Origin of the sequence: Lysinibacillus sp. NPDC093190, assembly GCF_050280425.1 — a bacterium.
Classification (GTDB): Bacteria; Bacillota; Bacilli; order Bacillales_A; family Planococcaceae; genus Lysinibacillus.
This window is the reverse complement of record NZ_JBNNVG010000026.1, coordinates 1-81,606: the sequence shown is the minus strand read 5'-3', so window position 1 is coordinate 81,606 and position 81,606 is coordinate 1. Positions and strand designations below refer to the sequence as shown.

The following is an 81,606-nucleotide window of genomic DNA, read 5'->3' as shown; positions in this document are numbered from 1 at the left end:
TTTGTCCATAAATAATCTGCCTTCTATATTTTGGCGCAAAGACGATGTGATACTTACAATTCCATGTTGTGTGTGCTAAACTTTTATTATCCATTCGGATCCCCTTTCGTACGAAGTCGGTTGACCAGACCTGAATTCATTGTACGGCTGGGGTTTTTTTCTTGTCCATAGCTAGAAGCTCTTTAGAACCCCTCGCATAGCAAGGGGTTTTCAAAAGATACAAAAAAACAGCGGATGACTTTCGCCCTCCGCTGTCTCAATCTTACATATTTTTCAGTTCTTCTAAACGTTTTAATACAACCGAATGTTTACTTTCGTAATCGGCTAATTTTTCACGTTCTGCATTCACTAATGCTTCTGGCGCTTTGGACACGAATTTCTCATTCGATAACTTACCAGTTACAAGCTTGACTTCTTTTGCCCATTTCTCTAATTCTTTTTCAAGACGAGCAATTTCTTCTTCTAAATTAATTAGTCCAACAAGCGGTAGGAATAGCTCAGCTCCAGTAACTACTGCTGTCATTGACTGACCAGGAGCTTCTAAACTTTCTCCAATTGTTAGCGTTTCTGGATTACAGAATTTTTCTAAATATGCTTTATTGGCTTCAAGTACTGTAGCCGTTGCAGCATCCTTCGCTGAAATATATAGCGGCACTTTTTTGCTCATAGGTGTATTTACTTCCGCACGAATATTACGTACTGAACGTATAATATCCATTAGGAGCTTCATATTGTCCGCTTCCTCTGCAAAATGAAGATCCGTACGTACAGTTGGCCATGCTGCCACTGTAATTGATTCACCTTCATGAGGTAAGTGCTGCCAGATTTCTTCTGTAATGAATGGCATGAATGGATGTAATAGACGCATAGTTTGATCTAAAACGTAAGCTAAAATAGAACGAGTTGTTTTCTTAGCTGCTTCGTCATTACCGTATAACGGTAATTTCGCCATTTCAATATACCAAGAACAGAAATCATCCCAAATAAAGTTATAAAGCTCGCGGCCAACCTCGCCAAATTCGTAGCGTTCTGCAAGAGATGTTACACGTTCAATTGTTTCATTTAAGCGAGTTAGAATCCATTTATCAGCAACTGATTTTTCACCAGTTAAGTCGATTTCATCAAATGTCATACCTTCCATGTTCATTAAAGCAAAACGAGAGGCATTCCAAATTTTGTTAGAGAAGTTCCAAATTGCTTCTACTTTTTCAGTTGTATAGCGTAAATCCTGACCTGGTGAAGATCCAGTAGCTAAGAAGTAACGTAATGAATCGGCACCGTATTTATCGATAACGTCCATAGGGTCTACACCATTGCCAAGTGATTTACTCATCTTACGTCCTTCACCATCACGTACTAAACCGTGAATTAATACATCTTTGAATGGACGTTGACCAGTAAATTCAAGACCTTGGAAAATCATGCGAGAAACCCAGAAGAAAATAATATCATAACCAGTTACAAGTGTGCTTGTTGGATAGTAACGTTTATATTCTTCATTTGTCTCATCTGGCCAACCCATTGTAGAAAATGGCCATAGTGCTGACGAGAACCATGTATCTAATACGTCTTCATCTTGTGTCCAATTTTCTGCATCTGCTGGTGCTTCTTTTCCTACGTAAATTTCACCTGTTTCATTGTGATACCAAGCTGGGATTTGGTGACCCCACCATAACTGACGAGAGATACACCAGTCACGAATGTTTTCCATCCAACGAGAATATGTGTTTTCGAAACGAGATGGTACAAAGTTTACTTGCCCTTCTTCATCTTTTTGAAGAGCAAGTGAAGCATCAGCGAGTGGTTGCATTTTTACAAACCATTGTGCTGAAAGATATGGCTCTACAACAGCACCAGAACGTTCAGAGTGACCTACTGAATGTGTATGCTCTTCAATACGGATAAGCACGCCCGATTCTTGTAAATCAGCTACGATTTGCTTACGGCATTCAAAGCGGTCCATACCGTTATACTTGCCAGCAAGCTCGTTCATTGTACCATCTTCATTCATGACAAGAATGCGTTCTAGGTTGTGGCGGTTACCAACCTCAAAGTCATTAGGATCATGTGCTGGTGTCATTTTCACAACCCCAGTACCAAATTCCATATCTACGTAGTCATCTGCTACGATAGGAATTTCACGACCTACGATTGGTAAAATAACTGTTTTACCGATTAAGTGTTGATAGCGCTCATCTTTCGGGTGAACGGCTACCCCAGAGTCACCTAGCATTGTTTCAGGACGTGTAGTCGCAACTTCCACATATCCTGAGCCATCAGCTAATGGGTATTTCATATGATAGAATGCACCTTGAACATCTTGATAAATAACTTCAATATCTGATAATGCTGTTTTTGCAGCAGGGTCCCAGTTAATAATGCGTTCGCCACGATAAATTAAGCCTTTTTCATATAATTGAACGAAAACAGTTTTAACTGCATCGGAAAGACCTTGATCAAGTGTGAAACGCTCACGAGAATAATCTAATCCAAGACCAAGCTTCGCCCATTGATCGCGAATATGCCCAGCATACTCTTCTTTCCATTCCCATGTTTTTTCGAGGAATTTTTCACGTCCTAAATCATAACGTGTAATATTATCTTCTCGTAGTTTGGCTTCTACTTTTGCTTGTGTCGCAATACCTGCATGGTCCATTCCTGGTAACCAAAGTGCATCATAACCTTGCATGCGCTTCATACGAATTAAAATATCTTGTAATGTTGTATCCCAAGCATGGCCAAGATGTAGTCTACCTGTTACATTCGGTGGTGGAATAACGATAGAATAGGGCTCCTTTTCACTTGTAGGCTGTGCCTCAAAAAATTTCCCTTGTAACCACCATTCATAACGACCCGCTTCAATGGACTGCGGATCATATTTTGTAGGCATTGAAATGTTTTCTGTCATTTTGACTCCTCCTGTTGATTTATTAATTTTACCGGTGTGAGATCGTACCAATCATTCTGTTTTTATGTCTCAGGTAGAGGCACATTTACCAGAAGATTAATGAAAATAAAAAAAACTCCTAGCGTCTAAAAGGACGAAGGAGTTTAAGTTCGCGGTACCACCTTTAATTCCAGCAGAGGCGAGTTAAGTTGTCACACATTTCATCAGAAAAAAATGTACTACTTGCTTAAACCTTTTACTACTGGCTCTCAATTCGGTAACGGTGTTTAACCGGCTTTAACTACTGTTAGTTCACTAAAGCTGCTCGAGGGCTACATTCAATTAGGTACAAATAGAAACTTTTCAGCTACTGTTTCCTCTCTTAAAATGTACTAATAATTTACTCTTCCCTGTCATAGCATCTATATTCGACTTTTTCACATTGTACCGCAAAATCGTGCATTTTTTCAAGTGATTTAGTCATTTTTTAGGAAGCACTACTAAAAAAGGAAGTGAAAATTCAAATGCGACGACGTAAGTATAATCCTTGGCTTTTACCACCATGGTTACGACAATTTCGTTTTTATTGTAAAACGATAATTGTACCAATTTGTGTTTTTCAGTTTATACGTGTCATCATCATTCCAACATCTGGAGATTTTATCATCTTATTGCTTCTGCTACTTCTATGCTATTTACTTTTGAGTGATGTCATTTGAAACACGAACCTTTAGCGGTGTATAGTCCTCCGTTAAATCCCAAATCATCGATGGAACTTCATGCCAGGAGCTGGATTCACGGACTACAATATGACTTGAGGATTCCCTCAACACTGTTTTTTGCTCAACTGGTGCAGGTTTTTCTTTTTTGTCTGAAGCCACTACAGCTTCAGACTTTTCCTTTGGTGCTGCAAATGTTACGACCTTTGATTTTTCCTCTTTTATGGATGTTGTTGATTTTTCTTCTTGTGTTGAAGCTACTACTGCTGGTTTTTGTGCTGAGGCCACTACAGGTGCAGGTTTTTCTTCTTGAATTGAAGCTACTACAGCTGTAGGTTGTTTTACCTGTGTCGTTTCTCCTATATGAGCAATCTTCTCTATTTGAGCTGAGGCATTGACAGTGACAGGCTGTTTTTCTAAAACATGAGCTTTTTCAAATGCTGGCTCAAGCTCATTAAACACACTTGTAACCGTCCATTCGAGCTGACACATCTGATTAGTCAATATAGGCCGAATATCCTTTACCATTAAATCTTCAATAGCTGCATCCTTTGGTAAATCCACATTTAAAGGAACTGCATACTCAAAATAACCAGTATCCCCTTGAATATCTAGCGCATCGATTTGTACTAATTCCTCATCATCCAGGAAAGCTTGCATGTCTTGAAAATCAAAGCGAACATGTGCTGTGATATGATAAATACCCATTAATCGTAGAGAATCTTCTAACTGCATTGTCTGCCATCGCGGCTTAATTTGTACAGCTGCTATTTCCGTTGGGCAGCCATAACCAGGAAAACAAAAAGTTTCACTCATATTCCAAGTTTTGTGTTCGATAATAATCCCTCCCCTTGCATCATATGAAGCTCCGAAGGATAGTATGCTAAAGGTTGATTAATCAATTTCGCCTTGGCGACGGAAATCAACCACACATTATGATGATGAGCCTAAAAAAAGGCATACTAGAAACCTTCTAGCATACCTTTTTACTGTTGTTACAACAGCAGAATTATACATTCACCAATTTAATTTTATTTGCCACACGATCTGTTAACATTCGTGTTGCTTTTGGTACGATCGGCTTAAAGATTGGATTTAAAACAGGACCAGCTAATCCTCCCGCTGTTACTTCTAAGAAGCCTGTCATCTTTGTATTTTCTGCATCAATACTTTCTGCTAGGAAATAACCGTTTCCTGAAAAGTTGTCAGAAAGTCCTTTTAATTCGAATGTTACTTTTGTAGGCGCTGCCCATTCTAAAATAGTAATCTCTACTTGTACTGTTTTTTTCAGTACACCAACATTGCCTTTAAACGTCCAATTTGAATGTTTTTCATCAATCATTTCATGTGCATTATAACCTGGGACAAGCTTTGCCCATTTTTCCATATCACTGACGAAATCCCATACATTTTCAATTCCTACGGGTACTTCGACCATATGTGTGCCAGTTGCCATATCAATTCACTACTTTCTTTTACGAATAGCTATATTATATACGATTTCGCCCACAATTTGGCTATGCTGAAAGTTATAATTTTAATAATTTTTTTCAAGCGATAACGATCATACATTCATTGTAATTAAACCGGAAAAAATATTAGCCATTGCAGATAAAGGCATATTATTGCATTACTTTAACAAAAAAAAAATAGCATGCCAGAAAAACATGCTATTTTGTATTAACCTGTTATCTTGCTAATTGTGCAAATACTTTATGGAAGGCATCAACCGTTTTTGCGATATGCTCCTCCGTATGTGCAGTAGAAATAAATAAACCTTCAAATTGAGATGGCGGTAAGAAAATACCTTCCTCTGCCATTAGACGGAAGTATTCAGCGAATAATTGTAAATCAGACGTTTTTGCTGAAGCGAAATCAATAACATCTTCATTCGTAAAGAAGAAACCTATCATTGAACCAGCACGATTCACAGTATGTGGAATATTGTATTTCGTTGCTGCTTCACGGAAACCAGCCTCTAATTGATCTCCTAGCTTTTTGAAGTATTCATAAGAGCTATTATCAAGGCGAGATAATGTTTCATAGCCTGCTGTCATTGCTAATGGATTTCCTGACAATGTTCCAGCTTGATAGATTGGACCAGCTGGTGCTACCTGCTCCATAATTTCCTTTTTCCCTGCAAATGCACCAACAGGAAGTCCACCGCCAATTACTTTTCCTAATGTTGTCATATCTGGTGTTACATCAAAATAACCTTGTGCACAGCCATAGTCAACACGGAAGCCTGTCATAACTTCATCAAAAATCAACAATGATCCATGTTCCTTTGTTAATTCACTTAAGCCTTGTAGGAAGTCTGGTTGTGGAGGTACAACGCCCATATTTCCTGCAACTGGCTCAACAATTACTGCCGCAAGCTCTGAACCAAACTTTTCGAAAATTAGTTTTGCCCCTTCTAAGTCATTGTACGCTACTGTTAACGTATTACGTGCAATATCCGCTGGGACACCAGGACTGTCAGGTAAGCCTAATGTAGCTACCCCTGAGCCTGCTTTAATAAGTAAGGAATCTCCATGACCATGATAAGAACCCTCAAATTTCAAAATTTTATCGCGTCCTGTAACACCACGAGCTACGCGTAAAGCAGACATCGTAGCCTCTGTCCCAGAAGACACGAAGCGAATCATTTCCATACCAGGAAGTCGATCTAATACTAATTTAGCTAATCGATTTTCTGTATAGCTTGGTGCTCCAAACGAAGAGCCTTTCGCTGCTGTTTCTGCAATTGCTTGTACAACTTCAGGATGTGAATGACCTAAAATAAGAGGTCCCCATGATAATACATAATCAATATATTCATTTCCATCAATGTCTTTAATAATAGCACCGTGACCAGATTCCATGAAGATTGGATCCATATTTACGGATTTGAATGCACGTACTGGGCTACTAACACCACCTGGCATTAAGTTAATTGCTTCAGCATAAGCTTGTTTTGATTTTTCGTAAGAACGCGTCATTTATTTCTCCTCCAACCAACGTGCAACATCTTTAGCATGATACGTAATGATTAAATCTGAGCCTGCACGTTTCATGCTAAGTAACGTTTCAAGCACTACTTTTTTCTCTTCAATCCAGCCATTAATAGCCGCTGCTTTAATCATTGCATATTCACCAGAAACGTTGTATGCAACAATCGGTAATGTAAAGTTATTTTTTACATCACGAATAATATCTAAATAACTTAGAGCTGGCTTAACGATTAAGAAATCCGCACCTTCTGCAATATCCGACTCTGCTTCACGGAATGCCTCCATACGATTCGATGGATCCATTTGGTATGATTTACGATCACCAAATTGAGGCGCACCATCAGCCGCTTCTCGGAATGGACCATAGTAGCTAGATGCATATTTTACGGCATATGACATAATCGGAACATTTTCAAAGCCTGCTTCATCTAGTCCTGCACGAATCGCTGCCACAAAACCATCCATCATATTGGAAGGAGCGATAATATCCGCACCGGCTTTTGCTTGTGATACTGCTGTACGTGCTAAAACATCTAATGAAGGATCATTTAAAATTTGATCGCCTTCAATTAAGCCACAATGACCATGATCTGTAAATTCACATAAGCATGTATCTGCAATGATTAAAAGCTCTGGATAGCGAGCTTTAATAAGTCGTGTTGCTTCTTGCACAATACCATGATCATGGAATGCACCAGTTCCGACTGCATCTTTTTCTGCAGGTAAGCCAAATAAAATAACCGCAGGAATACCTAAAGCAACAACTTCATCAATCTCAGCTTCAAGTTTATCTAATGAAAATTGAAAAACTCCCGGCATAGAAGATACTTCATTTTTAATGTTTTCGCCTTCAATAACGAAGATCGGATAAATTAAGTCTTCTTTGTGTAAGTATGTTTCTTTTACCATTGATCGTATTGCAGCATTTGCACGCAAACGACGATGTCTTTGAAATTGTAATTTTGTCATTTTCTTTCTCCTACTTTCGTTATTTCCTCGATGACTGCTTGCATTGTATATACGCTCGGCATAACATCCACAATAGCACCGTGATTCAAAATAGCTGCTTCTGTAATATGACCGATTACTGCTATACGTACTACCTCCCAACCAATTACCGAAGCTACATCCTTGGCGTAGACATCAACAGCGGAAGGGCTAGCAAAAATCACTGTGACATCGCTATTCGCACGGATACATTCAAATATTAATTGTTTTTGGTCGTGTCGCTCAATCGTTTCATAAACTGTCCATTCCTTCAATTTAAAGGGCAGCCCTTCCTTTAATGTCTTTTTCGCTTTTTTTCCACGAATAAATAGACACGTAGGATTGCTCCCTGCTACACTAGGAAATTCTTGAACAAATACATCTGCACTAAATATAGAAGGCATAAAGCTCACATGGAATCCTAGCTGTTCTAAGGCTGTAGTAGTTTTAGTACCAATAGAAGCAATTTTCCCTGAAAAATGCGCTGCATTTACATTAAAGCGGCGCATCTTGCTAGCAAAAGCTTCTACAGCATTTTGACTCGTAAAAATAAGCCATTCAAATTGACGCGCAAACTCTAATTGCACATCATCGTTTTTATTGATAAGCTCGCAAGTTTCAATCAATGGGACAAGTACTGCTTGGCCACCTAAAGCTAGAATGTCATCTATTATTGTTGTCGTTTTAGATGTACCTGTCAAAATAATAGTTTTACCTTCTAAAGGTAAATTATTTTGCATCTTGCTCTGCCTTTACTCGTTGAATTAATTCAAAAGCACCTTGCTTCGTTAAAATCTCAGCAAGCTCTTTTCCAACTGCTTCTGCATCAGTACCCACAACAGTTTCCTTATAAACAACTGAAGCGTCTGGTGCAGCAACAAGGCCAGTTAATGTAATTTCTTCCCCATTAGACTTTGCGTATCCTGCGATAGGCACTTGACAGCCACCATCCATAGCCGCTAGGAAAGCACGCTCTGCATGTGCTTCTTGCCAAGTAATGTTATCTGTTAACTTGCCTAATTCCGTTAATAGCTCCGTATCGTCTCCACGGCATTCAATACCTAGAGAGCCCTGTGCTACTGCTGGTAGACAATCCTCTACAGTTAAAAACTCAGTAACTACATCATCGCTCCAACCAAGGCGTTTTAGTCCAGCCGCCGCTAAAATAATGGCATCGTATTCATCAGTTTCAAGTTTACCTAAGCGTGTATCTACATTTCCACGAATCCATTTAATTTCTATATCTGGACGGACTGTTAAAAGTTGAGCACTACGACGAAGAGAACTTGTTCCAACTACAGCTCCTGCTGGAAGATCGGCAAATTTCACATGTCCTTTTGAAATAAATGCATCACGTGCATCTTCACGTGGTGGGATACAGCCAATTACTAATCCTTCTGGCAGTACGGCAGGCATATCCTTCATAGAATGAACAGCAAAGTCAATTTCTTTGTCGTAAAGTGCTTGTTCAATTTCTTTTACGAAAAGCCCTTTACCACCTACCTTAGATAGCTGCACATCTAAAATTTGGTCGCCTTTCGTGACGATTTCTTTCACTTCAAATTCAAATGGTACACCAGCAGCTTTTAACTCATTGATAAACCAATTTGTTTGTGTTAAAGCTAGCTTACTTCTTCTAGAACCTACAATAATTTTTCTCAACAGTCTTCAACCTCTCTTCTAATACCATAAATGGAATCGTGATAAACTGCTTCCTAAAAAGAAGTTAACAACTACTAAAAGGTAAGCGTATATATGTACCCACGCATAAGTTGTCCCTGTCAGTTTACCTTTACGATTCACATACAATATAAGGCAATACAAAATTAAAATAATAAAGGACCCAATAATCTTCGCATCAAAAATTGAAAAACTCTCTAGCGTTAGTAGTGCCCATTCAAACCCTAACACTAAACTTATAAATAGCACTGGAATAGCAATGAAAAATGAAATATTCATCCAGTTACTCGTCTGCTGTAGTGATGGCAACCTTGTCCATAAATGTGACCATTTTTTCTTTTTAAGCAAACGATATAATACTAAATACAATATCGCAAAAACAAATGTTAACGAAAACACTGCGTACGATAAAATTGCAAATGATATATGAATAAACAGCAATTCCGAAATTAAAGTATCGCTAACTACTCCTGTTGATCGTTTGGGCATAAAAGTAAAGATGCTGGCAAATAAAAATCCTAGTATATTAATAATAAATACCGGTAGATCAACTCGTGCAATACAATGCAAAATAATAGATAGTGTCACGAGCAGCCAGGAATAAAAGAGAATCCCTTCTGATAAGGATAAAATCGGAAAACGCTTCGTTTCCACAAAAATTAATAATATAATGGCACTTTGAATTACCCATACGAATGAAACAAGCCAAAAAGCAATTCGCCTTGCTCGTATTTGCTTATAAAAGTAATCAGTAAAGTAAAATACTAGACTGATCGCATACAAGACGATCATTACTTCATAGAGCCTTGTCATTGTCAAATCAGCCAATAGACATCCCTTCTTTATATTGAAAGTGCTAAAGTAGTGTACTTTAGCCTAGAAAAAAAAACGTTTTCGTATCCTTAGTTTACCATACAGATACGAAAACGCCTCATTTAATATCAGTAGAAAATCTCGTTCGCAGAAAAAAGCTCGAAGGGCAACTTTTCTAAAGTTGTACCGCGAACATATAGAAATCTTTAGAAAGAATACTTTGGTTCAGTAGAAGATTGTGACGACTGTAAGCGCTCTTTGCGTTCAAGCTCTTGTTCTGTCATCGCAGTAACTTCAGCTTCCACAGCTTCCTCAATACCGAAAATTTGTTGGAATAAACGTAACTGTTCATTTGCTTTTGGTGAATTTGCCATTTCCTTAGCTTGTAAAATTGGTTCTTTTAACAATTGATTAATAATAGACTTTGTATGCTTACTTAAAATTTTACGTTCTCGATCCGTTAAATCTGGCATTTTATTTTCGATACTAATCATTGTCTCTTCTTGAATATGATTCGCTTTTTTACGTAAAGCCGAGATGACAGGGACAACGCCAAGAGTCCCAACCCAATCTTTAAATTGCACAACCTCATTGCCAATCATTGAAGAAATATCAGCTGCAGCACGTTCACGTTCAGCTAAGTTTGCTTCGACGATGCCTTGTAAATCATCTATATCATATAAGAAAACATTTGGTAAATCTCCAACACGTGGATCTATATCACGTGGCACTGCAATATCTACCATAAATAATGGTTTACCTTTACGCAAACGTTCAACAAATTGCATCAATTCATAGTCAATTACATAATCTGTTGCACCTGTAGACGTAATTAAAATATCCGCTTCTAATAGCGAACATTGTAGTTCCTTCATAGATTTTGCTTCACCGTCAAATTTAGCTGCCAGACTTTCTGCTTTTTCGAACGTACGGTTAATTACGGTTACTTTTCCTACACCGCTACCGTAAAGGTTCTCAATAGCAAGTTCCCCCATTTTCCCTGCACCTAAAATTGCTACATGTTTACGTTGTAAAGATCCAAATATTTTCTTCGCTAATTCAACTGCTGCATAAGAGACAGATACCGCGTTTTCACCGATAGCCGTTTCATTATGTGCACGCTTCGCAAATGTCACTGCTTGTTTAAATAGCTGATTATATACCGTTCCAGTTGTTCCAATCTCTTGTCCACTTAAGAAGCTTTTTCGTACTTGTCCTAAAATTTGTGTTTCGCCAAGTACCATCGAATCAATTCCAGCTGTCACTTTGAATAAATGTTCGATTGCCTGATCTTCTTCACGAATTGTTAAATACGAAGAAAATGTCTCCACAGGCAGGTCGAACCAATTTGCTAAAAATTGTTTAACAAAATGGCGTCCAGTATGCAATTGATCAACTACTGCATATATTTCTGTACGGTTACATGTCGAAACAATAACATTTTCTAATATACTTTTTTGCTTTTGCAGCGCTTCCATTGCCTGTGGTAGTTCACTCTCTATGAAAGATAACTTTTCACGAATTTCAACTGGCGCCGTTTTATAATTCAAGCCTACTACGATGGTATGCATGAATAACACCTCTCACGTTCTAATTGACAAATCTCATTATAGCACAGTTCGACAATAGTTCATCAATAATTTGTGAACATGTCATGAAGAACTGAAATTCGTCATCCACATTAGAATTATTATAATCTAAGTGTAGCAAATTATACGTTCAGTTTCAAATTTATTGTTTGTCCAGAAATTTTATAAAGAATCAGGATATATTGTTTAACCATCTTCATCTACTTCTATTAATTAGAAGACAATGATTTCCGCTACAGGCTACTCGCTTTCCCGCAGGAGTCGAGTAGCCCTCCGCTACAATCATAAAAATGGGCATAAAAAAATATATACTATTAAATAGATTTTAAAACAGCCCCATTGTTATTTAATTATAAAAAAATAGCATTTGTTGATTTATTTTTAACAAGGCTAGCTTCACTTTATTATTTCAACGAACCTCTGTAAGTCGAACATCAAAATTATCGTTCCCATTTAATAATCAATAGAATTGGCTATGTCTACTAAAGTTTTTGGTGTCACTTTAATTGCAACTCATTTATCAATACTTATCATATACTGCAAATTGTCTCTATAGAAAACAAGTACATTAAAACCTGAAATTTTCATATAGGTTGCTATATTTCCATTTTTTAATTCAATAGTTTTTAATACATATTTCTTGTTGTTCAAAATCATCTGCTGCTTCTTCTACCGATTTATATCCTATTTCAGGATATGTTTCTTCATATGGACTGAGTTTATCCTTTGCAGATGCATGTAATATTATTAAACAAAATGTATAAAATGAAACTAAGAAAAGAGGATAAACAGTTCTGTTCATTTGTCTTCACCTCAAAATATTTTTATGTAATTTTCCCGAATTTATTAAAATTATTAATTGAAGAATTCATTACCGAAAGTTAGAATAAAAAATTTTTTAAAAATGTATGGATGAGGATAAGTTGATTGGAGTGGAGGCTGTGCGACTCCTCGGGGATCAGCGTCACAGATGAGACCCTGGAGCGAGCAACGCGAGTGAAGCGGCTCATCGGACGCCCCCAGGAAGCTTTGCTCTGCGCGAAAGCGTAGCGTCAGCAACAAATGTTTTATCTGTGCGAAAGCGTAGCGACAACAACAAATGTTTTATCTGTGCGAAAGCGTAGCGTCAGCAACAAAACGCCCAGTCGGAACGGAAATCAACCCTACGTTTTAGTGAATGCTATAGTTTCTAAAATCCAAAAAAGCTGAACTAATTGTTAGAATTAGTTCAGCTTAAAATAACTTTTATCTATTAATCTGTGATTGTCACGGTTTTTGTAGCTATAATTTTACCGTCTTTATCGTATGCTACAAATTCAATCTCATTATTAACTTTGAAGTCCTGCATTGTTTGAACTGTTTTTGTTAGCATGTAGACACTATCACTACGCTTATTCAATTCAAATTGCACATCTCCACTTAAAGAAGGGAATCGTACATTAACCTTTGCAACATTTGAACAATTACCATCAATTCTTGCATTCATTGTAATATTGCCTTTGCGTAAAGTTACTGTCGCTTCTTCAAATAAATTTTCAGGATTCACACAACTTGACGACGAAGTTTTACATAAAATTGAATCAATAATTTTTTGGAAAACTTGATGTAATTGTAAGTTATCGTTAGCGTGGTAATAAGTACCACCAGTTTCAGTAGCCAGTTGCATTAAAATTGCATCATTGACTTGTGATTTTTTACCCATACTTACAGTGTAAACCTTAACCCCTTTATTTTTTGCATCGTTCAGCACTTTTGTCATTTTCGATTTACTTGTTTTACCATCGGATACGACAATTATAGATTTTGAGGTTTTCGAGTCATTGGAGAATTTAGACAGTGCAAGGTCTATACCTGCAAAAATATCTGTGGCACCCTTCTCTTTCGATGCTTTATATAGATCCTTTTTCAAGACGTTGTCTGTACTGCCTTCTCCAAGAACAGTAGCTTTTGTATTTGTTTCAATAACAATATTATTTTTAGCTTTAATTTGATTGATTACTTCCATCATTTTCTTACCGCGATAATTTGTTTGGTCAGAAGCTTTCATGGAAGCAGAGTAGTCAACTACGTAAGCGACTTCTGTTGCTAAAGAACAAGAATTTTTACTAAAGTAAGGATTTGTAAAAATTTCCTTTGTAATTGTTTTATCTTTTAAATCCTTCAATATTGTTGCATAACGAGGATCTATTTTATTTACTAATGTAGCTTCAGCTTTAGATTTCCCATAAATAACTGAGTCAAAGTATGCTACAGCTGTTCCTGGGCTTCCTGTGTTATTTAAATAATCCGAAGTATTTGTAACAAATGAAGCTGTTTTCTCAACACCATCAAACTTAATTTTTACTGTTCCTTGATAGTCAGTAATAATTTCTCCACCTGGTCTTACTAATGTAACCATTACCTTAGTATAACGATCTTTACCAGACGGTCTTGATGCCGCATCCGCACTTTCCTTTAAGGCTTCCACTCGTTTTTTATAAGCTTCTACTTGACCGAGCAATTTACCACCTTGGTATTTTAATAATACTGTTCGATCATAGTTACTCAAGTTTGTGAAAATAGCATAAATTTTCATGACACTATCATAATGCTCAAGCGTCAGTTGTTTTTCGTCTGGCAAATAGCCCATAAGTTGAATAATAGAACCGACTGGATTAATGTTCTCAACTTGTGAGGCAATCGCATCATCAATTCCTTGAATACGATAAATTGGACGCCCATCATCTGAAATCATATACATAATTTCAATCGTATCATTAATAGAATCCTTCAAGCGTTTTTGAATAATTGTTTCGAATAACCAAACTGAAATATTATAGTTCTCAAACTGTAAAATGGCATTTTCATAGCCTAATGCAGGATATTTTTTATCACTGCCACCATATTGTAAATATATATTTTCAACATTTCCTAAAGCATTTGTTACATTCGTTTGTTGTCCAATACTAAATAACTTTTCTTCTGGATCAATCCAATGAACGTTAATAATGTTTTCTGTAAAGAACTCAGGTAATTTTTCATATGGTACATATGGAGGTGTTACATTTCCATTTTCATCATCCGTGTTTGCTGGATCATACACTTGATAATCAATGCGCATTTCCGGCTGTGGTAAGTAACGGACATGTGCATTTAGTTTTTCGCCTACAAGACATTTCATGCCCGGATCTGTGTTGTTAATAAGCTCAAATGTAATTGTATCACGTACAGATTTAGTTAATTTTGGTGCTATCACAATCGCAGAAACAGTAGAGCCATCCGATTGTACATTTCGAACAGCTTCACCAGATGTGTCTACGATTTTTGCACCATATGATGATGTTACACGGAATGTATAAGATTTATCATCAGGTATTGGATCACCATTACAAGCTTTTAAAGACACAGTAATGAGCGTTGAATCTTGGTCATTTGCAATTAAATCTGGTTTTTCAACATCAATACTTTGTAGAGCATTATTAACATACTCTGGTCCAGTAAAATCATTGGAATTATCCTTTGGCTCTTCAAATTCTGCGTTGTTTGAGCCCATGAAGCCTGGAGGTAATGTGATTTTATCGTTATCACGACCTGCTGTAGCACGTTTTAATCCGAGTACAGCAAAGTTGCCGTTTTGTACACTGCGATATAAAAATTCAGCAATATCTCCACGAGTTAGCTTTGTAGAAGGATTGAAATCCGCAAATGTCTTTTTACCAGTGCTTCCTGTTGAAATATCATTTGTGTATAAATATTGAACCGCCTGAGGCTCATCTAAATCTAAGCCTTTAAAGGCAGCATATATACGCGCAAATTGTCCACGTGTAACAGCTTTCGAACGATTGGCTGTTGTGTAGGTACCATTAAACGGTAAATAAAAATCACTATAGAAGTTATAAGCGACACTGTCGTTATATGTTAATGCATAGTTTCGATCAAGCTTTGCAAACATTACAACAAGCTCTCGATCAGTTATTTGTTCATTAGGTAAAAAGTTATTAGCACTATTCAATGCGAGTAGATCATTATCGACTGCCCACGAGATAGCTTTATATTTACCGTTATTTGTTGGTACATCATTAATTGTCGTAGCGGCATGAGTCACAGCTGGAGTTGCTGTCATCAAGACTAGTACTAAACAAAGCAGGAATAGAAATGCTTTTTTGGCATACGTCATTTATTTTTCAGTCCTTTCTTTAGTTAAAGAACAATATGTCATCACGATAGTTTTGTTTTAAGTCACTTTCCAAATAGTTCAAGAAACGTTCTAACACTACTGATGCTTGTGCTCGCGTTAATGGCTGATTTGCATTAAATCGACCTGTTACAGGGTCACCAGTCATTAAGCCTAATTCATTTGCAATGTATATTCCGTCTTTTGAATAGTCAGGAATTTGCGCATCATCCTTAAACTTCGTCACATAGCCTGGATCTGGCGCCTTATTTTCTAGCCCTAATGCACGTACAAAAATCGTAGCTGCTTGAGCTCGAGTAATTTGATTATCAGGTTTGAAATACTCTGGCGTTACACCTTTAATAATTCCTTTATTAAACGCAGACTCGATATAGGCATAATCTTTTACCGTACGTTTAACATCTTTAAAAATACTAGTTGCTGATGTCGATTTTTTCGTTTTCGGTTCTTCCATAACACGTAAGTCAACCGCTTTACCAATTGCCGTTGTAAAATCAATACGCTTCATAGGTGTATTTGGTGAGAAGAAGTTACTTGCATCAGAGTAAATACCTAAAGAGTATAATTTTTCAATAGCTCCTTTCGCGTAATGGTTTGATACATCACGGAACTTAGGAATGATTAAACGTTCAATTGTCGGCATGTATTCTTTATCTAAGTCAAGAGTACCTTTTTGCCCAGAGGCTAGATCATACGTATATTCAGAAATAACATCCTTTTCACTTACTACCGCATATCCACCATCAAAGCTCCCTAAACTTCCTAGGTTTTCTTCATAGTTTAGCACTCGTGATTTGCTTGTAGATAACCGATTTTTCACATGGCTTGTCTTACCGTCACTATAATTATAAACAGCTTCTGTAATTTGTGTTTCTGTTGCTCCCCAGAAGTTTTCATAACCAGCATGACGACTATCAGTATCAATTGTTACAGTATTTTGGACTGCATTTTTTCCAGTCCCAGTTTGATAGGCATATGTTTTTCTTGAAATCACATTACCTGAGTAATAATCAGAGGCTGCACGATTGTCCGTTACAGTCCCTTGTGAAAATTGGTAATCTACCAATGTATAAGTTATTTTCCCAGCAACAATTTTCTCCGTATACTTTTTCACTACACCATTCGATGTTTTTTGACCAATCGTAGCATAATCTACAACATCAGATTCATAGGCCATATTTCGTGTCAATGTAGCACCGTTACTTGCTGTTAGCTTTAAACTATGTGTTTCAGTTAGCTTTCCTTTAGATTCTTTTTGTGTGATTTTAATGTCTTTACTAGTGCCTTTAAATATAATGGGTGTTCCTGTAATGAAAACAGCTTCCTCATATGTATATTCATTTTTTACAGCACCTGTTGTTTCTAATGAAGCAGCTGATGCATTTTCTGGGATAGTAGCTCCAATAACAAATACAGCAAGAACTACTAACATTATTTTAGATAAATGTTTTCGCATTCTTTTGTTGTCCCTCTCTTTCATTCCATACATATCCGCATCTGGAGCTGTCAATAATTTCTTCAACATTACAAAATAATGAGATGTGTTGATCAACCATTTTATCTACTACATTCAGCAGAAGATTGACTTGCATAAGCAAAAAAATCCTATTAATAAACTTTTTTTCTAATCAACACACTTGAAAAATATAAGGTTAAAATCTGCTCGTCTTCTACTCGTAGGGCGACAAATTTTTCATCATAAGCAAGCTCAAAATTCGCTTAAGCTGAATACCTTCGTCGTAAATATACTCGCAGAAGACTCACAGACTTCTAAATTGATTAATCAACTAATATTAAATGAGCTTTGACAAAACGATCTGATAAGACTACTAAACGATCAGAAGGTTTTAGATCAGATGCTTGAATAACTTTACCAGCTTTAATAATTGTAGCTTGGTCAATATTCATATCAACCATTTCACCAGCTTCATACCAGCGACCATTTTGCCATTGACTAACGCTCTTCACATTGATGACAGCTGGGTATTTCGATTTAACTGACTGTAGTTTACCAGTTAACATTAATGGTGCAACAGGCTTCGCTTTATTAAGAATATGAAGGGCCTGCACATGACCATCCTTCACATAGAAGTATCCATATTCTCCTTCATATAAATGAAGCTCAATATCAGGAATGACACTATATATTTTGTTACCATCATCTACTATTGCCTTCGTTGAATTACTAACAGATAGTACAGTACGCTCTGTTTTCTTAAAGACATTTGACTCGATCTTCATCGCATCATCAATTTCGATTAAATAGCCATCTGCTTGTGATAAACGTCCATAATATAACTCATGACCTGCTAAGTTTGGTGACATAAAGCTATCACTCGTTACTTGCACAACTTGGGCATAATGATCACGTGCAGCACCGTCCGAAATAACAAAGGCTGTACCATAAGCCAATAAGCCAGTAGGTTCAACTAAACGACCATTTCTAATTAAAATCGTTCCATCGTGGAAGTATATTGTACCAGCAGATTTAAGTTTTAATAATTGATATTTTGTATCGACAGAAAGCATAGGCTCATAGTAAGTTCGCTCGTTGTTTTTCAAGACAACAATTTTTTCAATCACTTCTTTGCCAAATTGTTTCACTGTTGCATAATATGCTTCACTGCCAATGTAATTTTTCAACTGACCTTTATCAATTTTAGTATTTCCAACATAGATCGGAACCTTCGATGAAAAATCCATCGTTGATAAAGCCGTTGCTGTATCAGATCCAAATTGCCAATTGATAAAAGCATGTTGATTTTTGACAGTTAATTTATTTGCATTGGCATTAACCGTCTGTATCTCACCTTTATACAGATTTTCAACTAACGTACCCGTCTCACTAATGTCTATTTTTGTGACAATGGATGTGTTTCGATTTTTAAGGCTAAGCTTAACACGATCCCCCACATATAAAGCGCTAATATCGACAGCTGAGGAATTTTTTTGATATGCTGTATCTTTATTTATATAGTAGGTTGTTTCCTCTCCGATATCTGGCTTCAGCATAATGAATAGTCCATTTGGATCTATACTTGTCACTACTCCAGCAAGTGTTTTAGTATTTTGTGCAACTGTTGGAGATTCTGTTTCATTTGTAGAATTAGAAGTACCTCGAAGCTCAACAACACTGCGAAGAGAAATTTCCGCTTCTACTTTCATTCCCATTTTAAAGCCTTCGATTGTTGTCACTGTATTATTAATATACAGGCGGGCACTATCGTTTATATTGTATGTAACTTGACGACCGCTTTCATTTTGCAAAGTAATTTTACTAAGCTTTTTTTCTATTACTCCGTTTGAATTTGCATATTCTGAAAATGTTACATCGACAAAGGTTCCAGTCACCATTTGGGCAGCATGCGCTGTTCGATTTGATGAAAATCCGAGAACCGCTAGTAACACAATCATTAGTATGTATGGAATCTTCTTCAACAAATCCCGCCTCCTAAAAAAATGTTATTAAAAATAGTATATCGTACTATTGGTAGTTTTTCCTATTCAAAAAGTTACATTTTAGTGCTTTTACTTACTTTTTAAATCTACCGATAGACACAAAGATAGAGGTAGCTTCCAATTTCAAGCTACCTTCCTTTCATCATACTTGAACGTCAATTGTATGTCCTGCTGTCGGATGTGGAGCATCTAACATTTCAACTAATTGTTCTGTATTTTGCTGTTGCATCTCCATTGCCTGTTTCGTTACAGCTAGAGATACATTTTGCATTAAAGTTGCTTGATTCATTGCCATTGATAAAGCTGCGATATCCATCTAGTCCACCTCCTATTTAATTTATCGGTCAGTTGTTTCATTCATCAAGCGATTCCCTCCATTTTTAATAAAAAAACATCTACTGTCCTAAATAATAGACTCAATAGATGTTTTTTTATCACATTTTATTTTCGATTGTACGCCAAGCTTCTTCAAAACCAATTCCTTTTTCTGAAGAAAAGACAATTAGAGGATCATTTTTTTCCATGTCTAGCGTTTCTTTCACGACTTTTTTATGCTTATCCCATTTACCTTTTGGAATTTTATCTGCTTTTGTTGCAATGACAATACAAGGAATATTGTAATGCTTTAAAAAATCATACATCATGCGATCATCAGCTGTAGGGGGATGACGTAAATCAACAATTTGTACAACTGCCTTTAATTCATTACGCCCTGTGATGTAACGCTCAATCATTTTTCCCCATGCTTCACGCTCAGTTTTTGAAACCTTTGCATAACCATAGCCCGGTACATCCACAAAAAACAATTGCTCTTCGATTTTGTAAAAATTAAGCGTTTGTGTTTTTCCGGGCTTAGAAGAAATACGTGCTAAAGCTTTACGACCGATCATTCGGTTAATAAATGAGGATTTCCCCACATTTGAACGACCGGCTAGTGCAAATTCTGGCAGTCCATCTTCTGGATATTGGTCTGGTCTTACAGCACTTATGACCATTTCGACGTTATGGACTTTCATTTCTTAAAAACCTCCGTCCAGTGCATAGGCTAATACTTCATCAGCCGATGACACTAGTTTAAATGTTAGTTGTTCGCGTACACTTCCAGGAATATCCTCAATATCTCGTTCATTATCTTTCGGACAAATAATTGTCGTTAAGCCCGCTCTATGCGCACTGAGTGTTTTTTCCTTTAATCCACCAATTGGCAGTACACGTCCACGTAATGTAATTTCACCTGTCATGCCTACTTCACGGCGTATTGGACGGTGTAAAATTGCGGAAACAATTGCTGTTGCCATAGTAATACCTGCGGAAGGTCCATCTTTCGGCACAGCTCCTTCTGGAACGTGAATATGAATATCATGTGTTTCAAAATATTCTGCATCCACTTTTAGCTCTTCCGTTTTTGTACGGACATACGATAAAGCGGTTTGAGCTGATTCCTTCATGACATCGCCTAGCTTCCCAGTTAGCTGCAATTTTCCTTTTCCAGGTGTTAATGATACCTCAATTTGTAATGTATCACCACCCACAGTTGTATAAGCAAGCCCAGTAGCTACACCGATTTGATTTTCCTCTTCTGCTTGTCCATATCGGAAACGATGCTTGCCGAGTAAATCCTCTAATGATTTCGAGTTAACTGTTACTCGTTTTTTCTCACCAGAAACGATGATCTTAGCGATTTTACGACATAGGGTTGCGATTTGACGTTCCAGTCCACGAACACCTGCTTCACGAGTATAATAACGGATGATATCTACTACTGCTTCATCTTTAATAATAACTTGCGTTTTTTTCAAGCCATGCTCTTTTAACTGTCTAGGTATTAAATGATTTTTCGTAATTTGCTCTTTTTCAATTTCTGTATAACCAGCAATTGAGATTACTTCCATACGATCCAGTAACGGCCCAGGAATTGTACTTAAATCATTGGCAGTTGCTATAAATAATACATTTGATAAATCATAAGGTTCTTCGATGTAATGATCACTAAATGTGTTATTTTGAGCCGGATCTAAAACTTCAAGCATTGCTGCTGCAGGATCTCCCCTGAAGTCATTAGACATTTTATCAATTTCATCTAGAAGAAACACAGGATTAATCGTCCCTGCCTTTTTCATCCCTTGGATAATACGACCTGGCATTGCCCCAACATACGTACGACGATGACCACGAATTTCTGATTCGTCACGTACCCCACCTAATGAAATACGGATAAATTTACGATCCAAGCTTTCTGCAATAGACCGAGCTAATGACGTTTTACCGACACCTGGAGGGCCTGCCAAACATAATATTGGTCCACGTAACGATTTTTTCAACTGACGTACAGCTAAATATTCTAATATACGTTCTTTTACTTTTTCTAATCCGTCATGATCACGATCTAAAATGTCCTCTGCATGTGCGATATTCATGCGATCCTCAGTCGCATTTGTCCAAGGTAGTGATACGATCCAATCAATATAGTTTCGGATTACGCCACTCTCTGCACTAGCCGTTGGTAACTTCTCATAGCGATCCAACTCTTTAAGCACTGCTTCTTTCGTTGATTCAGGCATTCCTATTTCGTCAATACGTCTTCGTAATTCAGCTACTTCGCCAGTTTTCCCTTCACGGTCTCCTAGCTCAGTTTGAATAGCTTTCATTTGTTCACGTAAATAATATTCCTTTTGCGTACGCTCCATGGATTGCTTAACTTTTGTATTAATTTTCTTCTCAAGATCAAGTACTTCTTGCTCGTCATGTAAACGAATAATTAAATGATCTAAACGCTTCTTTACACTGAGCATCTCCAATACTTCTTGTTTATCAGCAATCTTAAAAGGTAAATGCGATGCAATGATATCTGCTAAACGACCGGGTTCTTCAATGTCTGCCACAGTACTAATGGTTTCAGATGTAATCTTATTGGAGGCTTTCGCGTATCTTTCGAAATACGTTAACAACGTACGCATTAAAGCCTTTGTTTCAACATCCTTATCGATGGTTTCTTCCTTAACATCGATGTCAGCAATCGTATATTTTTCTAACGCCCGATAGTTAGACCATGTTGCACGCGCTACACCTTCCACTAAAACACGTAATGTCCCATTTGGTAATTTCAGCATCTGTTTGACATATGCCATTGTACCAATTGGATATAAATCTTGCTCATCAGGCTGTTCATCATGCACTTCTTTTTGTGTTACCAATAATATCAATTGGTCCTCTAACATTGCTTGTTCTAGCGCCGCTACAGAACGATTTCTACCCACATCAATATGTAACACCATCGACGGGTATACTAAAAGTCCACGTAAAGGCAATAATGGTACATTTGTTGTTTTTTGTATTGTTACCATGCGGGTATTCACCTCCGTCAAAATTTTCTTATACACTCCCGCGCTACTAGTATGTGTCTAAAAAGCTGATTCACACTAGTTAATCAATCGAGCCAAAAATTTCATCTAATTACAGTTGGCTTTATGTATGAATGAATAAAAAGCTGACTGTCGATATGTGCGAATATTGCACAATCGAAGTCAGCTAAATTACTCTTTATCTCATAACAATAGACAGCCCCGTCTGTTCGTTATGCTGAAGTTTTTGTGTCGCTACCTTCATCGAGTTCAGTGCCATCTTCAAGAAGCAATTTCGGTTTTTCTTTATCCGTAATTGTTTTTGCTGTAATGATACATTTTTTCACGTCTTCACGTGAAGGTAGTTCGTACATTACTTCAAGCATTGTTGACTCAATAATTGAACGAAGACCGCGTGCACCTGTTTTTCGTTCAATTGCTTCTTTTGCAATTTCAGAAAGCGCACCTTCATCAAACTCAAGCTCAACACCATCTAGTTCAAGCATTTTTTGATATTGCTTAGCTAGTGCATTTTTGGGCTCCGTTAAAATTTGTACAAGCGCAGCCTCGTTTAATTGCTCAAGACTTGCAAGTACTGGTAATCGACCGATGAATTCTGGAATTAAACCAAATTTCAATAAATCCTCTGGAATCAACTTTGCCATAATTGAGCCTTCATCCATCTCAATTTTGTTAGGATCTGAACCGAAGCCAATTACTTTTTCACCCTGACGACGTTTAATAATGGATTCTATTCCATCAAAAGCTCCACCCACAATAAATAAGATGTTTGTCGTATCGATTTGTAAAAACTCTTGATGAGGATGCTTGCGGCCACCTTGTGGTGGGACACTCGCTACTGTACCTTCTAATATTTTAAGAAGTGCTTGTTGTACACCTTCACCAGATACATCACGTGTAATGGATGGATTTTCAGATTTACGTGCAACTTTATCGATTTCATCAATATAGATGATCCCTTTTTCAGCACGTTCGATATCGTAATCCGCTGATTGAATTAATTTTAATAAGATATTTTCAACGTCCTCACCCACATAGCCAGCTTCAGTTAGAGAAGTAGCATCTGCAATAGCAAAAGGAACGTTTAATATACGCGCCAATGTTTGGGCTAATAAAGTTTTACCGCTACCAGTTGGGCCGATTAACACAATGTTCGATTTTGCTAATTCTACATCATCAATTTTACTATTCGTATTAATGCGTTTGTAGTGATTATAAACCGCAACTGCTAAAGCTTTTTTAGCACGTTCTTGTCCTATTACATACTCATCTAAAATCGATAAGATTTCTTTCGGTTTTGGAATATCTTGAAACTCAATTTCTTCTTCAACGCCCAGTTCCTCTACAACGATTTCTGAACAAAGCTCGATACATTCATCACAAATATAAACACCAGGACCTGCAACTAGTTTACGTACCTGTTCTTGTGGCTTTCCACAGAATGAGCATTTTAAATTGCCTTTTTCATCATTAAATTTGAACAATATGTTTCACCCCTATTCAAGCAACAATCTTACAAGATTATTGAATCATTATCAAATAAATTGTCTGCATCCATTTACACCACTGCGTTTATGGTTCGAGATTTTAAAAAAATTTACTACATGCATAGTACAGAAACACTGACATTTACCGCAAAGCTGCTAATTATTCATCTTGACAAATTTACCAATTATATCTTTTATTCCTATGTGCGTAACTGACTGATTCTTCAGAAACCTCTAGCGACCAGAGACCTTTCGTTTCGTCAAGTTCCTGACCCTCGTCACTTGATATTTGGCTTGTGACTTTACTGTTATAACCGGTAGAACAAGTTACACATCCTTAAATAAGCAACTTGAATTTCTTTAAAATCTATTGCATTCGCCAGAGGCTTAACTTCATTCAGAAGAGGATGTATTTAGTTGTTCCTCGTTTGGAAGAATTGAGATATCCATAAACCTTATCTCTGCTGAATAAAGTCAAATTTTAGCATCGTGTAAAAAGTCAAACAATACTATGTATTAGAGAAGTGTAAAGGCTTTGCCTATCCCCTTATCAAAAAAGTACTTCCTTTTGGAGGCTACTTTTTAGGGTGATAGTAGTCGTCATCTTAATAATATAATTAACTGAACTAAACCTAAAGGGGAATCTAGCTTAACCTAAACAAAAAATATGTGATAAAACAAGGCACGGTTTAATGCCGTACCTTGTTTTCATTTTTCTATCCAGTTACAAAAAAATCCTATTCAGTAATTTTAGCGTTTTCTACTAAAAATTCAACTGTTTTTTGAATTTTAATGTCGTTTTCAAGAACTGTTGTGCCGCCTAAAGCACCTGTAATTTGCTCTTTAGTCATGTTAAATTGAGCAGCCATTTTTTCTAATTCAGCTTCGATATCAGCTTCAGTTGCTTCAATTTTTTCAGCTTCAGCAATTGCTTCAAGTGTTAAAGATACACGTACACGGCTTTCTGCTTCTTCTTTCATTTGTCCACGTAAATCTTCTTCTGATTGACCTGAGAATTGATAGTAAAGGTCTAAGTTCATACCTTGCGTTTGTAAACGTTGACCAAATTCTTGTAACATACGATCAGTTTCAGAGTTAATCATACCAGCAGGTACTTCAAATTCTGCATTCTCAGCAGCTTTTTCTACTAATTCATCACGAAGTGCTGCATCTGATTCTGCTTGTTTTTGTTCAGCAGTTTGCTCTTTGATTTTAGCGCGTAAAGCTTCAACACCCTCAACTTCTGGGTCTAATTCTTTAGCGAATTCGTCGTTTAATTCTGGAAGAACTTTTGTTTTAACTTCTTTTACAGTTACTTTGAAAGTAGCTTCTTTACCAGCTAATTCAGCTGCATGGTATTCTTCTGGGAAAGTAACAACTACGTCTTTAGATTCACCAGTTTTCGTACCTACTAGTTGCTCTTCAAAGCCTGGGATGAATGAGCCTGAACCGATTTCTAGTGGATAGTCTTCACCTTTACCACCTTCAAATGCTTCTTCACCTACGAAACCTTCAAAGTCGATAGTAGCTGTATCGCCTTCTACGATAGCTTCATCTTCTTTAATTTCAAGCTCTGCTTTACGAGCTAATTGGTCTTGAATTTGTGCTTCTACTTCTTCATCAGTAACTTCTACTGGAAGTTTCGTAACTTCTAAACCTTTGTACTCACCAAGTTTTGGCTCTGGTTTCACTGTTACTTGAGCAGTAAATGCGAAATCTTTACCGTGTTCGAAGTTTTCTGTACCAGAAATTTCTGGGTAATCAACTGGCATAATACCAGCTTCATCGATAGCTTTTGCATAAGAATCAGGAACGATGATTTCTAATGCATCTTGGTATAATGATTCGATACCAAAGCGTTGTTCAAACATTTTACGAGGCATTTTTCCTTTACGGAAACCTGGTACGTTAATTTGTTTGACAACTTTCTTGAACGCTTGGTCCATTGCTGCGTCTACTTCTGCAGCAGGTACTTCAATTGTAAGAGTACCGATATTACCTTCTTGTTTTTCCCATTTTGCTGACATGTATAAATACCTCCAAATAAATGATCAAGTTTATTGTTAGACAATTCATTCGTAACTACGATTTTGACAACCATTTTAGTATAACATAGATGCGTATAGTTTCAACTTATTTCATACTTCATGGAGTTCTGTTAATTTTTCTAACATTTGTAAAAAGTCAATGATTTCATAGTTCATTTCCTGTACTTTTCCGAGCATAGATTGTACAAAGTCAATATAACTATAAGCAATATCATCAGCTTCGAATGGGCGCCATTCGAACGGATAAGTTACAATAGCATGCTTCGCCATTAAATATTGTACCATTTCCAACGTTGATGGGTCTTGCTCTAATTTATTTTCAATTATTTTTTTTACTTCCCTATACTGAGGCAACTGATTTGGTAGGACTAAATTGTTAGGATTAATAATTTTTGTTTCGTTAAATTTTGAGATAGTAATCTCTATTGACACTTCTTGTTCCACTAATAAGATTAATGCTAAGCTCTGAACAAATGGATGGATCGTTGGACATTCTATAATAGCTTTCAATGCTGTTTTTAATTGTCGTACATTCGTATCCATTAAACGATGCAATCGAATAGATTGTTCATCTGGCGTTAATGCACTAAATTTCGAAAATTCATATTCTTGCTCTTCTAACAATCGTTTTGCATCCTCTTTTTTTTGGAGATTACTAGCAACCTCTTGATTCAAGCTTCTTAATCGTTCAAATTTCTCGAGCTGATCTTCCGGAAGTACATTTTCTTCAATTAATGTCGTAATTAACGACTCTACTTGATGATATTCCTTTAACTGCATACATACAGTAACATACAGTTCCATTACTTCCACATACAATGACGTTCCCATAGCAAACAATTGCTCACAAACATTTTTAACTTTCTCGTATGCTTTTAATTCATATAAAGCGTACGCATAGGTACTTAATGCAATTTCATCTCCAGCTTCATATAAAAATGCTTTTTCAAAGCTTGCCACAGCCTCTTCATATTGATAATTTTCCGCATACATATGTCCTTCACGTATTAATGTCTGAACAGCACCTGGAAAAACAACAATATTGTCATGTTTTATAACATGTCGTTTTCGCTTTGTCATTTTTCTCACCTCTTTACCACTATTTTTCTTATTAGTTCCTATATAAATCATCATATCATGTGGTTGATTTCCTTATTCGACTGAGCGCTTTACAATGAGGTTCGATGAGATACTTGGGATTAGTCAACGAAGACATTATCACAGGTCTTAATGCTTTAGCCTTCATTCCTCTACTAGCTCTCACCAGAGTCTCATCAGGACGATCCCCACCTTCATTCCAATCAACCTCATTAAGATGATTCGCGTTTTAATCAATTTCATTTTCAACTCTTCCGGAAATCGCAATATATACCAACGGATTTATTCCCTACTTAATTTTCACAAAAATCGTTGCTTTAGTATTTCATATTTTGTAATAAATTGTATTATAATTAATAATATCTTTTATTTATTACTGGCTTCGTCTGTAATTTAAGAAAAAGTTCTTCACAAGGAGTGGAATACATGCAATTAATGGATACAGTTAGTGAATTTGGTAGTAGCATCTCTCCTATGTTTGAGGCACTATCAATTAAAGTTGTTTCGTTTTCAACAGCGGACGGTCCCCATCAGAAGGATTATCCGATTGAATTTGAAATACTCACACGGACAAAGATTGATTTATACACGCAAGAAGCGATTACACATATTCTAAGTTTACAAGGTTACATTCCTGGCTCCATTTCAATTGGACACCAACATGAGTCACTTTTTATTATTCCCCAAAATGTACACATTGAATGCAACTATAAACTTCTAAGTATCGACAAAAAAGATATGCAACGAATCTTACAGCACTCTCAACCGAATCTTCATTATAGTGAATGGCTAATCGATGCCATTAAAAACGCAAATATTCTTGTAGAATTAAAAACCAATCAAAATACCTTTACTGAATGGCCTCTCGGTATAAAGTCAGCCGCTATATTGTAACTAGGATGAGACATACTTTAATAGCTATGTCTTTTTCATCACTTTTCTGTGGGTGAGCATCAAATCCGCTTTCGCACAGATAAAACATTGAGAAATTTCGTTTTATTACTATTAATTTGAGTGACATGCCAAAAGGTATTTGCTATGCGAAGTGGTTGATTGGAGTGGAGACTGAGCGACTCCTTGGGGATCAGCGTCACAGATAGACCCTGGAGCGAGCAGGTGAACGAAGGCTAAGAGCATCACGTCCTGTGATAACGCCTCGTGACCAACGTCGTGTTGGCCCAAGCGGCTCATCGGACGCCCCCAGGAAGCTTTGCACTGTGCGAAAGCGTAACGACAGCAACAACAAAGCGCCCAGTCGGAACGGAAATCAACCCCTCGTTTTGCCGAAGAGTCATATTTTTTTATGACACCTTAATTTCATTGACGCGATAGTTTCCAGTAGTTTGGAACAGAAACCACCACCCTCATAATAAATTCACAAAGATTTACCTGACCATTTTGTTTTCCAACACTATTAGACATTTATAAATAAGTTGTCTTTTATTGTACACTCGTTCAGTCTACCCCTTTTTATTGCTTGTCTATCATATCAACTTTCCCTTGATTCTGGAATTCCTATTGTGAATATACTCCTATATCACTAGAAAACTTCACAAATCAACAAATTTATCGTTGAAACGCTATAATAAAAATACATAGCTCTAAAAGCATTTTTACTATGTCTGCGCATTGTTATAAAAGTAATTAAAAGACTAGTGATCATCAAGGAATACATTAAAAAATGCTCTAATAGAAAATTAACTTAACTTTGGGGGAATTACATATGGATATCAAAAATACATTACAATCATTTTCCACTATGACACATTCAGCACGACAAGAATTTATGTTGCTAAAGGGCGATTGGTTGTTACAAGAAATGTTAACGCACATCGGTTCACCAGATGCCGAATTACGAGACAAATTAATTTATCGTACTTTTATTGATATACTTAGCTACAATTTACTGAGCACCGAACAGCTACAATATTTATTTGATACTGTAATAGGCGACGATTTTTTATATTTAAACATAGGTGAAGAATTGACAGATAGTGTCTTTACACGTTCGTTTTCAGCTTTACTTGTAGCCAGTATTCTCGCAAAAGATGCCGAACTATTAGTTTTAAACGATGAACGTCTACAAATTTTCTTTCATAAGATTGGTCGCTATTTATTATTAGAAAAAGATACAAGAGGTCATGTTCATGATAAAGGCTGGGCTCATAGCATTGCACATGGTGCAGATTTAGCTGCAATGATGATTAAACACCCTAAATTTGATTTACAGCATGCGCCTTTAATCTTGCATGCATTGAAACTTGTTACTTGGAAAGATACTGTCTTTGTCAACGATGAAGAGGAACGCTTAGTTAATATAATTGAAGCGTTACTAGCTCGTGACTACTCCGAGGAAGCATTAATAGAATTTGTCGAACAGGCATTTGATAAATTTGAAATGCATTTAGTGACCCAGGGCTATAACGAAGCCTTTTTTAGTGGACGTACATGTACATTAAATTTAATGAAAACATTGTATTTTGCCTTAAAGATGAATAACTTAGCTCCAAAACTTCAAAATACCATCTATGGACAAGTAGCGAAATGGCTAAAGCTCGGAGCTTAAAATTAATTTAATTGCGCCTAATAAAGGTAAATTTCATTTTCTCTCTACTTAGAACATTTATTTTCGTCTTCATAACCAAATTTAGCAAACCAAGGATATCCTTAGTTTGCTATTTTTACTTTTCAGATAAAACATTCTAAATACAATTTATGGAAACTTGTAATTATATTAACATAATTAATATTAGTTTCCGAAACACCACTTTCCATTCATCCCTTACATTGATAGTTTATCCTGATATATCCACAATTTCACTTTCCGTGTACTCGTCTTTTTTTAAAACGCAACAAAAAAGCATTCAACACCTTAACATAACGGCGATTTTATTACAAAATGACGTCTAAAATGTGAAATGATATTTTCACAAAAAAACTATTTACTTAGTTAAACACAAGAAACTCAGTATTTTCAACGTTTCAACAGTGTTTATTTAATTAAATGCAAAAATACTAATATTGAAATAACGATTTTTGTTCAAAAAATGTTCATATTCACCCCTAGTTTACTATTAAAAAAATAAAAAATAATTTTTTTTCTTTAAAACGGGGCGTATAATCCAATGTGCAACAACGACATTTGTGTCGATCGATTATGACACATTGTCTAGAAAATCGATTACACAGATTAATGATTTTGCGAACGCTTGCACTAGACCAATCAAATACTAGATTCAATGTTTCATATTGAACCATGCCATTGTAAGTATTTCTGATTATTTGATTGGTACAACAACTAAAAGAGGTGACCTCAATACCCACTATTTATAATTTCGAATCTATACAAAAATACATGAAATTTATGAATAGCCGTTTTATAGAAAGGAGTCAAACATGAAGAAAAAGTTAAGCTTAATGTTTGTTGCATTTGGAGCGCTTGCAATTCTTGCTGGTTGTGAACCCCTAACAATCTTTGATCCAAAAGGGCCAAATGCCAAAACATTATCAGACACAATTATTTTATCCATTATTACAATGGCCTTTATATTACTAGTCGTGTACGTGCTTTTAGCATTTATGCTAACAAAATACCGTGCTTCAAAAACACCTGCCGATTATGAGCCTCCTCACGAAGAGGGTAGTCATTTACTTGAAATTACATGGACAGTTATCCCTATTATCATCGTGGCATTCTTAGCAATTGTTACTGTAAGATCAACGAGTACAGTAGAGGCTCAACCAGCAGGTTATGACAATAAAGAGCCACTTGTTATTTACGCATCATCCTCTAACTGGAAATGGCATTTTAGCTATCCAGAGCAAGGGATTGAAACTGTAAACTATGTAAATATTCCTGTTGACCGTCCAATTGAGTTCAAACTTTACTCATTCGGACCAATCACAAGTTTCTGGATTCCTCAATTAGCTGGTCAAAAATACGCGATGAGTGACATGTTAACAACTATTCACCTTGCTGCAGATGAGGTTGGTTCATTTATGGGCCGTAACTCTAACTTTAGTGGTCGCGGATTTGCTGAAATGGAATTTGAAGCGCAATCTATGACACAAGAAGACTTCGACAAATGGGCTACTGATGTGAAAACAAAAGAAAAACCATTAACAGAAGAAAAATTTGATGAACTATTAAAAGCAGAACACGTTGGTCGTTCAAGCTATTCATCTACACACTTAGAATTTAGTCCAGCTCCAATGGAACACAGTGAACACATGAAAATGGGAGACATGGATCATAGTGAAATGAACCATGGGGATCATTCTGATTCACAAGAAAATTCTGAAGCAACACATTCACATTAATTTTTAAACCCGAAAGGAGCGCATCCAATGAGTATGGAAGAAGTATTCCATCCTATGCAAGAACCGATGATTTTAGCGGCAGCTATTAGTATCGTAGTTGGAGCAGTGGTTATCGTAGCTGGCCTTACGTATTTCAAAAAATGGGGCTATTTCTACAAAAACTGGCTATCAACTGTTGACCATAAAAAAATCGGTATTATGTATATCGCTACAGCACTTTTGATGCTATTCCGCGGCGGTATCGATGCATTGTTAATGCGTGCACAAACGGCAGTTCCTGATAACGGACTTCTTGATGCACAACACTATAATGAGATTTTCACAACACACGGTTTATTAATGATTTTATTCATGGCTATGCCATTCGTAATTGGTTTAATGAACATTGTTATCCCACTGCAAATTGGTGCACGTGACGTTGCCTTCCCACGTCTAAATGCAGTCAGCTTCTGGTTATTTGCAGCTGGTTGCGGTTTACTAAACCTATCATTTATCATTGGTGGTTCACCTGATGCTGGTTGGACAGCTTACTTCCCACTATCTGGGACAGAATTTAGTCCATCTGTTGGGAACAACTACTATTCTTTAGCTTTACAATTATCAGGGATTGGTACGTTAATGACTGGTGTTAACTTCATCGCAACAATCATTAAAATGCGTGCACCTGGTATGACACTAATGAAAATGCCAATGTTCACTTGGTCAATTTTAATTACAAACATTATTATCGTATTTGCATTCCCAGTGTTAACTGTTGCACTTGCATTAATGATGTTAGACCGTCAATTTGGCACACAATTCTTTGCAATGCAAAATGGTGGTATGGATATGCTTTGGGCCAACCTATTCTGGGTTTGGGGACATCCTGAGGTTTATATCGTTATCCTACCTGCTTTCGGTATTTTCTCTGAAATCATTGCGACATTTGCACGTAAAAACTTATACGGCTATAAATCAATGGTTATGAGTATGGTCGTTATTTCGTTACTATCATTCGTAGTATGGGCCCACCACTTCTATACAATGGGTCACGGTGTAATGGTAAACAGCGTATTCTCTATTACAACAATGGCAATCGCTGTTCCGACAGGGGTTAAAATATTTAACTGGTTGCTCACAATGAGACACGGTAAAATTCAATTTACAACTCCTATGCTTTATGCACTTGGCTTTATTCCAATCTTCACAATTGGTGGGGTTACAGGGGTAATGCTAGCAATGGCAAGTGCTGACTATCAATATCATAATACGATGTTCTTAGTTGCCCACTTCCACTATGTATTAATTCCAGGTACAGTATTCGGTGTACTTGCAGGTTACCACTACTGGTGGCCAAAAATGTTCGGTTTCCGTTTGAATGAAAAACTAGGAAAAACTGCTTTCTGGTTCATCGCAATATGCTTTAACGTAACTTTCTTCCCTCTATTCATTTTAGGTTTAGATGGTTACGCTCGTCGTATGTACACTTACTCTGCTTCAACTGGCTACGGTCCATTGAACATGCTATCGTTCATCGGTGGTATTGGTCTTGCTGTCGGCTTTGCGTTAATCGTATATAACATTTACTACAGCTGGAAACATATGCCGCGTAATGAAAAAGCAGATGTTTGGGATGGTCGTACACTAGAATGGGCTACTCATTCTCCAGTACCAGAATATAACTTTGCAGTAGTTCCAACTGTTACACGTTTAGATGAATTCTGGTTCGCGAAAAAAGAAGGTCGCGATATTACAGCAGGTAAAATTGAAAAAATTCACATGCCTAACAACACTGGCACACCATTCTGGATGAGTGGATTCTTCTTCCTTGCAGCATTCTTTGCTGTATTTAATCTATGGGTTCCAGCCATCATTAGTATGATTGGTGTATTTGGCTTTATGATTCATCGTTCATTTGAAAAAGATCATGGTCGTTACATTTCAGTTGAAGAAGTTATGGCAACTGAGAAAAGTTTGAGAGGTGATAAATAATATGAAAATCGATTCTTCACTTCCATTAGAATATAGTACAGAGGAAAATCGCCTGAAAATTTTCGGTTTCTGGATTTTCCTTGGCGCCGAAATCGTATTATTCGCCACACTATTTACAGTGTATTTCACTCTTAATACACGTACAGGTAGTGGCCCAAGTGGCGCTGAAATTTTTGAATTAACACCAGTATTATGGGAAACTTTCTTATTGTTAACAAGTAGTTTCACAATTGGTCTTGGTGTTCATGCAATGCGCATTGGCAATAAAAAAGCAATGATGGCATTTTTCATCATCACACTTCTATTAGGTCTTGGCTTCTTAGGCATTGAGATCGATGAATTTGTCACATATGTTGATGAAGGTGCAACAATTCAAACAAGTGCATTCTTATCTGCATTAATGACTTTACTTGGTACGCACGGTGCCCACGTAACATTCGGTTTCTTCTGGGGCGTTGCAATTTTAATCCAAGTAGCAAGCCGTGGCTTAAATCCACAAACTGCTAACAAAGCGTTCATCTTCTCACTGTACTGGCACTTCCTAGACGTTGTTTGGATTTTCATCTTCAGCTTCGTCTACTTGAAAGGACTGATTAGCTGATGAAGGAATTATTCCCAAAACAACATGTGATGGGCTTCGGCTTCTCACTATTACTAACAGTTGTAGCTTTATCTGTTGTTAAATTTGATATGTCATTTAACATGGCATTTGGTGTTTTACTAGTGACTGCTCTTGCACAAGCAACTGTACAATTAGTATTATTCATGCACATCGGTGAATCTGAAGACAAGAAAACGTTATATACAACGATTTTATACTCAGTATTCGTAGGTGTTGTTACAATCCTAGGTACATTATTCGCAATGATCTGGGGCTATAATTGATAAATAGAGCCGAGAAAATGACATCATTTTCTCGGCTTTTTCTTTTTGTAAATATTTTTATTTCAATATCGAAAATAGACTCCACTCAAAATCGAACAACACTCCCCCTACTCTTCTTATGTGCAAACATAGCAATCACTGATTTTTTAAAAGTTGTATAAGCAATCAACAGAACGGCTTTTCAGGCTCAGCAATGTCCGTCTACAAAAGCTACTAACTGTCATACTCCCTTGCTGCAACGTAAAATCATTAGAATCCTCTAGCCAACAACTAATCTACTAGTGTGATAGTTTATTGTCTTAACACCATTGCGATATTTTACAATAACTAACAACAGATTTATTGATCATCGATTAATATTCATGCCCAATTTTCTTGCGACTCATCATGAGCAAGAAGGCTTATAAATTTTGACATACGTTGGGCATTTACTATTATTTTAAAATCGAATTGGTACTGTTTTTTAAATAATGAAACTTTTGCTTTTATACTAATGTATACTAGTAGTTGATGTTTTTACCAAGAATAGGAGATGAAAGTAATGAACAAATTTTTTAAAGTTTTAAGTGTTGGGGCACTAGCACTGACGCTAGCAGCTTGTAACAGTAGCGCTACCCCAAAGAAAGACACAACTAATACAAGTAAACTCACTTTAGAGCAGGTGTATGAAAAAGCAGTAGAGCGCCAAGCTGACATTAAAAGCACGAGTGCAAAAATGGAGATGACTCAAGAATCCAAAGTTGGATCAGGTGAACAATCTATGGAGTTTACCATCGATTCAAAAATGGATATGGATGTAGTTACCGATCCAATTGCTATGCACTTATCAGGTTCAATGACAATGCCAGATATGGCTAGTGAAGGTCAAAAAAATACGGAAATGCCGATTGATATGTACATGAAGAAAGACCAAGGCTTTTTCATGAAGAATGCAGATACTAACGCTTGGTACAAATTGCCAGACGCGCAATTTGATACAATGATGGAACAAACTGCATCATCTGCAGATGCTAAGGCACAATTAGAACAGCTTAAAAACTTTATCAAAGATTTCAAATTCGAACAAACAGATGATTCATATATCTTAACTTTAGACGCTAAGGGCGATAAATTTAAAGAACTTATCGATTCTGAAATTAACAAATCAATGAAAGATATGGGTCTTGAAGAAAATCCACTTGATAACTTAACAATCGATAAAATACACTACATTCTACAAATCGATAAAAAGACTTTCGATACAAATAAAATGGATATGAATTTCGATTTGAAAATGAAAGTTGAAGATCAAGAACTATCAATGAAAACAAAATCAGTTGTGACGTACACTGATTTCAATCACCTAAAAACAATTGACATCCCACAAGAAATTATCGATAAAGCGCAATCTATTGCACAGTAATCAATAATGTGACTGTATAAAAAAAGGAATCTGCATACTTTAATGTACGCAGATTCTTTTTTTCTTTGGGTACCACTTCAATTAGAAATCGCATTTAGCATATCAGGTGATTCACTATGCACCTGAATCAACCACTTCACTTACGGAAATCGCCCTCATTTAAGCTTAACAACATTCACAAGGATTTCCTTGACCATTTTGTTTTCAATTCTAATGACCTCTACTTATCCATAGAATACGCTTTACGTATTTACTTCATTGATATGCTTTAGCCTCTATTGAATAATGAAGTAATCCTTCAAAATCCTTCATTTCTGAATTAAAATTGTTATACGTATAGTCATAATTCATTCCCAGTTTATCTACAATTCGTAAAGATGCCACATTTTCAGGATGAATAACAGCAATAACTTTAAATAAACCAATCTTATTAAACGCATATTTCAGTAAAGCTTGTGCCGCTTCAGACGCAATCCCTTGCCCTCTATAAGCTTCCGAAATACCATAATATATTTCGATCTCAGTTTCTTTTACATCATCTGGACCAAGGCCACAATAGCCAATTAACGTTTGGCTTTCCCTATCTACAATGGCTAGATTAAGCTTATGTATTTTAGTAGGCGTGTTTTTTTTGTTACATTGAATGGACCACTCTATTGTTCGCTGAACATCTTCACGGCTAGGCACATCCTCTGGGATAAATTGATAAAAATTAGGCTCAGAAACGACTGCATATAATGCATCCAAATCAGTTAGAGCATATGGACGAATTACTAGTCTCTCAGTTTCAATATATAGATTTAAAAACATAATGATTACTCCTTAACAATAATAATTTAAAAGATCGTCCAGTCTTTCATGTACATATACTAGTCCCAATAATTCTTCATTAAATCAGTTGCCCAACGTGGCTGTTTTATCTCACCTTTTGGTAAAAACTCTTTCATTACAGGTTTTATATCAATGATTGGTGTTCCATCAATAGCATCTAAACCTTTAACGATTAATGTTCTATCCTTTAACTCTAGTAATTCTACAACCGTTACACCTAGTTTATTAGGTCTATTTTTACCTCTTTGTGCAAAAATGCCGACTTCCGGATAGTCCGTATTATTTCTTGGATATCTTGCTTCATATTGGATTTTTTCATCTGCAACTTTGTCAAAATAAAAAATTATTTCTAAATGAGAAAAATCATCAATCCCTTTTAAAGAAGATTCATGAATATCTTTTGTTAATGCAATAGTAGAAATGACGTCACCCCAATTGTCGTCTTCAATCATTTCTCGACTATTGCTCACTACAGCGATTGGTTTAATGTTATAGATCATATAAAGACCTCTTCTCTTCGTTGATTTCTTCATGCACATTTCCGTTTAATCTCAGTATACTTCAGTTATCACAGGTGTCAATTTATGACAACTCACTTATAATTTCAAAGCTCATCACCATACGTGTGGTTGATTTCCGCTCCCTGGGCGCTTTCCTGGGAGCGTTTGATGAGCCATTTTCAAAGAAATTTCACCAACTTAATAGAGAACCCAACATAATTGTCTCCCCTGCAGCAAATGCGCCAAAGAATCTCTGAAATGCATATATTCACTGTTCTTTTTTGTTTTATTTTTTGTAAAAATAAAATATATGAAAATGTTACAAGGAGTATGATATGGTATATTATCTACAATGAAATTTTAGAAGGTGGAAAACATGCTAGAAGTAAGTGAAAGTAAGTTATTACAATATATTTTACATTTTATTGACGATACACTCGTTTTAGGTGAGGAATCATTATCACAACCAGAAGTCATGCTAGAGGCAGCTTTTACACAGCTAGCGTTTAGCAAAATCGATTTAGAGCAGCAATTCGAATTTTTTCATGAAACAGACGTTGGGTTAAACGAGGTGTACACATATGTAAGGGCAATATTTGCTCAGGAGACTAGTTTCCATGAACAATCAATAAACATCGCTAAACACTTACATAGTGTATCTCAACACCCTAACATTAAAAGCGGCGAATTGTTTATTGGACTATTTGACAATTGTTTTCTAGCTACCGAAGCTAAAAAAATAATTGCTATTGTTAAAATTGATGAAAAGGAAATGTTTTTAGATGTAAAAAACGACCACAACAAAATGGTCGTCAACGGCATTGATGGAATTAATGTAAAGAAAATTAATAACATGGCCATCATTGTAGATATGGGGACGGATAAGGCACCTGCTGTCTTTATGAAAACGAAAAGGAAAGAAGATATTGTCTACTGGCAAGAACGATTTTTAAAGATTAAAGCAGCTGATGAACATTATTACAAAACGAATTTAGCATTAACAGAATGCAAAAAATATATTTTAAAGGAAGAGAGCTTTACCAATACTGAGAAACTGGGGCTTTTAAACAAAACGCTTGATTACTTTAGAAATGAAGATGAATTTCAAGTAAATGATTATATCGAAACGGTGTTTGAAAATGCGGAGCCAACACAAAAAGATATTATAATAAATTCGGTAAAACCTTATGAAACCGTTATTTCTGAGAGCGCACTTGAAAAGGCTGAAAAAAAATATAAACGTAAAATTAAACTCGATTCTAATATTGAGATCCAGGTGAACGTACAGGATATCGACCAAGTGGATGAACTCATCGAAGTAGGATACGATGAATCTACAAATCGAAAATTCTATAAGATTTATTTCCAGGAAGAACTATAATTAAATTCTAAGAGACTTTCCTAGTTTTTAAGGGAAGTCTCTTTTTTAGCTCATCACCATAACGTGGTTAATTTCCGTTCCGACTGAGCGCTTTCCTAGAGGGCGTCGGGGCAACAAATGTTTTTTGTGCGAAAGCGTAGTACTAACGTAGCGGCAGCAACAAGGTTTTGTCTGTGCGAAAGCGTAGTGCTAACGTAGCGGCAGCAACAAGGTTTTGTCTGTGCGAAAGCGAAGCGCCAGCAACAACAGGATGCCACGAAGGCGTTTTCACAGGACGTGATGGTTTTAGCCTTCGTTCCTCTATTGCTGTCCCCAAAGAGTCGTCTAGTCTCCATCCCAATCAACTTATATAAATGCATACGTCATCTACAACTTTTGGTGATGAGCCTTTTTTTTCAATCTATATCTTTATACGGTCGACAATAATATTAATAAACCATTCCCTTTAAATATCTAGCAAGTTGCAACTTTAAAACATCTTCAGGATTATTAAATATCACCTATACACCAAATTTGTTAATGCGTTACAATTCAGTTAAATAATTTTATTAAATAGGAGGATCTTTTTAATATGTCCTATATAAACGATTTACAATATTATATTGATAGTGCTTCAATCGGGATTTTACTCGAACTTCTTTTAGTGACAACTTGTATTTCAACTATTATTTATTTAGTAACTAAAAACCAATATATTTCGTACTTATCGTCTGCACCAATATTTTATTTTCTTTCGATAATTTTGTACCACAATTCGCACTTCATTCTGCTTGTCTTAGCAATGACAGTACAAGCCTTAGTTATTTTATTTATCCAAAAGAAGAACCTACTAAAGATAATTACAATGAAAGACAAAGCTCACGACAGTATATAAGATGATAGAATAAAGGACTTGTTTTTATGATATATCAACAAGTCCTTTTAACCTTAAAAAATACCACCTTAAACTCTTCCACATGTTAATGCTCTGGCCCAATCAGATCTATTTTGATCTTCGCTTCGTTTAATAACTTCCGTAGTATCATAAGGGATGCTCAACTGCTCAATAATCCATTCACCATTCCGTTTTTCTACAACTGTATAGTTCGCAAATGGCGTGCCTGATTCAATCTTATAATAAAACGGTTCGACTTCTTCATAAGCCGGCAAACCGACACTGCCCGGGTTAATAATGATTTTGTTGTTAGGTAAATTAACAATCGTTGGTAAATGGGAGTGACCACAAAAAATAATATTTTGAGGAATATCTTTTACTAAATTCATTATTTCCTCTGCCTGTTTTAAAGTAACACCATTTGGAGTAATTTCATTCAACATATACAGCTCATCATTTTCAGGTGAAGCATGACAAAAGTAAAAATCATCTGTCTGAATCGAAAATGGAAGATTACATAGCCAGCTTTTATGTTCTTCCGTGAGCATGTCTAATACATATTGAACGGTCGGACTTTCCGATGAAGACTGTAATAATATACGATCACAATTTCCACTTACACTTTTAATATCTGTACTCTTTATCATTTCATATGTTTCTAATGGGAATAACGGTCCGTAAAGAGTATCGCCTAAATTATAAACTTTATCGATACTTCTATATTTTATATCCTCTAACACTGCTCTTAATGCATCTTTATTTCCATGAATATCTGATATAACAGCTATTTTCACTATATCCTCACCTTAATTAGTTTTACATTTCTGGAGCTTCTACACCGAAATTTGACCACTCCTCTTAAGCTGGACCATAAATGCCTGGAACAGATACAGATTAGTAGAGTTTATCAATATATTTATTTAATTCTTCTTGATTAACCTGTCCTTCTATCGTGTATTTCAATATACCTTTAGTATCAAATATAAAAGTAGTTGGATAAGCCAATATTCCAAATGATTTTTGAAGTGTACCATCTAAATCAAGAAATATAGGGAAATTCAAATTGTATGACTCTTGAAATTTCATGGCATTTTCAATACTATCTTTAGAAGTTGCATTGATCGCTAACAGCTCAACATTTTCAGATTTATTGTTATAAAAATTTCTTAATTCAGAAGCCTCTTCTTGACAAGGCCCGCACCAAGATGCCCAAAAGTTAACGATTAGGACCTTTCCATTGTATTCTTTAAATAGTGTTGATGATTCGTCTAATCGAGTTAGCTTTGCATCAAAAACAAGCTGTTTTGTTCCATCTTCATTTTCTACTATCGGATTAACTGTTGCTTCTTTTATGAATACATTTTTAAAAATAATTCCTATAAGTAATACGACTAACAAAGCTGAGAAATATAAACCAAAACGCTTTTTAAACTGCATAAATGATCACCTAAATTACCCCTTTTTAAATATCTAAACGTATTTATATCGAATTTTGATAAGCTAACATTAATTTTTCTTTGGCTTTCTGACCTGCTACTCCTGTTTTTAATAATTCATCAGATGTTTGATGATCTAAAGTTTTAGTAAATTGGTTTAATAGGTTGTCTCTCAGAACATCTAACATCTCTCCTGTGCTTTGATCTGTATCTTGTCCCTTTGGTAATCTAGTTTCTTTAATCATTACTCTTTCCCCATCTAATTTAGTTACATACATGACGAATATAACCACCTTCTCTTTTAATTTCATATTTCGCTTTTGCCTGTTTATTTTTATCTAAAAATAAATCTGGAGATAGTCTATTTAATTCATCTTTTTTAATCGTATTTATGTAATTATTATTTGTAAATCGGATCCTCATTCTATTGCCCTCTTTCATTAGTTTTTTCGGCATTCAATGAATACTGCTCTTTTTTTGCAATTTTTTTTTCCATTATATAAGCTAATTACCATTTTAACCAATTTTATTTATTCGGTCTACTCTCTATAAATCGTATTTAGCTATCCCCTTTTATATCCATTGCAGTCTTGCAAGATCACATTTTTTGGCTACAAAAATCCTTTCGAACAAATCAGTAGTGATTCTCATATTGATATTACGAAGATTATCTAGACGTTTTCCCTTTATAACAAGTTTGTTTATGCGCGATCCATATGATTTAAAAATTTTCCACATAAAAGTTGACTCTCGAATTTGTCCAATGTTATATTTACTAATGCAGTAATTTACTAAATTACTAAAATTCGAATAACAAAGGGGTTGTAATTGATGAAAATACCTACACATTTAAAGCATAAACCTGTTATTGTTGCTGAAAATTATGCCGATATTGATGGACGTACTGCTTATCATACAGATGCACAGGGGCTTTCACTTGGCCTAGCTCAATGGAATGACAGGGGCAAGGTTGATATTTCTGCTAAAGTTTGGCGTCATACAGGTGGTAAATGGTCACGTCAATCGGAGGAACTACCGCTTCATCGCGTGCTTGATCTCGCTATTTTAGTTTGTGAGTCTCAGCTTTATTTTAAGGAAGCTTATCGCTACGATCATTTATATGATGAAGAAAACCCTGTTATTAAACGTGTTGGCTTACAGGGGGATGCAATGACAGTGGAAATATGTACGGAAAATGAACAAATTAAAGAGGATATTCAGCTCTTTAATCAAGCATTAAGTGCGGATGGTGAGCTAATTGGCGAACGCCTGCGCACGCTATCACATATTTTAAAGGAGATGGGTTATTAAAACTCAAGAGGGTATAAAAATGGACCAACAAATTTTACATGATGATAAAAAACTGCAGAAAGCTTTTTTTAACTTTTTAATCCCTGTTATGCTAGCGAATGTGCTGCAATCACTAGGGCAAGTCTTTGGCATGTTTATCGTTGGGCGCAATTTAGGTGTCGATGCGCTAGCAGCGATTTCAGCATTTTTCCCTTTCTTCTTCTTTTTAATGGCATTTGCTATTGGAATTGGCTCAGGTAGCTCGATTTTAGTAGGGCAAACGTATGGGGCTGGCAATCACGAGAAGATGAAGGAGGTTGTAGGGGTAACATTAGCCTTTACGACGATTTTATCGATTGTCGTTGCGATTTTTGGTGGCTTTTTCATTGAGTGGATTTTACGCTTTATGCAAACACCCGCAAATATTTTAGATATGAGTATTAGCTATGCTAAAATTTTATTTTTTACACTACCGATTATGTTCTGGTATTTGGTGTACACAACCTTTATGCGTGGTGTGGGTGACTCTAAAACACCTTTTTTATTTTTAGTCATAAGCGTTATTTTAAATATCGCATTCCTACCACCATTAGTTTTTGGTTGGCTTGGTCTGCCAAAGTTTGGCTTAAACGGCGCTGCTTATGCCTCTGTTTTATCCAATCTAGTGACGATGTTATTATTATTTGCCTACCTGCATAAAACAAAGCATATTTTGCGCTTAGACAAATCGATATTACAGCATTTTAAATTAAAGAAGGATATTTTAGCTTCATTATTAAAGTTAGCCATTCCGGCGAGCATTAGTATGGTTGCGATCTCTGTAGCTGAAATTGCTGTAATTGGCTTCGTTAATGTTTACGGCTCCGATGCTACTGCCGCTTACGGTGTTGTCAATCAGGTCGCTAGCTATGCACAAGTGCCAGCGATGAGCATTTCTATTGCGACATCTGTATTTGTGGCGCAGGCTTTAGGGGCAAACTCTACGGATATGATTAAAAAAATTCGTCAATTCGGTGTGCTCGTTAACTATATTTTAGGCGGCGCGATCATTTTAATAATGTATTTATTTGCAGAGCCTATTTTATCTTTCTTTATTGATAAACAGGATACGGTACTTATTGCCAAGGATTATTTATATATCGCATTTTGGAGCTATTTAATTTTTGGCCATACACAAACCGTTTCGGCTACAATGCGTGCTACAGGTGTTGTCTTATGGCCTACAATTTTCTTAGTCATCGCAATTTGGGTAGTCGAGGTTCCATTGGCGTTTATTTTATCGCATTACACTACATTCGAGCTAAATGGCGTTTGGATAGCTTACCCTGCTGCCTTCTGTGTGCATTTTGTATTACAATACGCATACTTCAAGTTAGGCTGGCAAAAACGAACATTAAAAGCAATGCTGAGCGATTAATCTTTATGATAGAGCCTGTAGACAAAGCCGCATGCGTAGCTTTGTCTACAGCAATTTTATAGGGTTTAGGGTAAGTAGAACACCCGATAGCATTGATAAATCAGGATTTAAGCTTCATTAGGCGGAATTATTCCCCAAACCAGTAGGAGAAAGAATACTAATCCAATTAAAAAGAATATAACTGAAGTAATAAATATCGGACCAATTTTATAAGTGAACTGCTCTCTTTTCTGAATTATGCCTGTTTGCCCACTAACTTGAGAAGTAAATACCCTAGACATGGCTCCACCACTACTTGAAAAGTAAAAAGTGCCCCCAGCAAAAGCTATACCAGTGAAAAACATTACCTCAATAAATCTTACGGAGAAAAATGAAGCAATAAAATACGTAACTAAAACTTCCACAATAAATGCTACTATCATAATTATTAAATTTTTCCTGCTCATATAAATCCCCCTACTCTTCAAAGTTTATGCTTCTTACTCTGTATACGATTGAATTAAAATCAAGTTCCAATTTTATACTTTTTAACCAATTCATTTTTTAAAATTTTATTTCACCGTTCTATCCAATTATTTTTACCATAATACCAGATAGGTCATTGTCAATTGTTGCGCCAATCCATTTTTTCATTACAACACTTCTTTTTTCGCATAAAAAAAAGGCATCCTAATGAAAGGATGCCTTTTTTATGGTTACATCATTAAAATTAAAGTTTTACGATGTTTGTAGCTTGAGGTCCACGTTGGCCTTCTTCTACTGAGAATTCAACTTTTTGACCTTCTTCAAGAGTTTTGAAACCATCACCTTGGATAGCTGAGAAGTGAGCAAATACGTCATTTCCGCCTTCTACTTCGATGAAACCAAAACCTTTTTCTGAGTTAAACCATTTTACTGTACCTTGTGTCATTTGAATGACCTCCATTAATTGTATTAATTAAAATCATATTACCAAAAGAAAATCCACATATTACAAAAAGCATCAAATAAAACACGATTACTCTTTGTAATATGTGAATTTATTGTTCTCTTGAAAACGATTTTATTACATTTACTATATACAAAAAAAACACATTTGTCTAGTACTAAAGATGATTTATTAAATAAACAGTTTTCTTACTAACCTGTTCCGGCACTAAATAAGTTCAACTAACGAGGCTCGATAATCTTTTTAGATCCACGCACCCCGTTAGTAAATTTAGTTTTTGACAAACATCTATTGTGGTTTCGTTGCCATTAATTTTAGCGAATTCTTTGTATTAGTAGGTCCGTCTGGGTCAGGTAAAAGTACACTTCTGCGCCTTATTGCTGGTTTGGATAAAATGACGAGTGGCACAATACAAATGAATGGAAAAACATTAGAAATGGCTTCCCCTCAAGAACGAAATCTATCAACGATTTTCCAAAATTATGCACTACCCCCTCAGCTAACAGTGGAACAAAATATCTTATTTGGTTTAAAAAGAAAGGGCGTCCATAAGCAAGCGCAGCAGAAACGTTTGCAAGAAAGTGTTGAATTGCTCAAGCTAACTGATTATTTACATCGATAACCCAAAGCTTTATCTGGAGGTCAACGTCAGCGCGTTGCTCTTGCACGTGCTATTGTAAGCCAATCTCCGCTATGCCTAATGGACTAGCCTTTATCCAATTTAGATGCACAATTACGAACACAAATGCGGACAGAAATCAAACAACTACAAAAAAAATTGGGCTTAACAACTATTTATGTAGCCCACGATCAAACAGAAGCGAAGACCATGGGTGATCGGATAATGGTTTTTACATAATGGATGTATTCAGCAAATTGGAACACCTCTAGAATTGTATAATCAACCTAGAAATCTATTTGTTGCAAGTTTTATAGGCTCTCCTATTATAAACATGGCAACTGCAGTTTCTAGAAGATTCTACGCTCATTATTGAAAATCAATTTAAAATGAAACTTCCAACCGATGTTAACAGTCTGCGTTCGTCCAGAACATCTCCAAAATGGAGACGTTTTGCATCTTCCTATATTAAATATTGAACAGCTAGGACATGAAACGCATATCATTGTCCAATTGGCAGATCAAACATGGACTATAAAATGGAGTGGCCAACATGCCTTTAAAATCGGAGAAATACTTTCTCTCCAGCCTCAACATCTATTATTTTTTGATACGGAAACGGAAGTATTATTATAACTTTTCGATCAAAGTAAAAAATACTTGCCTTTTTGGGCAAGTATTTTTTATGTAGTTGAAAAACTTTTTGTCAATAAAATTAAGGCCCCTTCTAAATAAAGTATGGCTCTTCAGCAAAACGAGAGGTTGATTTCCGTTCCGACTGAGCACTTTTGTTGAAAGAAGTTAAAGTGTTTCATATATAACTTGTCCCATTTGAGTGACGTCATAATCTCCTAGTGCAACTACTTCTGATTGGAAATCTGGTGAATTTAAAATCTCTTTTACCGCTTTAACCAGCAATTGATTTTCAGGTGTTTTTAATAGGACAATATCATAACGTTCTCTAATAAGTGGTATAAAGTCAACCTCCATGAGTTTTGATATTTTTTCAATGCCTATTCCAATGTCTGCATTCCCATTGGCAACAGCAGAAGCTACGTCTATATGGCTCATTTCTTCATCGTTATACCCTTCAATTGAGGATGGAGAGATGTGATGAATACGTAATTGTTCATCAAGAAAAGTACGAGCACCTGAACCTTTTTCACGGTTCATCAATTTTAGTGATTTGGTCTTAAAATCATCCATTGATTGAATTCGCAATGGATTTCCTTTTTGAACGTAAAAGCCTGCTCGGCGTGAAATCAGATTGAGAAGAATATAAGAGTGACTTACAAAAATCTTTTTCAAATAAGGGGTATTATATTCCCCTGTATCACCATCGTACAAATGTAAACTAGCAATATCACATTCCCCACTATATAGCGCCATGACACCATTAAAGCTACCTTCATGTGAGCGCAATACTTTATTTGATTGTTTTTTCTCTATAAATTTCCCTAATAAGTCTAAGGCTAAATCTTGTCCGCTAATAATAATTTTTTTATTTTTTGTCGAAGGAGTAGTCGAGGTAGTAGATGCAGCAGGAGTTGCTCCTGTCTTGCTCTTTTGTATATATAATTGTAAATCGGTTTTATCCACACGCATTTGTCGGCCTACACGAAAAATAGGTAAATCTCCCTTTTTCACTAAATCGTAGATCGTTAATTTTGAAACCTTTAATAATTGGGCCACCTCTTCAATCGTATAGGAATGTTCATGTGACATGTAAAAAATCTCCCCTTCTGCTTCTATTGATTCTATAGTAACGTAATTATAATATTTTTGGCATCACCAAAACGTGTGGTTGATTTCCGTTCCGACTGGGCGCTTTGTTGCTGACGCTTCGCTTTCGCACAGAGCAAAGCTTCCTGGGGGCGTCCGATGAGCCGCTTGGGCCAACATGATGTTGGTCACGAAGGCGTTATCACAGGACGTGATGCCCTTAGCCTTTGTTCCCCTACTTGCTCGCTCCAGGGTCTCATCTGTGACGCTAATCCCCAAGGAGTCGCCCAGCCTCCACTCCAATCAACTTATTTACATAGTATACGGTTAACAAAAGTCATCCACAACTTTTGGTGGTGAACCATATTTTTAACATCTTGAAAGTTTCTAGCGATTTGGTATTTCTTTTTTAGACATAACTAATTATAATTAGTTATGTCTTGTTATAACGAGTTATAAAAGGAGTATAATCAAAGTGAAAAAGTATTATAGTTTAATAGCTTCATTGTTACTACTGGTCGTCATTTTGGCAGGTTGTGGTAGTCAAGAGAGCAACAACAAAACAAACGAGCCTGTTGAACTAACGATTTCCGCAGCAGCTAGTTTACAAGATTCATTAGAAGAACTTCAAAAAACCTATGAAAATGAACACGATAATATTAAAATCACATTTAACTTTAGTGGCTCTGGTGCTTTACAACAACAAATTTTAGAAGGTGCTCCTGTTGATCTTTTCTTTTCAGCAGCAGAAGATAAGTTTGATGAATTAGTACAAAAAGGTTTAATCGATAAAAAGCAAGGAACGGATCTTTTAGCGAACGAATTAGTATTAATCGTTCCTAAGAAAAATGAAAAACATATTCAATCATTTGAAGACTTAACGAAAGTTGATAAGATTGCTGTTGGTACACCTGAAACGGTTCCTGCTGGCAAGTACGGTATAGAAACATTAAAAAACATGAACCTTTGGGAAAATGTAGAATCAAAAGTAGTCTATACAAAAGACGTACGACAAGTTCTTACTTATACAGAAACTGAAAATGTTGATGCAGGGTTGGTTTATAAAACAGATGCCCTTGTATCAGAAAAAGTCGATGTCGTTGCTACAGCTAAAGAAGATACACATACACCTATTATTTATCCTGTAGGTGTTATCAAAGATAGTAAGCATACAAAAGAAGCGGAAGATTTTTATCACTATTTACAAAGTGAGCAAGCGATGAAAGTATTTAAAAAATACGGTTTTCAAGGAACTCATTAATAGATGAGTACGGATTTCTGGTCACCTCTTAAACTTTCTATCGAGATAGCGCTTGTGTCAGGAATAATAGTGATAGTAACAGGCATTCTTTTTGGTAAATGGATGGCAAAACGCAATTTCAAAGGAAAATTATTTCTAGAAACAGTGTTACTTTTACCATTAGTATTACCTCCTACTGTAGTAGGATTTCTTCTAATTATTATTTTCGGCAAAAACAGTGTGCTAGGTAACTTGATTACATGGCTTTTTAACCAACCCGTTATGTTCACATGGTGGGCGGCAGTCATTGCCTCTACTGTTGTTGCATTTCCTTTAATGTATCAATCAGCAAGAACTGGCTTTGAATCTGTTGATGTGGACATTGAGAACGCTGCACGTGTTGATGGTGCTAATGGATGGCAAGTCTTTTTCTTTATTTCTATCCCTCTCGCATTAAAATCAATTGTCTCCGGTGGAATTTTAAGTTTCACACGAGCTTTAGGTGAATTTGGCGCAACCTTAATGTTTGCTGGAAACCTTCCGGGCAAAACGCAAACTACGCCACTTGCTATTTATATGGCGATTGGTTCTGGTAACATGTCACTAGCTTGGTCATGGGTGATTTGTATGATAGGTATTTCCTTCCTTATGCTTTTGAGCGTTCATCTCATAAAGGCATAAAGTGCTTAACTAGTAGGGTTTTTCTCCCCCCTACTGACGGGCTTTTTCAAAATCAATATAATAAAAGATGTAGTCGGTACATCTTTTCTTTTCACCCACCACTAATAGGTGGAATAAAGGCGATTGTATCCCCTTCTTTTACAACCGTTGCATCTATTGCAAATTCCTCATTTACTGCTGTCATGACATGTTGTAAATTAACTTGTGAATATTGCATTTCCATCCATTCTTTAATTTGTCCAACTGTACGGTCTGACAGGTCTACATATAATTTTGACTCACCGATTATTTCTTGTAAGTGAGCAAATAGTAATATGTTAATCACAAGATTCCTCCTCACACATTGATGGATTTCCTTTTGGATAAGGGACATTTTCTAATTGATCACCAATCCATTCGGTCCCATCTTCCCAATACTCTTTTTTCCAAATAGGTACAATTTGTTTAATACGGTCGATAGCAAATTCATTAGCTTCATAGGCTATTTTACGATGTGGTGATGAAACCGCAATTACTACGGCAATATCCGAAATTTCTAAATGGCCAACACGATGTGTAATAGCTACTTTCGCTTCTGGCCATCGCTCTTGTATTTCTTTAGATATTTGTTCAAACATTTTAATAGCCATAGATGGATAGGCCTGATATTCCAAATGTAGTGTTTTCTTGCCTTTCGTCATTTCACGTACTGTTCCGATGAAAACAGTGATTGCACCAGCATTTCGATCTGTTATTTTTTGTCTAACTTCTTCAACATCAATTGGTTTATCAATGATTTCAAACAACGATGTAGTCATGATTTTCTCCTCATTTCCTGCATAAGAACTTCCATATATTGTGCTTTTTCTTGAATTGAAAAAGTTGGATAATCTAATGGTTTATTTAGTGGATATGTGGGCCAATAAAGAACACAGACGATATTACTTACTGTTTGTAACAAAGATTGATCTTCCGCCTGTCGCAAAAGAACAACCTTCGGATAGTCTTCATTTTTATAGCCTTCAATGAAAGTGATATCCATATTAAATGTTTCATAAATAGCTAGTATATCAGCAAGCTGCCAGTTACTTTGGTGAATACTCATGCGCAAAGTACCTTCTCCCTCAACTGCTGTCACACTTGCGCCAGCCTTCTCATGACGAACACTATCTTTTGAACTTTCTATCGTAGGGATACCACCATGTCCATGATGTTTGATTGTTCCTACACGAAAGCCTTCTGTGGTGGCTTGTGTAATGAGTTGTTCCATTAACGTCGTCTTGCCACTATTTTGATAGCCTACAATTTGTAAGATTTTTCGATGCTGTCCCATGGCCACTCACTTCCCTGCGAATCTTCTAACAATAAGACAACTACTTGCATTCCTTTTTCGTATCCGCGTGACCCACCTGGTAATACAATAAAAGAATTGGCTTCTGCTAAGGAAGAAACCGCACTAGATTTATCAAAACCAGAGGGAGCTGCAACTAATTGACCGTTTTTGTAAGAAGCATTCGCACGCACAAAACGAGTAAACGGATTCGGTTTTTTAAAGTCCGCACCTAAAACAGCCTGCTCTCTGCGTAGATGTGGTTGCTTATTGCCAAATGCCGTTCGAATAATAGGTCGTGTAAATAGTTCAAAACCAACATAGCAAGCTGATGGATTACCTGAAAGCCCAAATAATAATTGACCGTTTCGAGCCGCAACAGTTGTTACACTGCCTGGTCGCATTGCAACTTTATTAAAAAGCACTTGTGCGTCAATGGCTTCATAAATGGCAGGTAAGTAATCATAATCACCTACTGATACTCCTCCTGTTGTAATCAAAATGTCTACTTCCTGAAGAGCTTTTTCAACAGCTTGAATACATAAATTTAGATCATCGCTAAACTTACCAAAATATTTGACGGTTGCCCCAGCACGTTCAATTTGAGCCATTATCATATAGGCATTACTATTACGAATTTTTCCTGGCTGCAAAGCATCACTTGGTTCTAGTAATTCACTTCCTGTTGCAATAATGCCTACGATTGGTTTTCGAAAAACAGGGACTTGATCATAACCAAAAGTAGCAAGTAATGCGACCACGCCTGGATTGATGTATTGTCCTTTTTCTATAAGAATTGCGCCTTTTTGAACGTCCTCACCCTTATAGGATATATTTGTTCCTGCTTCATAAGAGCGTTTAATCGACATATACGATTGATTGTCTTCTTCAAATGTGTGCGTTAATTCTAACATCACGACTGCATCACATCCGTTTGGGATAGGAGCTCCTGTCATAATGCGCACCGCTTCTTGATTACCTACTTCTCTCTCATATACATAGCCCGCTCCAATTTCCCCCACCACCTTAAAGGTTACTGGATTGTCTGAACATGCCTCTTGACTATCGACCGAGCGAATAGCATAGCCATCATAAGGTGAACGATCAAAAGCTGGTACATCTTGGTCAGCAGCAACATCTTCTGCTAAAAAACGTCCATGTGCTTGTTGTAGTGGAACGACCTCTATTTTTTCTTGGAATGCAAACTCCATGACACGTTGAACAGCTTCCCCAACAGCAATTGGTTTTCTTTTTTCTAACATTCTAGAACACTCCTTTATCCGAATAAACGATAATAAATGGTTTTAGCCTTTTGAATATCTTGTACACCGTGAATGACAACTCGTCCATCTTGGAAAATCACTAGTCGATAATCTTCCGCTTGGCAAGACAGTAAATAGGGATTTTGTTGAATATCACCATAGGGACTAAGTTGTACAGCGAGCTGATCAAAATTATAATGAATCGGTTTTGCTGGACGTATTTGAATAGCATCGCGACCACATAATACATTTAACTTTGTTTGATTTTCATATGATAAATACGGATAGCTTGGATTTTTGCCACAGGATGGACAATCATGATTGCGAATTTTTTCTACGTTTATTTCATAGTGTTGATTTTGCCAAACATCGAAAGTTAAATAACTTTTGCGTAATGCTTCTTCATCACCTACTAAAAACTTTAATACCTCAGCTACTTGATAAGCTGCGACGATTTGAACAGTAGGACTTATAATTCCTACTGTATCGCACGTCATCCCTGTATTGGGTATCGCTGCTAGCAAACAATGTAAACAAGGTGATTTCCCTGGCACAATCGTATAAGTAGCGCCATAACTCCCAACACAAGAACCATAAACCCAAGGGATTTGATATTTTTGTGCAAGATCGTTCATCATAAAGCGAATATCAAAATTATCCGTTGCATCCACCATAATATCTACATCTGCAAGCAGTGGAATTATTTGCTCTGTACACGCATCAAAAATATATTCGTTGATTTCTACCTCTGCGTTAATGCTTTGTAGTCGTTTTTTTGCAGCGATTACTTTAGGGACTTTTTCTTGTGCATCTTGTTCGGTATATAGTTGTTGTCTTTGTAAGTTACTCCACTCTACATAATCACGATCAATAATCGTCAACTTTCCGACGCCTGCCCTTACAAGAGCCTCTGCGCTAGCACTACCTAAAGCACCAACTCCTATAATTAGGACATGCTTTTGTTTTAGTAGTAGCTGCCCATTTTCACCGATTGGACTGAATAATTGTTGTCTAGAATATCTATTATGCATAAACGTTTTTGCCTTTCTTTCTATGAATTTTAGTTTGACCTTTTAATATATAGCTTTATAATAAAAGCAATGTTTTTCAGCAAAAACAAAAATCAACTCTATAAAAGGGGGGTCTTTTACCTTGCATCCCACACATAGTGAACTTCCTATACGAGCTGCCATTTTAACAGTGAGTGACACACGCACGAAGTCGGATGATCGTGGTGGCCAGCGTATTCAATCATTACTTCAAGAAGCTTCATTTGAATTAGTAGACTACCAAATGTCAAAAGATGAACCGCTTGAAATCTCAAACCATGTACGAAAATGGTGCGATGATCAAACCATTAATACCATTATCGTAACAGGAGGAACAGGATTTACACCGAGAGACCAAACTTACGACACGCTTCTCCCTCTTTTCGAAAAAGAAATGATGGGATTTGGTGAATTATTTCGAACACTAAGCTATGAAGAAATCGGTCCAAAAGCCATGTTTAGTCGTGCAACAGCGGGTAGTCGCGATAAAACGGCTATCTATGTACTACCAGGTTCCACTAACGCCGTGACACTTGCCATGACAAAGCTGATTCTTCCTACTGTGCAACATTTTGTCGGTGAGTTGAATCGCATATGAAAATGGCTGGTGTTGTCTTAGCTGGCGGTCAATCTTCACGGTATGGTCAACCGAAAATGTTTGAATTATTTGCTGGTCTGCCTTTATATAAGCACAGTCTCATAGCCTTACAAAAAAATCAACTACAGCCTTTAATTATTGCTACGAATGCTAGCTTGCAATCAAAGTTTGTAGAAGAAAATGTCCACTGGATCATTGAAAAACAGCCTCATCAAGGACCTTTGTTTGCCTTGCATAATATAATGACAAATTTTCCAGAAGTAGAGTGGTTTTTCGTCATAGCGAGTGATATGCCTTTTATTAATGCAGAATTTGTCCAAACTATGCTCACATTTATCGATGGTCATTATGATGCGATTGTTCCTAAACAAGCTTCAAGAATACAACCTCTTGCTGCTTTATATCGACGCAGTACTTTACCAAAAGCACAGCAGTTAGTCCAACAAAACAAAAGAAGTATGAAAGTCTTGTTAGAGCAGCTTCAAGTATGTTATGTCCCATTTGAAGAGGACAGCTCCACATTTATCAATATCAATTCCCAACAAGATTGGCTACAAACATTTGAAAGGAAGTCTAATAATGAGTAATTTTACACACTGGAATGAAGAAGGTCGTCCCAAAATGGTCGACATTTCAGATAAAACGATCACAAATCGTACAGCAATCGCTCGTAGTACAATCACGTTATCTGATGAAGTCTATCAAGCCATCCAACAGGGAGGCATAAAAAAAGGCGACCCTACGCAAGTGGCACAAATTGCTGGGATTATGGGTGCTAAAAAAACTGCTGATATTATCCCTATGTGCCATCCGATTATGTTACAAGGAACAGATCTTCAATTTGAATATACAAAAGCAGAGGATGGTTACGAACTACACATTCAAGCTACAGTAAAATGTAATGGTAAAACAGGTGTCGAAATGGAAGCACTAACTGCTGTATCTATTGCTGCACTGACTTTTTATGATATGTGTAAAGCCATCGACAAATCTATGGTGATTAAAGAAACATACCTCGTTCAAAAAACGGGCGGAAAAAGTGGCGACTTTGTGCATAAATAAACATCAAATCAATTTCGCCTTGGCGTAATTGCGTCAGGATTTTGAATTGTGCTAGCACAATTCATTCCTTTGAAAATCCGTGACATCCGCCGGAGGCTTTATCTTCATTCAGCAGGTGTCTTTTGTACCGAAAGCGTAGCGACAGGTACAGGTACTTGGACACCCACTGAAAAGAAACCTCATACGCATCCATATCACACCTTCTAGGGCAGTAGTTTTCTGCTGAATGAAGATAAAAATCCGGCATTATTTTGCCGATTTTTTTCTGTCTTTTAACAAAAGTCACCAGCAACTAATACCACTCTATTTCGTCTACCCACCGATATGGGACATTTCAATTTTTGAGTTTTTCCTTTTTTCCATTGTTTGTTCATTTCGTTCATCGGAATAACGATCTTTTCTTTTTTCCCAAACATTCGAAATGCATTGGATGATCGTTTCATCATCTTCCCCCGACCTTAACAATTCTCGTAGATTCGTTCCCTCTGTTGCAAATAAACACGTATATAATGTGCCTTCTGCCGAAATACGAGCACGCGAACAAGTGGAGCAGAAAGAATCTGTTACAGATGATATTACGCCAATTTCACCCTGAGCATCCTCATATTGATATCGTGTAGCCACTTCCCCTTTATAATTAGGGTCAACAGGATGCAAAGGGGAAAATTGGTTGACCTGGTCTATGATTTGTTTCTTCGACACAACCTCATCCAGTCGCCAACCATTCGAATTACCGACATCCATATATTCAATAAAGCGCAGAATATGCTGTTTCTCTTTAAAATACTCTGCCATTGAAATGATATCTTGCTCATTTTTTCCTTTTTGAACGACCATATTGATCTTCACTTGTAAACCCGCTTCTGCCGCTTTTTCTATACCTTCTAATACCGTTTTCACTTTTCCTCGATGGCCATTCATCTCGAAAAAACGTTCTTCATTTAGAGAATCTAGGCTAACGGCTACTCGTGATAAACCTGCTCTCGCCAATTCATTGGCATATTTTTTCAACAATGTGCCATTGGTCGTTAAGGCAATATCTTCTACTCCATTTATGCGATGTATACGTTCAATTAATGTCGGCAGATCACGACGTAGTAAAGGCTCACCACCAGTAATGCGTACTTTTTTCACACCTAATGAAACGAAAATCTTTACTAATCGTTCGATTTCTTCAAAACTCAATATTTTATCGGACGGTAAAAAAGCATAATCTGGACCAAATACTTCTGCAGGCATGCAATATTGACAACGAAAATTACAACGGTCTGTCACGGATATCCTTAAGTCTCTTAATGGTCTGTGTAGTTGGTCTTGTAGACTAGTAATTTTAATCTCTTCCTTTCATTTTGATCAATTTCTAGGTAAGTGAATACGTTCTTTGTGTGTATAAATATTAAGTGTATTTTGACGAATAAAGCCTACCGTCGTAATACCGAGTTGCTCTGCCAATTGCAATGCTAATTCTGTTGGAGCCGATTTGGACAGCACAATTTCACAGCCAATTTTCGATACTTTAAGTAAAATTTCAGATGAAATCCTTCCGCTAAATACGATAATTTTGTCCTGAATGCTAATTTTGTTTTTTAGGCAATGACCATAGATTTTATCTAAGGCATTATGGCGTCCAATATCCATTCTACTTAATAAAACACCATTCGCATCACATAACGCTGCATTATGAACACCACCAGTTTGCTTGAATGTTTCGGCCAAATCTTGCATATCGCGCATTAAACGAAAACAATCATCTGTTGTAATACGCACATGAATGCCTTCCATTTTTTTAGCTACTAATGCATCATTAGCAAAAACAAACCCTTGGCGGCTCATGCCACAACAAGAAGTAATGTAACGTTTATTTTGAATTTGTTGAAAGTAAGGATTCACACGTTTTGTTTTAACATGCACAAAACCTTCTTTTTCTTGGTGCCAAATGGCTTCAATATCTTCGTAATCGCGAATAATTCGTTCAGAAGCCAAGTATCCAATAACCATATCTTCTACATACTCTGGTGTGCAAACCATCGTCACGAATTCTTGCTCATTAATCTTCACTGTGACCGCATATTCTGTGACAACAGTATCTTCTATTTTTTTGATTTGATTACCTTCAACACGTATTATTTCTCTAGCTACTGCGCGTTCCATATGGCATCCCCTTTATTCACTAATATTATCTTCAAAAACAAAGACAGAAATAGCAAAATCTTCTTCAATTTTGATATCTGAAAATAAATGGAGTAACTTAGTGCCCATCAATTCTTCCATGCCTTCTGGAGGTGATTTAGTATACAAATCTTGAATCATACTTGTACGTGCAGCATGAACCATTTTTAACCCTTCAGGCGTACTCGCAATAAATTTTTCTGTCGGTGTGATATTACCATATAAAGTTGACACAGCCATGTTCTCTACGAAAACAGTATGAATACGCTCTGGTCCTTTTCCAAATATATCTTTGCGTAGTTTTCGAATAATGTCGTTGAATTCATGCACTTTTTTTGACATTTTAACGATTCTCCCAACGTAATTAATCTTATTTATCCTATGTTCATGGGGGTCACCCTTACAGTTTGTTAATAATATAGCAACTTAAATAAAAATTAAAGAGAAAATGTTCAATGATAATTATTCTCAATTAATAATTTTTATAATAATTATTGTCGATTCTGGCTGAAAAGGCTATAATAATTGGTATTACATATGGAATGAAAGTATTTTGATTCTTATGTCATGGTTTCATATAAATAAATTTGAACTATTGGCATAGTGGTTTTAATATTTACATTCTATAGTTATATTGAATAAAAAATAAAAGTTGATTGAATTTTTAGCAAGGCCTGTTAAGAATTTTATCCACCATGAATAAATAGCATGATAATACATGCCTTTTCATGGTGGATTTTTTTATTTTTGAGCAATATCAACATCGACAACAAATAATAAATGTTTCTTCATCTATGTTGGTGTAGAAATTGGACAAATTGGGAAATGACATTATAACAAGACAATTTTTTAAAAATAACAAGACAATCAAAATAAAAAAACTCGTAACTCTTTTCCCGATTTATCCTAAGTATTAACCTGTTGTCAAATTAGTCTCAAAGAGCAAAGGGAGGAAAATACCTTGACTACAATTAAAATTAATGGCCTATCGTATGATGTAGCAGAGGGAGCTACAATACTTGATACCATTAATCAACATGGCATCGACCATCCACAAATTTGTCATGTACCATCTGTTGATCCTATCGAAACTTGTGATACATGTATTGTTGAAGTGAATGGACAATTAGTACGCTCTTGTTCAACAAAAGCAGTAAACGGCATGGATATCCAACTTACTTCTGAAAAAGCGAAAGCTGCACAAACAGAAGCGATGGATCGTCTACTAGAAAATCATTTACTGTACTGCACAGTTTGTGATAATAACAACGGAAATTGTACATTACACAACACAGCAGAATTAATGGAAATCGAACATCAAAAATATCCTTATCAACCAAAAGTCGAACCACACGAAGTAGACATGTCGCACCCGTTTTATCGATATGATCCAAACCAATGTATCGCATGTGGACAATGTGTAGAGGTTTGTCAAAACCTACAAGTTAATGAAACATTATCTCTTGACTGGGAAGCCGAAAGACCAAAAGTAATTTGGGATGAAGGCGTTGCCATTAACGATTCTTCATGTGTAGGCTGTGGACAATGTGTTACCGTTTGTCCATGTAATGCCTTAATGGAAAAATCAATGCTTGGTGAAGCTGGTTTTATGACTGGACTTAAACAAGAAACATTAGATCCGATGATTAGTTTAATTAAGGAAGTCGAACCAGGGTATAGCGGTATCTTTGCTGTTTCTGAAGTCGAAGCTGCTATGCGTAGTAAACGTACGAAGAAAACAAAAACAGTTTGTACTTTCTGTGGAGTAGGTTGTTCGTTCGAAGTTTGGACAAAAGACCGCAAAATTTTAAAAGTGCAACCTTCTGATGGTCCTGTAAATGCTATTTCTACTTGTGTAAAAGGAAAATTCGGTTGGGACTTCATCAACTCTGAAGAACGAATTACAAAACCATTAATTCGTAAAAATGATGCATTTGTTGAATCTTCATGGGATGAAGCTCTTGACTTAATTGCTACTAAACTAGGTGGTATTCAAAAAGAATATGGCTCTGGTTCTGTCGGCTTTATTTCTTCTTCAAAAATTACAAACGAAGAAAACTACTTAATTCAAAAAATGGCACGTCAATTATTCGAAACAAACGACGTTGATAACTGCTCACGCTATTGTCAATCGCCAGCTACAGATGGCCTACTACGCACAGTTGGTATAGGTGGCGACGCTGGAACGATCAAAGATATCGCAAAAGCTGGCCTTGTTATTATTGTTGGGGCAAACCCTGCAGAAGGTCACCCTGTTTTAGCTACTCGTGTAAAACGTGCCCATAAGTTATACGGTCAAAAATTAATTGTTGCCGACGTTCGTAAACATGAAATGGCTGAGCGTTCTGATATTTTCATGCGCCCAAAACAAGGAACAGACCAAGTATGGTTAATGGCCGTTACAAAATATATGATCGATCAAGGTTGGCATGATGAAGCCTTCATTAAAGAGAACGTGCACTTCTTTGATGATTTTAAAGATGTACTTGAAACATACACACTAGAATATGCAGAAAAAGAAACGGGCATTTCAAAAGAAACATTGATAAATGTTGCTGAAATGATTCGTGATGCTGACGGTACATGTGTACTTTGGGGTATGGGTGTTACACAAAATACAGGTGGCTCATATACATCAGCTGCAATTTCTAACCTACTTCTAGCTACTGGTAACTATCGTCGTCCAGGTGCAGGTGCCTACCCTCTTCGTGGTCACAACAATGTTCAAGGTGCTTGTGATATGGGTACACTACCAAATCTATTACCAGGTAATCAAAAAGTAATAGACGACGAAGCACGTAAGAAATTTGAAGAAGCATATGGTGTGAAAATCAAACCTGAACCAGGTCGTACGAATATGGCAATGTTAGATGCGATCATGGAAGGTAAAATGAAAGCAATGTATTTAGTTGGGGAAGATATGGCACTTGTAGATTGCGATGCTAACCATGTAGATAAAGTACTTTCACAATTAGACTTCTTTGTTGTACAAGATTGCTTCCTTTCACGTACAGCACAATATGCGGATGTTATTTTACCAGCAGCACCTTCTCTTGAAAAAGAAGGTACTTTCACGAATACAGAGCGTCGTGTACAACGACTATATCAAGTATTACCAACACTTGGTGAATCAAAAGCCGATTGGGAAATTCTTCAATTAGTAGCACGTCGCCTAGGTGCTGACTGGAATTACAGTCACCCAAGTGAAATCTTTGCTGAAATGGCTAGTCTTGCTCCATTCTTCTCGCAAGCGAACTATGATGTATTAGAAAATTGGGGTAGCTTCTGTTGGGGTAGCCATGATGGTAAAGACACACCTTTACTATATGAGGATGGCTTTAACTTCCCTGACAAAAAAGCTCGTTTTGCTTTAAATGATTGGATCAGACCGGTTGAATATGAAGCGCAATATGATTGCCATATTAACAACGGTCGTATGCTTGAACACTTCCACGAAGGTAATATGACAAATAAATCAAAAGGTATTCAATCGAAAGTACCTGAAATTTTTGTTGAAGTATCACCAGAACTAGCAAAAGAACGTGGCATTGAAGATGGAGCTCTTCTTCGTTTAGTGTCTCCTCAGGGTGCATTAAAATTAAATGCCCTAGTGACAGACCGCGTACAAGGAAATGAACTATTCTTACCAATGAACTCTGTTAGCAAAGATTCAGCGATTAATTTCTTAACTGGCCCGGCTGCAGACATCAATACATCGACACCGGCGTACAAACAAACAAAAGTACGCGTAGAAGTATTGAAGCAAAAAGGAAAATCGCCACTTCCTAGAACAAACCCGCGTTATAAAAAACGTCATCCACAAAATGGTGTTGAGGTACAACGTAAATGGAATCGTCCTGGTTACGTTCACTTAACAACTAACGAAAGGGAGTGATTTCATGGCTGCACCAATTACGACAATTAAAAAAGCGCAAATAACAGAAGAACAACTAAAGGAAGAAAAGTTAGACAATTTAAAGCAACTTCTTTCTAAGAATGAAGAAATGGTTAATCAGGTCTTTACGATCATGGCAGAATTAAATGATATTGGAGCGCTAGAAGCAGCTACGAAACTACTTGAAGCAAAAGAAGATGTTGCACATATTGCTCTTGGTCAATTAACGCGTAAGCCTGTGACGAATATCATCAACAACTTAATGGGTGTTGCGGGAGCATTAACCGAATTGAATCCCGAAACAACAACAAAGCTTATTGAGGGCTTAAATACTGGCTTAGATGAAGCGAACAAAGCTGTTGAATCTGATGAAAAAGTTAGTGCTTTTAAGTTGTTCAAAATGTTAAACGATCCTGATGTTAATCGTGCTGTAAACTTTGGCGTTCACTTCTTAAAAGGGCTTGGCAAAGGCCTAAAATAGGAAGGTGGTTTCTGATATGCTAACGAACGAACACATTTTAAAAACTTTGCAGAAAATCGATGATCCAGAGCTTCATAAAAGCATCGTTGACTTGAATATGGTACGCAATATTCAAGTCAACGGTACGGATATTTCACTTGATATTATATTGACTATTCAAGGATGTCCTTTAAAAGCTAAAATCCAACAAGATGTTGAAGAAGCGTTGAAAGCGATCGGTGCATCAAAAGTCTCCATTACATTTGGTTCTATGACAGATGACGAACGTCGTAGTTTAACAGCTTCTTTAAAATCAGAAAAAGTTACGGATAAAGGTATGCCTAAAATGCTTCTACCCGATTCTGGTGTCAAATTTATTGCAGTTACTAGTGGTAAAGGGGGCGTCGGTAAATCTACCGTGACGATTAACTTAGCAGTAGCTCTTGCCCGTCTTGGAAAACGTGTAGGTATTTTAGACGCCGACATATATGGATTCAGTATTCCTGCCATGATGAAGGTTCATCAAAAACCAACAATGCTTGACCAAACAGCGATTCCAGTAATAAGTCATGGTGTAAAAATTATGTCGATGGGTTTTTTCACAAACGAAAACCAACCTGTCATGTGGCGTGGCCCAATGCTCAACAAATGGATTCGTAATTTCCTTGTCAATACACATTGGGATGAATTAGATTATCTCCTTATAGATTTACCACCTGGTACAGGAGATGTAGCCATTGATATGGCAGCAATGATTCCACAAGCACATGAAATTATTGTAACAACACCACATCTTGCAGCTTCTCATGTTGCTTCTCGTGCAGGTCTGATGGCTCAACATACGAACCACACGATTCTTGGTGTTATTGAAAATATGGCTTACTTTGAAAACTCAAATGGTGAAAAGAACTATTTATTTGGTCAAGGTGGTGCAGAAAAATTAGCAGATGAGCTTCAGACAAGTATCATCGCTCAAATTCCATTTGCGCAACCTGAGGAAAATACAGGTTCTTCCGTTTATGACGAAGATTCCATTATCGGTGAGGTATTTACCCACCTTGCAGAAGATATGATGTATCAATAAAGTGAAACTTTCATCAGTAGGTGGTTTTCTTCATCCGCCTAAGAGCATGATAAAACGCTAAAATCCTTGTCTCGTTTTTATACGAGACAAGGATTTTTTTATGGAGCAATGTTCAAATTTGAAACACTCCCCTACTATTTAATAGCCAGCCTTTTTTAAAACTTGCATAAAATAAAAGCGGTATGTATTTTTAACGAAAGTATCTAAAGGCAGCCCAACATTTAATTGATACTTTGTAAAAATAAAATAAAAACGCTTATCCCATTTTAACCGTAATAACTCCCCAGCATCTTCACCATATTTCTCCGTAAATTCCTCAATTAAAGGTTCAATCATATAGTAGCAATAGTCTTTTAAGTTTGCGAGGGCCTCTATATCTTTCTCCTTTTGAAAACGTGTAATCCAATCTACTAATTGTTCATTCATTTTAAAATCCAGCTCTCTATATTTTGAGTTTCTTCCTATTATATTATAACTCTTTTTATAAGCTTTTTCTCGATTCTGAGACATTTGGATTGGTAAAAATAAAATCAATAACAGTTATTTTCATACTATCATTTAATTGAGCTAAATCCTTAGATGAATGAATTTTCACATGATTACTCCCTTACTTAAAATATAACTCTTGAAATAAATATATATTTTGACGTATTTAGCATTTGAAATTGTTTTATATTCAGCTGATATCTTTGATTCTGCTAATTTACGAGCCCTTTATTATATTCAATCCACTTTTCCATTTCTCTCTCTACGGCTCGATTTTGCCATTCAAACCAAATACCTGAACATTCACTACAGTGACTATCTACCCCACTTTTATTATGCATATCTTTACGTGTAAATACAGTTTTTTTACGACAGCTGTAGCAGTAAACTTCTTTCTCTTTATCAAATTCCATAACTATCAACCCCAACTTTTTACATATATTCATTTCCATTTTTTATATGAATTATTCTAATTTACAAAGGAATCTTTATGGAGGATGAATAATATTAAAAAATGGTTTAGTGAGAACATCATTAATTGCATGTGAATAACGCAATAGAGGCTAAGTGCAACAAAATACATTTTTCAAAGAAGTTGATCTGTCCACATTAAGAATGAACAACATGAAAAAAGAAAAGTGCCTCAAATCCTTGATAACAAAGGATTTAAAGCACTTTTCAATTGGTTCTAACTTGGTTCTTTTTATGAACGAATTTGCTGCTAGTTGGTCGTCCTAACCAAGTTTCAAAGCAATGCCTTGATATTTTAGTGTGCGAAAGTTGAGTAAATCTTTATTTGTTTTTTCTGCCATATAGCCATAATGAGATAAGCGTAAAAACAATAATAGAAGCAATAATATAAATTACACTATGCATTTGAGAAAAAATCATATCGTTCCATTCATAATGAACACCAAACTGAATTTCATAAGTATTTCCAGCTTCAGGTGCTCCTTCAAAAACTTTATCAAGAGAATCACGCATCAAAGCTTCTCTAAACAAAACCGTAGTATGACTAATCGGGAATACCATGATTATTTTTTGTACAAAATCAGGTACTGCGCCTAGTGGCACATACACTCCGCATAAAAAACCAATAGCGGTACCTACAACTGTATTTAAGGTTGAAAAAGCATTTTGTGTTGAGACTAACAGAGTAAGAAATAGGTTAAAAACACTACTTAGTGTAACTGCAAGTACAATAATCCCAATGAGTTGAACTATTTTTTCTAACGAAAACCAGGATCCGCCCATAAACACAATAAATAATTGACATGCAATTAACCCAATTAGCGATAAAACAAAACCAATAAGCAAGGAATTGATGACATAGCTTAATTGAATTTTTGCACGTGCATTAGGAGTTGTTAAAAAATCAGCCATTACTTTTGTCTCTAAGTCCTTTATATAAATGCCTAGAGCTGCTAACGTCGTAGTTACAGCAATAATGGAGAGTAGGCCTGCAACCATCCATTCATTAACCATAGTTTTCAATTGATCCGATGCTGGTACTAATTGTTCAATAGCATCTACTTGTGTTTTTTGAATAAAAATCGCATACAGCATGATCACAATAATCACTGATAAGATTGAAAAAAACACAAGCATACGATCACGTCGAAATACTTTATTATGCCTATTAACTAAATTCAACATTGTGTTCATGTCAGTGGCACCTCCTCATTGATACGAATAAATACATCGTCCATCGAACCTTTCTTTACTTCAAATGAGCTGATAAAAGTCTGAATTTCTTTCAAAATATCAAGTGCATGAATTGTAGATTGAACACGCACGCGGTACTCACCATTTTTCTCTTCAAAATTAAGATTGTTTTGCGTTAGTAATGATGAACCATCTACACCGTTATTAAAAAAGACAAATAATTCATCGTATGTATATTGCTCTTTTAATGTATTTGGTGTACCTTTAGACACGATTTTCCCTTCCTTCATCACTACTATTTCATCTGCTACAGCAGCTTCTTCCATATAATGAGTAGTCAAAAAAATCGTCATATTCGTTTCTTCTTGTAGCTTTTTAATTGCATCCCAAACAAAGACGCGTGTTTGTGGATCAAGGCCTGTTGTGGGTTCATCTAAAAATAAAATAGTTGGTTTATGAATAATTGCTCTTGCAATATCAGCACGTCGCTTTTGACCGCCAGATAATGTCCCATATTTTTTCTTCGCAATATCTTCTAAATGTAAATAGCGATTTACAAATCCCCAGTTTTCTTGTAATTCTTTTTTTGTCAATTTATATATGTTACCTCGATGTAAGATATTCTCTTCAACTGTTAGACGTGTGTCCAGAATGCTTTGCTGAAAAACAACCCCAATTGCTTTTCGAATTAAATAATTATTTGTTCGACTACCTAGAGTTACGCCATTAATTTTTACATCTCCTGAAGTTTTTTCCAACAATGTACACAACATTTCAATAGATGTAGATTTTCCAGCACCATTTGTCCCTAAAAATGCAAATAATGCACCCTTCTTTACCTCAAACGATATTCCCTTCACTGCTTCATGTGAACCGTATTTCTTACTTAAATTATTCACGTCAATTACAAATTCCATTTAACTAACCTCTCTTTCTATTTTGTAATAAGTTATTAATTTCATCTACTTCACGCTTTGTTAGTAGCCATAATAGAATCCAAATAATGATATAGGCGATGGCTTCAATTAAAAAAACTGGCCAGATGGTATGCCATTCTGATAATTCAAACCAAGAGCCGACAAGTCCTGCGACGAACACACAGATAGTAACAAAACAGAAATGAAGTGTTAATTGGACATTGAAAGACACAATTCCCGTTTCAAATATGAGTGTTGCATTACCAATTAAAATACCCATAATTGCTGCAGTCAGTAGCTCTCTTAATAGATTTTGACCACTAATTAAACTACCTGGGTTAGCAACACTACCCAGTGTTATTATTACATAGGACGTGCTTAATCCAATAAGAAGTCCAATTATCCCACTTTGTAAAATCTTTATTGTTAATTCCCCCCAATACCGAGTGCTTGTTTTAGTTTTTTTAAATAATTTCGACTCACAACAACGGAAATCTCATTTTCTAAAAATAGTTGTGTTGATCCAAGTGGCCCTAATTGTATAGAGGTAATTTTAGAAATATTAACAAGAGTTGATTTATTGACACGTACAAATTTGTCGCCAAGCAATTGTTCCAATTCATAAACTCTCCGCTTTGAGTCAAATTCTTCTTCTTCAGTTTGAAAAAAGACTTTTATACCTTCTGCATAGATACAGTGAATCTCATTTGTTTTTAACATGTGAATTTCATTGTCTCTATACCCATCAATGACATTAACTTCATTCTTTTTTAATTGTTTCATCAACTGCTCAATTTCAGCGTTATATTCATTTGCATAAATGTGTACTTCTATTTCATCGTATTGCTTTTCGATATTTATCTGTATTTTCATCTAGACCTCCATGCCACTACACATAATAATATCACTTAATTTTCCATAAAATATAAAATCTAAATGAAATGTATTAAATTTACTATAAGGTGTTCATTTTCTTTAATAAGTTGCATTTTTAAGTTTTTGCCTCTTAGATACATCAAGCACTTAATACTTCGAATTGAGCAACTGAAAAAGTAATTGAAAGGGGAGTTTCAGTCCAAAATACCGAGATAACTATTCAACAAATCCTTTCATCTAAATAGAGAAAAAACGTTTCAAAAACATTGAGCTTTTGAAACGTCTCAGGTAAATCGAAATTACTTATTATTAAAGGTGAATTTATTTTTTATTCATATATTTTTCTAACTGCCTCTTCTCCCATTCATCCCCCAAAAACGTACCTCTACTAAATACTGAAATACCATGTGCTACAATTCCGATTCCCCACCCTAGTAAAGTATAAATAAACCATAAGCTTCCCGGTGAAGAGAATAAGTTAATAATTATCAATCCTAAATTAACAATTATATATACAAATAAGTGGATATAAAAACTCTTCAATGCTCGAACTCTCTTTATCGAACGTTCATATCTTTCATTATCACTCAATAATATCCCTCGCTTTTTGATAGAAAAGTTATTTAGAACCCATATAGAATCCGTGCTTCCCTCTATTGAAAACACACTCTCTTAAATGTTGATACACTAACATTCCGAAGCTCTTGAAAATCCTGCTAACAGGGATTATCCATTTATACACAGCTTTAAATGGTACGAATATATTTATATATCTCAGAAAGAAGACGATCCTGCGAGCTATTTAAAAAGAAATGATTCCCTGGTAACAAAAACATTTGAAAGGATGAATTTGTAGTTTTTTCCCACTGCAAAATACTTTCTTCACTTACCTCTTTATCTCGTGTGCCGCCAAACGCAATGATAGGAATTTTCAGAGACGGCCCTTGTTCATAAACATAGCATTCACATATTTCTAAATCAGCTTTTATCATAGGTAAAGAGAGTTGAACAAGTTCTTGCTCTTTAAAGAACCAATCTGGTGTTCCATTTAGACTTTTTAACCTTTCTAAAAGTTCATTATTTGGTAGTGTATGATAAAAAGTTGAAGATTTCCGTGGTAAATGTGGTGCCCTGTGGGCTGAGACAAATAAACAATCTGGACGAACACAATGACGTTTCTCCAAATGACGGGTGAACTCGAAGGCTATTAATGCGCCCATACTATGTCCAAAAAATACAAAAGGAACATCATCAATAAATGGCAAAAATGCTTCTTCAAGTGCTTCTAAAAGATTAGGAAGATTAGAAATTGGCTTCTCGATCAATCGATTCCCTCTACCAGGTAATTGAATACAGCATACCTCAACATCTTCAGGTAAATAGTCACCCCAATCTTTATATGTCAGGGCATTCCCCCCAGCAAAAGGGAAGCAAAAAAGGCGTAGACGTGGTGCCTTTACAGCTTTAAAAGTAACTACCCATGGATTGTACTTAATGAGAGTTAACTGATTCATTTTTAACATCCCCTTCAGATGACCTTGCTTTAACCAAATTATTTTCTATTTCCAATTGCTCTTCAATATAAATGGCCATCTCTTCAATTGTACTGGTTTGTAATAACGCCCTTAAAGGGAAATTGATTTGATAAGTATCTCGGATTTCCGCAATCATTTTTATTGATTGCAAAGAATCTCCTCCAAGTTCATAAAAATTATCATGCACCCCTATTTTATCCAATACAAGTAAATTAGACCATATTTCAGCTATTTTTTTTTCTACTACAGTCCGAGGTTTTTCGTAACAATTAATTGTTAAACTCTCTACATCTACATTTTTTATTAGAAGTTGACGATCTACTTTCATATTTGAAGTTAAAGGGAAATTATCAACTTTTATATAATTTTTTGGAATCATATATTCGGGTAATTTTTGGATAAGAAATGTTCGTAAATTTCTACTCTTGACAGTTTCTCCATGAGCCTGTATATAAAAAGCCATAAGTCTTTTAGTTGCTCCTTCGTCAGCAACAGTAACAACTACATCTTTTATCGCAGGATGTTGAAGTAACATATATTCAATTTCACCTATTTCAATACGATATCCATTAATTTTTATTTGAAAGTCTTCTCTACCTATAAATTCAATGTTGCCATCTGGGAAATACCTACCCAAATCTCCTGTTCGGTATAAACGTTCTTTCGTCTTAGGATGATATATAAAACTCTCATTTGTTCGGATTTGGTCTTTCCAATATCCAGTAGACAATCCTATACCACCTATATAAATTTGTCCTGTAACCCAATCAGGGCAAGGTTCTAGTGACTCATTTAAGACAAGCATTGTTTGTTTAGAAAGCGCTTTTCCGTAGGGTACACTTTTACTACTAGGTTGCAAATTTTCAATAGGGTAGAAAATAGACCAAATAGAAGCCTCAGTTGCACCTCCTAAACTTATAATTAATTCTGTAGATGAATACGAACGAATAAGTTCTGGCAACGAAACTGCTATCCAATCTCCGCTTAGCATAACTAGTCTAAGGTTGTTAGCATATCCATTTTTCAGTGATAAATGATTCATAAACATCTCCATTAAAGCAGGAACTGAATTCCACACTGTAACTTTCTCAGTGCTCAAAAGCCATTCCAAATGCTTTGGATTAAGCCCTTCATCTGCATCAGGTAAAACAATACTAGCACCTGCGGCAAGACTTCCGAATATATCGTAAACTGATAGGTCAAAATGTAAGGCTGATAGTGCAATCACACGATCTTTCTCCGTTACATTAAACTTGCTGTTTATATCAATAATGGTATTTACTGCACCGGAATGATTAATCATCACTCCTTTTGGATCACCTGTGGAACCAGAAGTAAATATTACATAGGCTAAATCATCGGGACTTTGAACAAATGGAAGCGGTTCGTCAGACCAATCTGACAAAAATTGCTCATTTACTTCGTACATAGATATCTCTTCTGGTAATTCTATTTGAGAATTCATTCCTGATTGGGTAAGAATTATTTTTACACCCGTAGAACGAAGTAGATATAGGATACGTTCATTCGGAAGTGCTGGATCAATCGGTAAGTACGCTGAACCAGATTGTAAAATACCAAGTACACCGACAACTTGTTCCCACCCTTTTTCCATTAAGATAGCTACTAATTGATTTGGCTGGGTTCCTTTATACTTTAAAAATCTACCTATTTTATTGGAACATTTATAAACTTCATCATATGTCATTGTTTTATGTCTGCTGATAATTGCAGGAGAATCAGGTTGACTCTTCGCTTTCTGATTAAACAGTGAATGTAAAAGATCCGCCGACTCAATGTTTTCATTCAAAATAATTTCATTTCTTAGTTTAATTTGTTCTAGAGGAATTAATGGAATAACTTGCTGATTCCAAACCTTTTCCTCATTCGCAAGCCGAGTAACTAACGACCAAAATGTTGAAAACATACTACGAATAAAGCCTGGGGGATAAATTTCTTCAACTACATCCCAATTACAATAAAGTCCGTTACGATCCTCCCATACACCGCAATCTAGCCATACTTGTGAAGTTTGTGTAACACCATTTACATTCACAGGTTTAATAGGGAACGGGACATCTTTTTCCTCCGGTATTGGAACAACCAACGCACTGGTAAAGACAACAGGCATCTTTGCTTCAAAGGCGCCTCCTTTTTTCGCTGTCATTTCACGAAGCACTTGAACACCACTTATATAATGATTTTCAAGGTCACTCCATAAATCAGCTTGGATTTTCCTTGCACGCTCAATAAATGAGCATTCATTCGAATTCGATACTGCCAATAAATTAACTGATGTAAACTCTCCTACAATATCATTTACTTGAGGATGTGCAGCATTTCGATTTAAGAATGTTAGATTAAGTGAAAAATCAGGGCTATTACTCCAATAATTAAGGACCTCTGTAAATGCAGCTAACAAAATACCTGTGGTAGTAATTCCCGTTTTCATTGCTTTTGATTTCAATCTATTCCATGACTGAAAATCTAAACTCTCATGAAGACGTACAAATTGTGGATTTCTTAATTCCTTCGGACTTTTTGATAGAGGAAGCTCTGGTGCCATAGGTAAAGAATCAACACGTTTTTTCCAATAATCAAGAGCATTATTATACTTATCTGTTTTTTTGAATTCTTCAATTGCCATAACGTAGTCTCTAAAAGAAATTTCCAATGGTGCTAGCTCATTTTCTTTTCCTTGATAAATTGTTACTAGCTCCCTCATTAAAATAACAAAGCTCCATACATCCCACATTAATGCATCTGAACTAAAATGGATAAGTGATTTTTGATCCTCAAGTAGAGTAATTCTTATATCAAACACTGGCCACTTATAAATATCTAGTATTTGATGGGATAATTCTTCCCTTGTAGCTTTAACTGCACTTTCTACTTCATCAGGATTTTTCCCTCGTAAATCCATTATTGTAATTGGATAATATGGTACTTTTCGATAGACTTGTTGTTTGCCATCTGGTGTTATTACGGTTCTTAACATATCATGTCTTTTTATTAAATAGTTCCATGCCTTCTCGAACTTATTAATATCTAAATATTGTGCTTCATATTCATCATAACTATGTGTAGCCACATTACCTAATTCGTATACATCATTACGTCCAATCCAGTATGCTTGTTGGATATCAGTAAGTGGGAATGGCTCATATCTGTCTTGTAGATTAGGTGTAATAACTGGAAGTAGCTGCTTATCATCAAAATTATCTTGATTTTCCCCTTTGAGGTTATCAATTTCAATAGCCAATCTTGAAATAGTTGTAAAGTTGAATAAAGTTTGCAACGAGAATTCAATCTTAAAAATCTTCCTTACTTGAGCCGTTATTTTCATGGCAAGTAAAGAGTATCCCCCTATTTGGAAAAAATCATCATTCACACTAATTCTAGAAACACCAAATACTTCTTTCCATATATCCACCAAGATTTCTTCTGTAAGCGTTCGGGCTGGTGTGTATTCATTAAGCATATTCCATTCAGTAATATCTGGTTCTGGTAGTTGCTTTCGGTCAACCTTGCCATTATTGGTTAATGGAAATGCGTCTAGCAAAACAATATAGGACGGAACCATATAATCGGGTAGTTTCGTATTTAAATAACTTTTCAAATCTCGAATAGAAACAGCACTATTTCTCTGACAAATTATATAAGCTACTAGGCTCTGTAATTCGGACTTACCGGTTCTGACAACTACAATACTTTGAGAAATCCCTGGATACTGGAGTATATTGTTTTCAATTTCATTTAATTCGATTCGGTATCCACGTATCTTTATTTGAAAGTCTGAACGTCCAATTAATTCAATATTCCCATCTGGTAAATATTTAGCTAAGTCACCTGTTTTATATGCCCTCTTCATAGTTTCTGATTCATCAGGTAATAATATAAATCTTTCAGAAGTTAGCTCTTTTCTATAAAGATAGCCTTGAGCAACTCCATCACCTGAGATGTATAATTCACCTGGAATGCCAACTGGAACTACCTGACGGTATTCATCTAAGATCAGTAGCTGGGTATTAGGAAATGGTTTACCGATAGGCAATGAATCGTTGGATTCTAATTGATTATTAACACACTCGAAGTAAGAACTATCAATTGTTGCTTCTGTTAGGCCGTAAGAGTTAATAACCCTTGTTTGTTCCCCACAATAATTACAAAGTTTCTGATACTCCTCTATTTTCCAGCTATCTGAGCCGACAATGACTAACTTCATAAAATCTAATTTTTGTTGACTATCTTCTAAGTACTGTAATAAACTGCGAATAATTGCAGGGACGAACTCCGCACAATCAATTTTTTCATTAAGTAAAAGTTGATATAGTTGTTCTGGGTCTAATAAAACTTCTTCTGGACATAGCACTAATTTTGAGCCAGAGCATAGCGCACGAACAATGTCACCAACGCATACGTCAAATGAAAAGCTGGCCATTTGTAAATGGGCTGAAGTATTATTAATTAACTGATATTCATGTTCCCAGCCATTAAAAGTGTGCACCAAATTATTGTGGCTAACCATAGTCCCTTTCGGAAGACCTGTAGAACCGGATGTGTAGATGATATAAGCCAAACTATCCGGAGTGATCTTAATTGGCTTATTTGTAGAACTTTCTTGATTTAACTTCTCTTTTATCTGAGTATCGTCAACAACAATAGTATTTAGGCTCGATTCAGCTAGGAGTGAACTATTAAGTACTTGATTAGTGATAATAGTAGCTACCTTGGAATCTTTGAGCATGTAATATAGTCGATCGCTTGGATATGAAGAATCCATTGGTAGATAAGCTAGGCCTGTTTTTAATACCCCTAAAACGGATATAACTAAATCCATTGATTTAGGCAAACATATCCCAATAATTGAATCCTCCACTTCCTTTTGTTTCAAAATCAAAGATGCAAGTCGATTAGCTTTTACATTAAGCTCCCTATAGGTCATAGATTCATCACTGAAAACGATGGCTATTGCATCTGGATTTCTCTCAACTTGTTTTTCAAACCATGTACATACGTTTTCATCTTTAGGGAAATCAATTATATTTCCATTCCATAGCTTTAATTGATTCAATTCTTCGGTTGTCAAATAATTTATTTCACCAATAGGCTTATCAGGTTCAGACAGAATTTGTTCTAGTAGAATCTGAAAGTGCCCTGCCATTCTGTTAATGAAGGTACTATCAAAAAGATCGGTATTATACTCCAAAATGCACTTCTGTGGATAAATATCTCCGCCATCTAAAATATCAAGAGACAAATCGAACTTTGCTGTACCACCATCTATAGGTTGATAATTCATCAATACATTATTAAGTCGATAGTTTGGAACCGCATTTTGATATGTGAATAAAACCTGAAAAAGCGGATTAAGACTTGAGCTTCTTTCAGGAGCTACATTCTGAACAATAGTCTCAAAAGGAACATCTTGGTGAGAGAAAGCTTCTAAAGAAGCTTCCTTCACCTGCTTAAGTAAATTCTTAAAGCTTAAATTCCTAGACAACCTTACACGAAGAGGCAATGTATTTACAAATACACCTATTAACTTTTGGAATTCATTTTGGTTTCTTCCTGAGATAGGAACACCAACAATAATGTCATCTTGTCCAGTGTAACGATATAACAAGGTATAAAACACTGTAAGCATTGCCATAAAAGCTGTCGACTCTTCAGAATTACATAATTTTTTCAAATTATCACTTGTTGCTTTTGATAACTCAAAAACATATGAAGATCCCTTAAAAGTTTGTATTGCTGGACGTAAGTATGTCGTTGGTAGTTCTAAAACAGGCGGAGAGCCTACGAGGGCTTTTTTCCAATATGTTAGCTGATCTTCAAAAAGTTCGTCAGTCAAATGCTTCTGTTGCCATGACACGTAGTCAGAATATTGCGTTGTAAGATTCTTTAATTTAGAAGGTGTGTTGTTGATAAAAGCTCCATATAACTCACTAAGCTCTTGTAATAATACCGTAACAGACCACCCGTCAAAGATAATATGATGCATTGTTACTACTAGGTAGTGTTCATCATCATTCAATTGAAGAAGAACGACTCTCCATAAAGAAGAGTCATTTTTTAAATTAAATGGTTTTCGAATTTCCTCATTGACGATTCTACTTCGCTCTTGACGCTGTACGCCTTTAGGTAATTCTCTTAAATCTATAAATTCCATCATCACTGAAGATTCGGACATTATTTTTCTTATAGGTTCACCGTCTATATCTTCAACAATACTTGTACGAAGTGTTTCGTGTCTGTTAGCCACTTCTTCGAAACAAGCCTGCAAAACATCAATATCTAGCTCTCCTAATAACAGAAAAGCAGAAGGAATATTGTAAGCAGAGCTTTCAGGATCTAATTGACTTAAAAACCATAATCTTTTCTGAGGAAAAGATAATGTATGATTTTCAGTATTAGTGATTTCTCGGCCAATTAACTTTGACTTAAGTTGATTTACCAGCAAAGCTTTCTGTTCATCTGTAAGAGTTCCAATCTGATCAAGATACTTATTCAAATTGATCCCTCCCGGCTGCAACTAAACTAATAATATCCTTTATTTTGTCTTCTGAAAGTTCTCCTAAATCCGAAATAATCTGTCCTACTTCATCATCTTGGATTAAGTTGTGCTTTTTATCCAGCATTTCCATAATATTTATTGATAGCTCTTGTGAAGTTACCCCACGTAATAAATCTACAACAGCAATAGTAACCTGAAGACTTGCTTCAATTGTATTTTTCAACTCCATTGCCATCATGGAATCTAAACCAAAAGAGTTAAGTGGTACATTTACTTCTATCTGTGTACGATTTAAACGCAACACGGCACAAGACAATTCCATAATGTGTGCTTCAAGTTGTGATAGCTGTTCTTTACGATCCTTTAATTGTAATAAACTATTCAAAAAGTCTAGAGAATTATCTTCTAAGTTATCCGTTTGACTTTGTAATTCTCTATGTTTATTAACAAGTTCGGCAATGATAGGAGGTACATTTCCAAGAGGATAGTTTTTATCGGCTACTTTTGGCCAATCTGCTCCTACTACACTGAATTGTGCTCTATTCTGACATAATAATTGGTTAAGTGCCTCAAGCCCTTGATCATTTGTCATCGAATATAAACCGCGATTATCAAAGTAATTTAGCAAATCCAGCTGTGTAGCCATCCCAGATTCTAGCCATGGCCCCCAGTTAATACTTAATCCGTGCATTCCTCGAGATCTTCGATATTGTGCCAATCCATCTAAAAATGCATTGCCCGCTGAATAATTAGCTTGTCCACTCATAACTACAACAGATGCAATTGATGAAAATAGAACAAAGAAATCTAGTGATTGGTTTTCAAAATGTTCATGCAAGTTCCATCCGCCAATCATTTTTGGACGAAGAACATCGGTAAATTCTTGCTGATTCATTTGATATAATAATTGTGGTCGAGCTACCCCGGCTGTATGGATTACTCCACGGATTTCTGGCCACCCAGCCTCAGAATATTGAAGCAGAGATTTCTCTATTTCGTTCTTATTACATACATCGGCAGTAGCTATATGGATAGTAGCTCCCATCGCCTCTAGCTCTTTTATAGCTATAATACGCTTCCCTTCTACACTATCTATATCTACTTTATCCCAATCTACACGATTGTGGAATTTTCCACGGCCCATTAAAATTAAATGTCTAGCTCCTTTTTTAATCATCCAACGAGCCGTTAATAACCCTAAACCACCAAAACCACCAGTAATTAAGTAACTTGCATCTGGTCTGAATACAATTGGAAGTGACTTATTAAGTTGAATATCCTCTTCTAAACGAACAACAAAACGTTCCCCTTGTCTAAAGGCAACATGATCTTCTCCATCTGTATTCCAAATCTCTTCAAATAAGAGATTACTATTTTTCTCAACTGACAAGGAATCATCTAAATCAATAATTCCTCCCCATAAATTCATGTGTTCCTGATGCCCAATTGCTTTTGCTAGCCCCCATACAGCTGATTGAGCTACATTATTCAAACCAATTTCCGTACCTACTTGCTGTGCTCCAGTTGTTGCAACCCATAATCGAACATTATCTGGAAGCTGCTTGTGAATAATAGATTGAACAAGGTGAAGCAAACCAACACAACCCAATTCTTCAACTCTATTCAAGCCATTTGTGTTTAAAATATCTGTTACTTTATTATCGAGTGCCCAACCATAAATAATTCCTCGACATTGAGTAGAATCAGAAAGTATATCATCCATTAATATAACGAAATCTTCAGAATTAGAAGGGTTTATAGTAAATATATTATTTGTTTTTTCGTATTTAACCCCTGGGTGCACGGAATAACAGCGTTCTCCTGCCTTAATTAGCTTTTCAGCAACAGAATGTCCTATTTTTTTTTCGTCTTCAAAAATTATCCAATACCCTTTGTCAGAAACATTTTTTACAGGAGAATATTCATTAGCTTCTTTTCTTACTTGAGTATGCCATTGCAATTCATATATATCTTGCGTTCCAGAAGATTTGCTAGATGATGTATTATCCTTTAATGAAACTGCGTTACATCCTAAAATTTCCATGACGATATTTCCTTCAGAATCAAAAAGGTGTATATCTCCCTCTAATGATGTTTCTGTTTTGTTCAAAATAGAAGCATGAATCCACAAATCTGTATCTAAGCGAACTTTTTGGTGTAGAGCTCCCTTTGTTACACCAACAGGCATATAAACTGTCGTATTCTCTTCGTCCTCTTGGAAAGGCAATGCAGCAGCAAGTACTTGGAAACATAAATCCAAGATAGAAGGATGTATTTCATACTTATCCAATTGAGCTCCAATTATTTCGTGTAAACTTATCTTCGCCAATGCTTCTTGTTCACCTTGCCATAGTGTCTCAATACCCTGGAAAGTTTCCCCATACTCAAGGCCGAATTTACGGAATTGCAAATAACATTGTTCCTGGGAAAGTTGTAAAGTACAACGTTCTTTTAAGACTAAAAGTTCTTTGTTTTGAGATTTAAGACTAACGTTCGGTCTTATCTGCCCTTCAGCATGTAAAGTCCAGTCCTGACTTACTCCCGTAGGCTGACTATAAATAGAAACAGTTGAGTTTTCCACTGAATAAACCAGTCTTAATTTTACAGACTCTCCTAATGTTAAAAACAAGGCCTTATTAAACTTAACGCTTTCACCACAGATGAAACCAGTAGCTCCAAATAATTCTTTAGATGCTGCTAACATCATTTCAACATACGCCGCCCCAGGATATACATATGCTCCCTGAATTTGATGGTCGCATAAATAAGGAAGGCGATTCAAATCTAAATCATTTTCCCAAGTAGGCTCAGGTGTATTTAATTTTTTTCCTAGTAATGAATGTACATGTGTTCCCAGTCGCTCTTGTTCGGATATTAAAGACTCTTGCCAATAACGCTCTCTCTGCCAAGGGTAAGTAGGGAAACAGATCGTATTATCCACCTTTTTGTGTATGTTATCCCAATTAATAACATACCCTTTTGTATATAAGGCGCCCAGAGATCCGAATAATACTTCCTTATCTACGGCTTTGCGACGTAAAGAAGGGATTATTAATCCTTGAACGTTATTAAGTGACAAGCATTCTGAAATAGAATTAGCTAGAACAGGATGTGGGCCTACTTCTATAAAATTATAGAGACCATCTTCAATCATGTTATTCGCTGCCGCTGCAAAAAGCACTGAATCTCTTACGTTTCTCCACCAATAGTAGGCGTTAAAATCGTCATTACTCATTAACTTGCCAGTTACAGTAGAAAAGATTGGAGTGTGTGGACTATTAACTTTAATATCTTTAAGAGCATTTAAAATATCTTCTTTTAGAGGATCCATATAATGACTATGATATGGAACTTTAACATTTAGGTATTTATAAAATATTTTTTTCTTTTCTAGTGACTCAATAAGTATATCAAGGGATTCAGGAGCCCCTGCAAGCGTTACAGCATTAGGACTATTAATAGCAGCTATAGATATATAATCAAGATCTAGAATTTCAATTCTAGCTTCTTCAAAAGATAATCCTACCGCTACCATCTGACCTAATCCAGTAGTACGTTGTTGTAAATTACTTCGGTGGTATATTACCTTCACTGCATCTTCTAAACTGTAAACACCAGCACAATAAGCTGCTGCAACTTCTCCAGCACTATGTCCTACAATAGCATCAGGTGTTATCCCCCAAGATTTCCATAACTCAGCCAAACCAACTTGTAGCATAAAATTAGCTGGCTGTGCAACTTCAGTTTCCTCCATTTTGGATGATAGTTCATCAGCTAGCATAGCATCAATTATTGACCATCCTGAAAGACGTTTAAATATTTCATCGCATTGCTCTACGGCTTTACGGAACACATCATCTTTTTGAAGAAGTTCTCTACCCATTGCCCACCATTGAGGACCCATTCCAGTGAATACTAAACTTAAAGGCGATTTTTTATTATCAGCGACTCCTGAGACAATACCAGCTTCTTTACCATCTTCCAGGAATACATCTAATTTCTCAATTAATTCATCCACAGTATTTGTAGTAATAGCTAATCGATGACTATGATGGCTACGTCTTGTAATAGCGTTATACCCAATATCACGTAATGAGTATTTATTATCAGAAATAGCTCTTTTGAAATCTTTAGCATAGTCTTTTAATGCCTGAGTATTCCGTGCAGATAAAACTATCGTTTGGATATCCTCAGTTTTTTCTATGTCCTGAATAGTCTCATTAGGTACATATTCTTGTAATACCACATGGGCGTTTGTTCCACCGAATCCAAATGAATTAACACTAGCAATTGCTACGTCCTCAGTTTCTGGCCAAGCAGTTAATTTTGTTGGAACTTTAATATTAAGCTTTTCAAAATCGATATCAGGGTTGGCATTCTTAAGGTGAAGATGAGCTGGTATTTGACGGTTCTTCAAACACAGAATTGTTTTAATTAGTCCCGCTACACCAGCTGCAGCTTCCGTATGCCCAATGTTAGTCTTAACTGATCCGATATAACATTTGTCCCCAGGAACTCTATCAGCTCCCAAAATACTTCCTAATGAATTAGCTTCTATAGGATCTCCAACCGGTGTTCCTGTTCCATGAGCTTCTACGTACTGTACCTGATTAGGTTTAATACCACTCTTTTCATAAACGTCACATAATAATTGCTTTTGTGCTTCCGCTCTTGGTACTGTAATACCTTGGGAATTACCATCTTGATTAACCCCACTACCTCTAATAATTGCATGGATAGGGTCATTATCCTGAATTGCTTGAGAAAGTGGTTTTAATAATACAACTCCTGCTCCTTCGCCACGTACATAACCATTTGCAGAAGAATCAAATGCTTTAGATCGCCCGTCAGCTGACAACATCCCTGCTTTGGATTCAGCAATAAAATATTCTGGCTTAATCATTACATTGACACCGCCCGCGAATGCCATTGTACTTTCTCCATTCCTTATACTTTGACAAGCTAAATGTAACGCTACAAGAGATGAAGAACACGCTGTATCAACCGTAATACTTGGCCCACGGAAATCATATGTGTAAGAAATTCGGTTTGCCAATAACGTCATCATCGCCCCTGTAGCTGAGTGTGCATCTACCAAATGTCTGTTAGATTCCGAAAATTGCAATAATTTATAATCTAAAGTGAAAGCACCCATGAAAACGCCCACATTTGTACCTGCTAAACGTTCCTGCATTTGACCTGAATTTTCCATGGCCTCCCAACAAACTTCTAGAAGCAAACGTTGTTGTGGATCTAATAAAGCTGCTTCCCTAGGAGATATACCAAAGAAAGAGGCATCAAATTGATCTACATTGTCTAAAAATCCACCCCACATAGAATTTGATTTCCCTTGGTTTACTTTATTAGAACTATAGAAGTTTGATATGCTCCATCTATCACTTGGAATTTCAGTTATAGCGTCCACTTCATTACTTAATAATTCCCAGAAAGATTCTGGTGAGTTTACCCCTCCTGGGAAACGGCATCCAATACCTATCACCGCAATTGGTTCTGCTAAATTATCTTTTAATGTCATCATATTCCCTCGCTTATAGTAGTTTTATTTATAATAGTCCTCATGTTTTTGAATAGAAGACTTTTTATCTTGTGTTTAAAGTAGCAATGTATTGTTTCTTTGTACTTTCCTTAACCACGAATGAAGAATGTATATTAAAACCTCACAGAATTAGATAAGTCTTACGTGAATTACTTTCTTAGTAAAGGCTATTTCGATACCAATCTAACGTATCTTTTATAGCTTTTGCATGCGGTGTAACCTCTAGACCAAATGTACACTCATACTTGCTATGGTCAACGATATATGGTTGATTATAAACATAATAAATCTCTTTCATTTCACGCATATAAGGATTAAATAATGCCATTAATTGAAATATTTGTTTCGGAGCACATTGTACTTTAGATGTTTTCTGTAATTCTTTATAAACTAGTTGAATCAGTTCTCTAGTAGTGACCGTAGTATCACTTGGGATGTGCCATATTTCTCCAAGAGATTCTTCATTCTCTGCTAAAGTTACAAGTCCTCTGGCAAAATCATTTATATAAATATGTGTATGAGGAACATCTATACACCCAATTACTTTAGCTGCTTTTCCTTGTAACGCAGACTTAAATACCCTTTCACCTAGGATTGAATGTAAAACATTTGGACCATAAAAATCAGGTCCTCTTCCAATAGCGGCCCGTATCTTACCACTATGATGAGCTTCCAATACTTCTTCAGCCATTTGAGCTCTAACTAACCCCTTCCGATCGCTCGCAAGATTTAATGATGATTCATTGTACGGCTGTTTAGAAGAACCATACATAAAAAGGTTATCTGCATAAATCAATTTAGCCCCTGCTTGACTTGTTCCATAAATAATCCCTTTGTTTAAATTCGGAAATTGTTCTGGCCACTTAGTATAATCAGGTTTGGCACAATGATATACAATTGTTGCTCCCTTAAATGCATTAGCTGACTCTTCAAAATTTGAAACATTCGCATGGATTAAACTTACGTTCTTAGGAAGTTCGATGGAACTGTTTTGGTTAACCATTATGACCTCTTTCTCCCTAATTAGAAGCTCTCTCATTACTGCAAGCCCAAGTGGCCCAGTACCAACTACAACATGTTTTTCTTTATTAACACACATTTTAACCTCCTGCAAAACACTTTTTTGGAAAACAAAAGGTAATATCGCAAATAATTACATTAACAATCTTTTTTAACTCTACCATATTTGTCTCTTATTGGAAATAAATTTTTCTGAATTTTATGTGAAAATACCTATATAAATATTTGCTACCATTAGGACTATATTGATTTCGAATAAGTGTTAAAAGTAGGATAAATATTCAAAACCTCTTTTTTGTAAACACAAAGTTCTTTATAATGGAAAAAAAGGTGATAAACCGTCTGAATCCGAAAATAATTGACACACAATAATTTTGAAATCAAAATGCAAATGTATTATTTTGAACAATTGTATAAACGATAAAAAATAGTCATAATAGTCTAAAAAAATCCAAAGAATAAATGTTAAGGTTTTTTTAGCTCTGTCGTACTTGTCTAAAAGTAAATTATTTTAAAATTATTTAACTGAACTTTGAAAAAACAATAGGGAATGAAAAGTGGGAGGTAACATGGAAATATTCGGAGTAAATATAGGTAGCATAAAATCAGAACATTCATTAAGTGAGTTAATAGAACTTATTTCTGATGAAAAAAGAAATAAAATTAATTTTTATAGAAAAAAAGAAGACTACCTACGCTCGCTGACTGCTGAATTATTAATACGTGTGATTCTTGTTAAGAAAGGATTGTTCCAAAATAAAGACATTCAATTTGAATTTAATAATTATGGAAAACCTTTGTTAAAAAACTCTTCAATAGAATTTAACATTTCACATTCAGGTGATTGGGTAGTATGTGCAGTTAGCAATTGTTTAGTTGGAATTGATATTGAAGAAATTAGACCATACAATGTTAGCACTATTAAAGAATCCCTTTCTGCAAGTGAATTTAATACATTAATAGATCTAAGTGAAAATGATAGAAATACTTTATTTTTCAACTTATGGACATTGAAAGAAAGTTATATTAAAGCTGTTGGGGAAGGTCTTTCTATCCCTTTAAAATCAATTTCTTTTGAAATTAATGAAAACGAAATTATATTTACTAATAGTCATAATAACGATATCTTTAATTTTAAACAGTATGAAATAGACGACAGATACAGATTATCTGTTTGTAATGAAAATGCTTTATTCCCTAAAGAAATTTGTATTTGGAGTTTTCATAAATTATATCAAGATTCTATTAATCTTTTAAAATGATGATTTGTCAAATTAAGTGCAACAATTGCTCATTAAAAGCCTCGTTTGCAGTTTTCCAACCAAGACATTTTCTTGGTCGGTTGTTGATAT

At 36.0% G+C, this 81,606-nt stretch carries 69 protein-coding genes, 1 pseudogene and 1 other annotated feature; of the genes and pseudogenes, 22 read left to right on the top strand and 48 right to left on the bottom strand.

Translation table 11 applies throughout. From position 1 onward, the window contains the following. The 20 genes from ACQKOF_RS18795 to ACQKOF_RS18700 all read right to left on the bottom strand — a co-directional run. A partial coding sequence (locus tag ACQKOF_RS18795; RefSeq protein ID WP_427560267.1) for a transposase occupies positions 1–94 on the bottom strand: 94 nt, incomplete at its 3' end. A 168-nt stretch (positions 95–262) separates the two neighbouring features. Next, entirely contained in the window at positions 263–2,908 is a 2,646-nt protein-coding gene (locus tag ACQKOF_RS18790; RefSeq protein ID WP_427560258.1) for a valine--tRNA ligase, read from the bottom strand. 126 nt (positions 2,909–3,034) lie between these two features. After that, positions 3,035–3,313: a binding site (T-box leader), on the bottom strand. 269 nt (positions 3,314–3,582) lie between these two features. Further along, a complete protein-coding gene (locus ACQKOF_RS18785) occupies positions 3,583–4,341 on the bottom strand; it encodes a valyl-tRNA synthetase (RefSeq protein ID WP_427560255.1) in 759 nt (252 codons plus the stop codon). Positions 4,342–4,615: 274 nt separating this feature from the next. Next, entirely contained in the window at positions 4,616–5,062 is a 447-nt protein-coding gene (locus ACQKOF_RS18780) for a CoxG family protein (RefSeq protein WP_053596748.1), read from the bottom strand. Positions 5,063–5,294: 232 nt separating this feature from the next. After that, complete coding sequence (gene hemL, locus ACQKOF_RS18775) at positions 5,295–6,587, bottom strand: glutamate-1-semialdehyde 2,1-aminomutase (RefSeq protein ID WP_427560252.1); 1,293 nt, start codon at positions 6,585–6,587, stop codon at positions 5,295–5,297. Further along, positions 6,588–7,568: a porphobilinogen synthase gene (gene hemB / locus ACQKOF_RS18770; protein ID WP_427560249.1), complete on the bottom strand. Its 981-nt coding sequence runs from the start codon at positions 7,566–7,568 to the stop codon at positions 6,588–6,590. Then, positions 7,565–8,326 carry a uroporphyrinogen-III synthase gene (locus ACQKOF_RS18765; protein WP_427560246.1) on the bottom strand — a complete coding sequence of 254 codons (762 nt, stop codon included), beginning with the start codon at positions 8,324–8,326 and terminating at the stop codon, positions 7,565–7,567. The genes hemB and ACQKOF_RS18765 overlap by 4 nt, the downstream gene beginning before the upstream one ends. Then, positions 8,316–9,248, bottom strand: a complete 933-nt coding sequence (gene hemC, locus ACQKOF_RS18760) for a hydroxymethylbilane synthase (RefSeq protein ID WP_427560244.1) — start codon at positions 9,246–9,248, stop codon at positions 8,316–8,318. The genes ACQKOF_RS18765 and hemC overlap by 11 nt, the downstream gene beginning before the upstream one ends. Before the next feature lie 18 nt (positions 9,249–9,266). After that, the gene (gene ccsA, locus ACQKOF_RS18755) at positions 9,267–10,094 is read right to left on the bottom strand and encodes a cytochrome c biogenesis protein CcsA (RefSeq protein WP_427560241.1); all 828 of its coding nucleotides are present in this window, start codon (positions 10,092–10,094) and stop codon (positions 9,267–9,269) included. A 191-nt stretch (positions 10,095–10,285) separates the two neighbouring features. Continuing rightward, positions 10,286–11,650 carry a glutamyl-tRNA reductase gene (gene hemA, locus ACQKOF_RS18750; RefSeq protein ID WP_427560238.1) on the bottom strand — a complete coding sequence of 455 codons (1,365 nt, stop codon included), beginning with the start codon at positions 11,648–11,650 and terminating at the stop codon, positions 10,286–10,288. 634 nt (positions 11,651–12,284) lie between these two features. After that, entirely contained in the window at positions 12,285–12,470 is a 186-nt protein-coding gene (locus ACQKOF_RS18745) for a hypothetical protein (protein WP_370041718.1), read from the bottom strand. A 450-nt stretch (positions 12,471–12,920) separates the two neighbouring features. Then, positions 12,921–15,824, bottom strand: coding sequence for a vWA domain-containing protein (locus tag ACQKOF_RS18740; RefSeq protein WP_427560234.1), 2,904 nt, complete (start codon positions 15,822–15,824; stop codon positions 12,921–12,923). A 19-nt stretch (positions 15,825–15,843) separates the two neighbouring features. Beyond that, positions 15,844–17,298, bottom strand: coding sequence for an S-layer homology domain-containing protein (locus tag ACQKOF_RS18735; RefSeq protein WP_427560231.1), 1,455 nt, complete (start codon positions 17,296–17,298; stop codon positions 15,844–15,846). 323 nt (positions 17,299–17,621) lie between these two features. Beyond that, positions 17,622–19,280 carry a hypothetical protein gene (locus ACQKOF_RS18730; protein WP_427560228.1) on the bottom strand — a complete coding sequence of 553 codons (1,659 nt, stop codon included), beginning with the start codon at positions 19,278–19,280 and terminating at the stop codon, positions 17,622–17,624. 163 nt (positions 19,281–19,443) lie between these two features. Further along, on the bottom strand, positions 19,444–19,617 hold the full coding sequence (locus ACQKOF_RS18725) for a YjfB family protein (protein ID WP_012295488.1): 174 nt from the start codon (positions 19,615–19,617) through the stop codon (positions 19,444–19,446). Positions 19,618–19,735: 118 nt separating this feature from the next. After that, positions 19,736–20,317, bottom strand: coding sequence for a ribosome biogenesis GTP-binding protein YihA/YsxC (gene yihA, locus ACQKOF_RS18720; protein WP_249072773.1), 582 nt, complete (start codon positions 20,315–20,317; stop codon positions 19,736–19,738). Between the two features lie 3 nt (positions 20,318–20,320). Then, positions 20,321–22,645 carry an endopeptidase La gene (gene lon, locus ACQKOF_RS18715; RefSeq protein WP_427560225.1) on the bottom strand — a complete coding sequence of 775 codons (2,325 nt, stop codon included), beginning with the start codon at positions 22,643–22,645 and terminating at the stop codon, positions 20,321–20,323. Between the two features lie 230 nt (positions 22,646–22,875). Next, positions 22,876–24,147 (bottom strand): ATP-dependent protease ATP-binding subunit ClpX, encoded by a 1,272-nt coding sequence (clpX, locus tag ACQKOF_RS18710; RefSeq protein ID WP_053484851.1) that lies wholly within the window; start codon positions 24,145–24,147, stop codon positions 22,876–22,878. 740 nt (positions 24,148–24,887) lie between these two features. Continuing rightward, a complete protein-coding gene (gene tig, locus ACQKOF_RS18705) occupies positions 24,888–26,177 on the bottom strand; it encodes a trigger factor (protein ID WP_427560222.1) in 1,290 nt (429 codons plus the stop codon). A 111-nt stretch (positions 26,178–26,288) separates the two neighbouring features. After that, positions 26,289–27,278 carry a hypothetical protein gene (locus ACQKOF_RS18700; protein ID WP_427560219.1) on the bottom strand — a complete coding sequence of 330 codons (990 nt, stop codon included), beginning with the start codon at positions 27,276–27,278 and terminating at the stop codon, positions 26,289–26,291. A gap of 444 nt (positions 27,279–27,722) precedes the next feature. On the opposite strand from ACQKOF_RS18700, the gene ACQKOF_RS18695 reads away from it, so the two are divergent. From ACQKOF_RS18695 to ACQKOF_RS18665, 7 genes are all read left to right on the top strand, one after another. Next, a complete protein-coding gene (locus tag ACQKOF_RS18695; RefSeq protein WP_427560216.1) occupies positions 27,723–28,190 on the top strand; it encodes a hypothetical protein in 468 nt (155 codons plus the stop codon). Between the two features lie 829 nt (positions 28,191–29,019). Continuing rightward, the gene (locus ACQKOF_RS18690; RefSeq protein ID WP_427560213.1) at positions 29,020–29,862 is read left to right on the top strand and encodes a DUF2785 domain-containing protein; all 843 of its coding nucleotides are present in this window, start codon (positions 29,020–29,022) and stop codon (positions 29,860–29,862) included. 830 nt (positions 29,863–30,692) lie between these two features. Next, positions 30,693–31,616 carry a cytochrome aa3 quinol oxidase subunit II gene (gene qoxA / locus ACQKOF_RS18685; RefSeq protein ID WP_427560210.1) on the top strand — a complete coding sequence of 308 codons (924 nt, stop codon included), beginning with the start codon at positions 30,693–30,695 and terminating at the stop codon, positions 31,614–31,616. 27 nt (positions 31,617–31,643) lie between these two features. Then, a complete protein-coding gene (gene qoxB / locus ACQKOF_RS18680) occupies positions 31,644–33,587 on the top strand; it encodes a cytochrome aa3 quinol oxidase subunit I (RefSeq protein WP_427560207.1) in 1,944 nt (647 codons plus the stop codon). Position 33,588: 1 nt separating this feature from the next. Then, positions 33,589–34,188, top strand: a complete 600-nt coding sequence (qoxC, locus tag ACQKOF_RS18675; protein WP_427414398.1) for a cytochrome aa3 quinol oxidase subunit III — start codon at positions 33,589–33,591, stop codon at positions 34,186–34,188. Further along, positions 34,188–34,472: a cytochrome aa3 quinol oxidase subunit IV gene (qoxD, locus tag ACQKOF_RS18670; protein ID WP_370041694.1), complete on the top strand. Its 285-nt coding sequence runs from the start codon at positions 34,188–34,190 to the stop codon at positions 34,470–34,472. The genes qoxC and qoxD overlap by 1 nt, the downstream gene beginning before the upstream one ends. Before the next feature lie 541 nt (positions 34,473–35,013). Beyond that, the gene (locus ACQKOF_RS18665; protein WP_427560204.1) at positions 35,014–35,874 is read left to right on the top strand and encodes a DUF6612 family protein; all 861 of its coding nucleotides are present in this window, start codon (positions 35,014–35,016) and stop codon (positions 35,872–35,874) included. Between the two features lie 255 nt (positions 35,875–36,129). Here the strand turns inward: ACQKOF_RS18665 and ACQKOF_RS18660 are convergent, their stop codons facing one another. Together ACQKOF_RS18660 and ACQKOF_RS18655 are read right to left on the bottom strand one after the other, a co-directional pair. After that, positions 36,130–36,684 (bottom strand): GNAT family N-acetyltransferase, encoded by a 555-nt coding sequence (locus tag ACQKOF_RS18660; protein ID WP_427560201.1) that lies wholly within the window; start codon positions 36,682–36,684, stop codon positions 36,130–36,132. Positions 36,685–36,743: 59 nt separating this feature from the next. Further along, positions 36,744–37,205, bottom strand: a complete 462-nt coding sequence (locus ACQKOF_RS18655; protein ID WP_427560198.1) for an SAM-dependent methyltransferase — start codon at positions 37,203–37,205, stop codon at positions 36,744–36,746. Positions 37,206–37,581: 376 nt separating this feature from the next. On the opposite strand from ACQKOF_RS18655, the gene ACQKOF_RS18650 reads away from it, so the two are divergent. Then, complete coding sequence (locus ACQKOF_RS18650; protein ID WP_427560195.1) at positions 37,582–38,586, top strand: hypothetical protein; 1,005 nt, start codon at positions 37,582–37,584, stop codon at positions 38,584–38,586. 571 nt (positions 38,587–39,157) lie between these two features. Then, the gene (locus ACQKOF_RS18645) at positions 39,158–39,460 is read left to right on the top strand and encodes a hypothetical protein (protein ID WP_370041678.1); all 303 of its coding nucleotides are present in this window, start codon (positions 39,158–39,160) and stop codon (positions 39,458–39,460) included. A 68-nt stretch (positions 39,461–39,528) separates the two neighbouring features. Here ACQKOF_RS18645 and ACQKOF_RS18640 read toward each other — a convergent pair whose 3' ends face one another. The 4 genes from ACQKOF_RS18640 to ACQKOF_RS18625 form a co-directional block, all read right to left on the bottom strand. Continuing rightward, positions 39,529–40,254 carry a metallophosphoesterase family protein gene (locus ACQKOF_RS18640; protein WP_427560192.1) on the bottom strand — a complete coding sequence of 242 codons (726 nt, stop codon included), beginning with the start codon at positions 40,252–40,254 and terminating at the stop codon, positions 39,529–39,531. Positions 40,255–40,354: 100 nt separating this feature from the next. Continuing rightward, entirely contained in the window at positions 40,355–40,897 is a 543-nt protein-coding gene (locus ACQKOF_RS18635) for a TlpA family protein disulfide reductase (protein ID WP_427560189.1), read from the bottom strand. 43 nt (positions 40,898–40,940) lie between these two features. After that, positions 40,941–41,174, bottom strand: a complete 234-nt coding sequence (locus tag ACQKOF_RS18630) for a hypothetical protein (protein ID WP_427560186.1) — start codon at positions 41,172–41,174, stop codon at positions 40,941–40,943. Continuing rightward, positions 41,161–41,319, bottom strand: a complete 159-nt coding sequence (locus tag ACQKOF_RS18625) for a hypothetical protein (RefSeq protein ID WP_427560183.1) — start codon at positions 41,317–41,319, stop codon at positions 41,161–41,163. Before ACQKOF_RS18625 ends, ACQKOF_RS18630 begins: the two co-directional genes overlap by 14 nt. A gap of 408 nt (positions 41,320–41,727) precedes the next feature. Here ACQKOF_RS18625 and ACQKOF_RS18620 point away from each other — a divergent pair, with 408 nt between their 5' ends. Further along, complete coding sequence (locus ACQKOF_RS18620) at positions 41,728–42,207, top strand: DUF6530 family protein (RefSeq protein ID WP_427560180.1); 480 nt, start codon at positions 41,728–41,730, stop codon at positions 42,205–42,207. 19 nt (positions 42,208–42,226) lie between these two features. After that, positions 42,227–43,603: an MATE family efflux transporter gene (locus ACQKOF_RS18615; RefSeq protein ID WP_427560177.1), complete on the top strand. Its 1,377-nt coding sequence runs from the start codon at positions 42,227–42,229 to the stop codon at positions 43,601–43,603. 107 nt (positions 43,604–43,710) lie between these two features. On the opposite strand, the gene ACQKOF_RS18610 is transcribed toward ACQKOF_RS18615, so the two are convergent. Together ACQKOF_RS18610 and ACQKOF_RS18605 are read right to left on the bottom strand one after the other, a co-directional pair. Beyond that, entirely contained in the window at positions 43,711–44,049 is a 339-nt protein-coding gene (locus ACQKOF_RS18610; protein WP_427560174.1) for a hypothetical protein, read from the bottom strand. Positions 44,050–44,312: 263 nt separating this feature from the next. Further along, on the bottom strand, positions 44,313–44,513 hold the full coding sequence (locus tag ACQKOF_RS18605; RefSeq protein WP_053484870.1) for a cold-shock protein: 201 nt from the start codon (positions 44,511–44,513) through the stop codon (positions 44,313–44,315). A 295-nt stretch (positions 44,514–44,808) separates the two neighbouring features. Between ACQKOF_RS18605 and ACQKOF_RS18600 the strand changes: the two are divergent. Continuing rightward, positions 44,809–45,240, top strand: a pseudogene (locus tag ACQKOF_RS18600) (ATP-binding cassette domain-containing protein). A gap of 315 nt (positions 45,241–45,555) precedes the next feature. Next, positions 45,556–45,786 carry a TOBE domain-containing protein gene (locus ACQKOF_RS18595; protein ID WP_427560171.1) on the top strand — a complete coding sequence of 77 codons (231 nt, stop codon included), beginning with the start codon at positions 45,556–45,558 and terminating at the stop codon, positions 45,784–45,786. 165 nt (positions 45,787–45,951) lie between these two features. On the opposite strand, the gene ACQKOF_RS18590 is transcribed toward ACQKOF_RS18595, so the two are convergent. Next, the gene (locus ACQKOF_RS18590; RefSeq protein ID WP_427560169.1) at positions 45,952–46,875 is read right to left on the bottom strand and encodes a substrate-binding domain-containing protein; all 924 of its coding nucleotides are present in this window, start codon (positions 46,873–46,875) and stop codon (positions 45,952–45,954) included. Between the two features lie 472 nt (positions 46,876–47,347). Here ACQKOF_RS18590 and modA point away from each other — a divergent pair, with 472 nt between their 5' ends. Both modA and modB read left to right on the top strand, forming a co-directional pair. After that, positions 47,348–48,133 (top strand): molybdate ABC transporter substrate-binding protein, encoded by a 786-nt coding sequence (gene modA / locus ACQKOF_RS18585; RefSeq protein WP_427560167.1) that lies wholly within the window; start codon positions 47,348–47,350, stop codon positions 48,131–48,133. 3 nt (positions 48,134–48,136) lie between these two features. Then, positions 48,137–48,793, top strand: coding sequence for a molybdate ABC transporter permease subunit (gene modB / locus ACQKOF_RS18580; RefSeq protein ID WP_427560165.1), 657 nt, complete (start codon positions 48,137–48,139; stop codon positions 48,791–48,793). A gap of 91 nt (positions 48,794–48,884) precedes the next feature. Here modB and moaD read toward each other — a convergent pair whose 3' ends face one another. The 5 genes from moaD to ACQKOF_RS18555 are packed head-to-tail and all read right to left on the bottom strand — an operon-like array spanning position 48,885 to position 52,395. After that, positions 48,885–49,118 (bottom strand): molybdopterin converting factor subunit 1, encoded by a 234-nt coding sequence (gene moaD, locus ACQKOF_RS18575; RefSeq protein WP_427560163.1) that lies wholly within the window; start codon positions 49,116–49,118, stop codon positions 48,885–48,887. Further along, complete coding sequence (locus ACQKOF_RS18570) at positions 49,111–49,590, bottom strand: molybdenum cofactor biosynthesis protein MoaE (protein ID WP_427560160.1); 480 nt, start codon at positions 49,588–49,590, stop codon at positions 49,111–49,113. Before ACQKOF_RS18570 ends, moaD begins: the two co-directional genes overlap by 8 nt. Continuing rightward, positions 49,587–50,105, bottom strand: coding sequence for a molybdopterin-guanine dinucleotide biosynthesis protein B (gene mobB, locus ACQKOF_RS18565; protein WP_427560158.1), 519 nt, complete (start codon positions 50,103–50,105; stop codon positions 49,587–49,589). The genes ACQKOF_RS18570 and mobB overlap by 4 nt, the downstream gene beginning before the upstream one ends. Further along, entirely contained in the window at positions 50,072–51,364 is a 1,293-nt protein-coding gene (locus ACQKOF_RS18560; protein WP_427560156.1) for a molybdopterin molybdotransferase MoeA, read from the bottom strand. The genes mobB and ACQKOF_RS18560 overlap by 34 nt, the downstream gene beginning before the upstream one ends. Positions 51,365–51,378: 14 nt before the next feature. Beyond that, positions 51,379–52,395: a thiazole biosynthesis adenylyltransferase ThiF gene (locus tag ACQKOF_RS18555; RefSeq protein ID WP_427560153.1), complete on the bottom strand. Its 1,017-nt coding sequence runs from the start codon at positions 52,393–52,395 to the stop codon at positions 51,379–51,381. A gap of 121 nt (positions 52,396–52,516) precedes the next feature. Between ACQKOF_RS18555 and ACQKOF_RS18550 the strand changes: the two genes are divergently transcribed. From ACQKOF_RS18550 to moaC, 3 genes are read left to right on the top strand one after another with little or no spacing between them, the layout of a single operon-like run. After that, on the top strand, positions 52,517–53,011 hold the full coding sequence (locus ACQKOF_RS18550) for a MogA/MoaB family molybdenum cofactor biosynthesis protein (protein WP_400722309.1): 495 nt from the start codon (positions 52,517–52,519) through the stop codon (positions 53,009–53,011). Next, positions 53,008–53,598 (top strand): molybdenum cofactor guanylyltransferase, encoded by a 591-nt coding sequence (gene mobA / locus ACQKOF_RS18545; RefSeq protein WP_427560149.1) that lies wholly within the window; start codon positions 53,008–53,010, stop codon positions 53,596–53,598. Before ACQKOF_RS18550 ends, mobA begins: the two co-directional genes overlap by 4 nt. Beyond that, positions 53,591–54,073 carry a cyclic pyranopterin monophosphate synthase MoaC gene (gene moaC, locus ACQKOF_RS18540; RefSeq protein WP_427560146.1) on the top strand — a complete coding sequence of 161 codons (483 nt, stop codon included), beginning with the start codon at positions 53,591–53,593 and terminating at the stop codon, positions 54,071–54,073. The genes mobA and moaC overlap by 8 nt, the downstream gene beginning before the upstream one ends. Before the next feature lie 312 nt (positions 54,074–54,385). Here the strand turns inward: moaC and moaA are convergent, their stop codons facing one another. The 3 genes from moaA to ACQKOF_RS18525 are packed head-to-tail and all read right to left on the bottom strand — an operon-like array spanning position 54,386 to position 56,584. After that, a complete protein-coding gene (moaA, locus tag ACQKOF_RS18535) occupies positions 54,386–55,408 on the bottom strand; it encodes a GTP 3',8-cyclase MoaA (protein ID WP_427560264.1) in 1,023 nt (340 codons plus the stop codon). Between the two features lie 18 nt (positions 55,409–55,426). Continuing rightward, positions 55,427–56,224 (bottom strand): formate dehydrogenase accessory sulfurtransferase FdhD, encoded by a 798-nt coding sequence (fdhD, locus tag ACQKOF_RS18530; protein WP_427560143.1) that lies wholly within the window; start codon positions 56,222–56,224, stop codon positions 55,427–55,429. Between the two features lie 12 nt (positions 56,225–56,236). Then, on the bottom strand, positions 56,237–56,584 hold the full coding sequence (locus ACQKOF_RS18525) for a DUF2294 domain-containing protein (protein WP_427560141.1): 348 nt from the start codon (positions 56,582–56,584) through the stop codon (positions 56,237–56,239). Positions 56,585–57,203: 619 nt separating this feature from the next. Between ACQKOF_RS18525 and fdhF the strand changes: the two genes are divergently transcribed. From fdhF to ACQKOF_RS18510, 3 genes are read left to right on the top strand one after another with little or no spacing between them, the layout of a single operon-like run. Next, positions 57,204–60,137, top strand: coding sequence for a formate dehydrogenase subunit alpha (fdhF, locus tag ACQKOF_RS18520; protein ID WP_427560139.1), 2,934 nt, complete (start codon positions 57,204–57,206; stop codon positions 60,135–60,137). Positions 60,138–60,141: 4 nt separating this feature from the next. Then, positions 60,142–60,618 (top strand): DUF1641 domain-containing protein, encoded by a 477-nt coding sequence (locus tag ACQKOF_RS18515; protein ID WP_427560136.1) that lies wholly within the window; start codon positions 60,142–60,144, stop codon positions 60,616–60,618. A 16-nt stretch (positions 60,619–60,634) separates the two neighbouring features. Then, complete coding sequence (locus tag ACQKOF_RS18510) at positions 60,635–61,681, top strand: Mrp/NBP35 family ATP-binding protein (RefSeq protein ID WP_427560133.1); 1,047 nt, start codon at positions 60,635–60,637, stop codon at positions 61,679–61,681. A 138-nt stretch (positions 61,682–61,819) separates the two neighbouring features. Here the strand turns inward: ACQKOF_RS18510 and ACQKOF_RS18505 are convergent, their stop codons facing one another. From ACQKOF_RS18505 to ACQKOF_RS18455, 11 genes are all read right to left on the bottom strand, one after another. Continuing rightward, positions 61,820–62,107, bottom strand: a complete 288-nt coding sequence (locus ACQKOF_RS18505) for a hypothetical protein (protein WP_323651375.1) — start codon at positions 62,105–62,107, stop codon at positions 61,820–61,822. 272 nt (positions 62,108–62,379) lie between these two features. Continuing rightward, positions 62,380–62,580, bottom strand: coding sequence for a hypothetical protein (locus ACQKOF_RS18500; RefSeq protein ID WP_427560130.1), 201 nt, complete (start codon positions 62,578–62,580; stop codon positions 62,380–62,382). 379 nt (positions 62,581–62,959) lie between these two features. Beyond that, the gene (locus ACQKOF_RS18495) at positions 62,960–63,832 is read right to left on the bottom strand and encodes an ABC transporter permease (protein WP_427560128.1); all 873 of its coding nucleotides are present in this window, start codon (positions 63,830–63,832) and stop codon (positions 62,960–62,962) included. Continuing rightward, entirely contained in the window at positions 63,829–64,749 is a 921-nt protein-coding gene (locus ACQKOF_RS18490; RefSeq protein WP_427560125.1) for an ATP-binding cassette domain-containing protein, read from the bottom strand. The genes ACQKOF_RS18495 and ACQKOF_RS18490 overlap by 4 nt, the downstream gene beginning before the upstream one ends. A gap of 4 nt (positions 64,750–64,753) precedes the next feature. Further along, a complete protein-coding gene (locus ACQKOF_RS18485) occupies positions 64,754–65,149 on the bottom strand; it encodes a DUF3021 family protein (protein ID WP_427560261.1) in 396 nt (131 codons plus the stop codon). 26 nt (positions 65,150–65,175) lie between these two features. Beyond that, positions 65,176–65,622, bottom strand: coding sequence for a LytTR family DNA-binding domain-containing protein (locus ACQKOF_RS18480; protein WP_427560122.1), 447 nt, complete (start codon positions 65,620–65,622; stop codon positions 65,176–65,178). A gap of 324 nt (positions 65,623–65,946) precedes the next feature. After that, positions 65,947–66,216: a 2TM domain-containing protein gene (locus ACQKOF_RS18475; RefSeq protein WP_427560119.1), complete on the bottom strand. Its 270-nt coding sequence runs from the start codon at positions 66,214–66,216 to the stop codon at positions 65,947–65,949. Between the two features lie 155 nt (positions 66,217–66,371). After that, entirely contained in the window at positions 66,372–67,139 is a 768-nt protein-coding gene (locus ACQKOF_RS18470) for a thioesterase II family protein (RefSeq protein ID WP_427560117.1), read from the bottom strand. Continuing rightward, positions 67,117–73,674, bottom strand: coding sequence for an amino acid adenylation domain-containing protein (locus ACQKOF_RS18465; protein WP_427560114.1), 6,558 nt, complete (start codon positions 73,672–73,674; stop codon positions 67,117–67,119). The genes ACQKOF_RS18470 and ACQKOF_RS18465 overlap by 23 nt, the downstream gene beginning before the upstream one ends. Next, positions 73,667–79,213, bottom strand: a complete 5,547-nt coding sequence (locus tag ACQKOF_RS18460; protein WP_427560111.1) for a type I polyketide synthase — start codon at positions 79,211–79,213, stop codon at positions 73,667–73,669. Before ACQKOF_RS18460 ends, ACQKOF_RS18465 begins: the two co-directional genes overlap by 8 nt. Positions 79,214–79,391: 178 nt before the next feature. Next, positions 79,392–80,333, bottom strand: coding sequence for an NAD-dependent epimerase/dehydratase family protein (locus tag ACQKOF_RS18455; RefSeq protein WP_427560108.1), 942 nt, complete (start codon positions 80,331–80,333; stop codon positions 79,392–79,394). Positions 80,334–80,823: 490 nt separating this feature from the next. On the opposite strand from ACQKOF_RS18455, the gene ACQKOF_RS18450 reads away from it, so the two are divergent. After that, positions 80,824–81,516, top strand: a complete 693-nt coding sequence (locus ACQKOF_RS18450) for a 4'-phosphopantetheinyl transferase family protein (protein ID WP_427560105.1) — start codon at positions 80,824–80,826, stop codon at positions 81,514–81,516. Positions 81,517–81,606 lie beyond the last annotated feature (90 nt).

Excerpts from the sequence above, each read along its gene's own strand:
- ACQKOF_RS18790 (WP_427560258.1), bottom strand. The coding sequence starts at position 2,908 with ATGACAGAAAACATTTCAATGCCTACAAAATATGATCCGCAGTCCATT.
- ACQKOF_RS18785 (WP_427560255.1), bottom strand. The coding sequence starts at position 4,341 with ATGCAGTTAGAAGATTCTCTACGATTAATGGGTATTTATCATATCACA.
- ACQKOF_RS18780 (WP_053596748.1), bottom strand. The coding sequence starts at position 5,062 with ATGGCAACTGGCACACATATGGTCGAAGTACCCGTAGGAATTGAAAAT.
- hemL (WP_427560252.1), bottom strand. The coding sequence starts at position 6,587 with ATGACGCGTTCTTACGAAAAATCAAAACAAGCTTATGCTGAAGCAATT.
- hemB (WP_427560249.1), bottom strand. The coding sequence starts at position 7,568 with ATGACAAAATTACAATTTCAAAGACATCGTCGTTTGCGTGCAAATGCT.
- ACQKOF_RS18765 (WP_427560246.1), bottom strand. The coding sequence starts at position 8,326 with ATGCAAAATAATTTACCTTTAGAAGGTAAAACTATTATTTTGACAGGT.
- hemA (WP_427560238.1), bottom strand. The coding sequence starts at position 11,650 with ATGCATACCATCGTAGTAGGCTTGAATTATAAAACGGCGCCAGTTGAA.
- ACQKOF_RS18745 (WP_370041718.1), bottom strand. The coding sequence starts at position 12,470 with ATGAACAGAACTGTTTATCCTCTTTTCTTAGTTTCATTTTATACATTT.
- ACQKOF_RS18740 (WP_427560234.1), bottom strand. The coding sequence starts at position 15,824 with ATGACGTATGCCAAAAAAGCATTTCTATTCCTGCTTTGTTTAGTACTA.
- ACQKOF_RS18735 (WP_427560231.1), bottom strand. The coding sequence starts at position 17,298 with ATGCGAAAACATTTATCTAAAATAATGTTAGTAGTTCTTGCTGTATTT.
- ACQKOF_RS18725 (WP_012295488.1), bottom strand. The coding sequence starts at position 19,617 with ATGGATATCGCAGCTTTATCAATGGCAATGAATCAAGCAACTTTAATG.
- yihA (WP_249072773.1), bottom strand. The coding sequence starts at position 20,317 with ATGAAAGTCCATAACGTCGAAATGGTCATAAGTGCTGTAAGACCAGAC.
- lon (WP_427560225.1), bottom strand. The coding sequence starts at position 22,645 with ATGGTAACAATACAAAAAACAACAAATGTACCATTATTGCCTTTACGT.
- tig (WP_427560222.1), bottom strand. The coding sequence starts at position 26,177 with ATGTCAGCAAAATGGGAAAAACAAGAAGGTAATATCGGTACTCTTACA.
- ACQKOF_RS18700 (WP_427560219.1), bottom strand. The coding sequence starts at position 27,278 with ATGACAAAGCGAAAACGACATGTTATAAAACATGACAATATTGTTGTT.
- ACQKOF_RS18695 (WP_427560216.1), top strand. The coding sequence starts at position 27,723 with ATGCAATTAATGGATACAGTTAGTGAATTTGGTAGTAGCATCTCTCCT.
- ACQKOF_RS18690 (WP_427560213.1), top strand. The coding sequence starts at position 29,020 with ATGGATATCAAAAATACATTACAATCATTTTCCACTATGACACATTCA.
- qoxA (WP_427560210.1), top strand. The coding sequence starts at position 30,693 with ATGAAGAAAAAGTTAAGCTTAATGTTTGTTGCATTTGGAGCGCTTGCA.
- qoxB (WP_427560207.1), top strand. The coding sequence starts at position 31,644 with ATGAGTATGGAAGAAGTATTCCATCCTATGCAAGAACCGATGATTTTA.
- qoxC (WP_427414398.1), top strand. The coding sequence starts at position 33,589 with ATGAAAATCGATTCTTCACTTCCATTAGAATATAGTACAGAGGAAAAT.
- qoxD (WP_370041694.1), top strand. The coding sequence starts at position 34,188 with ATGAAGGAATTATTCCCAAAACAACATGTGATGGGCTTCGGCTTCTCA.
- ACQKOF_RS18665 (WP_427560204.1), top strand. The coding sequence starts at position 35,014 with ATGAACAAATTTTTTAAAGTTTTAAGTGTTGGGGCACTAGCACTGACG.
- ACQKOF_RS18660 (WP_427560201.1), bottom strand. The coding sequence starts at position 36,684 with ATGTTTTTAAATCTATATATTGAAACTGAGAGACTAGTAATTCGTCCA.
- ACQKOF_RS18655 (WP_427560198.1), bottom strand. The coding sequence starts at position 37,205 with ATGATCTATAACATTAAACCAATCGCTGTAGTGAGCAATAGTCGAGAA.
- ACQKOF_RS18650 (WP_427560195.1), top strand. The coding sequence starts at position 37,582 with ATGCTAGAAGTAAGTGAAAGTAAGTTATTACAATATATTTTACATTTT.
- ACQKOF_RS18645 (WP_370041678.1), top strand. The coding sequence starts at position 39,158 with ATGTCCTATATAAACGATTTACAATATTATATTGATAGTGCTTCAATC.
- ACQKOF_RS18635 (WP_427560189.1), bottom strand. The coding sequence starts at position 40,897 with ATGCAGTTTAAAAAGCGTTTTGGTTTATATTTCTCAGCTTTGTTAGTC.
- ACQKOF_RS18630 (WP_427560186.1), bottom strand. The coding sequence starts at position 41,174 with ATGTATGTAACTAAATTAGATGGGGAAAGAGTAATGATTAAAGAAACT.
- ACQKOF_RS18625 (WP_427560183.1), bottom strand. The coding sequence starts at position 41,319 with ATGAGGATCCGATTTACAAATAATAATTACATAAATACGATTAAAAAA.
- ACQKOF_RS18620 (WP_427560180.1), top strand. The coding sequence starts at position 41,728 with ATGAAAATACCTACACATTTAAAGCATAAACCTGTTATTGTTGCTGAA.
- ACQKOF_RS18615 (WP_427560177.1), top strand. The coding sequence starts at position 42,227 with ATGGACCAACAAATTTTACATGATGATAAAAAACTGCAGAAAGCTTTT.
- ACQKOF_RS18610 (WP_427560174.1), bottom strand. The coding sequence starts at position 44,049 with ATGAGCAGGAAAAATTTAATAATTATGATAGTAGCATTTATTGTGGAA.
- ACQKOF_RS18605 (WP_053484870.1), bottom strand. The coding sequence starts at position 44,513 with ATGACACAAGGTACAGTAAAATGGTTTAACTCAGAAAAAGGTTTTGGT.
- ACQKOF_RS18595 (WP_427560171.1), top strand. The coding sequence starts at position 45,556 with ATGTTAACAGTCTGCGTTCGTCCAGAACATCTCCAAAATGGAGACGTT.
- ACQKOF_RS18590 (WP_427560169.1), bottom strand. The coding sequence starts at position 46,875 with ATGTCACATGAACATTCCTATACGATTGAAGAGGTGGCCCAATTATTA.
- modB (WP_427560165.1), top strand. The coding sequence starts at position 48,137 with ATGAGTACGGATTTCTGGTCACCTCTTAAACTTTCTATCGAGATAGCG.
- ACQKOF_RS18570 (WP_427560160.1), bottom strand. The coding sequence starts at position 49,590 with ATGACTACATCGTTGTTTGAAATCATTGATAAACCAATTGATGTTGAA.
- mobB (WP_427560158.1), bottom strand. The coding sequence starts at position 50,105 with ATGGGACAGCATCGAAAAATCTTACAAATTGTAGGCTATCAAAATAGT.
- ACQKOF_RS18560 (WP_427560156.1), bottom strand. The coding sequence starts at position 51,364 with ATGTTAGAAAAAAGAAAACCAATTGCTGTTGGGGAAGCTGTTCAACGT.
- ACQKOF_RS18555 (WP_427560153.1), bottom strand. The coding sequence starts at position 52,395 with ATGCATAATAGATATTCTAGACAACAATTATTCAGTCCAATCGGTGAA.
- mobA (WP_427560149.1), top strand. The coding sequence starts at position 53,008 with ATGAAAATGGCTGGTGTTGTCTTAGCTGGCGGTCAATCTTCACGGTAT.
- moaC (WP_427560146.1), top strand. The coding sequence starts at position 53,591 with ATGAGTAATTTTACACACTGGAATGAAGAAGGTCGTCCCAAAATGGTC.
- fdhD (WP_427560143.1), bottom strand. The coding sequence starts at position 56,224 with ATGGAACGCGCAGTAGCTAGAGAAATAATACGTGTTGAAGGTAATCAA.
- ACQKOF_RS18525 (WP_427560141.1), bottom strand. The coding sequence starts at position 56,584 with ATGTCAAAAAAAGTGCATGAATTCAACGACATTATTCGAAAACTACGC.
- ACQKOF_RS18515 (WP_427560136.1), top strand. The coding sequence starts at position 60,142 with ATGGCTGCACCAATTACGACAATTAAAAAAGCGCAAATAACAGAAGAA.
- ACQKOF_RS18510 (WP_427560133.1), top strand. The coding sequence starts at position 60,635 with ATGCTAACGAACGAACACATTTTAAAAACTTTGCAGAAAATCGATGAT.
- ACQKOF_RS18505 (WP_323651375.1), bottom strand. The coding sequence starts at position 62,107 with ATGAATGAACAATTAGTAGATTGGATTACACGTTTTCAAAAGGAGAAA.
- ACQKOF_RS18500 (WP_427560130.1), bottom strand. The coding sequence starts at position 62,580 with ATGGAATTTGATAAAGAGAAAGAAGTTTACTGCTACAGCTGTCGTAAA.
- ACQKOF_RS18495 (WP_427560128.1), bottom strand. The coding sequence starts at position 63,832 with ATGAACACAATGTTGAATTTAGTTAATAGGCATAATAAAGTATTTCGA.
- ACQKOF_RS18490 (WP_427560125.1), bottom strand. The coding sequence starts at position 64,749 with ATGGAATTTGTAATTGACGTGAATAATTTAAGTAAGAAATACGGTTCA.
- ACQKOF_RS18480 (WP_427560122.1), bottom strand. The coding sequence starts at position 65,622 with ATGAAAATACAGATAAATATCGAAAAGCAATACGATGAAATAGAAGTA.
- ACQKOF_RS18470 (WP_427560117.1), bottom strand. The coding sequence starts at position 67,139 with ATGAATCAGTTAACTCTCATTAAGTACAATCCATGGGTAGTTACTTTT.
- ACQKOF_RS18460 (WP_427560111.1), bottom strand. The coding sequence starts at position 79,213 with ATGACATTAAAAGATAATTTAGCAGAACCAATTGCGGTGATAGGTATT.
- ACQKOF_RS18455 (WP_427560108.1), bottom strand. The coding sequence starts at position 80,333 with ATGTGTGTTAATAAAGAAAAACATGTTGTAGTTGGTACTGGGCCACTT.
- ACQKOF_RS18450 (WP_427560105.1), top strand. The coding sequence starts at position 80,824 with ATGGAAATATTCGGAGTAAATATAGGTAGCATAAAATCAGAACATTCA.